We start from the raw sequence: 115,343 nt of genomic DNA on the forward strand, positions 1-115,343 counted from the left end.
ACCCCCTTCTTCATAGCCCACATATCCCGGTGGTGCGCCCACTAAGCGAGATACGCTGTGTTTTTCCATAAACTCGGACATATCAATGCGTACCATTGCGTTTTCATCATCAAACAAGAAGTTGGCAAGAGTTTTACACAATTCTGTTTTACCTACCCCTGTTGGCCCTAAGAATAAGAATGAACCAATCGGACGGTTTGGATCAGACAATCCTGCACGGCTACGGCGAATAGCGTTCGCAACGGCAACCACGGCTTCATTTTGTCCAACTACACGTTTGTGTAATTCTTTTTCCATACGCAATAATTTTTCTTTTTCCCCTTCCATCATACGAGAAACAGGGATACCGGTAGCACGTGAAAGCACTTCTGCAATTTCTTCATCAGTTACACGATAGCGTAACAAGTGCATTTCTTTGCCCTCTGCACTTTCTGCTTGAGCAAGTTGTTTTTCAAGCTCTGGAATGCGTCCGTATTGCAATTCAGACATTTTGTTTAAATCACCTACGCGGCGCGCTTGTTCCATTTGGGTGCGTGCATTTTCTAATTCTGCTTTAATATGCTGTGTGCCAGAAAGCGCTGCTTTTTCGCTTTTCCACACTTCTTCTAATTCCGCATATTCACGCTCTTTTTCAGCTAATTCTTTTTCAAGCATTTCTAAGCGTTTGCGGCTGGCGTTATCGTCTTCTTTTTGTAACGCTTGTTGTTCCAATTTTAATTGAATAATACGGCGATCAAGTCTATCTAACGGCTCTGGTTTTGAGTCAATTTCCATACGAATACTCGATGCCGCTTCGTCAATTAAATCAATGGCTTTGTCTGGTAATTGACGATCTGAAATATAACGATGCGAAAGTGTCGCCGCCGCAACGATTGCAGGGTCAGTAATTTGAACGTGATGGTGAATTTCATAACGTTCTTTCAAACCACGCAAGATAGCGATGGTGTCTTCAACACTTGGTTCGTCCACAAAAACTTTTTGGAAACGGCGCTCAAGTGCGGCATCTTTTTCAATATATTGACGATATTCATCAAGGGTGGTGGCGCCCACACAGTGCAATTCACCACGCGCAAGGGACGGTTTTAATAAGTTACCTGCGTCCATTGCACCATCAGTTTTACCTGCACCAACCATTGTATGAATTTCATCAATGAATAAAATTACACGGCCTTCTTCTTTGGCGATTTCGTTAAGCACGGCTTTTAAGCGCTCTTCAAACTCACCACGGTATTTTGCCCCCGCAATTAATGCGCCCATATCAAGGGAAAGTACACGTTTATTTTTTAATCCTTCTGGCACTTCACCATTTACAATACGTTGTGCAAGGCCTTCTACGATCGCGGTTTTACCAACACCGGGTTCACCAATTAATACAGGGTTATTTTTCGTACGGCGTTGTAACACTTGGATTGTACGGCGAATTTCTTCATCACGTCCAATCACTGGATCTAATTTGCCACTTTCCGCGCGAGCGGTTAAATCAATGGTATATTTTTCTAATGCCTGACGGCTTTCTTCTGCGTTTTGGTCGTTCACTGACTGACCTCCTCTAATTTGTTCAATCGCTTGTTGTAAATTCTCTTTTTTTGCACCGCACTTGCGTAATATTTCGCTTAAGCTACCTTTTTCTTCTAACGCGGCTAATAAAAAGAGTTCTGATGAAATATATTTATCTTGTTTTTGCTGTGCGAGCTTGTCGCATAAATTTAATAAATTCACCAAGTTGCGTGAAATCTGCACATCACCACCGTTACCAGAAACCTGCGGTAAGCGGTTGAGTTCGGCATTAAGCTCGTTGCGTAACATCGCAACATTCACGCCACTTGCGGTTAAAATCGGTGCAACGGAACTGCCTTCTTGATTTAACAAGGCCGCCATTAAATGCACGGGTTCGATAAACTGGTTATCTTTGCCTAAGGCTAAAGACTGCGCTTCGCTCAAGGCTTGTTGAAATCTTGTGGTAAATTTTTCTATATTCATAATCTATTCTTCCTCAATATTAAATTCTGTTGCCTAGCCTGTATGGCTCGGCTTGCTTGTTCAAGTAAGTGAGGACTAATTTGGCAATTTCAAGAGTAAAATGAAAAAAATTTTAAAAAAATCTATTAATCATTTTAGAACGATAGGTTGCACTAATGGAGAGTTTACTCAATCTCACTTCACCTTTATAATTGCGCCTAATTAACGATTTTCAATAAGGACGGAAAAATGCAATTTTCCAAAATGCACGGATTAGGCAATGATTTTGTGGTGGTCGATGCCGTTACGCAAAACGCTTACTTTCCCACTGAAACCATCAAAAAACTGGCGGATCGCCACACAGGAATTGGCTTTGATCAGCTTTTAGTGGTTGAGCCACCTTATGATCCTGATTTGGATTTTCACTATCGCATTTTCAATGCTGACGGCAGTGAAGTGGCACAATGCGGCAATGGCGCGCGCTGTTTTGCCCGCTTTGTAACAATGAAAGGTCTGACGGATAAAAAAGACATCGCCGTGAGTACCGCCAAAGGGAAAATGATCCTAACGGTGCAAGATGACGGAATGATCCGCGTGAATATGGGCGAACCTATTTGGGAACCGGCGAAAATCCCATTTATCGCCAACAAATTCGAGAAAAACTACATTTTACGCACCGACATTCAAACCGTGCTATGTGGTGCAGTTTCTATGGGCAATCCACATTGCGTGGTGCAAGTGGAGGACATTACCACCGCCAATGTAGAACAATTAGGCCCACTATTAGAAAGCCACGAACGTTTTCCTGAACGCGTAAACGCAGGCTTTATGCAAGTGATTAATCGTAACCACATTAAATTACGCGTTTATGAACGCGGTGCTGGCGAAACCCAAGCTTGTGGCAGTGGTGCTTGTGCTGCCGCAGCGGTGGGCATTATACAAGGCCTTTTGGATAACAAAGTGCAAGTAGATCTTCCGGGCGGCAGCTTGACTATCGAATGGCAAGGCGAAGGCCACCCACTTTATATGACTGGCGATGCCACACATATTTATGATGGGGTGATTAGGTTGTAATTTGCCAATTAGTTTTAATGGCAATAGATATAGATAAAGAAAAACCGAGCAATTTTGCTCGGTTTTATCTATTCTTTGCCCACTTATTTTCTACTTTAAATTAGATAGGATCTTTTCTTAAAGACACCATCAGCTGGTCAATTTTAAAATTCTCGGTATCGATAATTTCAAATTTATATTTGTCGTATAGCACAAAATCGGTTTTTTTCGGGATTTTGCGTAGCATATACATCATAAATCCGCCGATGGTTTCGTAATTTTCTGCGTCAGGGAAAGTTTCGATTTCTAAGGCGCGCATTACATCTTCTAAAGGGGTTGCGCCGTCAATCAGCCACGAACTTTCGTCACGGCGGACGATTTGCTCTTCTTCACTCGACACCAATTCGCCCATTACAATGCTCATCACGTCATTTAAGGTAACAATGCCCACCACTAAGGCATATTCATTGACGATCACAGCAAAATCTTCGCCTGAAGACTTAAACAATTCCAACACTTCAAATAAGGATAAGGTGTCAGGAATAAATAATGCTTTACGCAAAATCCGTTGGTCTGTGAGAGAAACCTGCTGTTCTTGCAAATACAAAGTAAGCAAGCTGTGCGATTCAATATAGCCTAAAATTTTATCTAGCCCATTATCGCAAATCAGCAATTTAGAATGAGGGTTAGATTTAATGGTTGCTATTACTTTTTCGCGATCAAAAGTGCGGTCTAAAAAAACGATATTTTCGCGCGTAGTCATTGTGGAAGTGACCGTGCGTTCTTGCATATCGAAAATATTTTCAATCAAATAATGTTCTTGTGCTTTTAGCACGCCCGCCTCTGCCCCTGCGTCCATCAGCGCCACAATATCTTCGGGGGTCAGGTTATCTTCTCGCACGGTAGAAATACGCAATAAGCGAAATACCCCATTGGCAATAGCGTCAAACAGCCACACGATAGGCTTAAATAAGAAAATGCAGAATAGCATAATGCGCACAGTACGCAACGCGACAGCTTCTGGATTTATCATCGCAAGACGCTTAGGAATAAGATCTGCTAGTAAAACAAAAGCAACAGTCACAACGGTAAAAGACAACCAAGATGCGGCACTTTGCAACCATTCTGCGTGGCTATATTGGGCAAGTAATTTTTCCAGTACAGGGCTAATAGCACTTTCGCCAATCACCCCACCTAAAATTGCCACCATATTCAAGCCAATTTGCACCACGGTGATAAATCGCCCTGGTTGCGCTTGCAGTTGTAGCACTAATCTTGCTCTGTCATCACCTTCATTTTCAAGGCTTTGTAGCTTCAACTTTCTTGCCCCTGCGAGGGAAATTTCTGCGGAAGAAATCACCGCACTTATGCCAATTAAGGCAGCCAAACTGAATATTGCTTCAAATAATCCCATTTTTATTATCCTTAGACAAAAAATGGTGCATCACAAGATACACCACTTTCGCCTTACTTTTGATGCTTATCGTTCGCTATCAAACCAACCGCGTACGAATTGGATTGAGAAAAACAGCGTAATCAACAAGAAGAAGTAAAACACATAAGATAAAATCGGGTAAGATGCGCCTTCATCTAAGGTTACTTCTTTGATTGATGTGGCATTACGGAACTCATCAAATAACACCAAACGCCAGCCATAATATTTCACTTGCACCAATTTATGTTCCACCGCAAAACTTTGCGCTTTGGCTTGTAAATCCGCTGATCCAAATTTGAAATAGAACGGAAAACCCCAGCGTGTATCTTCATTGCGGTACACCATAACCTTATCTTCATTCGGTTTTTGCGTATAAATGTAATATACATCACGAGTTGGGCCGTCTGCTGGATTTGATTTCGTGATTGGGCCATCTTTGTCCACACGTTTTACTTCCACCCCAGTAACGCGCGTTACGTCATAATGCGGGGTAACGTAGTTCACAAGGGCGAACAAAAAACCGTGGAATAAAAAGATGATCAAAATAAAAAAATATTTAAAAAAGCGGCGCATTGTATCTTCCTCCTGCTAAAGTGATGCTTTATTGTACCTGAATTTTGAACAAACGCTCAAAATTTTGTGTGGTAATTTGGGCAAATTCCTCGCTAGAAAGCCCTTTTAAGGTTGCCACATAATCGCATACTTCTCGGGTATAAGCCGGTTGATTTTGTTTGCCACGATAAGGCACGGGCGCAAGATAAGGGCTGTCGGTTTCCACCAGTAGGCGATCTAACGGCACTTGACGCACCACTTCACGCAATTCTTCCGCATTTCTAAAGGTAATAATGCCTGAAATGGAAATGTAAAAACCCAGATCAAGAGCTTGTTTTGCCATTTCCCAATTTTCCGTAAAACAATGCAAAACACCACCGCACTTTTGTGCATTATTTTCTTTCAACAGCGCAATGGTATCTTCTCTTGCGGCACGCGTATGCACAATAATCGGCTTGTTCAACGCATTCGCCACGCCAATTTGCGCGGCAAACACCGATTGCTGTTGGGCTTTATTTTCTACACTGTAATAATAATCCAAACCCATTTCCCCAATGGCGATAACTTTATCGTCTTGCGCCAATTTTAACAGGCGATCAGCGTCAAAGGGTTCATCATCTAAATCTAACGGGTGAACACCGCAAGCCAGTGAAATTTCAGAAAAGGGTTTTAAGGTATCATACATTTGCTCAAAACGTTTTAAGGTTACCCCCACCGCAAGCAAATGCTGCACGCCACGTTGCTTGGCTTTTTGCACCACATCGGCAACATTCTGATGTAAGTTTTCATAATCTAATGCGTCTAAATGACAATGACTATCTACAATAAACATTTTACTTTCCTAATAATTTTGTTCGGGTTCAAAAACCTCTGTAATCAGGCGTGTTAAGCCGTCAAGCAAGATAATTTCTTGATTCACGCCATTAATTTGTAATAAATCCGACCGCACTTGTTGCATAATTTGGCTGGCTTTTAGCAACCCTTGCGCGCTCTGCCTTTGATTAAAACGGGCAATGGCTTGTAGAAAATCCGCCTGCACCCACTGTTCAGGCACATTGAGCTTCATTTTCAACGCATCACGCAAAAAGGTACTGAGCCAATCTAACTGCTGAAATAAAATCTCTTTTTCAAAGTGCGGTAACAATTCCAGCGGTGAACGGCGCATATAAAACTGCCAAAATTGGCGCAACAACTGCTTGCGTTTTTCCAATAATCCTTGCTGTAACATATCCAAAGCAGAAAGGGGGCGACCGTGCGAAACCTCAAGTGCGGTGCGAATTTCTTCGATTTTTCCTACATTCTGTGTTTCTAGCCAAGTCAAAGCTTCCGCTTCAGGCGGATTTGGAATAAGCCAAGGTTGGCTACGGCTATAAATAGTCGCCAACAAACTGGCAGAAAGATCCGCTTGAAGCAGGAAATAAGTTTGCTCAGTGGGTTCTTCCAAGGTTTTCAGCAACGCATTCGCCGCAGATTCCGTCAGGCGATCCACTTGTCTAATCATTACAACTTTATTGCCACCCTGCTGTGAACGCTGCGCGACTTTTTCATTCACTTCACGCACTTGGTCAATACCAATATCCTTATTTTCAATGGGTTCAAGCAGATAAAAATCAGGGTGATTGCCGGCATTAAACAGCTGACAGCTATGGCACGCACCACAAGGTTGGTTGCCCTTTGGCGATTGGCACATTAACCATTCCGCCACGCCACGCACCAGCTCATCGCCGCCAATACCCAGCTCCGTTTTAAACAGCAAGGCGTGATGCCCATAGCCCTGTTCAAAGGCGTTGATGATTTTGTCGTAATAAGGTTGCAACCAAGGATAACGTAACATAAGTTTTATTGATGATTTTTAACGAAATTTTGCACCGCACTTTGAATATCGGCACGCACTTGTTCAATGGGTTGTTCCGCATTGATAATAACTGCTTTCGGATCATCTTTCACCAAAGCTAAATAACGCGCTCGCGTGCGTTGGAAAAAGGCGATTTCCTGCTGTTCAATACGATCCAACTCGCCACGCCCTCTGGCTCGAGCCAAGCCGATTTCAGGATCGAGATCTAAATATAAGGTGAGATCAGGGGAAAAATTGCCTAACACCGTTTGCTTTAAGGTTTGCAACAACTTTGCATCAATTTGACGACCGCCCCCTTGATAAGCTTGGGAAGATAAATCGTGGCGATCGCCCACCACCCACTTACCTTCAGCAAGGGCGGGCTTAATCACATTTTCCACCAACTGAATGCGCGCGGCATAAAGCATTAACAGTTCCGCCTTATCGGTTACCGGTTCTTCCGTTTCATATTTGATCAAATGGCGTAATTTCTCCGCCAACGGCGTGCCACCGGGTTCACGGGTAAACACCACATCGTCAATGCCTTCGCGAGCTAGCACTTCCACAATGGCATCACGCGCGGTGGTTTTGCCTGCCCCTTCTAGCCCTTCGATCACAATAAATTTGCCAATCATATTATTTCCCACTTTTTTGTTGGCGATACCAACGCAGATATTCTTGCACAGCTTGATTGTGCTGCTGTAAATTTTTGCTGAATTTATGTCCGCCCGTGCCATCGGCCACGAAATATAAAAATTCCGTTTTCTCAGGGTGTGCCACGGCCTGCAAGGCACTTTCTGTTGGCATTGCAATTGGCGTAGGCGGCAAGCCGTCAATCACATAGGTGTTGTATGGCGTGGCTTCTTCCAAATCCTTACGGCGAATATTGCCATTATAACGCTCACCCATTCCGTAAATCACGGTTGGGTCAGTTTGCAATTTCATCTTTTTATTCAAGCGGTTAATGAACACCGATGCCACTTTCGCTCGCTCATCATTTAACGCGGTTTCACGCTCAACAATGGAAGCCAAAATCAGCATTTCGTAAGGATTTTTCAACGGTAAATCAGCCTCTCGCTCAGCCCACGTTTTTTCTAGTAAGGCTTTCATACGATCTGCCGCCCGTTTCAATAATGCTAGATCGCTCGATTTCGGTGTATAGCTATAAGTGTCAGGATACAACCAGCCTTCAATTTTATGCGGTAAATCCGCCGGCAGATCCAATAATTGATAAATTTCTTCTTCCGTTTTATCTGCCAAAGTTTGTTGCAAATAAGGGGCTTTCGCCAACGTTTTACGCCAGGTTTTGAAGGTATCCCCTTCTAAAAAACGCACATTCAGTTGCACTTCTTTACCGCTATTTAAACGTTGCAACAAATCCGCCACTGTCTTCACACCCTCAAGGGAATAGGTCCCCGCCTTGATTTTATTTAACTCGGGCTTGAGCTTTAACAACCACGGCAAATAGGTGGCATCATCAATCAGCTTTTCTTGCTCCAACAGCTTGGCTAATTTCGCCCCTGTTGTGCCACGATCCACCGTTAATAACTGCTCCACCTGCACATTCACAGGGTGCCGCACCCATTGCGTTAAATGCTGATACCCCCAAAGCGCCGCCCCACCAATCAAGAGCAACAAAAACAAAAGAAAAAGGAAAAATTTTTTCATCATCAATCCATCATCAAAAAATTGATGGCAAGTGTATCACAGACAGGCAAATTTTCAGAATGTTATGAAAAGTAAGAAGATAAAGTGCGGTGGAAAATCTTCTTATTTTACTCCAAAACAATCGCGTGATAATGCAACTTATCAATAGCTTGAATGAGCATTTCATCACTCACTTTCTCGTCTGCTACTACATTCACCAAACGTGAATTAAAATTCGCTTTAGTCGATTGCACGCCGTCAATGTTGCGCAATTCTTTATTGACTAAATAAACGCAAAGCTGGCAATTCATTTCTTCAATATGCAACGTAACCTTGCGTTCTGCGGCAAGGCTTGGCAATGAAAAACTAAGTGCGGTCAAAAAAAATAAGATTTTTTTCATTCTAAATAATCCAAAACATAAGGTAAAACATAGGGATAAGTTAAGAAAAAGAGAATAATCAGCGCCATTAGCCAATATAAAATTTGCAATGTACGGCGTGAGAGATATTGGCTACAAATCACTTTTCCTGAGAAATTCAGCAGCCAAAAGCCATAACCAAATGCGATGAGGGAAATCACGAGCATTGGAATTTGCAAAAATACCAGCTGATTTAAGCTCACTAGCCAAGTGCTAGAAATGCCAAATAACAGATATAACAATGGCGCAATACAGCAAAGTGTCGATGCCACCGCAGCACTCACTGCGGTGGTACATATCGCCCAAAATTTGGCATTTCCGCCTTTCGGATTAGCGTTGCTGCGAGATAAATTCATAACCAAATTCTTTTGCATCAAAGGAATTTAATGGATCGCCGCCCACTTCTGCATAAGGATAACCAAAATTATTGATTGGCGCGAGTTCAGGCGTTGGGTAAAGGGTGAAATCGCGTGCGTGATTAAAGCCCATCCAGTTGCCTTCCCAATTTCCGAATAAATAATCTGAAACCGCTTGGGTGTTGCTATCTGCCACCGCTTTTTTCTCTGTTAGACGATATTTTGCTACGTCCGCAGAATCCACAGGAACCCAGCCAAAACCTGCTAGATAAAATTCCGCACGACAATGTTGTCCACCATTTTCATTGGCAATTTTGTTTTTGGCGCTACCAAACGCGGATTTAGAATATTTGCCCATTTTCACCGCTTCCCCTAAACGAATACCGAACACTTCGCGAGCGGGAATACCAGAAGCACGCGCTAAAGCAACAAATACAGAATTAATATCCGTGCATTTTCCTTTTAACACGCCTGTTGTTAGGATTTTTTCCACATCACCATCGCCACAGCCTAATACGGAATTATCACGCTCCATATTTGCCACAATCCATTGATGAATACGTTCTGCTTTTTTGAGCAGATTTGTTTCATTTCCTACAATTTTATCGGCATATTCTTTCACGATCCCGTCAATTTTAATATGTTTTGTTGGCTGTAAATAAGGTTGCACATCAACGCCATATTCTATTTTTTCTGGCGCTTGATAATCTTTCAATAAGCCTTGTTTCTTCGGTTCGCGATCTTGGGTTTCCACAACCAGCGTAACCGTTAAATTGCGTTTTTGTGCTTCAGGTGTCCAAGTGGCAAATAATGTACTAGCACTATATTGATTATTTTCTGTGATGTGAGCCTGTTGATAATTGCCGTCAAATGTGATGGATTTCACCCTTTGATAATCGTTACTAAAAGGCAATGGCACCCACAAATTTGTCGTTCCTGATGAGCCTTTTGGCACTTGTAAATCATAGGTTTGCGTAAATTCGTAAGTGTGCGTAGTGGTGTTAGGATTTGCCACCGTTTGTGCATTGGCTAACGTTGCCGCAGCGAAAAGTGAGCTGGTAAAAAGTGCGGTGGTAAAAATCGTTTTTTTCATAGAAAACTCCTGTTTACAAAAGGGATTGCAAGGTTATGCCATTCAGTTAAAAATGGGCTACCTTATAGGAATCAGGCGAGAGAAAACGCGTTGCGTCAAATTATTGCCAAATTTCTAACCTTCCTTAAATCCTTAAGAGAAATTGAAAACGGCAAGAATGGTATAACGATGAAAACCAGAATTGAAAACAGTTTGATCATTTCCTATACACAATACTTGCGATATAGCTGTTCAACGAACAAAGGGATTTTACGATCTATAACTAAAATTGCAAATTTTTCTAAAAAATTTCTGCATTTTTATCTAAAAAATATAAAAAGTGCGGTGGAAAAATTCATAAAATTTCCACCGCACTTTTCTTTTTTCGTTAAGCTTAAGATTTAAAGCTTAACAAACGATTAATACAACACCCTCGCACGAATCGTGCCGTCGATTTCACGCAGTTGTTGTAACAACTCGGAGCAGTCATCAGTTTCCACATCAATAACCACATAACCAATTTTCGGATCGGTTTGTAGGTATTGGGCGGCGATGTTGATATTTGCGCCAACAAAAAGTTGGTTGATTTGGTTTAACACGCCTGGGCGATTTTCGTGAATGTGCAATAAACGCTTGGTTCTGCTGTGTTCTGGCAAAGACACTTCTGGGAAATTCACCGCAGAAAGGGTTGAGCCGTTATCTGAATATTTCACGAATTTGCTCGCCACTTCAGTGCCGATATTTTCTTGTGCTTCCGCCGTTGAACCACCGATATGCGGGGTGAGAATCACGTTATCCAAACCTCGCAATGGCGAAACAAATTCTTCATTGATTGATGCGGGTTCGGTTGGGAACACATCAAGGGCGGCACCACGCACTTTGCCAGCTTTAATTGCGGCGGCTAAAGCATCAATATCCACGACAGTTCCACGCGCTGCATTAATAAAAATGCTGCCCTCTTTTAATTGTGCGATGCGTTCCGCACTCATTAAATTTTTGGTGGAATCATTTTCTGGAACGTGCAGGGAAATCACATCGCTATTGGCGAGCAATTCTTCCAATGTTCCCACTTGCTGCGCGTTACCCAATGGTAATTTGGTTTCAACATCATAAAAATAGACATTCATACCTAGCGATTCCGCAATGATACTGAGCTGTGAGCCAATATGTCCGTAGCCAACAATCCCTAATTTTTTACCCCGCACTTCGTTAGAACCTGATGCAGATTTGTTCCATAAACCACGATGCACTTCCGCATTGGCTTGCGGTACATTACGCATTAAGAGCAAAATTTCGCCTAGCACCAATTCTGCCACCGAGCGAGTATTAGAAAATGGGGCATTAAACACGGGGATACCACGCATTTTCGCCGCTTCAAGATCCACTTGGTTGGTGCCAATACAAAAACAGCCCACGGCAATGAGTTTGTTGGCACATTCCAATATATCAGCGGTTAAGTGCGTGCGGGAGCGAATACCTAAGAAATGCGCATCTTTGATCACTTCTTTTAATTCTTCTGGCTCAAGGGCCTTTTTATGATATTCAATATTGGTGTAGCCTGCGGCATTTAGCACATCAACGGCATTTTTGTGTACGCCCTCGAGCAGTACAAATTTAATTTTAGACTTATCCAGTGATACTTTTGCTGACATTTTGCTCTCCATAATCAAAAAAATTATTCAATAATTTCTGCACCTTGTGGTGTGCCGACAATCACAATATCCGCACCACGCAAGGCAAAAATTCCGTTGGTAACCACGCCTGCAACGTTATTCAAGTTTTTTTCCATTTCCACAGGGTTTAAAATGGGGAAGTTATAGACATCTAAAATCACGTTGCCGTTATCCGTTACCACTCCTTCGCGATATTCTGGCGATCCACCTAAACTCACTAATTTACGCCCCACCTGCGAGCGCGCCATAGGGATCACTTCCACTGGCAAAGCAAAGGTTGAGCCTAGCACGTCCACTTGTTTGCTTTGATCCACAATACAAATAAATTTTTTCGCCAGTGCGGCAACAATTTTTTCTCTGGTTAAGGCTGCACCGCCCCCTTTGATCATCATTTTCTGTGGGTTGATTTCATCAGCACCATCAACATAAATATCCAAACTTGACACTTCATTGGCACTGAACACCTCTATTCCTTGCTGGCGTAATAATTCTTCAGAGGCTTTAGACGCCGCTACTGCCCCTTTAATTTCATCTTTCATTGTGCCAAGGGCTTCAATAAAACAATTTACCGTTGAGCCACTGCCCACGCCCACAATCGTATCCGGTTTAACATATTGCAATGCCGCTTGTGCAGCTTGCTTTTTCATTGCGAGTTGATCCATATTCTTTCCCTACATTGATAAAATCAGTGTTCTAATTTGCTATAAGTAAACGTTTGCGAACAAGGCATCTACTTTAATCCCATTCACGGGCAGATACAAGCCCTATTCGGGTAAAAACTCTGTTAACAATTCGTTTAAAAACAACTTACCTTGCTCGGTGATTTGCCAAGTGCGGTGGTTTTCTTGAATATATTTTTGTGATTTCGCCCAATCAATTTGGTCTGCGATCACATCACAGGATAATCCCGTCAAATTCTCAAACTCAATTTTTGGTACAGGTTCAAGCAAGCGAAAACGGTTCATAAAGAACTCAAAAGGACGCTCATCAAGGGGGATTGGCTTTTCTTCATATAAATATTCCCCACGCATATAGCCTTTCGGGTGCTTAGTTTTGGAAAAACGCAAAATATCGCCATTCGGGAAAGTCAATTTTCCGTGCGCACCACAACCTATCGCCAAATAATCGCCAAAGCGCCAATAATTCAGGTTATGACGACACTGATCACCGGCTTGGGCATAGGCAGAGGTTTCATATTGCCCATAGCCTGCTTGGCTTAAAAGCTGATGACCTTGCTCGAAAATATCCCATAGCGCGTCATCATCAGGCAATGTAGGCGGACGATAGGCGAACATTGTATTTGGCTCAATGGTGAGCTGATACCAAGAAAGATGGCTCGGCTCAAGGGCAATAGCTTGGCGTAAATCATCTAGCGCTTGTGTAAGCGTTTGATTTGGTAAGCCGTGCATTAAATCTAAATTAATGCGTTTAAAGCCCGCATCTTTTGCCATTTGCACCGCGCTTTTGGCTTCCTCAGAATTATGAATGCGCCCTAAGCGTTGCAATTTTTCATCATCAAAACTTTGTATGCCTAAAGAAAGGCGATTCACCCCTGCTTCCACATAGCCTGCAAAACGGCTCGCTTCTGCCGTTCCAGGATTGGCTTCTAAGGTGATTTCAATGTTTGGCGCAAAGGGAATTTGCTGTTCAATCCCTTGCAATAATTGCGCAATGCCTTGCGCTGAAAATAAGCTTGGCGTGCCACCACCAATAAAAATGGAATGTAGCGTTCGATCACCAATGCTTGCTTGATAGCGCGCCAGATCTTGGCGTAAATCAGCCAACAAATGCGCGATATATTCCTGTTCGGGAATGCCGCCTTTTTGCGCGTGGGAATTGAAATCACAATAAGGACATTTTTGCACGCACCAAGGGATATGCACATAAAGGCTCAATGGCGGAAAAAGTGGCGGAAAAACTTGCATTATTTTGACCGCTCTTTGGCTTGTAAGCGTGCTTTTAACACGCCTAATGCGCGTGCGCGATGTGAGATTTGTTTCTTCTCTGGCGTATCAAGCTCGGCAAAAGTGCGGTCTTTTTCAGGATAGAAAAATAGACTGTCATAACCAAAACCATTTTCACCTTTTTCTTCAAAAGTGATTTCACCTGCGCATTCCCCCTCCGCAATAATCGGTGAAGGATCGGTTTCGTGTTGCAATAATACAATGCAGCTCACAAACTTCGCTTGGCGTTCGCTGGCTGGCACGTTAGTTAATTTTTGTAATAACTTTTTACGATTTTCAGCATCGGCTTGCTCGCCATCAACACCTGCGTAACGAGCGGAATATAGCCCTGGTTCACCATTGAGTGCATTCACCACTAATCCGCTATCATCAGCAATGGCGGGCAAACCTGACATTTTGGCTGCATAACGCGCTTTCAACAAGGCATTTTCCACAAAAGTTAAGCCTGTTTCTTCGGGGCTTTCAATGCCTAAATCCGTTTGTGCGATCACTTCAAAGCCAAAATCTGCTAGCACATCGGCCATTTCGCGCACTTTGCCTTGATTGCCCGTAGCAAGCACAATTTTTTGTTTCATTGTTAATCCTTAAACTTGATAAAAATTGGCTCAAGTATAGTCTATTTTTGACCAAGTTATAAGGCTTAACTTGCTCCTTGTAAAATGCAACACAGCACGCTGAAGAAGTAAATTCACTCAGCGTGCGAATTATCAATAAAAATAATGCGTTACAACTGAATGCGATCCTTATTCTTTTCTAACGTGGCTTTGCCAATGCCTTGTACTTCTAACAATTGTTCCAACGCGACAAAGTTACCGTGTTTTTCGCGATATTCCACAATCGCTTCGGCTTTTTTCGCGCCAATACCGACCAACGCTTTTTGAATCTCACTGGCGGTGGCAGTGTTAATATTTAACATATTGCCAACAAAAACTGGAGATTTTTCCACCGCAGTTTGCACAGTTTCCTGCGTGGCAGGCGGTGTAGGCTCTGTTGCTGGCTCAGCAAAAGCATTCATACAGCTAAAGAAGCCAAATAATAATGTGGCTAAAATTCCATTCATTTTCATTATGTTGTTCCTTTTCAAAATTGATAACAAAACGGATGTTGAATATTTTCAACGGCGCTACTGTGCAAATAAATTGCGTCATTCTCAATTGGTACGAATAATTCTTACGATCGAGATCGCAAAAATCACTTCAGATAAGACAAAAATGGGCTATTTCCTTTTATTAAAATCCGTTACACTAACTAAAAATCCATTCGCGTATGTAAATTAAAAATAAGGATAAATTATGCCGACCATTAGCGTTGCAATGATTGTAAAAAATGAACAGCAAGATCTTGCACAATGCTTAGCCAGTGTGAAAGATTGGGTGGACGAGATTGTGATTTTAGACTCGGGCAGCACCGATAATACCAAAGAAATCGCCCTGCAATATGGCGCAAAATTTTATCAACATACCGATTGGCAAGGCTTTGGCAAACAACGCCAACTTGCCCAGCAATATGTTACGTCCGATTATGTGTTATGGCTAGACGCTGATGAGCGCGTAACCGATGAGCTACGAGAAAATATTCAGCAAGCGGTGGCAAAAAATTTACCGAATGTGGTGTACGATATTCCACGCATTAGTGAAGTGTTCGGACGCTTAATTCGCCATTCGGGTTGGTATCCTGATTATGTAGTGCGTTTGTATCAAACCCAGTATGCAGGCTATAACGATGCCTTAGTTCACGAAAAAGTGGTGTATCCTGCTAATACGAAAGTGGAAAAATTGGCGGGTAACTTGCTGCATTATCCTTATAAAAATTTACATCATTACTTGGTGAAATCAGCTAACTATGCGCAAGCTTGGGCGGAACAACGCCATAGACAAGGCAAAAAAGCGACGCTGTTTCAAGGGATTACGCACGGCATTGCGACTTTCGCAAAAATGTATCTATTAAAAGCAGGATTTTTAGATGGAAAAGAGGGCTTTTTATTAGCGGTGCTTTCGGGGCATTCTACCTTTGTTAAATATGCCGATTTATGGATTAGAACGCGTAAAAAATAGCAATAAATCATAAATACAGAAGAAAAAGTGTGGTGGAAAATTAGCAATTTTTTCACCGCACTTTTTTATTTCTCGTTATCAATTTATGCCCATTGTTTTGCAATAAATGCTTGAATTTGTGGCAGTATTTTATTTATTTGAATATTCGCCAGTTCTTTCTCTTCATTTGGCGGACAAAAAGCCAAATGGCGCGCAGGAGCATTAATTGGCTGCCAGCGCAATGGGGTTGCGGAACGATGGCTTGGGAAAAAACCAATGGTTGGTACATTTAATGCACCACAAATGTGTAATGGCCCTGTCGAACCTGCGATAAACAAGTCTGCGCAAGCCAAAGAATAAGTGAAATCCACTAACCCATCATTCTTATCATAAATTACCACATTGGGATTATTCACTAATTGGGCTAATTGATGCACCTGTTCGCTTTCATTTGGCCCTGCAGTGAGAACAATATAGGCATCAAATTGTTGCAAAATATCTTGAATTAATTCGGCATATTGCGCTAAAGAAAGGCTATTTGCCGAACCGCCTGTGCCACTATGTAGGAAAATCCATTTTTTATTTTGCATAATCCCTAACTGCTGTTGGAGCTTACTTTTTTGCGCTTGTAAAATCTCTTGTGGAACAACTAGATAAGGCGCGTGCGGTCCAGTAATCGGCAAATGCTGTGCCTGTAAAAACGCCCTTGCCAGATCCAGATTGTATTCAAATTCTGGCTTAAGGGAACGTGAACGGCGTTGAGTTAAACGATGGTTATAAGCCAGCTGCGCCAATTTTGTTGCAGGTGCAAGACGATATTTAATGCCACTTAGCCACACCAATTTTGCATTATGCCAATTTGAGAAAAAGCTGATCACACCATCAAAATGCGCCGCTTTAATGGCCTGTAAGACTTGATTAAATTGGGTTTTATCTTTTTTGTCTTGCACATCAATAATAATGTCATCAATGTAAGGACAAAGCTCAGCCATTGGCGCGGTATATTTAGGAACAAGTGCGGTGATTTTTAACTGAGGATTTGCCTTTTTTATCAACGCTAAGGCCGGAAATATCAGCATAAAATCGCCCAGTTTGTCGTTGCGGATTACCAAAAGTTTTTGCATCATTCTAACGTTCATAGGTTATTTTTAAATAAATTGCCACATTGTAGCAAAGGAAAGCTTTTTTATTAAAGAATAATTCACTTCAGCGCACTATTTACCTTGCTTTTTTCATAAAAAAGAGTACAATCCACAGGCTTTTTGTCTATATATACAGAGAAAAAAGTAAGCATTCCCACTCCTTCGATGTGGGTTTTCTTTTAGTATTAATTAATTAGAGGAAGGTTATGGTAACCATTCGTTTATCTCGTGGCGGTTCTAAAAAACGCCCATTTTACCAAATTGTAGTAGCTGACAGCCGTTGCCCACGCGATGGTCGTTTTATTGAGCGCGTTGGCTTTTTCAACCCTTTAGCGGCAGGTAAAGCTGAGCGTCTTCGTATCAATCTTGAGCGTGTAAATGCTTGGGTTGAGAAAGGAGCAAGCTTATCAGATCGCGTTACCTCTTTGGTAAAAGAAGCTCAAAAAGCTGCAGCTTAATTGCAGTTTTTAAGGTTTATAGGTGAATGAAATGACGCAACAAAGAATTGAAGTAGTTGGTAAATTAGGTTCAACATACGGAATTCGTGGTTGGTTACGCATTTATTCATCAACAGAACAAGCCGAAAGCATTTTTGATTATCAGCCTTGGTTTTTAAAAATTAAAGGTCAATGGCAGCCAACAGAATTAGAAAGTTGGAAACATCATAATCACGAACTTATTGTTAAATTAAAAGGCATTAATGATCGTGAAATTGCACAAACCCTAACTAATGTTGAAATTGGCGTAGATTTATCTGTATTCCCTGAACTTGAAGAGGGGGATTATTATTGGCACGATTTAATTGGCTGCCAAGTGGTGAACCTACAAGGTTACAATATGGGAACAGTGGCTGAAATGATGGAAACTGGCTCAAATGATGTATTAGTTGTGCGAGCAAGTCAAAAAGATGCTTTTGGAAAACAAGAACGGTTAATTCCGTTTTTGTATGAACAAGTAGTTAAAAGAGTAGATCTCACCACCAAGACTATTGAAGTGGATTGGGACGCTGGTTTCTAAACTCAGGCATACAGTGAGCTTTAGGTTGTAGCATTTCGAGCCTACAAATTAGGAAAATAACAATGTGGATTGGTCTTGTTTCATTGTTCCCCGAAATGTTTAAAGCGATTACTGAGTATGGGGTAACGGGCAGAGCCGTAAAACAAAATCTCTTGCAAGTACAGTGTTGGAATCCCCGTGATTTCACCACGGATAAACATAAAACCGTTGATGACCGTCCTTATGGCGGTGGGCCTGGAATGTTGATGATGGTGCAACCATTGCGTGATGCAATCCAAGCGGCTAAAACTGCAGCAGGAGAAGGGGCAAAGGTAATTTATCTTTCGCCACAAGGACGTAAACTCGATCAAAATGGCGTAACAGAATTGGCGCAAAATCAAAAATTGATTTTAGTCTGTGGTCGTTACGAAGGTATTGACGAACGAGTGATCCAAACTGAGATTGATGAAGAATGGTCAGTGGGTGATTACGTTCTTACGGGGGGAGAGCTGCCAGCAATGACATTAATTGATGCCGTTGCAAGGTTTATTCCAGGAGTGCTAGGCAAACAGGCCTCCGCAGAAGAAGATTCTTTTGCCGAAGGTTTGCTTGACTGTCCTCACTATACTCGCCCAGAAGTGCTAGACGGAATGTCTGTACCTGCGGTGTTGATGTCGGGCAACCACGAAGAAATTCGTAAATGGCGGTTAAAACAATCGTTATTGCGAACCTGGTTAAGACGCCCTGAGCTATTGGAAAGCCTAGCTCTGACTGACGAACAACGGAAACTGCTGGCGCAAGTCAAACTTGAACAGCAAGCAAATAAAGTTGATTAGTTGATTGCGAGTTTAATTATTCGCAAAATCATCAGTTAATACTAGGATCTTAGAAGGATTACACAATGAGTAACATCATTAAACAAATTGAACAAGAACAATTAAAACAAAACGTACCTAGCTTCCGCCCAGGTGATACTTTAGAAGTTAAAGTATGGGTTGTTGAAGGTAGTAAACGTCGTCTGCAAGCATTCGAAGGCGTGGTTATTGCAATTCGTAACCGCGGCTTGCACAGTGCATTCACTTTACGCAAAGTATCTAACGGTGTGGGCGTTGAGCGTGTATTCCAAACTCACTCACCAGTTGTAGATAGCATCGCAGTTAAACGTAAAGGTGCGGTTCGTAAAGCGAAACTTTACTACTTACGTGAGCGTTCAGGTAAATCTGCACGTATTAAAGAGCGTCTTGGCGACTAATTTTCCAAGCGAAAATGACAAGGGCTTGAGAGCAATCTCAAGCCTTTTTCTTTTCTCTTTTTTAATTTTTTCTACCTTTGTGCAATAAAAATTTCCATAGATTTTTCACCGCACTTTCCTTACTTCTCTGTTACTCATACGACCTTCCATAAAATAGCAAGAAATGTTTATTTGTCATTGAGATTGTATTCATAAAATAGTAAAGTACATTACTGTTTGTTATTTGTTTAACTTCAGCATACAAGGCGGAATCTATGGGAAAAAGTGTTGTTATCTTAGGCGCTCAATGGGGCGATGAAGGTAAGGGGAAAATCGTTGATCTATTAACGGATCGCGTAAAATATGTGGTGCGTTATCAAGGCGGACACAATGCAGGGCATACTCTGATTATTAACGGTGAAAAAACCGTTTTGCGTCTGATTCCATCAGGCATTTTGCGTGAAAATGTTACCTGTCTTATCGGTAACGGGGTAGTGCTTTCCCCTGAGGCGTTAATGCAAGAAATGGGGGAATTAGAAGGGCGTGGCATTAATGTGCGTGATCGCTTGCTAATTTCAGAAGCTTGTCCATTAATTTTGCCTTATCACGTTGCAATGGATCACGCTCGTGAAGCTGCATTGGGGAAAAAAGCCATTGGCACAACCGGCCGTGGTATTGGCCCTGCCTATGAAGATAAAGTGGCACGCCGTGGATTGCGTGTTGGCGATCTTTTCGATCTTGAAAGTTTCGCTGAAAAACTCAAAAATATTTTAGATTACTACAACTTCCAACTTGAACATTATTATAAAGTTGAGCCAGTTGATTACGAAAAAACCTTGGCAGCAATCAAAGAAGTTGCGCCAATTATTACTGGAATGGTTGCTGATGTTACCGCAATTCTTGATGTTGCGCGCAAAAATGGAGATAACATTCTATTTGAAGGCGCACAAGGCACAATGCTTGATATTGACCAAGGCACTTACCCTTATGTAACCAGCTCAAACACTACGGCTGGCGGGGTTTCCACAGGTTCTGGCTTTGGCCCACGCCATATTGATTATGTGTTAGGGATTATCAAAGCCTATTGCACCCGTGTTGGTGGTGGCCCATTTGCAACAGAATTATTTGATGATGTGGGTGCCGAAATTGCACGCAAAGGGAATGAATTTGGTGCAGTAACTGGCCGTCCACGCCGTTGTGGTTGGTTTGATGCTGTGGCAATGCGCCGTGCTATTCAAGTGAACTCCATTTCTGGTTTTTGTATGACTAAACTTGATGTGCTAGATGGTTTTGATGAAATCAAAATCTGTGTTGGTTACAAAATGCCAAATGGTGAAATCGCTGAATTTGCTCCACTCGCGGCAAAAGATTGGGAAGGTGTTGAGCCTATTTATGAAACCCTTCCTGGTTGGAAAGAAAGCACTTTTGGCGTAACCGATGTGAATAAATTGCCAGAAAACACGCGTAAGTACATTAAACGCATTGAAGAAGTAACGGGTGTGCCGGTAGATATTCTTTCAACTGGCCCAGACCGCGTTGAAACAATGATTTTACGCGATCCGTTTGCGGCATAAATTATTTTTCTTCGCACAATAAAACAGAAGCCCAAGAAGAAATCACTTCTTGGGCTTAAAAATTTATAAAATTTGCACCGCACTTTTCTCTTTCTTTTTTAGCTCTCATCAAGAACCTATTCTTCCCTTATCAAAAGGCGTTACATCACTTTAAGATTATTCAAAGCACTTCCTTTATCGGCCATAAAAAAACCTGCACTCTACTCGGCTTTTGCCTTTTGAGTGCAGATTCTTTATTCTGCGACTAAGCGAATAACTTCGTTAGATTAGAAGTAAACGCGTAAGCCAGTTGCGTAACGGTTGTCTTTAGCTTCGCTATTTCTACCAGAGTGAGTTACATCGTTACCACCGATAGTACCAGTACCTTTAACGCGAGAGTGAGCATATTCAACATAAGCTACTACGTTTTTAGTGAATGCATAATCAGCACCAACTAAGTATACGTTTTCTCTTAATTTTTGTTTTTGTTCAACATCTAAAGAACCAACAACAGTACGTAAGAAGTTTGCATCACCTTTACCAAATTTCAAACCTTCTTTATAGCCTTTGTATTCGTTACGTTCCCACGCAGCATATACAGAAGCATTGTCTAAGTATTGGTATTTCGCCGCAACTTCTAAGAAACGACCTTTACCTTGTTTACGTTGATTTTGGTGATTTTTATATGCAGATTCACCGTACTCAGCACCGAAAGTTACTGGGCCATAAGCTAATTGTGAAGCTACACGCCAAGATTGAACTTTACGACCTGTTCCTGTTGTTTTTTTAGCTTGAACTGGAGGAGTAGCATCTTTATTCGCAGCCTCACCATTGTCATACACTTCTACAGTATAGCCAGCATTTAAATTTACCCCAACGTCAGCGAATTGACCTGCATAAAATGCAGATGTACCATAAGCATATTTAAGGTCTGAAGCTTCATTCTGTTTCTTAGCTTGACCGAAGGTATAATCAGCACCGAAACCTAAAGTTTGGCCTTCTGCTAATTGGAAATCTGCTGAACGGAAAGAAACAACTTTATCACCACCAGTGAATAGGTTGTTGCTACCACCGAATAAGTAAGAGTGATCGTTCATTTCTACTGCATCACCAGTAGTATCTTGTTTACCGAATGATACGCGACCTAAATCATCTTTTTGAAGTGCTAACCATAATTTGTTAGTTTTGATGTTATTGAATGAAGAACCAGTATCCCATTTATCGCCACCATCGTTGAAACGTAAGCGAGAGTAACCAATTACTTTAACGCCTTCGCCTAAATCGTGTTGCGCTTTGAATTCTAAACGTGAACCAACGTTACGAAGATCCGCACGCTCGTCATCGTTAAATTTACCTAAAGCTACATCAAAACGACCACCTACATTTACTTGTGTGCCGTCTTGGTTATAAACTGTTGCTGCGCTTGCTGAAGTAGCTACAGCTGCTACTGCTAATGCTAATAATGTCTTTTTCATAATCAAATTCCTTTCAGAATTAAGTTGTTATAACAATTTTAAAAGTGGAAAGAACTTTTATTTAAAGAAAATGTCCAACCACTTCGCTTGAAGCGAGTTCATATTGTCAAAGAAATATTGCGCTGTCAATGCAAATTAATAAAAGTTCATTTTATTTAGTGATCAAGATCACATTTTTTAATAAATTTTATCCCTTTTATGTTTAAAATATAGCCACATCAATAAAAATTAAAGAAAAAGCCCACATAAAAAGAGTTATGTGGGCAAATGAGAGGAGAATGAAATTTTTATTAGAATAGCATACGAACACCAACAGCTACACGGTGGTTTGCTTTTTCTCTTTTATTTAGTACTTTTCCGCCTTGAGTAACTTTACCTTTACCACCTTCAACATAAGCAACTAAGTTTTTGTTGAACTTGTGATCTACACCAAGCATCCAACCACGCATTTTCAATGCTTCAGCACTAGGATCTGCTTTTTTACCTTTAGCAAAGTAATATTGTCCATATACAGCATTTTTATCGGTTACATCAACTTTTACACCCACTAAGAAACGATCATTTTTATGTAAAGATGCTTTGTATCCCGCTACTTTTTGGAAACCAATATTACCGCTTTCAACGCCTTGTTTAGACACTTTACCAAATGCCCAGTCGAAGCCTACGCGAACAATATCATATTTAACTTCTAAACCGACACCACCACGTTTTAATTTATATTGATCTTGTTCTAAACCGCTAGATTGAGTAACTACGGAATAACCAGATCCGAAACGTACGCCAAAATCACCAAAGGTGTTATCATAGAATAAACCTACCCCGTAACCTTGGCCTTCATCCCAACCAAGCGTACCACTTGATGCATCATTTGATTTGTTAGCCTGTCCAAAGTAATAGTCTGCAGCGAAACGGAAGCCTTCAAATTTATTTGACATAAAATGAGCGGCTTTTTTATGCGCATCAAAGAAAATATTACCACCACCATCATAAGTATAATTTGCTTTAGGAATATGATCTCCTAAATGCAATTGACGACCAAAAGTTAATGTACCCACATCTTTTTGGCTTAACCCCAAGAATAAGCGGTGAGTTCTTAAATTGCCACCGATGGCATCAGCAGAACCATCACCTTTAGAGAAACGTAATTCTGCTCCACCAAACACTTTAAAGCCTTCACCTAAATCGTGGTATGCTCTTACGCGTACACGAGAACCAATATCGCGTAGATCATTACGTTGTTCTGAATCATTGCGTAATTCAAAATGCATACGACCATCAAGATCGATTTTTGTGCCATCTTTTTCATAAATCACGGTTGCACTTGCCGCTGTTGAAACCATTGCAGTAACTGCTAATGCGATGAGTGTCTTTTTCATAATGAACTTCCTTTTGTTCTAGGTTTATTATTAACAGAATAAAACTTGATTTCCGTTTCGCTCATAAAGATTTTGTTATGGCTAATCTTTTATTGACCGCAAATATAGAAAGGTTATTTTTTTCTGTCAAAAACGTCCGAAATTTATCACTCTGTTAAATCTTATTATAAAACAACAAGTTAAAAATAAAACAAAGTTTCACAATAAATAAAAATTTGTGACAAATATAACATTTTCTTACTTCTCTTATTTCAATAAGAACATTAGAAAAAAGATGTAATGTTATGAAACATAAGTATTTTTTGGTATTTTCAAATGGAGTAATGGAGTAATATTCACTAAAATAAATATTTTAGTAAGTTTACTTCATTTTTGTGTAGAAGATCACATTTTCCAATAAAAAAAGCCCGCACTTTCAGCGGGTTATCCATAAAAGTGCGGGAGTTTTTAGGTGAATTTTTTCTGCTAAGTGTTTGTTTTAAGCATTATCTATGCTAAATGCCATTACTTCTTCAATGCTGGTTGCATCTAAGGCAATCATAATTAAACGATCCACACCTAGGGCTACGCCTGCACAATTTGGCACACCTGCTTGAAGTGCGGCAAGGAATCGTTCGTCAAGCTGGCGCGTTGGTAAGCCAAGCTTTTCACGTTGACGATTATCTTGTTCAAAGCGATGGCGTTGTTCATTTGCATCAGTGAGTTCGTTAAAACCGTTCGCTAGCTCAATGCCTTTATAGTAGAACTCAAAACGCTCTGCCACGCGGTGATCTTCCGAGCTAATTTGTGCTAATGCCGCTTGGGTTGCTGGGAAATGATAAATTGCAACAGGGCGTTCCTGCCCGATTTTCGGTTCAACCACGGTGCTAAATAAGAATTGCAGCAAGGTATCTCTATCTTCATTTTCCGCTTGTTCCAGATGATGTTCTTTCGCTTTGGCAATTAACTCTTCACGAGAAGCAGAAAGCGGATCAAGCCCGACATATTCTTGGAACGCAAATTGATAACTCATACTTTCTGCAGGTTCGCAATCCAGAATTTGTTGTAATAGATCATCAACTTCATTAATCAGGCGATACATATCAAAATGTGGACGGTACCATTCCAACATTGTGAACTCGGGGTTATGCTTTCTGCCCGATTCTTCATTGCGGAACACTTTGCAAAGCTGAAAAATCGCCCCACTGCCAGCGGCAAGTAGGCGTTTCATTGGATATTCTGGGCTAGTAGAAAGCCATAGGGTTTTCGATTGATGTTTAAAAGGGGAAGTAAATTCTGTGCTAAAGGTAGCAAGATGCACATCTGTTACACCAAATTCACTCAAAATTGGAGTTTCTACTTCTAATAAACCGCGATCAGTAAAAAAGCGGCGAATTTCGGCCATAATTTTGGCACGGGCTAATAAATTTTGAATACTGGCCGTTGGTCGCCATTGTTCATTTTCTGTCATAATCTATCTCAGCCATTTTGTGAAAAAAGTGCGGTTATTTTACATGAAATATTTCAACAAGATGAGTTATTTTTATGCAATGTCTTCATTCTAAAAGAGAAAAATTCTCATTAAGCAGGTGAATTCTATCTAACTTTTTTGAGTTAGATCACACTTTGAAACTTTGCTCCCGTTTTTTGATGAAAAAGTCTGATTTATTTTATAAAAGCGTGGCAAAATAAACTCACCCTAACAAATTTCAAACGATTTGAAATTTTCCTTAGACATTTCATCTACTTTATATTGGAGGAAATCGTGCAAACTGTTAATGTCGATATTGCAATTGTTGGCGCTGGTGGCGGTGGTTTACGAGCGGCAATTGCAGCAGCACAGGCAAATCCAAATCTTAAAATTGCCTTAGTTTCAAAAGTTTACCCTATGCGTAGCCATACTGTGGCTGCAGAAGGAGGCGCCGCTGCAGTAATCAAGGAAGAAGACTCTTATGATAAACATTTCCACGATACCGTAGCTGGGGGCGATTGGTTATGTGAGCAAGACGTGGTGGAATACTTTGTAGAACATTCCCCTGTTGAGATGACGCAATTAGAACGCTGGGGCTGCCCTTGGAGCCGTAAACAAGACGGTGATGTGAATGTGCGCCGTTTCGGTGGTATGAAAATTGAACGTACTTGGTTCGCCGCCGATAAAACAGGCTTCCATTTGTTACATACCCTTTTCCAAACTTCAATGCAATTCCCGCAAATTCAACGCTTTGATGAGCATTTCGTGTTAGATATTCTTGTTGATGACGGCCACGCCCGTGGTATGGTGGCAATGAATATGATGGAAGGCACATTGGTGCAAATCAATGCCAATGCGGTGATTATCGCAACCGGTGGTGGTTGTCGTGCATTCCGTTTCAATACAAACGGCGGTATTGTAACCGGTGATGGTTTATCAATGGCCTATCGCCACGGTGTGCCATTGCGTGATATGGAATTCGTACAATATCACCCTACTGGTTTACCAAATACTGGGATTTTGATGACAGAGGGTTGTCGTGGTGAAGGTGGTATTTTAGTCAATAAAGACGGCTACCGCTATTTACAAGATTATGGTCTAGGCCCTGAAACGCCAATCGGTAAACCTGAAAATAAATATATGGAATTAGGCCCGCGTGATAAAGTGTCGCAAGCATTCTGGCAAGAATGGCGCAAAGGCAACACCTTAAAAACCGCTAAAGGCGTGGACGTGGTTCACCTTGACTTACGTCATTTAGGTGAAAAATATTTGCACGAACGTTTACCATTTATTTGTGAACTGGCTAACGCTTATGAGGGTGTTGATCCTGCCAAAGCACCAATTCCTGTGCGCCCTGTTGTGCATTACACAATGGGTGGTATTGAAGTGGACTTCAACAGCGAAACCCGTATTAAAGGTTTATTTGCTGTAGGTGAATGTGCTTCATCAGGCTTGCACGGTGCGAACCGTTTAGGTTCTAACTCACTTGCTGAACTAGTGGTGTTAGGCCGTGTTGCTGGTGAATATGCAGCAAAACGAGCTACTGAAGCGGCACCTGCCAACCAAACAGCGGTAGATGCACAAGCGAAAGACGTAGTTCAACGTTTGGAAGATCTCTACAATCAAGAAGGTACGGAATCTTGGTCGCAAATTCGTGATGAAATGGGCGATTCAATGGAAGAAGGTTGTGGTATTTATCGTACACAAGAAAGTATGCAACAAACCGTTGATAAAATTGCTGAACTAAAAGAACGTTATAAACGCATTCGCATTGCTGATCGCTCAAGCGTGTTCAACACCAATGTGCTTTATACCGTAGAATTGGGTTACATTTTAGATGTAGCGCAATCTATCGCGAATTCAGCCATTGAGCGTAAAGAATCTCGTGGTGCTCACCAACGTTTAGACTACACAGAACGTGATGATGTGAATTACTTAAAACACACTTTGGCTTTCTACAATGAAGATGGTATGCCACGCATTGAATACAGCCCAGTGAAAATCACAAAATCTCAACCTGCAAAACGTGTTTATGGTGCGGAAGCTGAAGCGCAAGAAGCGGCAGCGAAAGCTAAGGAGCAAACAAATGGCTAATCAAGCAATGATGAATATTGAGGTTCTGCGTTATAACCCTGAAGTGGATAAAGAACCTTATTTAAGAACTTACCAAGTGCCTTATGATAGCCAAACCTCATTGTTAGATGCACTTGGTTATATTAAAGATAAACTTGAGCCTGAATTGTCTTACCGCTGGTCTTGTCGTATGGCAATTTGTGGTTCGTGCGGAATGATGGTGAACGATAAGCCTAAACTCGCTTGTAAAACCTTCTTACGTGATTACAGCGGTCATATGCGTATTGAACCATTAGCTAACTTCCCAATTGAACGTGATTTAGTGGTGGATCTCAGCCACTTTATCGAAAGTTTAGAAAGCATTAAACCTTATATTATCGGTAATGAAGCGCCGCCATTAGATGGCAAACCGCACCCATCAGCGGAATTAGCGAAAAGCCGTACTAAGCAAACACCAGCACAATTAGAGAAATATCGTCAATTCTCAATGTGTATTAACTGTGGTTTATGCTATGCCGCTTGCCCACAATTCGGCTTAAATCCAGAATTTGTCGGCCCTGCTGCAATTACATTGGCGCATCGCTATAACCTTGATAATCGTGATCACGGTAAAGCTGAACGAATGAAAATTCTTAACGGTGATAATGGGGTGTGGAGCTGTACATTCGTGGGTTACTGTTCTGAAGTGTGTCCAAAACACGTTAATCCAGCCTCCGCAGTGAACCAAGGCAAAATCGAAAGTGCGAAAGACTACGTTTTTGCAATGTTAAAACCGCAAAACTAAAGGAGAAGTAAAATGACAACAGTAACCGCAAGCAAACGCAAAAAATATGTGCGTGAAGTGAAACCTACTTGGTGGAAAAAGTTAGATTTTTACAAATTCTATGTATTGCGTGAAAGCACAGCCGTTCCAACCCTATGGTTTTGTTTAGAGCTATTTTACGGCTTAATTTGCCTAGGCAATGGCACATTCGCCACAAATTTTGTTCATTTCTTGCAAAACCCAATCGTGGTGATTTTAAACATCATCACTCTTGGTGCAGTGCTATTAAATAGCTACACGTTCTTTAATATGGCACCACAAATGGCCAATATTATTGTGAAAAATGAACGCCTAGATGCCAAATTGATCTCTCGTGTATTCTGGGGGATCACCGCTTTCGTTAGCATTATTACCTTAATTCTCGTATAGGAAATAAGAATATGAATAAACAAAATCCAAAACGTTCAAATGAACCTGTTGTATGGTTATTATTTGGTGCGGGCGGTGCAATCAGTGCCGTATTCTTCCCTGTTCTTGTGCTAATTTTTGGTTTCTTACTTCCTTTTGATCTTATCTCTCCAGATAACATCATTGCCTTTGCTAGCACTTGGATTGGTAAGCTAATTATCCTTGCCCTACTTATTTTCCCTGCTTGGTGCGGTATTCACCGTGTACACCTAGGATTGCACGACTTTAAAGTACATATTCCTGCAGCAGGTGTGATTTTTTACGGCTTAGCTTGTTTATTTTCTCTATTAACAATCTTTGCTGTATTTAAAATCTAAATTATTATTGGACTAGGAAAAAAGGAAATACGAATTTAATGATCTAAAAAATTATTACTTGACGTATTTCCTTCAAGCCTTTATTATTCACCGCACTTACGGAGGAATGGTCGAGTGGTTGAAGGCACCGGTCTTGAAAACCGGCGAGGGTTTACGCCCTCCAAGAGTTCGAATCTCTTTTCCTCCGCCATATTCTAGAAGCCAGCTTAATAGCTGGCTTTTTTCTTAATATTCTTTTCTTAATAGCGTTTCTTAGCTAGGCTAGCCCTAATCTTTCTTCTTTTACGTTTACAGATAGAAATATTCAGAAATAAACTTGCAATAGATTAAATAGCGAATGAACTTAAAACACATTATTTTAAGCTGTACAAAACAAGCTATAAATAAAAAGATAAGAGAAAAATGATATTTTGAGATTTAAGAAGTGAAATTAGATTGGCGGAACGGACGGGACTCGAACCCGCGACCCCCTGCGTGACAGGCAGGTATTCTAACCAGCTGAACTACCGCTCCGAATCTAGGAATTGGCGGAATGGACGGGACTCGAACCCGCGACCCCCTGCGTGACAGGCAGGTATTCTAACCAGCTGAACTACCACTCCGCTTTAACGGGGTGAATAATAATCTTGAATGACAATTGGGTCAAGCAATTTTTATCGGCAAATGCTCAACTGGTTAATTAACAATCGTTAATGAATAACATCATTTTCAGTTCGTTTAATCCATAAACAATTTTCTTTACTTTTTTTATTAATGAGCTTGAGGTATTCCAAATGCGCCGTTAATTCTTCTTCATCAGCAGCAAGCACAACAAAATCTTGGGAAAAATTCACCGCACTTTGTACTTCAATTTCGATCTCTTGCTCATTTGAAACTGGCTCTGCATCACTTTCCTCAAATAAACTGGTTTGTCCGCCAGTCATTGCCAAATAAACGTCCCCTAAAATTTCCGCATCTAGCAATGCGCCGTGCAAGGTTCGTTTACTATTATCAATATGCAAACGATCACAAAGTGCGTCTAAGCTATTGCGTTTCCCTGGATACATTTGGCGAGCCATTTGCAAGGTATCGGTTACTACACAAATATCACTCGTTTTTACGGGAATATTATGCTTTTCAAATTCATAATCCATAAAGCCCACATCAAACGGCGCATTATGAATGAGTAACTCTGCCCCTTTGATAAAATCAATAAATTCTTGTGCAATTTCAGGGAAACTAGGCTTATCTTTTAACATTTCATCGGTGATACCGTGAACCTTAATCGCTTCGGGATCTACTTCACGATCTGGCTTAATATATAAATGCAGTTTACGCCCTGTGTATTTGCGATTAACCATTTCTACCGCACCAATTTCAATGATGCCGTGTCCGAGATAATGCTTTCCTAACTGGTTCATTCCTGTTGTTTCGGTATCTAGCACTATTTGACGCTGTGGAATTACTGAATCTGTCATACAATCCTATCTCTTTAAATCATTTTGCGGTATTATCGCCTTAATTGAAGAAAATTTATAGCTAAAATTCTCATAAACAATGTTAAAACAAATTGAAATTTTTACTGATGGTTCTTGCTTAGGTAACCCTGGAAAAGGCGGTATTGGTATTCTATTGCGTTATAAAGCGCACGAAAAACAAATTTCTAAAGGCTATTTTGAAACAACCAATAACCGAATGGAACTACGCGCGGTAATTGAAGCCCTACAAACCTTAAAAGAACCTTGCGCCATTACCTTACATAGTGATAGCCAATATATGAAAAATGGGATAACAAAATGGATTTTTAATTGGAAAAAAAATAATTGGAAGTCCAGTACTGGTAAAGCAGTAAAAAACCAAGATCTATGGTTCGCCTTAGATCAAGCCATTCAGCCACATCAAATAAATTGGCAATGGGTGAAAGGACATAGCGGACATCGTGAAAATGAAATTTGCGATGAATTAGCTAAACAAGGCGCAGAAAATCCCACTTTAGAAGATGTTGGCTATCAACCTGCCTAATCTATCTCCATTTTGTTATGCCAAGCAATCACAATAATCACATAAAGAAAAAGGGTTAATTCAACAGAATTAACCCTTTGTTATATAAATAATCATTCAATTAAATAAATACTTGAGCTGGCGATAAATAGCCTTGTGGTACAGTTTGTTTATCTTCAAAGGTAACAAATTCCCACGCTTCTTGATCTTCAAGCAAGGCTCTTAATAATTTGTTATTTAAGCCGTGTCCTGATTTATAGGCTTTGAAATCACCGATGATGTTATAACCACACATATATAAATCACCAATAGCATCAAGCATTTTGTGGCGTACTAGCTCATCTTTAAAGCGAAGACCATCTTCATTTAAGATGCGATAATCGTCAAGCACAATAGCGTTATCTAGGCTACCACCTAATGCTAAGCCTTGTGATTGCAAATATTCAATGTCTTTCATAAAACCAAAGGTTCTTGCACGGCTAATTTGTTGCACGAACGCTTGCGCGGAGAAATCCATTACATAATTACGTACATCTTTACCAATCGCAGGGTGATTGAAATCAATGGTGAAATCTAAACGGAAACCGTTGTAAGGTTTAAATTCTGCCCATTTATCACCGTCTTCCACACGAATTGGCTTTTTCACGCGAATAAATTTTTTCGCCGCATTTTGTTCTTCAATGCCTGCATCTAATAAAAGATAAATGAATGGGCTTGCGCTACCGTCCATAATTGGAATTTCTGGCGCGTCCACTTCAATAATTACATTATCAATGCCTAAGCCTGCTAAGGCAGCATTCAAATGCTCTACCGTTGAAATACGAATGCCTTCTTCATTTATCAAACAAGTACAAAGCATTGTATCACGCACCGCATTCGCATTAGCTGGAAACGTTACTGGTGGGTTTAAATCCGTACGGCAGTAAATCACCCCAGTATTTGCCATTGCTGGACGTAAAGTTAGGGTTACTTTGTTTCCACTATGTAGCCCCACACCTGTTACTTTAATACTCTGTTTTAAGGTTCTTTGTTTAATCATAATCTATCCTAAATCTATTGCATAACAATAAGATTTATTGCTTATTATCTTGCTCTTTATTACGCATAAAGCTCGGTGTATCAAAAATATTAATATTTCTGTTACCTAAATTTGTTGGGCGATCTGGCTGAGTTTGACTTTGTTCAGATGGCTTATAAACATTTGCTCCAGATTGTAGGGGTTTATCTTGTTTGATATTTCCCTGAGTCTCTGATTTACCATAAGAAGACTCTTCTAACGGTGGCATTTTAGGCGCAAATCGCATATTTTGAGAACTATGATTACTACCTAATCCTGTAGCAACAACAGTTACTCTAATTTCATTCGTCATCTCTGGCATTAAAGCTGTACCGATAACTACTGTAGCTTCATCATCAGCAAAGCTTCCTACTGTATTACCGATAATGGTAAATTCATCTAAAGTTAAATCAAATCCAGAGGTAACATTCACAATAATACCTTTCGCACCAGACAGATCAACATCTTCTAGCAATGGACTTGCAATTGCTTCTTGAGCAGCTTTTTCAGCTCGCCCACTACCTGCTTCACCTTCAGCAACGCCTGATCCCATCATCGCTCTTCCCATTCCTAACATAACAGTTTTAACATCTGCAAAATCCACTGCGATTAGTCCAGGGCTGGTGATCATATCAGAAATTCCCATTACCGCATTACGTAATACATCATTTGCCGCAGCAAAAGCTGATTGTAAAGTGATATTTTTACCACACACACGAACTAAGTTTTCATTAGGAATAACGATTAAAGAATCAACGTGTTTAGATAATTCATTGATTCCAATTTCAGCAAATTGAATTCTTCTACCTCTTTCAAAAGCAAAAGGTTTAGTTACTACTGCAACAGTCAAAATCCCCAATTCTTTTGCAATTTGAGCAATTACTGGAGATGCACCTGTTCCTGTGCCGCCCCCCATACCTGCAGCAATAAAGACCATATCAGCACCTTCAAGCATTGAACGAATAGCATCTTGATCTTCTTCTGCTGCTTGACGGCCAATATTAGGATTAGCACCAGCTCCTAATCCTTTTGTGATATTTTCGCCGATTTGAATAGTATGTTGAGCTTTACTTTGACGCAAATCTTTTGCGTCCGTATTTACAGCATAAAAAATAACTCGGCCATAGGTCCCATCATCTACTTCTGGGAAATTTAAGATATTATCGCCAAATGGAGCATTATTCGCTTCGCCATTATAATTAATCATATTCTCAATCATATAATTAATTGCATTTCCACCTGCACCACCAACGCCAATAACCTTTATCGTGGCTCCGCCAACATCACTAACATCATACTCCACTGGTTCAAACATACTCATTCTCCGTCCGTGCTTATTGCTCTTAGCACAAAATTAAAACCTAAATTGCTCTTATTGTAGATGAAAAATAGAAATTCTCAAAATTTAGACCGCACTTTATTGAGAAAATTTCCAAAAAATTACGAAAAAAGAATAAAAAAATCGTAATTTTTTCACCGCACTTTTATTTTTAAGCAACAAAATGTTTTTCGCTAAAACTTAATACAAAATCAGCCACTTCTGAATCTACTTGGGCAAAAATTTGCTGTTCTGATTGATTTTGTGCTTTAGCCGTTACATCATTATTTTCTAATACTTTAAGCGTGGTGACTAATTTAGCTAATTTACTAATGCCAATTTCGGCATTTTGCTCAGATTTTTCCCCCTCAAAACCAAAGGGTTTAAACACCACCGCGGTTGTTGGAATATTGATCGCTTTTAGTCTATCTGCAATGGCTGGCGTCAATGTTGATGCAGTTTGCCCGCCCATTCCAGCAACCAAAATGACTAAATCGCTATCACCAACCATTTGCTGCAATTTTTCTTCTAGCTTTTGATCTGCGAATGATTCCTGATCAAGCGCATCGCTTAATAATAATGAATCCTGCACCTTGCTGTTGGTTAAAGTTTGAGAGTCTGTATCAATGGCATAAAATACAAATTCATTACTATTTTTATTGGTAATAAAAGTATCATCTTGATCATTTTTTTGCATTTTATCCATAATCATATTCATTGCTTTTGCGCCATAACTGCCCACACCAAGAACACTGATTAATAAAATATCATTCATTTTGGTTTCCTTTTGAGTATTAAAATTCTGACTTCACTTTATTGACGAATTTTTTAAAGCCAGACCAAACCGTAGAGAAAAAGCTTTCTTCTGAACCATATTGATCGCTCAGTGGACTTTCATCTTCATCATTATGGTTATATTGCAATAAGCCAACTACGGTAGAATATTGTGGCTTGCTAACATAATCTGTTAGACCTGTAATATTTAGCGGACTACCAATACGCACTTGTGTACCAAACACTCTTTCTGCACATTGTTTTAGATCTTCCATTTGCGCGCCACCGCCTGTAATAACTACACCTGCGATTAGCTCAAATTTCATTTGTCTGCTTTCTAATTCATATTTAAGTTGATTTAGTTCACGATTGACTAAACCAAGTAGCTCGTCATAACGCGCAGAAGTAACAATAGATAATTGCTCTTTACTCAACACGCGAGGAGCGCGTCCACCAATACCTGCTACCTCAATACGTTTATCGGGGTGGCTAGATGGTGGATTATATGCACTGCCATAATTTACTTTAATGCGTTCAGCTTCCGCTCTGGACGTTTCGCAAGCATAAGCAATATCATCAGTAACGCGGTTTCCTGCATAAGGAATCACTTTACTGAAACGCAATGCCCCATTGGTATAAACCACAATATCCATTGTGCCAGCGCCAAAATCAATTAAGCATACGCCGAGATCTTTTTCATCTTCCGTTAATACGGAATAACCTGATGCAACGCCAGAATAAACAATTTTTTCCACTTTTAATTTGCAACGCTCTACTGCTTTTTTCAAATTGTTTAACCAATCTTGATGACAAGCAATTAAGTGCGCTTGTGCTTTTAAGCGTACACCTTGTAAACCGAGCGGATCTTTAATATTCATTTGCTTATCAACCGCATATTCTTGCGGAATAATATGCAATAAAGACAAGCCCTCGCCCATTTTCACTGAGCTTGCTGTGTGCATAGCAGAATCAATTTCTTCTTGGGTTACTTCGCCTTCTGCAATAGGTACAAAACCACTTTCATTCAAACTTTGAATGTGATCGCCCGTAATGGCTAAGGTTACACTGATGATCTGACAATCTGCCACAGATTCCGCTGCTTCAACAGCGCGTTGAATAGACGTAATTACCGCATTTAAATCGGTAATACTTCCCTTATCAATGCCTTTTGATGGACTACTCCCTACACCTAGCACATTCACTACGCCATCAGGCAAGACTTCGCCAACTACGGCAACTACCTTAGAAGTGCCAATTTCTAAGCCCACAACAGTTTTTGATTCCACAATTTTTGCCATTTTCTCACGTCTTTGTTATCAGGTTAAAATTCACACTGCTGATTTATTCTTTATCTACTAATCCCACAGCAGCACCTACGTTATATCGTAAATCCACATAAGCTAATCGTTTATTTTCTGGAACTTCAATTTCTGGATAAATGGTAACAAAACGATCAAGTTTTGATTTCCATTCGCCTCGTCCCAATTTCAAAATCACGCCATTTTCAAGCTCTAACTGCCACGCTTCGCGATCATCAATGCGCAATGATTTTAAGATTAAATTTTTCGCTTTTAATTCGCTATAAATTTTCTTCCACGCTTCAAGAACAGCTAAACTGGCGTAGTCAGGGCCTGCTAACTGCGGTAAATTTTTATCTGCTAATTTATCCATTGGCAACTTAAATACAACCCCTTCAGGTGAAACAAATTCATTGTCGTTCCAAATTGCAACTGGGGTATATTCACTCAATAAAATACTGAGCCGATCAGGCCAAATTTTTCTTACAATTGCTTGCTTAACCCAAGGCATTGTTTGGATTTGTTCACGCACCAAATTAACATCTTGTCCCCAAAACCCTTTTAAATCGTCCATTGTCGCGATAACTTCACGCACATCAGAATCTGTGGTAAAGGTTGGCGATCCCACTAAATTAAAGCCACTAATCGGGCGATCATCAAGTTTCTCTAACCAGTTTTGCCAATTTGAGTAAGCATAAAAGAATAGCCCTAAGCATAGTAACACAACAAGCAATTTTACAGGCACAAAAATGCGTGATTTTTGTCCCCCACTTCTGACATTCTGCGTTGCTTTATGCCATAAACTCATTAAACACTAAGCTCCAAAATTTTCTCTACAAGCTGTTCGAAAGAATAGCCCACGGTTGCCGCTGATTTCGGGAATAAACTATGGCTGGTCATTCCTGGGTTAGTGTTCACCTCCACTAAGCGGAATTGTCCTTCACCGTCCATCATTACATCAATACGGCTCCAACCACGGCAACCTACTGCATCATAAGCACGCTTCACTAATTGACGCAATTCTTGCTCGCGTTCATCAGTTAAACCTGCTGGACAAAAATATTGCGTGTTGTCGGAAACGTATTTCGCTTCATAATCATAAAACTCACCTTCAGGCACGATTTTGATCGCTGGCAATACTTCATTATCTAAAACAGGCACAGTAAATTCATCACCTGCAAGCCATTCTTCAATCAAAATAGTATCATCAAAACCTAAAGCAAATTGCACCGCACTTTTTAATTCATCAAGCTGTTTTACTTTTTTCAAGCCCACACTAGAGCCTTCTAAAGAAGGTTTTACCATTAATGGTAAGCCTAATTTTTCTACAACCGCTTGCGGATCAAATTCAGCAAAGCTGTCTTTAGTAACCACTTCCATATTCGCTACTGGCAAGCCGAAAGCTTTCCACAACATTTTAGTCCGCATTTTATCCATTGTTAAGGCAGATGCCATTACGCCACAGCCTGTGTAAGGAATACCAATTTGCTCAAGCAAGCCTTGCATTGTGCCGTCTTCCCCACCACGTCCGTGCAAAATATTGAAAACACGATCAAAGCCCTGTTGCTTTAATTCCGCCACAGGAAAGGTTTTCGGATCAATGGGGTGAGCGTCATAGCCAAGGCTTTTTAACGCATTAAGCACGGCTTCGCCTGAATTAAGTGAAACCTCACGCTCAGCAGAAGTTCCGCCAAGTAACACGGCAATTTTTTCTTGTTTTAATGTTTTTTTCATACTGCTTCCAATTAATTTTCTGTCCACTTATCTGCTAATTGACGGGATAGTTTACTTACATTGCCAGCGCCTTGCGCCAAAATTAAATCACCGTCTTGAATAACCTGATCCAAAATTTCCGCAAGACTTTCTTGTTCCGCCACAAAAATCGGATCAACTTTGCCTAAATTACGAATAGAACGGCATAACGAACGGCTATCCGCGCCTGCGATTGGTGCTTCACCTGCGGCATACACATCAAGCATTAATAGCACATCAACTTGGGATAACACTTGCACAAAATCATCAAACAAATCACGGGTACGCGAATAACGGTGCGGTTGGAAAATCATCACAATTCGTTTGTTTTCCCAGCCTTTTTTCGCTGCTTCAATGGTTACACCCACTTCTGTTGGGTGATGCCCATAATCGTCCACTAACATCACTTTTCCGTTAGGACGAATAAACTGACCAAGCTGATCAAAGCGGCGTCCTGCGCCTTGAAAATCCGCTAAGGCAGCTAAAATAGCCTCATTGCCAATGCCTTCTTCTTTCGCCACAGCAAAGGCTGCGGTTGCATTTAACGCATTATGCTTACCCGGTACATTAAGCAATACATTGACGCGTTCACCTTGTGGGGTAACAACGGTGTAATGCCCTTGGAAGCCTGTTTGCTGATAATCTTCAATGCGATAATCGGCATTTTCGCTAAAGCCATAAGTGATCACTTGACGTCCAACTTTTGGAATCAACTCAAGTAGCACAGGATCATCTGCACACATTACCGCTAAGCCATAAAACGGCAAATTATGTAAGAAATTCACATAGGTTTGTTTCATTTCTTCAAAATCACCATGATAGGTTTCCATATGATCAGGCTCAATATTGGTCACCACCGAAACCATTGGCTGTAAGTGTAAAAAAGACGCATCGCTTTCATCCGCTTCGGCGATTAAATAACGGCTTGCGCCTAAATGGGCATTTGTGCCAGCTGATTTCACCAATCCGCCATTTACGAAAGTCGGATCAAGCCCTGCTTGCGCATAAATCATTGAGATCATTGCGGTTGTTGTGGTTTTACCGTGTGTCCCCGCAATGGCAATGCCGTGGCGGAAACGCATAATTTCCGCTAACATTTGCGCACGTTGAATCACAGGAATACGGTTATTGTGCGCTTCCACCACTTCTACGTTATCGTCTTTAATGGCGCTGGATACCACCACCACACTCGCACCATCAACATTGGCTGCTTGATGAGAAAAATAAATTTTTGCCCCTAACGCACTTAAGCGTTGCGTTACTGCATTTTCCGCAATATCCGATCCTGTTACTTGGTAACCTTCATTCAACAAGACTTCGGCGATACCGCCCATTCCCGCACCACCAATGCCGACAAAATGAATTTGTTTCACACGACGCATTTCTGGTACGGTTTGTCTTACTCGTTTTTGAAATTCTTTCATTGCTCTGCCTCTTGTTATTCTTTTATTTCGCCACATTAATAATCACTTCTGCTACTTGCTGAGCAGATTTTGGTGTTGCCATTGCCTTGGCTTTTTCCGCCATTGTTAATAATTGGCTGCGATCAAATTGGTTCAACATCTCAATTAGGGCTTCTGGCGTGAGATCTTTTTGTTCGATAATCTTAGCTGCGCCCACGTCCGCTAAATATTTCGCATTCAGATATTGTTGTCTGTCTTTATGTTGGAATGGTACGAAAATTGCGGGCGTCCCTACGGCAGCAAGTTCGCACACCGTTAATGCGCCTGAACGACAAATCACAATATCCGCCCAGCCATAGGCTTCTGCCATATCATCAATAAAATCTGTTACTTGTACATCAGCGCCTTGCGGATAAAGTGCGGTGATTTTTTCCGACATATTTGCCCCCACTTGATGACGAACGGTCAATTTATCCCCTAAGGCTTCCACCACTTTAGGCAAAGTGAGATTTAACACGCGCGCGCCTTGGCTGCCACCCACCACAAGCACTCTTAATTTGCCTGAACGCTCAGCAAAACGCTGTGCAGGGCTTGGCATTTCAAACAAGGATTGACGCACAGGGTTGCCCACCACTTCCGTATTTGGAAAGGTGTTAGGAAATGCTTGCAACACTCGGGTTGCAATTTTGGCCAACCAAGAATTTGTTAGTCCTGCCACGGCATTTTGTTCGTGTAACACAATGGGTACACCGCATAATTTTGCCGCCACACCACCCGGCCCTGAAACATAACCGCCCATACCAAGTACGGCACTAGGCTGATATTCTTGAATAATTTTTTTCGCTTGGAAAATCGCTCGTACAATTTTAAATGGTGCAGCAAGCAACGCTTTTATGCCTTTGCCACGCAAGCCCGAAATTTGGATAAATTTAATCGGGATACCGTGTTTTGGCACCAATTGTGCTTCCATACGATCTTGCGTGCCAAGCCAACAGATTTCCCAACCCTGTTGCTGTAAATATTGCGCAACGGCAATCGCAGGGAAAACGTGTCCGCCTGTTCCACCTGCCATCACCAATAAACGTTTTTTTTGTTGTGCCACAATGTGTCCTTTTAATTATCTCTTAAACGTGCTTGTCCACTACGCATTAAGCGATTTTCGTGATCAATACGCAGCAGTACGCCGATGCTCACCGACATAATAATTAAGCTCGAGCCACCATAACTGACTAATGGGAACGTTAAACCTTTGGTCGGTAAAATCCCCAAGGCCATTCCCAAATTCACCACGCCTTGGAAACAAATCCAAAAACCAATTCCAAAGGCAAAAAAGCCTTTAAAACGCTGTTCTAGCAATAATGATTCCTTGCCAATTTTTAACGCACGGAAAACTAGCAAGCTGAGTAAAGTGATGACAAAAAGAATACCGATTAAACCAAATTCTTCGCCTACAACCGCCATAACAAAGTCTGTGTGCGCTTCAGGCAGATATTCTAATTTTTGGATCGAATTACCCAGCCCTTCGCCTGTAATTTCACCTCGTCCAAAGGCCATTAAAGAGTTTGTAAGCTGGAAACCGCTACCATAAGGATCTTTGAAAGGCTCCCAAAAGCCTGTCATTCGTTTTAAACGGTAAGCCGATGCAAAGGCTAGCCAAAGCAACAATAGCACGCCTGCACAAACTAAGGTAAAGAATTGCCAGAAATTTGCTCCCACAATCCACAATAACCCAAAGGTAATCACGAATAATACAATGGTACTTCCTAAATCGGGCTGAGCGATGAGTAAGCCACCAAACAGCGCCATCACAAGCATTGGTTTGAACGCACTCAGTTTGCGGCTACGCACTTCATCATAACGGCGCGTAAAATAGCTCGATAAAAAACAAATGAGCGCTAGCTTGGCAAATTCTGCAGGCTGAAAGTTAAACAGCACGAGTGGAATCCAACGTCTTGCTCCGTTAATTTTTGCCCCAATCCCAGGGATTAACACTAAAACCAACAAAAAGATGGCTAACCAAAAGATGTAACCATATTTTTTCTCCCAAAATTCCATTGGGATATTTAACACGCAGTAGCACGCAGAAATAGAAAGCACTACATAAACCGCATCACGTTTAGCAAAATGGAACGAATCCTGAAATAAGCGATCACCCACTGGAATTGACGCAGAAGATACCGCAATCATTCCCACTAATAAAAGCGTGATAAATAGCCACCATAAAGCACGATCATAAAGCAAATTATCTGTCGTAATCTGGGTGTAACTTTTTAATTTATCAGTAAATTCCATTATCCCTTTTCCTAACTTAATTTGGCTAAGCGGGTAAATTCTTCGCCGCGCTTTTCAAATGAGGCGAATTGATCAAGGCTCGCACAAGCTGGAGAAAGCAATACCATATCGCCAGCCTTGAGGTGCGGACGAAAGGCTTCAATTGCTTGTTCCATTGTGTCAAACAAATGGCTTTGATCCGAAAGCTTCGCCAATTTTTCACCATCTTGCCCAAAACAATAACATTCAATATGCGGTTGATTAATCAACACAGCAAGTTCAGAAAAATCAGCGCCTTTGCCATCACCGCCAAGTAGCAAATAAAGTTTACCCGACACTTGTAAGCCGGTGAGCGCCGCCACGGTGCTACCCACATTAGTGGCTTTGGAATCGTTAATCCAACGCACGCCTTGAGTAAAATGGGCTAATTGAAAACGGTGTTCTAGCCCTGTAAATTCACGAAGGGCGGTGCAAATTCCTTGCAAATTTATCCCCGCACTTTGTGCAAGAGCAATAGCTGCCAGTGCATTCATATAATTATGGCGACCTGTCAATTTTATTTCATCGCAAGGTAAAATCATTTCTTCATAAGCCATTAAATATTGCTTACCGTTTTCGCTTTTTAGCCAATAATCAGCGTTCGTTTCGCCAAAGCTCACTTGCTGCTTCGCTCGCTCTGTGCCGTCTTGTTGGGTTAACGGATCTTCTGCATTAATCACCGCGGTTTGGCAATGATGATAAATTTTTAATTTGGCTTGGCGATAATCTTCTAAATCCACATAACGATTCATATGATCTTCGCTCACATTTAATACGGTCGCGGCAATGGCTTTTAAGCTGTAAGTGGTTTCCAGTTGAAAGCTCGACAGCTCTAGCACATAAATATCGTGATGTTGTTCCAGCAAAGAAAGGGCAGGAATGCCGATATTTCCGCCCATTCCCACCGTTAATCCGGCTGCTTTCGCCATTTCTGCTACTAAGGTGGTTACCGTGCTTTTGCCGTTTGAGCCCGTAATGGCAATAATCGGTTTATCGGCAGCACGGCAGAACAATTCAATATCGCCCACCACTTCAACGCCTGCTTGAAGTGCGGTGTAAATTTCTGGTGTTTTTACTGCAAGCCCCGGGCTGATTACAATCATATCGCTTTCCAGCAACCATTGTGGGTTTAAGCCGCCCGTATGCACTGGCACATTTGAAGGTAATTGTTCCACACCCGCTGGCGATTGGCGGGTATCCATCACGCGCACCTTGGCTTGTTGCGCAAGTAAATAGTCCACGCAAGACAATCCTGTTTTGCCCAAGCCCACCACACAGATATTTTTATCTTGATATTGATTCATTGTTTGCTCTTAACCTTTTTAACGTAACTTCAAAGTAACCAAGCCAAGTAATACAAGCATTAAGGAAATAATCCAAAAGCGAATAATCACGCGCGGTTCAGGCCAGCCTTTTAATTCAAAATGATGGTGAATAGGTGCCATACGGAAAATACGCTGTTTACGCAGTTTGTAAGAACCAACTTGCAAAATTACAGACAGGGTTTCCATTACAAACACACCGCCCATAATCACTAATAAAAATTCTTGGCGAACTAGCACGGCCACCACACCTAATGCGCCGCCCAGTGCAAGCGATCCCACATCGCCCATAAACACTTGCGCAGGGTAAGTATTAAACCAAAGGAAACCTAATCCCGCACCGACAATGGCGGTACAGAACACCACCAGTTCAGAAGTGTATTTAATATGCGGAATATACAAATAATTTGACCATTCTACGTTACCTGTTGCCCACGCAATCAAAGCAAATGCCCCTGCTACAAAGACGGTTGGCATAATGGCAAGGCCGTCTAAACCGTCTGTTAAATTCACCGCGTTACTTGTCCCCACAATCACAAAATAGGCCAACACGATATAGAACAAGCCAAGCTGCGGCATCACTTCTTTAAAGAATGGTACGACAAGGCGCGTGGCATCGGTGTCTTTCCCAACGGCATACATACCAAATACCGCAACGAGCGCAATGGCTGATAGCCAAAAATATTTCCAGCGTGCAATTAAGCCGTCCGTGTTTTTGCGGGTGATTTTGCGGTAATCGTCCACAAAGCCCACTGCGCCATAACCGAGCAACACAAATAAGCTAAACCAAACATAAGGATTGGCTAAATTCGCCCAAAGTAAGGTGCTAACGGTAATGGCGAATAAAATCATAATTCCGCCCATCGTTGGCGTGCCTTTTTTGCTTAAATGGCTTTCTGGCCCATCATTACGCACTTCTTGGCCAAATTTAAGAATTTGTAAACGGCGGATCACCTTAGGGCCGATCCATAATGAGATTAACAGTGCGGTCAATAATGCCAAGATCGCACGCACGGTAATATAAGAGATGACATTAAAGCCACTTTGATATTGCTGGAGATATTCCGCGAGCCAAACTAACATTGGAAATTATCCTTTAATAATTCAATTACATTTTCTAATTGCATTCGGCGAGAGCCTTTGGCTAACACCACAACGGATTGATTTTGTGCTAATTTTTCTTTAATTAAGCGAGTAATAAAATCCGCCAAGACGGCTTGTTCAGTAAAATGTGTTCCACCACTTTGAGCTGAAATCACCGCACTTTCCTGACCAAAACTTGCCACAAAATCTAATTGTGCCACTTTCGCCGCGTCCGCCACTTGCTGATGGCAAAGCTGACTATTTTCGCCTAATTCTGCCATATCGCCAACTATTAAAATGCGAAAAGCGGGATATTTTTGTAACACTTGAATCGCCGACTGCAAGGAATCTACATTGGCGTTATAAGTATCATCAAGTAACAATAAATTTTCACAAGGCTGAATCGGGAATAAACGCCCTTTCACTTTTGCGCCTTTTGCCAAGCCCTGTTGCACATCAGAAAGGCTTGCGCCCACATTCATCGCTAACGCCGCAGCTGCCAACGCATTGCTGATGTTATGCTCGCCTAAATAAGGCAGCTGAATGGCAATCTCGCCCTGTGGGCTGTGTAAGGTAAATTGCGATCCTTGCCCATTGAGCTGAATATCCGTGGCATAAAAATCCGCTTGTGAATTTGTTAAAGAAAACGACCGCACTTGGTGATCGCCAATATTCTTTTGCCAATCCGCCAGATAATTACAATCTAAATTAATCAAGGCGATGCCTTGTTGCACAAGCCCTTGATAGATTTCGCCTTTGGCTTGTGCCACGCCTGCAAGACTACCAAAACCTTCCAAATGGGCGGCGGCCACATTATTCACTATCGCCACGTTAGGACGCACTAATTCCGTGGTGTACGCAATTTCACCTAGATGATTGGCGCCCAATTCAATCACCGCAAATTTATGCTGCAGGGTAAGACGCAATAAGGTTAATGGCACGCCAATATCATTATTGAAATTACCGTTGGTAAATAAAACTTGGGAAAAATCTCCCGCACTTTGTTGCAAAATGGCGGCAGTCATTTCTTTCACCGTGGTTTTGCCTGATGATCCCGTGATCGCCACTGTTAAAGGGTTAATTTGTGCTTTTAGCCATTTACCTAGCTGCCCTAAAGCAAGGCGAGTGTCCGCCACGACAATTTGTGGCACATCTATTTCACATTGATGATCTACGATCACAGCCAATGCGCCTTGTTCCACGGCATTGGCTAAATATTGATGACCATCAAAACGCTCACCTTTTAAGGCAAAAAATAGCCCTTGCGGATTGGCTTGACGAGTATCCGTGCTGATATTTTCAATCGCGACACGCCCATCACCATAAAGCGTGCCATTGAGAATATCAGCCAATTGTTGAGTGGTTAGTTTAATCATTTTGTTTCACTAAAATATTGTTTTACTGTCGCTTGATCGGAAAACGGCAATTTCGTTGTGCCAATAATTTGGTAATCTTCGTGGCCTTTGCCAGCAATCAGCACCACATCTTGCGGTTGTGCCATTTTGAGCGCTTGTTGAATTGCTTGATCACGCTGATGAATAATCTGCACCTTGCTTAAATCCACAAATCCAGCTCGAATGTCTTGCATAATTTTTTCAGCATCTTCCGTGCGTGGATTGTCGTCCGTAACAATCACAAAATCGGCAAACTTCTCTGCAATGCGTGCCATTTGCGGACGCTTCCCTGTATCCCGATCACCACCGCAACCAAACACGCAATAAAGCGCGCCTTCACAATGCAAACGTGCCGCTTGCAACGCTTTTTCTAAGGCATCTGGCGTGTGTGCATAATCCACAATCGCAGTGGCTTGATTTGCCGCATTCAAACGTTCCATTCGCCCACAAACACCTTGTAATTGCCCCGCACTTTGGCAAAGTTCGTCTAATGAATAACCCAAGGCAAGCAGACTGGCGAAAGCAAATAATAAATTGCTGACATTAAATGCGCCAATCAATGGGCTATGTAATTTGCCCTCACCCCAACTGGAGGAAAAATGAATAATCGCACCTTGATTGTGGAATTGAATTTGCTCTGCTTTGAGCCATTGTTTATGGCTTGGTTGATAATCTGCTTTACAACTCACTGCAATGGCATTGGGTAATTGCTGTAACCATTGTGCGCCCACAGGATCATCGGCGTTGATCACTTTGTGCTGACAATCCAATTCGTTAAATAAACGGAATTTTGCCGCCGCATAGTTTTCCATTGTGTGATGATAATCCAAATGATCACGGCTTAAATTAGTAAAGATCGCCACGGCAAATTTTAAGGCTTCCACACGATGTTGCACCAAGCCGTGTGAGGACACTTCTATCGCGGCAAAATCTGCGCCAGCTTGTATAAATTCCGCAAGGGTGGATTGAATTTCAATGGCTGAACCTGTGGTATTTGCCGCTTCCTTAATTTGCCCAAGCAAGCCATTGCCAATGGTTCCCATTACTGCACTTTTATGTCCAAGCAAGTTCGCCCACTGCGCCACAAGCTGAGCCACCGTGGTTTTGCCGTTCGTTCCTGTTACGCCAACGAGGGTTAAATGGGCTGAAGGATTATTATAAAACTGCCCTGCAAGACGCGATAAATGTTGCGGTAATTCATAATAGGCAATAAGCGGAATGCCTTGTTCCATTTTGACGGTTAAGTGTTGCTGCGCAAAATCTGCTTCAAAAAGCACCGCACTTGCGCCATTAGCAATAGCTTGCGGAATGTAGTTTCTGCCGTCCGTTTGATGCCCTTTTATAGCAACGAAAAGACAGCCAGTCTTTGCAGAGCGGCTGTCTAACGTCATTTCGGTCAGCTCAACTTCTTGGGGCAAATGATCGATCCCCAAAAGTGCGGTGAGTTTTTTCATTATTTTTCCTTGATCAAAAATTAGTTCGTTGTTTCATCTTTTTTCTGAGTGTTTAAACGAACGGTGCGTTTGGCGACTTTTTGCTGCTCCACCGCATCAGGCGGAATGTTATTCATTCGTAACGCATAGCCCATAATATTTGAGAACAATGGCGCAGAAACCGCCCCACCATAATATTGCCCAGCTTTCGGCTCATTGATCAAAACGATCAGTGCATAGCGCGGATCGCTCACTGGCGCAATGCCTGCGGTGTAAGCAATATATTTATCCACATAACGGCCTTTTTCTAGCTTTTTCGCTGTCCCTGTTTTGATCCCAACGCGATAACCTTCCACCATTGCGCGTTTATTTTTGATCGCCACTTTTTCCATCATATTCACTACTTCACGGGTGATTTTCTCGGAAAATACACGCTGTCCGATAACAGGTGGATCAACCTTGGTAATAGAAAGTGGACGATAAATCCCGAAACTGCCTAAGGTGACATAGGCACGCGCAATTTGCACTGGCGTTACATTCAAGCCATAACCATAAGCCACGTTGGCACGCTCAATATCTGCCCAACGCTTACGGTTTGCATTTAATAAGCCTGATTGCTCACCGCTTAGCCCAAGTTCTGTCGGTTTTCCTAAGCCTGCATTTTCATAGGTTTCCATTAAGGCACTTGGTGGCATTAATAAGGCTAAACGGCTCACACCACGGTTACTGGAGTTTTCTAAAATTTCATCAAGGGTTTGGCTATCTCTTGGTGCCACATCTTTGACTTCGTGTCCATTTAGCACTAAACGCCCTGTATTAATCACTTGATGACGTCCCACCACGCCACGTTGAAGTGCGGTTAAAACAACAAAAGGTTTTACCGTAGAACCTGGCTCAAAAATATCCGTTACTGCACGGTTGCGGATAAGATCCGCTTTCACGCCAGTACGATTATTCGGGTTATAAGAAGGCGCATTCACCATTGCCAATACTTCACCTGTGCGAATATCTACTAACACAGCTGTGCCTGATTCTGCTTTATTTGCTGTAACCGCTTTTTTGATTTCACGGTAAACCATAGATTGCAGTTTTTCATCAATACTTAGCGTAACATTATGTGCATCGTATTTTTTAACATCGGCAATATCTTCCACCACTCGCCCAAATTTATCTTTGCGGTAAGTGCGTGAACCCGATTTACCCACTAGCAAGGAATTAAAACTTTTTTCAATGCCTTCAATACCTTCACCATCAATATTGGTGTAGCCAATTAAATGAGCGGTTTCTTCCACTCTTGGATAAAAACGGCGCGCTTCGGTTTTTAAGGTTACCCCTTTGATTTTAAGCTGTTTCACATAGTCTGAAATAGTTGGCGAAACCTGACGAGATAAATAAATAAATCTTGACGAAGGCGATTTTTCAATGCGTTTAATTAAATCTTTGTAAGGCACTTTGAGTGCTTTTGCGAGCGCTTGCCAACGTTCTTTATCTTGCAATGAATTTTCTTTAAAGATGAATTTAGGATCTGCCACCACTGAATACATTGGTACGCTAACGGATAATAACTGTCCATTACGATCTAAAATTGAACCACGCACAGAAAGAATTTCCTGCGTGCGCACGGAACGCTTGTCTGCCTCAACCATCAAAGGTTCAGGGTTTACGCCTTGTAAATAAATCGCTCTTGCCGCAAGGGTGGATAATAGAGTAATCATAATGCCCACTGCCACCCAAAAACGCCAGCGGATAAAGCTGTTGGTGTAAGAAATTTTCGGCTTGTTACGTTTAACTGAACTGCTCGTTTTGCTACTACGTCTTATACTTTGACTTTTCTTTTTCATCTTCCCCTCCAACTACTCAACAAGCAGTACTTCCTGTTCTGAACGGGTTCTATCCATTTTTAACTTGGTTTTGGCAATGGCCTCAATACGGTTATTATCGCTTTGTGTTGCTTCTTCCAATTTCAAACTTAAATATTCATTTTCTAAGGCTTGATGTTGCCAAAGCAATTCCCCTTTTTGCATCACTAAGGCGCGGGTTTTATGGGTTATCCAAATTGTTCCTAAGGCACTGCAAAGGATTAAAATAAACAGCAAAATGATTAATTTATTCGAACTGAATAAATCTTCTGAGAGCATTGAAGCTAATGGATAACGTTCTGAATTTTCAACCATTTTTATACTCTCTCCGCAATACGCAGCACCGCACTTCTTGAGCGGGCATTTTGAGCAATTTCTTGTTCACTTGGCATAATCGCCTTGCCAATGGTTTTTAAGGTTTGGCTACGCTGAATTTGATCTTCACGCAATGGCAAGCCTTTCGGCAAACTTTCGCCTTTGCTTTGCTTGCGCATAAAATGTTTCACCATACGATCTTCAAGAGAATGGAAGCTAATGATCGACAAACGTCCTTGTGGCGCTAATACTTGTAAAGCCCCTTGCAAGACACGTTCTAGCTCTTCCAATTCAGCATTAATGAAAATACGAATTGCCTGAAAACTACGCGTAGCTGGGTGTTTATGTTTATCTTTAAAAGGAACCGATTGCACAATCAGCTCAGCTAATTGCAAGGTGCGATTAAGTGGTTCTGTGCCGTTTTGACGTGCATTTTTATTATAATTAACAATGGCTTGTGCAATGCGCTTAGCAAAACGCTCTTCACCAAAGGTTTTCAGCACCCAAGCTAAATCTTGCTCAGAAACCTGTTGCAACCATTCGGCCGCCGATAAACCTTGAGTGGTATCCATTCGCATATCAAGCGGGCCGTCTTTCATAAAACTAAAACCGCGCTCGGCTTCATCTAATTGAGGGGAAGACACGCCAAGATCGAGCAAAATACCGTCAATTTTACCGACTAAACCTAATTTTTCGCAGATCTCAGGGATCGCAGAAAAGCTATTGTGTTCGATCTGAAAACGCGGATCTTGAATTTGCGCTGCCGCCGCAATCGCACGCGGATCACGATCAATGGCGATTAATCTGCCATCTTGGGATAAGCGAGATAAAATCAGACGAGAATGACCGCCGCGCCCAAAAGTGCCATCAATATAGATGCCTTTTTCTTTCAACGCCAAACCGTCCACCGCTTCATTTAATAAAACGGTGAAATGTTCAGGTGAAGAAAAAAGGTTCTGCGCGTTCATAAGTCGTTATTAAATAATAAAAATTAAATGTTAAAAATGAGATAATGCGGTGTACCTAAGTACACCGCTTATCTCTGCTAGTGCCGCTGTCTTGGTGGAAGTTAATCTTCTCTTATAAAGACAACGTGATTAATTCAGGAGATTGGGCAAGCTGACCACTTGCACCGAGAGCCATATCTTGTTGAATTTGAGCCTGCCACTCCACATCGCTCCAAATTTCAAATTTATTTAACTGGCCCACTAACATTGTGCTTTTTTCTAGTTTTGCGTGCTGGCGTAATGGCGCACTGATTAAAATTCGCCCTACGCTATCCAGCTCACATTCCGTGGCATAACCGAGCATCACACGCTGTAAACTACGTTGCACAGGATCAAAATTCGACAAACTTAATAATTTTTGCTCAACGATTTCCCATTCATCTAAGGGATAAAGTAACAAGCAAGGTTGGCGAATATCCACCGTGCAAACCATTTGCCCATTATTTTTTTCTAGGATCTCGGCACGGTAACGGGTAGGAATGGCAAGCCGTCCCTTTGAATCCAGATTTACCGATGATGCGCCACGAAACATTGTTTGAGATCTCTTGTTAAAAATAAGTGCGGTTATTTTTTACAGAATTTTGCAATTTTTACCACAAAACACCACTTTTTACCACTTATTCGTAAGTTTAGTATTAGTTTGACTAAGTTGCAAGCAGTTTGATCCGGATCTTATGTAAAGATTTGTATATTTCGCCCAAAAAGAAAGCCATTTGAGCAACACGCCAAATGGCTTTGTAAGGAATGATTGAAAAATGAGAAATGTAAAGATCGGGATCTGATCCTAAGATTTAGCTGCTTTCTCTTGCTCCGCTTTTTTCGGTGGATCTTCATCAAATTTCACTACTGGCACACAACTGCGACAAGCGCCTTGATCGATCCCCAATTCTTTGCAAAATTCGCTGTATTTATCCCATAATCTGCGCAGCACACCTTTTTGTTGATTTGCCATTATTTCCCCCTATTTTGCGATTTATTCTTTGTCTTATGCATTCCTTATCATAAAAGAATTTTTTGCTTTTGCAACCATCGTTTTACTTCTTCTCTGCAACCTTGCAACCATTGCTTTTTGCCCGTGCTTGGTAAGATTTTTTGTTCACAATACGCCGACAATAAAGGCAATGTTTCCCCTTGATTGCCCCATAATAAACGGCGAATAGCTGGGATCGTGCTGGCTAAATTTCGTTGATAATGAGCAAAATAATGTAACGCTTTAATGTCTTGTTCATTCAATGAAAAATCCCTTTCTAGTTGCCCTTGTAGGCATAGTTGCGAGGCTAAAGGGTGGAAGGATAAAGGCATATCACGTTCAAATTGTGCCAGTAAATTTGTACAAAAATCTTGCCCTGCGCGGCTTACGCCTTTTACGCTAATCGCACTATAACAACCGCTGCTGGCTTCTTTATGGCTGCCTAAATAAACCAAATTAAACCCGCACTTTTGCCAGAATTGAGCAAGCTCGGGCGTGTAGCCAAAACTCACCGATAAAAAATCTTGTGCGCGATCTTGGCTCTGAAAACTTGGCTCATTCACTTCTGCCATTAGCGCCTGCCCTATCCCTTGATGTTGCCATTTAGGTTGCACAGCAATGCGAGAAATCCGTGCTGAATTCAGCTTGCACGCTGCTTCGTTTAGGCTTGATTGGCACAATATTTGCGCCACCAAATTACCTTTCGGGCGACGGACACCTTGCATTATGCCTTCAATCAACGTGCTGTCCTTCATTCCCCCTTCATTCAGTAGCCAAAGCGCACCCAATAAATCCTGATTGAATTTTGCCAGTAAAAATTGCTGATGCTTGCCATCGAGCAAACGGCGTAAATCCACGGGGGACGTTTTATAATGGGCAAGAGTCAGCAATCCGTAAAAATCTTCATATTCCCCTTGCTGAAAAAGGCTGTGGCTATGATGCCAATGAAAATGCAAGCCTACATTAGGAACAAAATTAGGCTGAGCTAATTGGTTTTCCGCTTCTAATAAAAGCAAATCAGAAATAAAAGGCTCGATCAGATCATCGGCTCGCCAACGCAATGGGGTGCTGAGTTCAAAATGTTGCAAAGTGCGGTGATTTTTTTGCATAAATTTAAGCAAGAAACCGCGCCCTGTTCCTTCATAGCTTTGTATCGTGGTGGTACATAAAATCGCCTGAAAATGTGCTGTTAGCTGCATTAATAAGGGTAGCGGGATCATCGCAGCTTCATCAATAATCAGCCAATGATCGTTAAATTTATCGGGATCTTGTTGCACTTGTTGGGCGAGATCATCAGGTGCAATAAAAAGTAACTCTTTCTCAGCAAAATCTTGCAAAATTTGCACCGCACTTTTATTTGGTGCAGTGAGAATCACCTTGTCTAAATGCGAAGCAAATAAGCCTGCCAAGGCGGATTTCCCCCGCCCACGCTTGGCGGTGATCACATTAATTTCTTTCGGTTCATTTAATAGCTGCTGCAAAATGCGTTGTTGATCCTGCGTGGCAGAATGAAAGGGCTTTATCGGCTCAATGGCTGAGTTATGCGGTGCGGGTAAAAAGCTATCGCCATTTTGTTGCTGATAAATAGGAAAGCCATATTCACGCACTTTTTGCTGCATAAATTGGACAAAATTCGGTGTGCGAATGCCTTGCGGCACACCGCTCCAACGCTGGCTATCCAGATCAATTTGTGTGGCTAAATGTTGCCAATGGTTGAACAATAAATAAAGCTGCCCGCCTGCTTGCAATGTACCTGCGGCAATGGCAAGGGCATCAAGATTTAGGCTTCGTCTGGCATCGTAAATAATCAGGGAATGTTCGCGCCCAAGCTGATTTTTCGCTTTGTTAAAGGGAATTAGCGTGATGTTTTGAGTGGGAAAAAGTGCGGTGCAATTTTCATCAAAAAAAAGTACCGCACTTTGTTTTTCAAAGCGATCTAAGCCAGAAAATAAGGGGGAAAGTTGAGTCTGTAACCACGCATTTTCCCCAACTAAGATACGAAGCTGACGTGGCTGCAAGGCTAGGCTTTTTCCGCTAAATAAGGATCAGCAAAGCCAAGATCTTGCATTATTTCCGTTTCAAGGCTTTCCATTTCTTCTGCTTCAGCATCTTCAATGTGATCGTAGCCCAGCAAATGCAAACAGCCGTGTACTACCATATGCGCCCAATGTGCCATTAAGGGTTTGCCTTGTTCTTGCGCTTCTAGTCCCACCACTTGGCGACAAATCACTAAATCGCCGAGCAGCGGCAATTCCACTTCTTCAGGGCATTCAAAGGGAAAGGAAAGCACGTTGGTTGGGTAATCCTTACCACGATAAGTGGCGTTTAAGCTTTGGCTTTCCGCTTCGTCCACCACGCGAATGGTGATCTCAGGTTGCAGGTTTTCTGCTTGCACTGCGGCGGTTGCCCATTGTTGGAATTGTTGTTCTGTGGGCAAGTTTTCACTATTTTCTACTGCGATTTGTAAATCAACGATGACATCTTTCATTCTGTTTCTTCTCGTTCTAAAGCTTGTTGTTTGGCTTGCTCTTGCTGACGCTGTAAGGCTCGTTCTTGACGGCGAATTTCTTCCTGTTCGTCCCATTTATCATAGGCTTGCACCACTTTGGCAACCACTGGGTGGCGAACAATGTCTTTACTGTCAAAATAATTAAAGCTCAATTCTGGCACATTTTCTAACACTTCAATGGCGTGGCGTAAACCTGATTTTTGGCTGCGTGGCAAGTCAATTTGCGTGATGTCGCCCGTTATCACCGCTTTAGAATTAAACCCAATACGGGTTAAAAACATTTTCATTTGTTCAGTGGTGGTGTTTTGGCTTTCATCTAAAATAATAAAGCTATCATTCAGCGTGCGCCCACGCATATAAGCCAGCGGTGCGATTTCAATCACATTGCGTTCCATTAATTTCTGCACTTTTTCAAAGCCCAGCATTTCAAATAAGGCATCATAGAGCGGGCGTAAATAAGGCTCAATTTTTTGCCCTAAATCTCCCGGCAAAAAGCCCAATTTTTCCCCTGCTTCCACCGCAGGGCGAGTGAGCAAAATGCGGCGTACTTCTTGTCGCTCTAGGGCTTCCACCGCAGCCGCCACAGCAAGAAAAGTTTTCCCTGTACCTGCTGGCCCAATACCAAAACTGATGTCATAACGCAAAATATTGTGCAAATATTGAATTTGATTTGCCCCACGCGGCTTAATTAAACCACGTTTCGTTTTGATCGTAGTTTGGTACACTTTTGGCACGGCATTTTGTTCAGTTTGCTCCGTGTCGTCTTGCAGTAACATTCGATTTTCCTGAATGGCTAAATGGACATCAGACAAATCAATTTCCTTCACCACACCACGCACTGGTGCGGTTTCCAAATACAATGTTTGGATCAACGCCGCCACTTTATTTAACAATTTCGCGTGATGAGATTTCGGATTGGGATCTTTCGATTTCAGTGTAAAGGTAAAATTACGCCGTGCAATATCCAAGAAAAATTCTTTTTCGATCAATTGGATATTTTCATCAAATGCCCCGCACAACGCCTGCAAACGGGCATTATCCTGCGGTTCAAGAGTAAAGGTTTCGCTAAGTTCGCTCATTGGGTTGGACAAGTTTTCTGCCTTATTTGTAAATTTGTAAGATAAATTTAGATGAAGAAGGGATAACCCTTGCGATTATCCCTTTAACTCATTAATCATTGGTGTAATACAATTTACCAATTTCGATTTTTTGTCTGCCGTTGGCTTCGCGCCATTTGTTGGTATCACGCAAGGAATAAACGCAGCCACAATATTCTTGTTGGTAGAAACGTTCGCGTTTGCTGATTTCGATCATACGCTGTGAACCACCGCCTTTACGCCAGTTGTAGTCCCAATATTCTACATCATCATATTTCGCTGCCGCACGGTGTCCACAGCCGTTGATTTGATTCATATCTTTCCAGCGTGAAATGCCTAAGCAACTGGTAAATACGGGGAAGCCGTTTTCGTGTGCGTATTGTGCGGCTTTTTCAAAACGCATATCAAAGCACATTGTGCAACGAATGCCACGTTCTGGCTCATCTTCCATTCCTTTAGCTCGGTCAAACCAATTTTGGCGGTCGTAGTCAGCATCAATAAATGGAATACCAAATTTTTCTGCGAAACGAATATTTTCTTCTTTACGAATTAAATATTCTTTTAATGGGTGAATATTCGGATTGTAGAAATAAATGGTAAATTCAATGCCAGAGGCCAAAATGGCTTCCATCACCTCACCCGAGCAAGGGGCGCAGCAAGAATGGAGCAGCAATTTTTGGTGTCCATTTGGCAAGGTTAATTTTTCACGCACAAAAGGCGCGTTCGGATCTTTTTTTGCTTTACGCGAAGTGCGGTGCGATTTTTGCGAAAATTCCACCGCACTTTTGTTTGTTTGATTTTCGTTCTGTTGCTCTATCATATTATTGTAATTAAGCTTTTAGTTTCTTTAACCAAATTGGAGAGTAAGAAAGCATATCATCAAATACTGCAAATTCAATGGTGTCAATTTCAAAAGTTGGGTTCTTTTCAAGAAAATGCTTGGACCATATTAAACGTTGCTCTTCCGCCCAACTCATTAATGTAGGCGAATAGACTTTCCACGTGTATCCAAGAGAAATATGAAAATTCAAATTTTCAGGAGAATTACGTTGTGTTTCAAATAACTGATTAAGATGTTTACGCAATTCAATAATACTATGCTTTTGTCTGTCATCAACCAACTCAACGCCAAGCGTAATACCTTTTTTATCAAAAGGCGTCCATAGCTCTGTTGGTCTAAATAGTAACTTATCAGGCAATTCCAAATTTGATTGAGATAACTTGTTCAAAAGATGCCTATGAACATCACTAATCTCGGCATTTTTAGGTACATCTGCAGGCCAATATCCTACTTTGTTGCGTTGTGCAATATTTTCATTTACTCCATTGAATAGTGTAATGTGTAAGCTATTTTTAGGTAAAAATATATGTCGATCCCCTAGAGCGCTCCGTTGGATTTCTTGCTGAAATTTTAGTAAGTTTTGATAAAAAGATGTTGACTGTGGAATATGGCTAATAATAGAGTTTCCCCGATATCTTAATGCTTGCCCATCAAAATCAAACTTATTTCCAGTACCTGTGTTAGGCAAATATTCTGTGCTTTTGCTTAACTCTGTTGGTTTTTCAAGTGCTCTTGAATGAGGGAATAATGCTTGTTACTCCCACTCCGATCCCCAATTTACAAAAACTACGTCGATTGAATAACATATTTGATCTCCTTTGATAAAACACAAGTTAGCACCTTAAAAAATATCAAAATTTATTACGTTGTTCTATCCACAGATAAATAAGCCAAAGAAATCAGTGCTTGTTTATACTCACTTTCAGGCAAAATGGCAATGGCATCAATGGCTTTTTGTGCTTCTTGGCGTGCGCGGTCGATGGTGTATTCAATAGATCCATATTGTGCCATTATCGCAAGCACATCATTTAAAATTTCACGTTGTCCGCCTTGTTCAATGGCCTTGCGAATAAGCTGGCGTTGGCTTTCATCACCGTTATGCATTGCGTGTAATAATGGTAAGGTCGGTTTGCCTTCAGCAAGATCATCACCAATATTTTTGCCTAAGGTTTGCGCGTCTGCTTGATAATCCAACACATCATCAATAAGTTGGAATGCGGTGCCGAGATAGCGTCCATATTGTTGCAATGCAAGCTCTTGCGCTTCGCTCGCCCCTGCGACAATGGCGGAACACTGCGTTGCGGCCTCAAATAAACGCGCGGTTTTGCTATAAATAACACGCATATAGCTTTCTTCTGTGGTATCAGGATCGTTCATATTCATCAATTGTTGAACTTCCCCTTCCGCAATCACATTGGTGGCATCAGACATTATTTTTAGAATTTTCAGCGAGTTAGTATCCGTCATTAGCTGAAAAGAGCGGGTGTAAATGTAGTCGCCCACCAGCACGCTGGCCGCATTGCCGAATTCGCTATTGGCCGTGGGTTTGCCGCGGCGCATTTCTGATTCGTCCACCACGTCATCGTGCAACAAGGTTGCGGTATGAGTAAACTCAATGAAAGTGGCACAATTAATATGCTCTTCCCCTTGATAACCCAGTGCATTAGCAGCCAACACGGCAAGCATTGGGCGAATGCGTTTGCCACCACTTTGAATTAAGTAATAGCCCAGCTGATTAATCAGCGGTACATCAGAATTAAGCTGCGCCAAAATTTTGGCATTAACTTTCTGCATATCCTCATTGATGAGCATTTGGATTGCATTTATATCCATAAGATTGCGTTTATCTATCATCGTGAATGTGTTTATTATTGCCTAAAGTGCGGTTGATTTTACCTGATTTTCTTGGCTTTCTGAAATCAAACCAGCGTAAATCTAACTTTTTTTATTTTATTGCAAATAAATTCTTGCTATCGGGTTTGTTTTTCCGTAGAATTTGCGACCTATTTATATGAATTTTGATGTGCTAAATGAATTAAACATTAAAGCACAATGTATAGCGGAGTATTTATGTACGCAGTTTTCCAAAGTGGCGGTAAACAACACCGAGTAAGCGAAGGTCAAGTTGTTCGTTTAGAAAAACTTGAAGTTTCAACTGGCGAAAGCGTTGAATTCGACTCAGTGTTAATGGTCGTTAATGGTGAAGATGTTAAAATCGGTGCACCAGTTATTGCTGGCGCAAAAGTAGTGGCTGAAGTTGTAACTCACGGTCGTGGCGATAAAGTAAAAATCGTTAAATTCCGTCGTCGTAAACACAGTCGTAAACAACAAGGTCATCGTCAGTGGTTCACAGAAGTGAAAATCACTGGGATTCAAGCATAATTTCAGAGGAGATCAAGTAGATGGCAACTAAAAAAGCTGGTGGTTCAACTCGTAACGGTCGCGATTCTGAAGCTAAACGCCTTGGTGTTAAACGCTTCGGTGGCGAATCTGTATTAGCAGGTAGCATCATCGTTCGTCAACGTGGTACTAAATTCCACGCAGGTGCTAACGTAGGTATGGGTAGAGATCACACTTTATTCGCAACTGCTGATGGTAAAGTAAAATTTGAAGTTAAAGGCGAGAAAAATCGTAAATACGTTAGTATCGTAGCTGAATAATTTTACAAATAAACAGAATAAAATGCCTCACAGTTTTGTGGGGCTTTTTTGTTATTAGCCTATATAATCCACATCATTTCAAAAAATTTTGCGTGCTAATATAGAAATTGCCAAAGCTGCCCCCATATAGCAATTTCAACCGCGTAAAAGATAAAAAGAGAATATCGCCCAGATTAAGGAGGAAATGTAATGAAGCAACAACCCCTATTAGGATTTACATTTGCCTTAATCACCGCAATGGCTTGGGGTTCACTGCCTATTGCTTTAAAGCAAGTGTTAAATGTAATGACACCACAAACGATTGTTTGGTATCGCTTTATTGTAGCCAGTTCCGCCCTATTGCTATTTTTAGGATTAAGCAAAAAATTGCCGAAACTCTCACAGCTTAACCGCTATTATGTGGGCTTGCTGGTTTTTGGCATTATTGGGCTTTCAGGCAACTTCTCTTTATTTAATACCTCATTGCAATTTATTGAACCCTCGGTAGCACAGATTTTTATCCATCTTTCTTCCTTTGCGATGCTGATTTGTGGCGTGATTATTTTCAAAGAGCGGTTAGGTTTGCACCAAAAAATTGGGCTAGTGATTTTAATTATTGGTTTAGGGCTATTTTTTAATGACAAGCTCGGCCAATTTACCCAGCTGAATGGGTATTTAATCGGGGTATTATTAAGCGTCTGCGCCGCCTTAATTTGGGTCGCTTATGGGTTGGCACAAAAATTGATGCTACGCCAATTCACCGCACAACAAGTGCTATTAATGTTTTATTTTGGTTGTGCAATGGTCTTTACGCCCTTTGCGCAAGTTTCACAAGTACAGGGGCTAAGTGGTTTAACCTTAGCTTGTTTTATTTACTGTTGTTTAAATACATTGATCGGCTACGGCGCTTATGCCGAAGCCTTAAACCGCTGGGAAGTAGCAAAAGTGAGCGTAGTTGTAACGCTGGTGCCATTATTTACCATTGCGTTTTCCCATTTGCTCCACGCGATCGATCCGCAAGATTTTTCTGCGCCAGATCTCAACAACCTAAGCTATATTGGCGCATTCGTGGTGGTGCTTGGTGCAATGTTCTCAGCAATTGGACACAAATTTATAAAGAATAAGAAATAGGAGAAAAAATGAAGTTTATTGATGAAGCCTTGATTCGCGTTGAGGCTGGTGATGGCGGAAACGGCTGTGTGAGCTTCCGCCGCGAAAAATTTATCCCGAAAGGCGGGCCTGATGGCGGTGATGGCGGTGATGGCGGTGATGTGTATCTTATTGCCGATGAAAACCTTAACACCCTGATCGACTATCGTTTTGAAAAACGTTTTGCCGCAGGACGTGGTGAAAATGGCCGCAGCTCAGACTGCACAGGACGCCGTGGTAAAGACATCACACTAAGAGTGCCAGTAGGAACGCGTGCGATTGATAACGATACCAAAGAAATCCTCGGGGATTTAACAAAGCACGGTGCCAAAATGCTGATTGCCAAAGGTGGCTATCACGGTTTAGGCAACACCCGTTTTAAATCTTCAGTAAACCGTGCGCCACGACAAAAAACCAACGGCACGCCAGGAGAAAAGCGCGATCTGCTATTAGAATTAATGCTACTCGCAGATGTAGGAATGTTAGGCTTACCGAATGCAGGGAAATCTACCTTTATTCGTGCTGTTTCCGCAGCCAAACCGAAAGTGGCAGATTACCCATTCACCACCCTTGTGCCAAGTTTGGGCGTAGCTCGGGTTGATGAAAACCGTAGCTTTGTGATTGCGGATATTCCAGGCTTGATTGAAGGTGCGTCTGAAGGGGCAGGCTTAGGTATTCGTTTCTTAAAACATTTAGAGCGTTGTCGCGTCCTCATTCACCTTGTGGACATCAACCCAATTGATGGTAGCGATCCTGCGGATAACATTGCGATTATTGAAAGTGAGCTTTTCCAATATAGCGAAAAACTTGCCGAGAAAACCCAATGGCTGGTGTTTAACAAAATCGACACAATGTCCGATGAAGAAGCACACGAGCGAGCAAAAGAAATCCTTGAACGTTTAGGTTGGGAGGGCGATTATTACCTCATTTCCGCTGCGACAGGAAAAAATGTGCCAGCACTCTGCCGTGATATTATGGATTATTTAGACGCTCACCCAAGAGAGGAAGAAAAACAACCAGAGAACCCAGAAGAAGTGAAGTTCAAATGGGATGACTATCATCAAGAACAACTTGCTGAACATCAATTTGATGAAGACGATGAAGATTGGGACGATTGGTCGGAAGAGGATGAGGAAGGAGTAGAAATTATCTATAAACCTTAGCTGTAAAAGATCAGACTTGATCTGACAATTCACTATAAAAAGTGAGCGTTTCCCTGTTTAGAATATGAGTGTTCAAATAAATCTAAACAAAAAAGGAAACGCTCAAGTTTTATTCTAACAATATCTCATCATTATATCCTATCATACAAAAGCATTTTTATTCCGTGATTTCATATCTGCATGAATATCCTTCGGCACTTCTTCTAAGTATTGGTTAAATATATCAGCAACAAAATGGCATAATTAATTCTGTAATACCATTCTTTTCCCTATAAACTATCATTAAAAATATTTGTCAAACATACTTTCAATGTATCTTATGATGAAGCTATTTAATTATTGCTTTCAATTTCTAATAAGTTCTCACGTCTATTTCTTTCTTTTTGAAAACCGTACATATCAATAACTTTAGCTTTTGTATAATTAGTTAAATAATAATTACTATCCCTAACCTGTTTCTGTAATTCATCAATAACTTTTTGATTTTTTAGATAAAAATCATAAATTTTAATAAGGTTTCTTTTAGTTACTTTAGAACTAGAGAAACCAAAAGTTTTACAAAAGAATGAATCAAATGCTGGTAATATACCAAACACTCCTAATATAATTTTCGTAACCAATGTTTTAGTTGGTTGTTTATTTCCATCAGAGATTTTATCACAAACAACCTGATAAATTTTAAGAATAATTTCTACTTTCTCAGGATTATTATAATCTTCAACATCAATTTCCCAAATTCCATTATCTTGGCAATAAATCCATTCGACTAGCTCTTTTAAAAATAGAGGGTTTTTAGTTTGTAATAAATAACTAGATCCCCGCAACATTCCCCAGCTACCTAAATAACCCCATAAAACAAAACAGCTTTGTTCAATATTTATTTCATTCTTTAATTTCGAATTTCTAAAGTGAGAATAGCAAAGATCGAAACTATAATAACGATGACTAGGCTGACTTGCTTCATCACAAAAACTTTTAACAATATTTTCTATATCATTAGGTTGCATTAGCATAAATATCCTTTTAATTAATACTCTCACAATTAAGTAACTGGCTTTGGGCGTCCCTTGGTTTCTCCACTTGCTGATTGGCTTCATCAAGTGCGATGTTAATATTTAAGGTTTTTGCCAACGCTCTAACAGTAGTGTGGATTGGCTAGCAGTCTTTGTTGAGGGTAATCTTGCCTGCGGTAATCGTGGCTTTGGTAACACTGCTGTCGTGATGGCTCTCATACATCGGTATGCCCGCGTTAAAGTTCGGGGAAGTGCTTTAGTTTACCCATTTCAGATTGCGGGTGTCAAGATTTGAGGCTTCAGGATTTTTCACCACCTTGCCCGTGCCTTTTTCCTCATAATGCCCTTCTTGATGGCTTATTCCAAAACTCGCCGCACCGCTCATTGCTTGGCTTGACGATTCATTTTGAATGTCTTCCGCTGTGAGCTGATTAGTGGAAAGCTCGCTGTTCTCTCCGTTTTGGCTTGCAATCGCTCCGCCTTTAAGGTGAACCTGATTGGCATTAATGTGATAGCCGCCCGCTTCCGCAAACAAGCCCGATTGTTCGCTCACTTGGCGATAGTTTTCACTGGCTAGGTCGGCACTGAATCCAACATTACCACCCCACGCATTGCCCAAGCTGATACTCACACTCAAGCCCGCTTGGTTGCTTTTGCTTTTGAGTGTTTGCACATCTTGCAGGCTTTCAATATGTAGTTTTCCGCCCACATTGGCATCAATACGGCTCGCTTTGGCGGTTGCCCCTTGAGGGTTAAATTGTTCTGCGTGTTGAGGGTTATTTGCTCGCTGTCTAAATGGCTGTTGTGGTAAGTGGTGCGTTCCGCATCCATTTTTTGACTGCCGCCGCCCCAGTGGGCTTATTTCCGATTTTGCTATCGCCAATCATCGGGCGTTTTGGCTATAAAATTGATATGCGAATTTTAGTAACCATCAGCTTTATGGTCTATGCCCTCACCTTCCATTGGCGAGCGGTAACCTTTGAACCCGCAATGGCTTTCACCGATGTCGTATTGCCACAGCTCATTCAAGGGATCGCCGTAGCCTGCTTCTTTATGCCACTAACGACCATTACACTATCAGGCTTACCCGTAGAGAAAATGGCATCTGCCTCAAGTTTATTTAACTTTCTGCGAACCCTAGCAGGCTCAATCGGCACATCGCTCACCACCTTTTTATGGTATAACCGTGAAGCAATGCACCATACTCAATCTACTGAGGCAATTAATCCTTATAATCCCAATGCACAAGCCTATTACGAAACAATGGCACAGCTTGACTTGAGCGATACGCAAACGTCAATGTCTTTAGCAAGAAACATTACCGCTCAGGGCTTCATTATCGGGGCAAATGAAATTTTTTGGTTATCAGGTGTGATGTTTATGTTACTTTTTGTCGTGGTGTGGTTCGCAAAACCATCTTTTGGAAATTATCATCAATAAAGTCAGTCATCAACTTTTTCATTACGTTTTTACAAGCTATTTTGAAAAACTAAAGAGACTATATTGATGAGAAAATGACTTTATTCCATTAGACGCTGCCTTGCAATTTCAAATAAACACACGCCAGTCGCAACCGACACATTCAGAGAAGAAACCGAACCCGCCATTGGAATACTCACCAACTGATCGCAAGTTTCGCGGGTTAAGCGGCGCATTCCGTCCCCCTCTGCGCCCATGACTAATGCGAGCGATCCCGTTAATTTGCTTTGGTATAAGGTTTCCGTTGCTTCCCCTGCGGTGCCAACCACCCACATATTATAATGCTGTTGCAACTCTCTTAGAGTGCGCGCTAAATTAGTTACACGAATCAATGGCACCACTTCTGCCGCACCACAAGCCACTTTGCGTGCGGTGGCATTGAGCTGTGCTGATTTATCTTTTGGCACGATCACCGCACACACGCCAGCAGCATCGGCGGTACGCAAACAGGCCCCCAGATTATGCGGATCGGTTACGCCATCTAACACCAATACAAGGGGATTTTGCTGATCGCGTAAAATGCGATCCAGATCATTTTCATTTAATTCTTTGGCAGGTTGCACGCGCGCAATAATTCCTTGATGTACTTCGCCATTGGCTTTTTTATCCAACGTTTCGCGGTTAAGGAATTGCACGGAAATACCAAGCTGATAAAGCGTATTGAGAACAGGCTGTAAGCGTTTATCTTCACGCCCTTTTAGCACATAAACTTCAATCAGCCGTTCTGGTGCATTTGCCAAAAACGCATTAACCGCGTGGATTCCATAAATATTTTCAGACATTGTTATCCTTTACATTGATACATAAAATGAGGCGGAATTATACGCTTGTTTGCCGTCTTTCCGCCAGTTTTTCGCAAAGCGATCTTCTTGCGCTATTTTTTCGCAAGTGCGTTTTAACTAAGAGCGGTGCGATTTACGCTTATTTTTCTTAGCAGAAATTTCTGATTTTTTCACCGCACTTTTGTTTTTCGCTTTTTTCGTTGATTTAGCGGTGGATTTCCCTTTTTGTTTTTTCGCACTTTCAGCATAGCGGAAGCTTTTTTTCGCTTTATCTTTGGCGGTTTTGCCTTCGCGGCGTGGCTTGCGTTCTGTGCTGATGAGTGAGAAATCCACTTGGCGCTGTTCAAGGCTAACGGCTTCTACACGCACTTCCACTTTATCGCCTAAACGATAAATCCGTCCGCTGTTTTCACCAATTAACTGCTGGCGGTTTACATCAAATTGGTAATAATCGTTATCCAAAGTTGAAATATGCACAAGCCCGTCAATGAACAAATCATCTAAACGCACAAATAAGCCAAAGCCCGTTACGGCAGAAATTACGCCAGTAAATTCTTCGCCAACGTGATCTTGCATATATTCACATTTGAGCCAATCTGCCACTTCGCGAGTTGCGTCATCGGCGCGGCGTTCGGTCATTGAGCAATGTTCACCGAGGTTATCCATTTCATCAAAGGAATAATGATAGCCGCCTGAATCTGTGGTTTTGCGTTTTGAACCTTGCAATTTAGCCAGTAAATATTTGATTCCACGATGTAAAGTTAAATCGGGATAGCGGCGAATTGGCGAGGTGAAATGCGCATATTGCTCTAGTGCTAAACCAAAATGCCCAATATTATCTGGAGAATAAATCGCTTGACTGAGAGAGCGTAGCAACATTGTTTGGATAAGCTCGTGATCTGGGCGCTCTTTCACTTGTGCCAGTAATTTGGCGTAATCTTCGGTGGTTGGCTTTGCACCACCGCCTAGACTTAACCCTTGCTCGGCAAGATAAGCACGGAAAGCACTGAGTTTTTCTTCACTTGGCCCAGCGTGAATACGATATAACGCAGGTTCATTGTGGGTTTCCATAAAATTCGCTGCGGCAATGTTGGCTAAAATCATACATTCTTCAATGATCTTATGAGCATCATTGCGCACCACTGGCTCAATGCGTTCAATGCGTCCCATTTCATTAAACACAAATTTGCTTTCGATGGTTTCAAAATCAATCGCGCCACGTTGTTGGCGAGCTTTTACCAAGGCTTGATAAAGATGATGTAATTCTTGCAAATGAGGAACAAGGGGTTCATAGCGCTGTTGCAATTCTTCATCGCCTTCCAAAATGCGCGCCACTTTAGTATAGGTTAAACGCGCGTGAGAATTCATCACGGCTTCGTAAAAGCGGTAATCGGTCATTTTGCCTTTTGGTGAAATGCTGAGCTCACACACCATACATAAACGATCAACCTGTGGATTGAGCGAACACAAGCCATTAGAGAGTACTTCTGGCAACATTGGCACAACGCGATTTGGGAAATACACCGAGTTTCCGCGATTATAGGCTTCGTTATCCAATGCCGTGCGCAGACGAACATAATAGCTCACATCGGCAATGGCAACCCAAAGTTTCCAGCCACCTTTTTCAGTGCGCTGACAATACACCGCATCATCAAAATCTCGCGCATCTTCACCATCAATGGTGACTAAAGGAAGTTGGCGTAAATCCACCCGCCCTTTTTTCGCCGCTTCAGGCACTTCTTCGGTGAATTTTTTGACTTGTTTTTGCACCGCACTTGGGAAAACGTGCGGAATATCGTGATTGCGAATGGCGATTTCAGTTTCCATTCCTTTTGCCATATTTTCGCCCAACACTTCAATAATCATTCCTACTGGACGAGTAAACATTGCGGTGCGGGGTTTGAGTTCCACCACCACAACTTGCCCCATTCTTGCCCCGTGTCGATGTTCATTGGGGATCAAAATATCTTGATGGATACGGCTGTCATCAGGCACAACATAGCCAATCCCTTCTTCTAAAAAGAAACGACCTACAATATGCTTTTTGCGTCCTTCCAGCAAACGCACGATTCGTACTTCTTGGCGACCTTTTCGATCAAAACCACTTGGCTGCGCAAGAATATAATCACCGTGCATTACTTGCTTCATTTGTCCATTGGGAATGAATAAATCTTGCTTTGCACCATCCACTTGTAAAAAGCCGTAGCCTTCTTTATGCCCAATCACCATTCCTTTGATTAAGTCTAATTTTTCTGGCAAGGCATAGCGTTTACGTTTGGTAAAAACAAGTTGCCCTTCATTTTCCATAGCGCGTAAACGGCGGCGCATTGCTTCTTGGCGCTCTTCATCGTGAATCGCCAAGACGGCATATAATTCTTCTTTTGACATTGGCGCATTATGATCACGAATGGTGCTAAGAATAAACTCACGACTTGGCACAGGGTTGCTATATTTTTTTAATTCCTGCTGATAATTTGGATCGGAAAGTGCGGTGGTTTTTTTTGTTATTTTTTTAGCCATAATGATTTCCTTATAAGGCATAGATTGCTGTAAGTTTGACATTGCAGGAAGGGGAAAGCAAGGAAAGAATTGGGGATATTTTAGGCAAAGTGCTTTTTATCGTTATTATTTGTAAAACAGCAAGGGGATAAAATACGCTTACAAACAAAAACCCAGCGCGTGCTGGGTTTTTTTATCTTATAAAAAGCTGTGATTATTCAGCAACTACGATAAGACGTAAGTTTGCGAATACTTCACCGTGAAGTTGGAAACGAACTTCGTGTTCACCAGTAGTACGGATTAAACCATTTGGTAAACGAACTTCGCTTTTCGCTACTTCAACACCACGAGCTGTGATTGCATCAGCAATATCACGAGTACCGATAGAACCGAATAAACGGCCTTCATCACCCGCTTTACTTGCGATGGTTACAGACTCAAGGGCTTCAAGACGCTCTGCGCGATCCATTGCTGCCACAAGTGCTTTTGCTGCTTTTTCTTCTAATTCTGCACGACGTGCTTCAAAATATTCAATGTTAGCTTTAGTTGCCATAACTGCTTTCCCTTGTGGGATTAAGAAGTTACGTGCATAACCAGATTTAACATTAACTTGATCACCTACATTACCAAGGTGAACAACTTTATCTAAAAGAATTACTTGCATTACCGTATTCTCCTTAATTACTGATTATCAGTGTATGGAAGTAACGCTAAGAAACGCGCGCGTTTGATTGCACGAGCTAATTGACGTTGATACTTCGCACGAGTACCGGTAATACGGCTTGGAACAATTTTGCCGCTCTCTGAAATATAGTTCTTTAACGTTGCGATATCTTTGTAATCGATTTCTTGAACGTTTTCCGCTGTAAAGCGGCAGAACTTACGACGACGGAAATAACGTGCCATTTGGCTAGTCTCCTAATCTATAAATTCGATTTGCTCGGCATGTAATACTAATTGACTTAAACCATTTGCAGATTTGTGTGAAGTGATAAACCCCACAATCAATAAATTACTGCCGACCGTAATGCTTTGAGTTTTTGCAATTAACTGATTGCCACTAACTTGAACTGCGATTTTACACCACGCTTGACGGGGTAAGCCTGCCTCTTGTTGTTCAGAACGATGCTCTAAATAAAAACGGCAATGTTCAATTCCGTTAGGGCTTTTGCTTCGTTTGGGAAAGTCGCTGACTTGACCAATTAATGAGAAGCGATTATCAATCTTTGAATTACTCTTCAGCATCCTCAAAATCGTTGTTTTCAACTTCAGCTAAAGGTTTACGCTCTTCGCGTGCTTTAACCATTGGGGACGCTTCTGTTACGGCGTGCTTAGTACGAATAATTGCGTTACGAAGAACTGCGTCGTTGTAACGGAAAGTTGTTTCTAGCTCGTCGATGACTTCTTGAGGCGCTTCTACATTCATTAGCACATAGTGTGCTTTGTGTAATTTGTTGATTGGGTAAGCTAATTGACGGCGACCCCAATCTTCTAAACGATGGATTTGACCGCCCGCTTCTTTAATAGAATTGGTATAGCGCTCAATCATCGCTGGTACTTGTTCGCTTTGGTCCGGATGAACCATAAACACGATTTCGTAGTGACGCATTACTGCTCCTTACGGGTTAATCAGCCTCCGACTGTAAGACCAGCTACCAATCTTGCGGAAGCAAGGAACGAAAATGATGATGTAGCTGTAAGGCGTGCGATTATACAGGATTAACGAAAAAGCACAAGGGGAAATTATGTTATTTTATTAGGAAATTTTGAGTTTCAAATTGCACACTTTTAATATATGTAAAAAGCATCAATTGACTCAAAATCACTCAAAAAATTTCGCAAAAAACAACCGCACTTTTAATGGAACTCATTCAGTAAAGCCGATAAGCATTACAATTCAAAGATAGCTTGTAAGACTCAGGCTCTCGTCACCTCATCGCTAGCTTTGTAACCATTTGTATTTATAGCCAAAGTGCGGTGCAATTTTTTGAATTTTTTAATAGTGAGCAAAGTAAATGAATGGCGTTACATCCACGCATTATTACGAATAATCCCCACCGCAATGCCTTCAATTTCAAATTGTTCTGTTTCAGCAAGATCAACCACGATCGGTTCAAATTCTTCATTTTCTGCGTGAAGATAAACAACCGAACCTTTGCGCTCAAAGCGTTTTACGGTAACATCGTCTTCAATGCGAGCCACGATCACTTGGCCATTGCGTACGTCTTTGGTGCTATGCACGGCTAATAAATCACCGTCTAAAATGCCGATGTCTTTCATTGATTGACCATAGACTTTCAGCAAGAAATCCGCTTGCGGTTTGAACATATTGGCATCTACTTTATAAGTGCCTTCAATATGCTGTTCTGCTAAAATTGGCTCACCCGCGGCAACACGTCCGATAAGCGGCAAGCCCTCTGATTCTTCTTCCGTATTTTCTTCTGCAAGCAAACGAATACCGCGCGATGCGCCTGGGATAATTTCAATTACGCCTTTTCGTGCAAGTGCTTTAAGATGTTCTTCTGCCGCATTTGGTGAACGAAATCCCAATTCCCGCGAAATTTCCGCGCGGGTAGGTGGCATTCCTGTGGTTTCTAAATGGCGTTTTAGTAGATCATAAACTTCTTGCTGACGGGCTGTGAGGGCTTTCATCATTGTCATTTTACTCCCCTGTTTTTATATACATATTTACTGGCATTATATACAGAAACAGATTTGTTGCAACCGCTTTTCTTGTTTATGTGTGATTTTGTCGATTTTTCCGCAAATTAGGAAAATAGTTGCCTGAAAAATGGAAGTTCAGCCTTGAATTCAAAGCAAGGTAAATTTTTTGTGCTAAAATAGCATAATATTTTATTAAATTATTACAAAAATAATGGATAGTTATATGGCTAGCGTACTTAATTTATATAGAAAATTATTAGAATTACCCCTTTCTGTATTAGTTAAAAACAATCCGATTCCACATAATCCTATTGAAGAACTCGGGCTAAATATTCAACAGCCCATTGTTTATGTTTTACCTTATACTTCACAAACCGACTTGGTGATCTTCCGCCGTAACTGCTTAAGCGTGGGATTACCCGATCCCTTTGAAAACAACACATTTGGTGAGACTTCCCTACCGCGTTTTGTGTTTTTAGATGAAGGCCACCGCATTTTTAAGTCGAAAGGTGCGAAAAAAGAAACCTTAGCGATCTTTAATAAATATTTAGAATTACACCGCACTTTACCCGATCTTGATGTGCAATTAATCCCAGTTTCCGTGCTATGGGGGCGTTCACCCGGCCACGAAAATAAAGCTGGCTTACCAAATTTGCGTTTATTAAACGGTATTCAAAAATTTGCCGCCGCGATTTGGTTCGGGCGCGATACCTTTGTACGCTTTTCGCAAGCCGTTTCATTGCGTTATATGGTGAATGAACACGGCTCTGATGAAAAAATTGCGGTAAAATTAGCGCGAGTGGCAAAAATTCACTTTTCTAAACAACGCATTTCAGCCACAGGGCCGCGCTTGCCAAATCGCCAAGCGATGTTTAATAAATTGCTGCAATCCCCTGCGATTCTAAAAGCCATTGAAGATGAAGCAAAAAGCAAGAAAATTCCAATCGAAAAAGCGCAAAAAGAGGCCTATAAAATCTTAGATGAGATCGCCGCAAATGTGAGCTATGAAGGCTTGCGTGTAGCGGATCGTTTCTTACGTTGGCTATGGAATAAACTTTATCAAGGCATTGATGTGCAAAATGCCGATCGTGTGCGTAAACTGGCACTTGAAGGCCACGAAATTGTTTATGTGCCGTGCCACCGTAGCCATATTGACTATTTATTGCTGTCTTATGTGTTATATCATCAAGGCTTGGTAACACCGCATATCGCCGCAGGCATTAACTTAAATTTCTGGCCTGTGGGTGCAATGTTCCGCCGTGGTGGTGCATTTTTTATTCGCCGTACATTTAAAGGCAACCGCCTGTATTCCACCATTTTCCGTGAGTATTTAGGTGAATTATTCCATCGTGGTTACTCCGTTGAATATTTCATTGAAGGCGGACGCTCTCGTACTGGGCGTTTACTTGCGCCAAAAACAGGAATGATGTCAATGACCTTGCAAGCCTTACAGCAGCGCCAAACGCGTCCGATTTCTGTGGTGCCTGTTTATGTGGGCTATGAACACGTTTTAGAGGTGGACACTTACGCCAAAGAATTGCGTGGTGCAGCAAAAGAGAAAGAAAATGCGGGGCTTGTGTTACGCGTAATCAAAAAATTGCGTAATTTAGGCAAAGGCTATGTGAATTTTGGCGAGCCTATCGTGTTAAGCAACTATCTCAACCAGCATTTCCCTGAATGGAAAGAGCAAACGCCAGAAGGGGAAAAATCACAATGGTTCAACAAAGCGGTGGATTCTGTTTCTAACCAAGTGATGATTAACATTAATAATGCCGCTGCCGTAAATGCAATGAATTTAACTGGATTAGCCTTGCTCTCTTCACGCCAACGCGCTTTAACCCGCGAACAGCTTTTGGAACAGCTGGCTAGTTATCAACAATTCTTACAAAACGTGCCTTATTCCCCAGATATTATCGTGCCTACGGAAACACCTGAAGAAATGCTCAATCACGTTCTCAATCTAGATCGTGTGGGCGTGGTGCAAGAAAAAGATAACTTTGGTGAAATTATTCGCTTAGAACGCAATTATGCCGTACTAATGACCTATTATCGCAACAATATCCAGCATCTGTTTGTCTTACCATCATTGGTTGCGAGCATTGTGTTGCATTATGAAGCGATTCAAAAATCATTAGTTTTAGATGCGGTAAATAAAATTTATCCTTTCTTACAAAGAGAGCTATTTCTGCATTTCAGCCAACAAGAACTTAATGAACAAGTAGAAAAAATCATTGCCGAATTGCAACGCCAAAATATTATTCAATGCAATGAAAATATGCTGTCTATCAATAAGCCACAAGTTCGTGCATTACAATTATGGTCGGCTGGCGTGCGTGAAATCCTACAACGCTACTACATTACCGTGAGTATTTTACAAAACGATCCGAGCATCTCCCGTGGCATACTGGAAAAAGAAAGCCAATCCGTAGCACAACGTTTATCCGTATTGCACGGCATCAACGCACCTGAGTTTTTCGACAAAGCCGTATTCTCGGCCTTTGTAGCAAGCCTGAAAGAACAAGGTTACTTTGATGATGACAATCACATTGATATGCCACGTTTAAACGCACTCAGCGAAATTCTCTCCCATATGATCTCCGCAGAAGTCGGCCTAACAATCCGAAGTGCGGTAGAAAAAACCGAAGATTTTGTTGAACAAAGCGAATAAAAATCCCATAAAAAACACCCGCACTTTATAAAGTGCGGGTATTTTTTAATACGTTTTATTTATTGTTGATTGTAATATTTATAGGCTTCATCAATGGAAGGAAAATCTAATAATTTGCCTTTTTCTAGCACCTTAGCACTATCACAATACTCACGGATTGCAGAAGGGCTGTGAGAAACGAGAATAATCGAGCGATCTTTACGTTTTTCAAAAAGCTCATAACGACATTTATCACTAAAGCGTGAATCCCCCACGGCAATCACTTCATCAATAAGATAGCAGTCAAATTCTACAGATAAGGATAACGCAAAGGCTAAACGCGCTTTCATTCCTGATGAATAACTTCTTACAGGTTCATAAAGGTAATTCCCCAATTCTGAAAAATCTTCGGTAAAGGCTTTTACATAGTCAATATCGGCATTATAAATACGACAAATAAAACGCAAATTGTCCATTCCCGTTAAGCTACCTTGGAATGCGCCACTAAAGGCGAGTGGCCAAGAGATGCTCATTTCACGGCGAATTGAGCCTGATGTTGGCGCTTCGACACCACTCATTAGACGAATTAAGGTTGATTTTCCTGCACCGTTACACCCCAAGATCCCAACTTTTTCACCTTTCTCAAGTTTAAAATTAATATCATTTAAAACAGTTACTGGGCCTGTTCTTGTATGATATTTCTTATAGACATTTTCTACACTGATCATCTTGCGTTAATCCTATTACTAAAACTGCGTACCATTAATAATCCAATTAAAAGCATTACTAAATCACAGGTAAGAAGGTAGCCAGGAGACTCCATTGTTACGACGCTTGAGCCAAAATAACCGTGTCTAAACATTTCTGTGCCGTGAATCATTGGAAACCATAGCAACATGGACTGCACATTACTAGGCAAACTACTTACTAAAACGAATGCGCCGGAAATAGGAAACATCAAGAATGTTAATGTTCCCCAGATCTTGCCAAAAAATTCTAAATAATAAGCTAGTGAGCAAATAATCAAGCCTAGACCAATGGCAAATAGCGCCATTAAGAACCAAGCAAAAAGCATATATAACACATCGCTTGGCATTTCAACCCAGCCGATTATCACAAGAAAGGCAAGCATCAAAATCTGCGCAACGGTTGCCCCCATAATTTCTAACGTCATTCTGGAAAAAAGCGTATCTAAAGGGCGAACATTACGGTGGTATAGCAATGCTATATTGGCTTCAATTGCGCCAATCGCCCTATTTGAGGCATTACGCCACATCATCAATAAGGGATAGCCTGTGATCGCAAAAGCAACAATATTTAGCGTAGAAAACCGATCTGCCTTTAAAAAATGCCACATCAATACAATAATAAGGGTCATCATAAAGGGTTCGACAAATAGCCATAAGAACCCTAAATTTTTACGCCCATAACGAGTAATGATTTCGCGTAGCAATAATGCTTTCAGCACTCGCCACTGAATTTGAAATGATTCTCGCAATGAAGTTTGTTCGCCATACTGCATTAGTTTTTATGCTCTCTCACACCTGCTAATAATAGTGTTAATACACCATAAAGCACCAAGCCAAGAATTAACGTTGCCAAAATATTGTATAAACGATGCGGCTCTAAGGCTAAATCTGGACGATTCGGCTTAGCAATAATTTCCAAATATAGCCGCTGTCTGCCCGCTTCTTCTTTTGCGCTTTGCAATGCTGACATTGCTGCGGTTAATTGCTGTTTCGCTAAGGTATCATCTAAAATCAAACGTTGGTACTCAGCAGATTGGGTAGTTAAAGATTTTTTCCCTTCAAACACCACATCTAACTGCTGTGATAACTCTTCTCGAATACTTTTTTGTCTAGCTCTTAACACTTTAACTTGAGGGTTATTTGGTGATAGCGCTCTGACTTGATCAAGCTGAGTTTGAATTGAAATTAATTCATTTTGTAATTTCTGTACCAAGGTCAAAACTGATTCTGATTGGCTTGCCACATCAAAAATTTCATTTTTAACACGGTATTGGCTTAATGCGACAGAAGTTTCAGTTAAATGATTCTCTGCTTCATTAACCGATTGTTCTGCGAATTTAATGGTATCCCTACGCGCACGATCATTAAGCTGATTCACTAATTTTTCAGCGAGATTGAGCAAGGCATTATTAATTTCTTGCGCTGATGCTGCATCAAAAGTACGCACCCTTAATGTTGCAATACCCGATAGTGAATCAATACTAATGGATAAATGATCGCGAAAATATTGATAGAACGCTTCTTGCGAATCAAATAATCCTAGTGGATCAAAACGACTGAAAAAATCCCCTTCATCATAATATTTTCTAAGCGGCAAATCAGTTTCTAAGGTGCTTAAAGCATTGCGAGAACGCATAAACTCTTGCACAGTAAAAGTGTCATCTTGAGAACGTGCAAAGCCGATACTTTGCAACAATGCCCCCATTCCACCTAAACTAGCCTGACTACGCGAAGAACGCACAATAAAGCTAGATTCAGAAATATAGACATCTGAAGCCCAGATCGAAAAATAAAAAATCGAACAGAAAGTAGGAATAATCACCGTTATCCACAGCAACGGATTAAGTTTCTTTAAATTCAATTTTTTCTTACGTCTTGCAATAGGCTGTTCAATATTTTGTTCCATTCTTCACACCTACATATTATTAATGCTATTGATAGTGGATAATGCTGGACTAGTTGAACCAAAAATCATACGAAGGAATTTTTGGAATTCAGCCAATGGTGCATTAGACACATAAACAATATCTTTATCTTTTATCGGAAACTGCTGAATCCAAAACATTGATTGTGGCTCCAATAAGTTAGCTTGATATACCGTTGGAATCTTCATTCCATTATGGAACCCTTTTTCCTGCCATTGTTGCTGATCAGCCAGTGATAATTCTTCAAATGGAATATAACGGAAAATAAAAACCCCACGCGGATCTGCTCGGTTATCGTTTAATCCACCAAGACGACCTATCGCCTCAGCCAAGCTCAAACCTTCAGCTGAAAAACGAATTTCTTTACTATTTCCTACCGCACCCATCGCAGTAAATGAAAGCGGGTTATTTAGTAAACTTAATACATCACCAGAACGCAAAAGGATATTCTCTTGCGGCTCACGGGCTAACTTAGCTAAGGAAATGGTCTTCACTTGATTATTGCGCGTAAGCTGAACTGAAATATCTTGTAAATCACCGCTAACGCCGCCAGCCGCAGTTACCGCATCAAGAACTCTTTCACCATACGTTGTTAAAGGCATACGCACTGCTGCCGCTTTAGTAAGCACTGTTACATTCGCAGAATTGTTTTTGACAACGCGTACAATAGCTTGTGGCTGATTAGCAATAGATTGTAAGCGATTGACAATATCAGTTTGAATTTGCTCTGGTGTTTTTCCTGCTACACGCAAAGAACCAATAAATGGAATGGTAACACGTCCATTATTGCTAACCATTTGCTCTGGCAAACGAGTGCTTTGACTAGCCGAAACACCACTTTCATCTAATACACTGCCAAATAAAATTGCTGGTGGTGCTTCCCAAAGAGTAATATCAAGCAAATCACCAGCATTTACCACACCTTGATAATGTTGCTTAGAAGAAGCTAGCTGTTTAAAAGATTGAACTTGGAAAGAATCACTTCCAACAACCTTATCATCTAACTTAATTAACTGAACAGTCGGAACATTAGTATTTTGCTGTTCCACTTTTTCAATGCTGCTTTTATCTGGGCCTGAATTGGGTAAGTTCGCACAGGATACTAATAAACAGCAGCTGACTGCGATAATATGTTTACGCATATGTTTTCCTTAGAGTCTTTATGTAAGATATTTATCACCACAAATCTCCTATAGTGAGGAGAAATAAAAATGGCCAGTCATATTAGTATAATACATAAATATAATTTATGGCGCATTTTTCTCATCTATCCAAAACAAAATCGTATTAGATGAGAGATTGAAGCAGTATCTTGACATTAACTAATATGAAGAACATCTTAACCATAAATAAATCTAATTTATAGAATTGATAAAATAATTCTATTACTATAAAATATGCAGATTTTGTTGGAATAATAGCATAGGAATCTTAATTACATGAGAGTATTAACAGTCTTTGGAACTAGGCCCGAGGCGATCAAAATGGCGCCATTGGTGCATGAGTTAAAGCGTCATTCAAATATCATTTCTAAAGTTTGTGTAACTGCACAACATAGAGAAATGTTAGATCAAGTACTAAATTTATTTGATATTCAACCTGATTATGATCTGGATGTCATGCAGAAAAAGCAGACATTAGAACAAATCACAACATCTATTATTGAAGGTCTATCTCCAATATTAGATGATTTTAAGCCTGATTTTGTACTTGTTCATGGGGATACAACAACAACTTTTGCAACAAGCCTCGCGGCATTCTACAAAAGAATAAAAATCGGTCATGTTGAAGCAGGGTTAAGAACTGGCAATTTATACTCTCCTTGGCCAGAAGAAGCTAATCGCTGTTTGACCTCGGTATTATCCACTCTCCATTTTTCACCAACTGTTGGTTCCAAAAATAATCTTCTTAAGGAAAACGTTGATGAAAATAAAATCTTTGTTACAGGTAATACTGTTATAGATGCATTACTGGAAGTTAGAGAAAAATTGAATGATGTAAACATCAAAGCACAAATGGAGTCTTTTTTTCCGTTTGTTAATAAGAATGATGAACAATCTAAGCTAATTTTAATCACGGCTCATCGTCGTGAAAATCATGGTAATGGCATTAAAAATATAGCTAAAGCAATTCACCTACTAGCTGATAAATATCCACAACTACAATTCGTACTACCACTACACTTAAATCCTGCTGTACGTAATACCTTTGAGGAATTTTTATCAGATCATCCAAACATTCATCTTATTGAGCCTCAAGAGTATTTACCTTTCACTTATCTAATGTCCAATGCTCATATTATCCTGAGTGACTCTGGTGGAATCCAAGAAGAAGCGCCTACATTAGGAAAACCAGTTTTAGTATTACGTGATACTACTGAACGTCCTGCCGCAGTGGAAGCTGGCACGGTAAGGCTTGTAGGAACAAATGTTGAGTCCATCGTTGAAGAATTCTCTAAGTTAATGGATAATCCTAAAGAATACCAAAGTATGTCAGAAGCAAAAAATCCATATGGTGATGGTACATCGGCAAAGCAAATTGTTAATGAATTATTAAAATATTAAGGAAAAAATATGAGTCAAAAAGTTATTTCTGTTATTGGTTTAGGTTATATTGGCTTACCTGCCGCTGCTATGTTTGCAACTAATGGTGCGAAAGTAATTGGGGTCGATGTTAATCAACATGCGGTTGATACAATTAACCAGGGGCAAATCCATATCGTAGAACCAGGATTACAAGAGATTGTCTCCAAAGCAGTGTCTAGTGGTCAATTATATGCAACTACTAAACCGGAACCTGCTGATGCGTTTGTTATTGCAGTGCCAACTCCCTTTAAAGGTGATCATGAACCTGATCTAAGCTATATTGAAGCCGTTTCTAAAGCATTAGCTCCCGTCTTAAAGAAAGGAGATACTATTATTTTAGAATCAACTTCTCCAGTAGGTACAACTGAACAGCTAGTTAATTGGCTATCGGAAGCTCGACCTGAATTAAAATTCCCCCATGAATCAGATAATGATGAGCCTGATATCTATGTAGCTTACTGTCCTGAACGTGTATTACCGGGACAAGTGATTAAAGAGCTTGTAGAAAATGATCGAATCATTGGTGGAATTACAGACATTTGTTCAGAAAAAGCGATTGAAATTTACAAAATCTTTGTCCAAGGTGAATTAGTAAAAACTAATGCCAGAACCGCAGAAATGAGTAAATTAACAGAAAATGCCTTTCGCGATGTAAATATTGCCTTTGCAAATGAACTTTCTTTAATTTCAGACCGCTTAAATATCAATGTATGGGAACTAATTTCTTTAGCAAATCGCCACCCTAGAGTTAATATTTTACAGCCTGGTTGTGGAGTGGGCGGACATTGCATTGCTGTAGATCCTTGGTTTATTGTTGATAAAACACCAGATCTAGCAAAAATGGTGAAATCTGCTCGCGAAGTAAATGATAGTAAGCCTGAATGGGTGATTAACCAAGTAAAAGAGTCAGTAGAAAAAGTTTCAAAACGAACTGGTAAAGCTATTGATGATCTGTCTATCGTATGTTATGGCTTAGCATTTAAACCTGATATTGATGATTTGCGTGAAAGTCCAGCATTAATGATTACAGAAAAACTGATGGATCTTTACCCGAACCAAGTCTATGCAGTAGAACCTAACTACCACAAAGACATAGAACATCATGGTAAAAAAGAAATCAATCTAGTCGATTATATAGAGAGTCAAGAAATTGCAGATGTAGCAGTACTATTGGTTAATCATAAAGAGTTTATGAAAAATAAACCTAATTTCTCTAATGACGTGACTATTATCGATACAAAAGGAATTTGGTTAGATTAAACATCAGGTAATAAACATAGCTATGAGCAAAAAACGAAAATATAAACACTCTAATAGTAAGAGACCTACTAAGGTAGGTTCTCTCTCTACTATTAATACTCTCGAGTCTAAAGAACAGATAAACGATAAATATTCAAATAATGATCTTATATCCTTATTAAGGCATCGAATTGCATTATTAGATAAAAAAAACATTAGACTAGAAAATAAAAACATATCTATTACGCATGAAAATAATAATTTAAAAGAAAAACTAAATTATTATCAAAAAGCACATATTGAATTAGAACAAGAAAATAGAAACTTAATAGCTAAAGAGCTAAAAGCTCAAGATAAAATATTAAGTTATGAGAATTCAATGTCATTTAGATTAGGATATGCAATAATCTTTGCTTTTAAAGAGCCCGGAGGAATAAAACGTTTACTTAAAACAATAATATCTTTGATCCAAGAAAAAAGAACTAAAAGAATTAGACAGAAGCTAGTCTCCCATAATATAAACATATCAAAACAACTTTATCATAATCAATCTACTATAACTCAGTGGAATCAGAGAAGGCCTGTAATTCAGTGGATAGAGAGTGATATAAAAGGGACAGAATTTATCGATATAAATCATAATACTTCGCAACCTTTGGATAAAAAAGGGGTATCTATATCTATCCCCGCAAATGGCGCAAGTCAATTACTATTATCAATTGATGTTAATTGCGAAAACTTAACACCTAAGCAAGCTCTTGTATCCTTTGTTTTTGAAGACAAGGATAAAAATATTCTTGAATCTGGAATTGATTACCCATTTAGTCAATCCTTAAATAAACACTATATTTATTTAAATACCGAACTATCATCTATTAATCGGATATTATTAGCTTTACCACCCAACTGTGAAAAAATTACATTAAACATACAGTCTTGGGTTGATGCCGGCTCACCTGTCTATTTAAATAATACCCTAGGCATTGAACGTCTTATGTCTGGGATATCTGTAATAGTTCCAACCTACCAAGGAATGAAAACAATAGAAAAATGTATTGAATCTTTACTATTACAGACATTACCTCTATATTTATATGAAGTAATTGTAGTAATTAATGGTCCGCGGGATAAAACTGATGAGCTTTTAGATAAAATCAGAAGTCGGAACTCTCTGGCTAATATAAAAGTATTAATATTGGAAGAAGCTGGAGTTGGTAAAGCTCGTAACCTTGCAATCCAAGAAGCTAAGTATAACTATATTACCTTTATAGATGATGATGATTTTGTTAGTCCTGAGTATTTATCATCTCTATATGCCCAAGCAAATTATCATTCTCTTGTATTAACAGGCGTAAACGATGTGACTAATTCTGGTGAAATAAGACATACTACGATCACTAAACAGCTAGAAAAAGCTGCTACAAAGCACACTATACAATATAATGACGTGTCTTCATCACTTACAATGAATGCTTGTAAGCTTGCTCCATCACATATGGTCAAATCAATATCCTACCTTACACAACTAAAAAGCGGTGAAGATGTAGTGTACTGGTCAGATCTAATTAGTAAATTTCAGCCTACTATTTATTTAGTGAATGACTTAAATACAGCAGTATATTATAGGTTATTAAGAGAAAATTCCGTTTCTCGCCAAAGAGAGTCATTTAGCTTTAACGTGGAGCAACGGCTAGAGGTTATTTTACACTTAATAGCCTTACTTGAAAAAGCAACAACACCATATATTACTAATTTTATACAAAGTAAAATTAATGCTCAGGCTGGATTTATTAAACGATACTTAGATAAGTATCCAGAAGAATATATTAATTTCCAAAAACTAGTTGAAAATAATGAAATAAATAATATTTTTATAAGAGAAATTAATGCTAAGTTTTCAAAGATGTTGGTTATATCATATTGCTATGCTCCTTACATGGATACATCTGGTATTGTAATGAGTAAAAGAGTGCGTGAAATGAATAAACCTGTTGATATTATCTATAATAGTATGGATAAAGTTCGTTCAAAAGACAATGACTTACTAAAAATCTCAGCTCCATTTATAGGCCAAATGATAGAATTAAAAGCATCTCAAACATTCTCAAATTGGAAAGGTATACAACAATTCTCAGAGCAAACATTTATTGAAGTAGGGAAACTTTTAGCACATCGACCGCTTTATGAAACCATTTATAGTAGAGCTATGTGGCCAGCATCTCACTTTGCAGCTGCTTTAATTAAATCAAAATATCCACAGATAAAATGGATTGCTGAATTTTCTGATCCTTTGTTAATTGATGTAACGGGAAATATTAGATATGAACCTTTATCTTTAAATTGGCTTTCAATACATAATTTACTTCCTAAACAATATAATCAAAATAATGATAATCTTTTTTATTGGTGTGAAATGTTAGCATATGCTTATGCCGATGAACTAATTTTCACAAATAGAAATCAATTAGATTATATGTTATCTTATGCAGATGAGAATATTCGCCATAATATTACTAGTAAAGCTATAATACAGCCCCAGCCTACATTACCACGCAGTTTTTATGGGCTATCAAATGCCCAATTAAAAAAAGATAATGAATACTTTTATATTGGCTACTTTGGCTCTTTCTACCCTAATAGAGGATTTAGACCATTCTTAGAGGCCTGGGGAATGTTATCTATAGATCTTCAGGATAAGATTCGTTTAGTCGTTTATACTCAACAATCACCTGAAGAAATATTAGAAGATGTATCAGATAACCTTAAAAAGAATATACTTATTTATCCCTATGTGGGTTATCTTGATTTTTTAAAACTTAGTGATGATCTTGACGCGTTATTAGTAATGGATACCATTACTAACAGATTGAAAACTAATAATCCTTACCTTCCTTCCAAATTAAGTGATTATCTAGGCAGCAGAACTAAAATTATAGCTTTAGTTGAAAAAGGTAGTCCAATGGAGAAAATTAAGGCAAACAATATTACTCATATCGATATATCTGATATCAATAAAATATACTATTTAATTAAACAATTTCTAGCCACAAGTTGAGACTAAATTTATGATAAGTTTTTTAAATGTATCTAATTATAATGACTTACTTTCTTTAATAGATAAGCTCAAGGTTTATAATCACATTGATATAGAAAAGGAAGTCACTTTACTCAAAGAGTTTGAAAGCCCCCACTTTACAAATCATATACGTAATATAGTCATGCGTACTGTTGGAACAAGTAAGCTGCCGGAGATTATTGATTCTATTGATAAATTTATTACATCCATAGAACCTAAATTACCTAAAGATTGTAGCGAGGTATTTTTTTCTAACATAGCTTTCTGGGCAAGTTCTTACTTTTGGAAGAATATTACTCTTTTTGCTGATAGATTTTCTACTCTAGGTTATTCTGCCTCAACTTTATTCATGGCTAATCCTAACAACCTGAAAAAGATTATCGAATACATATCTCAAAATAGAGTCATTACATTATCTCCTGTATTATGTATGCAGATTGCTTTTAGGAATACTGTTAATAATTTTAAAGATGAAAAGCTTATTCTTCCAATGCTACTAGAAAGAATGAATCCTAGATCTGGGGATAGAATTGCAGTTTCGGCGTTAAAACAAAGATTACAATCTATAAATAAAACTTTTGAAATAAAATCCACCAAGAGAAAAGCACTATTTATATGTGGGCAATTCCGTGACATCGAAATGACTATTCCTAGACTTACTAATTATTTTGATATAAATAATCTAGATATATATATATCAAGTTGGTTAAAACCAGGTTCAACTCGCATTGATCCAGTTCGTCTAAATCGGCGCGTAGAATCATCAGCCATAGACCAGATTTTAGAAAAATTCAACAAAGAAGAGTTAGAGCAAATAGCTAATTATGAAGACATAGAACGAAATAAGAACATTAAAAATACCAAACTGATATTAGAACAAGGTTTTTCACAAGCAAAGAAATTAAAAATATCTCTATTAGACGATGATGATGTTATATATAAATTGATGGATAACCATGAAAAAATGCACTTCCATAATTTATATTGGATAAGAAAGCTAGGTAAGAAATTTTTCCTAGAAAACTATGATATTATTATAAAAACTAGACCAGATATTTTGCTATCTATACCAGAAAAAGTAAGTTCACATTTATATGAAATATCATCTCAAGATATTTACTGTGATCATCCGGAATGGTTATATGAAACCTGGGGATTTGGCATGGGAGATCAGTTGTTCTATGGTAATACTGAGCTTATGCTTTCTCTATTAGATATAAAATATCCAGAAAGTCTCTCTACTCGCTTGCTCTCAGAAACATTCCACTTAGGAAGATTGACTCAAGGACATATAAATATAGGGATTGAACTTTGGCTAAGGGGAGGAAGACCTACCAAGATTCCTGAATTAATAAAAAGAGGTTTAGCTTCAGAAAAAAAATTAACATTGGAAGAGTTTTTGGATTTAGCAAATAATGTTATATAAAGGAAATATATTATGAAAAGATTGATTGTTGATTTAGATAATACTATATCTTTTACAAAGAATGGTGATTATGCAAATGCTCAGCCTAATCTGCCACTAATTAATAAACTTAGAGAATACTCTTATAAAGGCTTTGAAATTGTAATTTCAACTAGTAGAAATATGAGAACTTATCAAGGAAATATTGGTAAAATTAATGCCAACGCTCTCCCTATTATTATCGATTGGCTTAATAAATATAATGTTCCATACAATGAAATCATTACCGGAAAGCCATGGTGTGGCTTTGATGGGTTCTATATTGATGATAAAGCAATACGTCCAGACGAATTTATTAATTCTGATTATGAAGAAATTAATAAACTAATCAATGGTTAATAAATCATAAGGAGAAACTATGATAATTATTACTTCTGGAGCTTATTTACAAGGCGAATTAAAGTCTGAATTTGGTAATCTTCCCCCAGTATATCTTCCTTTAGGGAATAAACCTCTTTTGCACTATCAGATAAAAGCACTCAGAAATATTTTCCATAATGAAAATATCATTTTAACATTGCCAGAAAGCTTTCAGCTAACAAGTTTTGAAAATGAATTAAATAATAAGTTAAATATTAATATTATTCCTGTGCCAGATGAATTGACGCTATCTTCGTCTATATTATATGCAATAAATATTAATGGAAGCTATGATGAGCCAGTGAGAATTTTGCATGGAGATACACTAATTTTTGATTTACCTACGACCTTAGATTGCTTAAGTATTGCAGATAGTGAGGATAATTATGATTGGTATCGCCCTGATAATAACTTAGAAGTATGGAGCGGTTTTTTTGCTTTTCAGAATACAAAAACTCTTGTCAAAATGCTTTCTAAGCATAGCTTGTTTTCTTTAGCTGTGTCATCATATAATAAACAATTCTCTCTTAAGGAAATAAAAACTAAAGATTGGTTGGATTTTGGACATCTAAATACTTATTTTGCAGCAAGAAAAACAGTAACAACACAACGGGCATTTAATTCTTTAAGAATTAGTGAAGGAATTGTGACTAAATCTGGTACACCCGCTGCCAAAATACAAGCAGAAGGAAAATGGTTTAATAACTTACCTTTAGATTTAAAGCCTATGACGCCAGCTTTGTATAAAATTAATGACACACCTTCTCCATCGTATTCTTTGGAGTATTTACCGCTCTCCCCACTTAATGAACTATATGTATATGGTAGACATAATGAAAAATTCTGGTATAAAATATGTAGATACTATAATGATTGGTTTAATAAGGCCACTAAGTTATCTCCACCTGATATAGATCTTAATCCTATCCGCACTAGATTGATCAAAGATAAAACGTACGAGAGACTGGCAATATACTCAGAACAAAATCAATTCAATCTAGATCATCCACTGATAATAAATGGGGTAAATTTACCATCTTTAAAAGAGATTGCAGAAGATTGCATCCAAAAGAGTCTCTATCAAAAACCTATTACAGGAGTTTTTCATGGCGATCCTTGCTTTAGTAACGCACTTTATGATGGTCGCAATGGACGATTAAGACTCCTGGATCCACGTGGAATTAACGATTCTCAGGGATTAATTGGCGATATAAGATATGATTTAGCTAAGATTATGCATTCATTTATTGGATTATATGATTTTATAATCGCTAAAAAATACAATCTTAATTCGATATCTGATTATGAATGGAATTTTAGAATTGAAAAATCTAAGCAAATAGATATTATTATAGATAATTTCTTAAATTTTTCTTTTGATGCATTTCCAAAAGATGCTATAAATCAAACTATTCCAGACATGATTCTATTATTTATATCTATGTTACCATTACATTCAGATGATAGTTCTAGACAAAAAGCTCTTCTATGCAATGCTCTAAGATTATATGTTAAATTTTTTCATCAGGATGAAGCAATATGATTATTATTCCAATGGCTGGTAATTCTAGCCGCTTTTTTAATGCAGGTTATCAAGTACCTAAGTATCAATTACCATTATGGGGTATGCCTATGTTTGATTGGGTATTGAAAACTTTTGAAAATTATTTTCAAAGTGAAGAGTTTAGATTTATCGTTAGAAAAGATTTGAATGTAAAAGATTTTGTTGAAGAACGGTGTACATTATTGGGAATTACCGATTTTAGTATTGTCGAATTAGAGCATGAGACAAAAGGGCAAGCAGAGACAGTATATCTAAGCTTAACTAAAGAAGATATGGATAAATCTATTTGTATTTTTAATGCCGATAGCTTTGATTTAAGCTTTAAAATGCCTGATTTAAATCAAATGCCTGGATTATTAGATGTTTTCTTAGGAGAGGGAGATCATTGGTCGTTTGTTAAGCCTGCAGAATCAGAAAAAACAATACTCAATACTGGAAATATTGGAAAAGTCGAATCCACAACAGAGAAAAATCGTATTTCTAACTTATGCAGCGATGGTATGTATTTTTTTCGGAATGCAAAATTATTCGTGGATGCTTATATCAGTGGTCAAGAGCAAGTTGAACAAGAAAATAAAGAAATATATATTGCTCCTTTATACAATCAACTTATAAAAAAAGGAATATCTGTTTATTATAGAATGGTTCAAAGTAGCACACTCTATTTTTGTGGGACACCTGATGAATATAATTATTTATTACAAATAAAAACACCAAGTATAAACTATAAAAAATAGATAGGGAGAACTAAAATATGGATCGAATTATTCCATCCAGATATACTCATGGGGTCATAGTGCTTGAAGATATTGGCAATGGGTTTATTACTATTCCTGATCCCCTAAGAAATCATTTTATGCTTCATAATTTACATGGAATTGTTGAATCAAAGAAACTAGCTGGCTTATTTGAGCTAGATGATTTTATTGGCCATGATGGAAAATTGTATACCTTAAATGAAGCTTTAGAATGGACCGGTGAATGGCTTGGTGTATTTTATTCAGAAGAACTTGATACATGGTTGATAATGGCTGATGTCTTTGGTTTTGCTCAATTACATTATGCAATTATTCCATTCAAATCAGGTAAGCAAAAATTAGTCGTTAGTACCACTTTTCGTGGTATTTTATCAACATTAAAAGCATTAGATTGTGCTTTGGAAATTGATTGGAGTGCAGTATTACCTCACCTAACGTCAACAGTTAATTTATTTAGTACGAGGGCCTCAGAACAAAGTTTTGCAAAATTAATTCATGTAGCTAGTCATAATAATATGCTTGTTTGTAATAAACAAGGTGTGGCTTTATTACCTCGGCCTAATATGTTTTTGAATAGCTCAACCAATATGAGTTATGAAGATCTACTTGATAAAGGAATTGAAACAGCAGTTGATAATATTAACCAATTGTTGACATTGAATCGAAATTGTTCAATTGCACTATCAGGAGGAAAAGATTCACGAGTTTTATTTAGCCTATTACTGGCGGCTGGAAAGGAGAAAGAATTTAAGGTCTTTACTCAAAGACCTAGCAAAAATATTGGTGCTACCGCAGAGATACTTAGCCAAGATCTTTTATTGGCATCTAAGATTGTAGATAAATTTGGATTAGAATGGTATGTGCCTTCAAATGGAGAATCTTTTAAGATTTCATTTGAAGAGTCATTAAATGAATGGCAGGATTTACGATCGAATCAAAGTTTTGAGATACAACCAAGGAAAGATACCCGTAGAAATTGTAATGATGTTATGTTAATGGGGATAGGTGGTGAATTATTAAGAAGTTATATAGGTACTGGTTATAAAAAAGGTTTTCCTAACTGGTGGGCAAATGCTGACGCAAATGATATTGGTATTGGAAAAGATTTAGGTCAATTATTTAATCATATAGTCAAGCCATGGCATCTTCAATCAGCTTTTTTTGAAGATAGTAAAAAACTATTTATTCAGAGCTTTAACTTTTCTAAATCAGGTAATGCAATAACTCAAATTGATCATTCATATTCTCATTATCGTTCAAGAGCACATGCTGGAATTTGTCAGTGGCGTAGTTTATTTGGAACTTTACTATTTTATCCATTAGCTAGGATAGAATTTGTTGAGGCAAACAAATTGCTCTCTGATGAAGATCAGTCTGATGGGAAAATACTATTTGATATTATTGAAAGGATTTGTCCGGATTTAAACGCTCTTCCTTACGCTTCTCCAAAATGGCCAGACCGCTTTAAAACAAAAGGCAAAACTAGTTTTTGGCAGGATGCTTCTGTTGAACGAGCAACAGAATTATATAGTAAATCTATATTGAATACACCTATGGTTATAACTAAATCCAATGAAATTGATGATTATGATTTTCATAAATATGCTTTAGAGAGGATCAATGAAAATTTTTCTATTGTTGGCGATAGTTGTCCTGATATAGATGGTATTATAGATAGGTCGGTAAGAAAGTCTCAGAAAAATACTTCACATTTGCAGCAGGTATTAGCAGTTACAGAAACTCTACGGGATATCGTATACCCGCCAATTGTTACAAGGAAGCAGCTGTCTATAAAAATAGGGCAGCCTTTCACTGAAATAATCTATTTTGATGAAAAAATAATTAAACAACATCGTTTGAATCTAAAAGAAGATAAATTTAAAAATAAAAACTTATTTTTACAACATTGGGATAAAATTGATTTATCTAATTGCACTGGTGTAATAAATAGGCTAGAGACATCAATATATGTTGTTTTGTCAAATAAACCTCATGAGTGTGAGGTAGCGTATTATTTCTATGCTGATGGCGTTAAATTATATGCTTCTTCATACTTCAATAAGGATGAGTGGACCTTACCAAATTACCCCTTAAATGCAAAGATACTCAGGGTAACTATCTTTCTTCGTTGGAAAGGGGCTCCAGAAGCACAAAGAGTATTTGATATTGGATATAATATAAAATAAAAATGCAAGATAAATCTAAAGTATTACTTATATCAGATTCATTAACATATCACTCTTTACAAGAAGTGAAAGAAATTGATGTATTACTATCTAATAAGAGTAGATTTCACTTTTGGGGTAATTCATATTCTCTTCGTGAAGTCGATTTATTACTTATTGAATCCGCTTGGCAAGGCTATAAAAATCGTTGGAAATATAAGATAGCCTCTTATCCTGAGCATCCGAAACGCAATAATGATACATTACGACGTTTAGTTGAAAAAGCAAAGGATAAAGGAATCCCTACTGTCTTCTGGAATAAAGAAGACAGTGTTCATTTTGATCGCTTTATTGACAGTGCAAAGCTATTCGACCATGTATTTACTGTAGATGAAAATTGTATTCCCAAATATAAGGCTATTATGGGTGAAAATGCCTCAGTACATACATTAATGTTTGCTGTACAACCTAAGTTTCACTCATTTACCGGTTTTAATTTTAAATATAACCGAGCTAATTTTGTTGGAAGTTATAGCCATCACATCCACTCCTTACGTAGAGAATGGCAAAATCAATTATTTCATTCAGCATCTGAAACTGGTCTTGGCTTAACTATATTTGATCGTAATTCCGATCGAAAATCACCTAACTATCGTTACCCTATATTACCTAATATGGATATTTTCCCTGCACTAGAATATCAACAAACAGCTCAAGTTTATAAAGATTATCTAGTATCGTTGAACGTAAATACAATTACTGACTCAGCTACTATGTTTTCTCGCAGATTAGTTGAAATTTTAGCTTGTGGGGGGATCGCAGTAACTACACCTGCTCTATCTGTGCAACGTCTCTTTTCCGATTATTGCCACATAGTAAATAATTCTGATGAAATGGAAGAATTATTTGCTCGCTTAAAATATGGGCCAAATAAAGATGATCTAGAAAGAGCAAAAGCTGGCTCTGATTACGTTTTAGCAAACCATACTTGGGAACATAGAATCCAACAAATTTTAAATGTAATTGGATTATCATAATATGAGCCTATTAATCCCTTCTTTTGCCATAAAGAAAATTCCGCAGCTATTTACTTTTTTAGAAGAGGAAAAGTATTTAACTGAAAAGAAATATATTATTGGTTGGGGATTAAAATTTTCTGGAAAAAGAGCTAAGTGGCTAGGAAATTTCTTTAACTATACATGTATATTAATTGAAGACGGCTTTCTTCGCTCTATCGGACTAGGAATTGAAGGATTTCCGCCATTTTCTTTGGTTGTGGACGATGTGGGTATTTACTATGCGGCAGAAAAACCTTCACGATTGGAAAAGTTAATTGTTGATTGTAGCTTAAATAATGAGCAAGCACAGCAATCCCATCGAGCTATGGCATTGATTCGTGAATGGCAATTATCTAAATATAATCACGCACCTTGCAAGCCAATAGCCACAGAACATAAAAATCAAATCGTATTGGTTATTGATCAAACATTTGGTGATATGGCGGTGCAATATGGCTTAGCTGATGAAAATAGTTTTCGTCAGATGTTGCAAGCAGCATTGCAAGAAAATCCCGATGCTGAAATTTGGGTGAAAACACACCCTGATGTAATTGTAGGGAAGAAACGGGGATATTTAACGGATTTATTAGATCAACCGCGTGTGAGAATTATTAGTCAAGACATTAATCCACCCACCTTGTTATCGCAGGTGGATAAAGTATATTGCGTTACTTCACAAATGGGATTTGAAGCATTGCTACAAGGTAAAGAAGTGGTAACCTTTGGTGTACCTTGGTTTGCAGGCTGGGGATTAACCGATGATCGCCACCCTTTTGTTGCTGAACTGATCACACAACAACGCCGCAAGCCCCGTACATTAAATGAAGTTTTCTATGCCGCTTATTTTCAGTATAGCCGCTATATTAATCCATTTACTGGTGAAACAGGTGATATTTTTGATGTCATTCATTATTTAAGCTGGATTAAGCATTGGCAATCTGTATTAGTGGGCGATTTTTATTGCATTGGGCTTTCTTTGTGGAAAAAAACGGTGTTAAAACCTTTTTTCCATTTACCAAATTGCCGTTTACATTTTGTTTCTTCTCTTACCAAGTTTAAAAAAATTCAACTGCGTGAGAATGCGAAGTTATTGCTATGGGGACAAGGTAAGCCTGAATTCATAACTTATGCAGAACAAAATAATATTCCAATTTGGCGAATGGAAGATGGCTTTATTCGCTCTGTTGGATTAGGTTCAAACCTTGTTGCGCCACTTTCTTTAGTGGTTGATCCTTTGGGAATTTATTTTAATCCGCAGCAGCCTTCGCAGTTAGAATCTATTTTGCAGAATACAGCTTTCTCAGAAAAAGATGAAGATTTAGCTCGAGAAATACAGCAACAACTGATCCAAGCCAATATTGGTAAATATAATGTAGGATCTACTGGCTTTATTCGCCCAAATACGGAGAAAAAAGTCCTTTTAGTGCCAGGGCAAGTGGAAGATGATGCCTCTATTCGCTTTGGTTCGCCGCAGTGTCAATCTAATCTCACTTTGCTGCAGCAGGTTAGACAAGCTCACCCTGATGCTTACATTATTTATAAACCACACCCAGATGTATTAAGTGGCAACCGAAAAGGTAACGTAGCACAAGAGCAAGCATTAATTTATGCAGATCAAATTGTTACTGAGGCGAATATTTTGGATTGCATTCAAGCAGTCGATGAAGTGCATACAATGACATCTTTAGCTGGCTTTGAAGCGCTATTGCGGGGTAAAAGGGTATATTGTTACGGTTCACCCTTTTATGCCCATTGGGGATTAACGATTGATGCCTATGCCTTACCGCGTAGAAAAAGAAAATTGACATTAGCGCAGTTAATTGCAGGAACTCTGTTATACTATCCACTTTATCTTAACCCTAATACAATGCAATTAACTAATGCAAGCACCGCAGTTAAGATATTGTTGGAACAAAAAAATCAATTGAAAGATACGGGCTTATATAAGAGTTGGTTAAGCAAAAAAATAGGGAAATATTGTTACTTTGTACGCACTTTTTGGCTGAAATAGCTATTTATACCTAAGGGAACAAAATGATTGTTAATAATTTAAACGAGTTAGTAGCAAGCTCACAACGGATTTTATTATTACAAGGGCCTATTGGACATTTTTTCAAAGAGTTGGCGGATTGGTTATCTGAAACACAGCAAAAAACGGTTTATAAATTAAATTTTAACCCTGGTGATAAATTATTTTTTTCCGCTGCACTTCATAATCAATTTATTTTTGATTACAACAGCAAATTAGAATATTTTGATGTTTTCTTATTACAATTTTGCAAAGATCATAACATTGATACAATAGTGTGCTTTGGCGATAATCGCCGTTACCATCGTATAGCAAAAGCAGTAACTAAAAAATTAGGGTGTGCCTTTTGGGTATTTGAAGAAGGCTATTTTCGTCCGCACTATGTTACCTTAGAAAAAGAAGGCGTGAATGCCTATTCACCGTTACCAAGAGATAAGCAATTTTTTTTAAAACAAGCTGAAGAACTTCCCCCAATTTCTCAGCCAATTCCAGTAGCAAACGGTTTTTTTCCAATGGCAAAACTTGCTACACAATATTATGTAATCTCCAGATGCAAAGAAAAAGAATTCCCTTATTATAAACATCATAGAGTCTATAATCTCAATTATTATATAAAATTATGGCTTATTTCAGGAATGAAGCGTGTTTGTCATTGGATAAAAGAGCAATGTTTCATTCGTAAAATTAAGAAAAATAAATTAGGTGATTTTTATATTTTACCGCTGCAAGTTTATGATGACAGTCAAGTAAGAGTGCATTGCGATTTCGATAGCGTAGAACAATTCTTGATCTATGTGTTAGATTCTTTTGTAAAAAATGCTCCGACTTCGCTAAAATTAATCGTAAAACATCACCCAATGGATCGAGGATTTATCAGCTATAAACAGGTTATTCAGCGTTATCTCTCAGAACACCCAGAACTCCAAGGGCGTTTGTTTTATGTCTATGATGTTTCAATGCCTGTGTTACTTCGCCACAGCAAAGGAATGGTAACGCTTAACAGCACCAGCGGCTTATCCGCATTAATCCACAATATGCCCGTAATTACACTAGGACGCGCACATTACAACATTCCAGATATAACCCATCAAGGCTCATTAGAAGAATTTTGGCATAATCCACAACAACCTGATGCCGCTGCATTTAAGGCATATCATCTTTATCATTTACATAAAACCCAAATCAACGGTAGTTTTTATAATAAGGTGATTTTGCCTGAAGAAAAAATTGAGTAATTATTTTATTTAGGAATAAATTTAAAATATTTTTAATTACGCTATCGTTATTTTAGCTAATTACTTTTTCTTTGGAATAACTAACAGATTTCGCTCGTTGAGCGACCTACTTTCTTTTGTTTGCTCAAAAGAAAGTAGGCAAAGAAAAAAGCCCCCGACTAAATTGCTAATCTTCATTTTTAACAAATTTTCTTCACGAAAAGTAAGCCTGATGTTCGCTTCGCTCTCGCTCGGCGTTACTTTTCTAAAAATTTGTTAAAAATAAAGGCAATTTACACGGGAATTTAATTTTTCCTTTCATACATTAAAGGGGAGGAATTATGATACGCTTTCATATTTCATAGTACGCTTGTTTTTAAGCCAATCTTTAGTAAAGAGGAGTTGGGGAGATTTATTCTTAAAGTAATTTTTTTTATCTTTCTTAAAATCTCCAAAAAATCACCGCACTTCAAAATTCAACCTAACCTATTGAAATAGAACCTAGCGATATTTTTCTGAACTAAAAGTGCGGGTGTTTTTTTACAAATTTTACCCCCTTGGGTGATACCTTTCGTGTAGGTGTTTTAGGCGTTCTTTGGCGACGTGGGTATAGATTTGGGTGGTAGAGAGATCGCTGTGCCCTAAGAGCATTTGTACCACACGGAGATCCGCACCATGATTGACTAGATGCGTGGCAAAAGCGTGTCGTAATACGTGGGGGGAGAGCGCTTCGCTGTCAATATCCGCTAAAATTGCATAATGTTTAATCCGATGCCAAAAAGTTTGACGAGTCATTTGAGTGCCGCGCCGACTGGGAAATAGCACATCAGAAGGCTGCCCGTCGAGCAATGCAGTGCGCCCATAAAGCATAAATTGTTTGATCCAATAGGCGGCTTCTTCGCCCATTGGCACAATACGTTCTTTGTTACCTTTGCCGATGACACGCACCACGCCTTGTTGGACGCTGATGTTGTCAAGGGTAAGCGAAACCAGTTCGGTAACCCGTAAACCTGTGGCGTAAAGCAATTCCAGCATTGCTTTATCGCGTAATTCTAGCGGCACTTCCACGCAAGGAGTGTTGAGCAAATCCGTAACCTGTTGTTCGGTGAGATATTTAGGCAATCGGCTCGGTAATTTTGGCGAAGTTAGCACCGCACTTGGGTCGTCTGTGCGATATTTCTCCCGATATAAATATTGAAAGAATTTACGCAGCGCGCTCAATAATCTTGCTGTGCTTGTGGCTTTGTAGCCCAAGTTCAATCGCTCACCAAGAAAGCTTTGCAAATCAATGGCATCTAAGGTTTCAAAGGTGAGATTTTGCGTTTCGAGCCAATTTGCCACCGCACTGAGATCCAAGCGGTAAGATTGAATGGTATTCTCCGAAAGCCCTTTTTCTAACCATTGTTCATTGAGAAAAAGATCGATTAAGGCGCTGTCTTTCATTGTTAATCCTATTCTGCTCCCTATTCAACGTCCTATTCTACTCGGCGTACTAAAAAGGCTTCCACTTTCCGCGGAATAATCGGCAACGCGAGCAAGGCAAAAATCATCATTGACGTAAATGCCATTTGTGGGGAAATTGGATATAGCACGCCAGCCAATGCGGTAAGTAAGGCGATCACCGCCGAGCCTGAAATGCCGTTATACAAGCCTTGCAATTTTGCCATGGCATTTTGTGGTTGAGTGGTGATGTAACGCACCATGGCGTAATGACCAAGGGCATAAGTTAAGCTGTGCAATAATTGCACTAAGGCAATTAGCCAAAGGCTTGTCGCACTGCCTAACACGCCCCAACGCACTACACAAGCGATAGCAGCGCAGTAAAACAGGGTGCTTACTTTCCAGCAACGGAATAATTTGGTGGAAAAGAAAAAGAGCAAAATTTCCGCCACCACGCTTAATCCCCACAATAGACTGGTTGTCTGCACAGAAATGCCGATGCTTTGCCAATACAGCACGCTATAAGCATAATAAGCAGCGTGCGAACCTTGAATAAGAGAAATGGCAATAATTAAACGTAACGTGCATTTATTTTTTAATAACTGCAAAAATCCAACGGAATTTTCCACCGCACTTGTCTGCGTATCTTGTGGCAAAATCTTCGGCGTGGTCATTTGCATTATGGCATAAAGGGCTAACAATGCGCTTAAAATCCATACCGTATAATTCTCACCAATAAAGCCAATAATATTGCCAAACAGCGTAACGCCTACCACAAAGGCAGCGGAGCCAATCAATCGTGCTTTGCCATAATCCAAATGAATTTGCTGTTGCCAAGTTGTTGCAAGGGTGTCGCTTAACGGCATTCCTGCTGCATTAATCATGGCAAATAAGGCGATGCCAAGGCAAAGCAAGGGGAAGCTTTCCGCCACAAAGCTTATATAAAGCATGACGCCACAGCTTGCCCAAGCGAGATACCGTAAAGCATTGAGCAAATGCCCTGCTTTTTTGATCATTGCGGAAAAGCCGATCCCACCTAAAAAGCGGAAGACATAAGAACTGGCAATAATAAAGCCGATGATTTCTTCATTGTAAGATTGCGATTTCAACCACGCGGGGAAAAATGGCACAAACACGCCATAGGCGCAGTAATAGCCGAAAAAGCTCAAGGCTAACCAATTAAAAGGGCTGATTTTCATCAAAATAATTTTTCCATTTCTTGTGAACGTTGCACGCAAGCTTCAATGGCTTGCTGTACGGTTTGGGATAATTGTTGTTGCTGAAAAACATTTAGCGCTGCCGCCGTTGTGCCGCCTTTCGATGTTACATTTTCACGCAAGGTAGAAATGGCCACATCAGGCTGTTGTTGCACCATTTTGGCTGCCCCTAGGGCGGATTGTTGCACCAGAATTCGTGCGGTTTGTGCATCTAAATTGAGCGCTTTCAGTGCGTTTTCCATCGCTTCCATAAATAAGAAAAAATACGCAGGGCTGCTGCCAGAACCTGCGGTAATCAAGTGCATTTCATCTTCTCGATCAACCCAACAAGATTGCCCTACGGCATTCATTAAATCTTGTGCAAAGGCTTTGAGATCGGCTGGAACATTGTGTTCTGCAAATAAACCTGCCATTCCTTCCGATACCAAGGCTGGCGTATTCGGCATTACGCGGATAATATGGCGTGCGCTAGGCAAAAGTGCGGTAAGTTTTTGCACAGAAATTGCCGCTGCAATGGAGATCACTAATTTTTCAGAAAAATCCACCGCACTTAAAGACTCACAGACTTCCGCTAGGGCTTGTGGCTTCACCGCTAACACCACCACTTCGGCATTTTGTACCGCTTGCACATTATCTTGCGAAATATTCACTTGACGCTCAGCAAACAACGCCAATTTATCCGCATTCGGATCGCTAACGGTAATTTTTTGCGCAGGATACCCCTGTTTCAATAAACCAAACACGATAGCTTGCGCCATATTTCCGCCACCGATGAAAGTAATTAATTTCTGTTGCATAGTTTCGCCTTTATTCGATTAAATGCCGATATTTTATAGCAATTATAAAAAAACGCCTTATCAAATTTTACCTTGATAAAGCGTTATCACAACTTATTAATTTAATAGTTAATTACGCAGCCACCATCACCATTGCAGGGCGAATCACTCTGCCGTTTAGCAAATAGCCTTTTTGTAATACGGCGGTGATTTGGTTGCTTGCGAAGCCCTCTGTCGGCTGCATTGAAATGGCTTGGTGTAAATCTGGGTTGAAAGTTTCACCCACTTCACCCACGGCTTCCACGCCAAAGCGTGCAACCGTTGCCAATAAACCTTTTAAGGTTAATTCAACACCATCTAGCACACCTTTTAAGCTCTCATCTTCCGTGCTAACTGGCGTTGCTAGCGCACGCTCTAGGTTATCAATGGTTTCAAGCAGATCTTTAGCAAATTTTTCTAAAGCAAATTTATGCGCTTTTTCCACATCTTGCTCAGCACGGCGGCGGATATTATCCATTTCCGCACGACTGCGTAACAAAATGTCTTGCTCTTTTTTTGCTGTTTCAGCGAGCTGTTCTTCAAGCTCTTGCACGCGAGCAATGGCTTCTTCTAAAGCATCGCCTTCAAGATTTTCAGCACTTTCCTGCTGCTCAGCAGTTTCTTGTGCGTTTTCTGCTTGTTCCACTTGTTCCGTTTGTTCTTGATCTAATTCGTTTTTTTCCACTTGTTGTTCTTGTTCTGACATTGTTTTCTCCATCTGTTCAAAAGTTTGCGTTATTGTAACAAAAAACATAAAAATTGACAGTTGCTAGGGTCTGTTGATAATTCATTTTGTATTTGAGTTATCAACAGACCCTAAGACTAGCCACTGACACAGTTTATGTGTAATATAGCCCCTAATTTCTTGAATTCAAGTGCGGTCTGTTTTTCGCATAAAAATAAATATTATGTCCACAACTCATTTAATCGACAACAAAACCTTGCATAATTCTTTCCATACCATTGGATTGGTAGGGCGTCCGCGCAATGATGTAAATTTGCAAATGCACAAAAATTTATTTCAATGGCTGTCCGAAAAAGGCTACCAAGTGCTAGTAGAAAAAGGGGTTGGTGAGCGTTTAGACTTGCCCGCGCAACATCTTGCAGGGTTAGATGAAATTGGTACACGCGCGCAATTAGCTATCGTAATTGGTGGTGATGGCAATATGCTTGGGCGTGCCAGAATCTTAGCTAAATATGATATTGCCTTAATTGGCATTAACCGTGGCAATTTAGGTTTTCTCACGGATATTGATCCGAAAAATGCTTATGCACAGCTGGAAGCCTGTTTAGATCGTGGCGAATTTTTCGTGGAAGAACGCTTTCTTTTAGAAACCGCGATTGAATGCGAAGGGCAAATTATTGCCACCAGTAATGCGGTAAATGAAGCAGTGATTCACCCTGCCAAAATTGCACATATGATCGATTTCCACGTTTATATTGATGATAAACTGGCATTTTCACAACGTTCTGACGGCTTGATTATTTCGACCCCAACAGGTTCAACGGCTTATTCCCTTTCAGCTGGCGGCCCTATTCTTACCCCACAATTGAACGCCATTGCCCTTGTGCCAATGTTTCCGCACACCCTTTCTTCTCGCCCCTTGGTTATTGACGGTGAAAGTAAGATTTCCATACGCTTTGCCGATTACAACACGCCGCAATTAGAAGTGGGTTGTGATAGCCAAGTTGCCCTGCCATTCACCCCTGATGATGTGGTGCATATTTATAAAAGCAAACATAAACTGCGTTTATTGCACTTAAAAAATTATAATTATTACAATGTGTTAAGTACAAAATTAGGTTGGTTGAGAAATTCTGCATAAAAAATTTGCACAAAACGCTTTACTGTATATAAAAACAGTTATAAACTGATATACATACAGTTAAATGGGAGTGTATTATGCTTACTCAACTTACGATTAATAATTTTGCCATTGTTCATCATCTTGATATTGAATTAGCACAGGGAATGTCCGTCATCACTGGTGAAACGGGTGCAGGAAAATCCATTGCCATTGACGCCCTTGGCGTGTGTTTAGGGCAACGTACCGAAAGTGCGATGCTGCGTGAGGGGCAAAACCGTGCGGATATTTGTGCCACATTCCACATTGCGTCAAACAGCCCTGCGGATAAATGGCTCAAAGCCCAAGAGTTGCAAGATGAAGATAATCCAGAAAACTGTATTTTACGCCGTGTGATAAGCGCAGATGGGCGCTCCAAAGGCTTTATTAATAGCATTCCTGTTTCTGCCAGCCAGCTGAAAGAGCTAGGTCAGCTTTTAATTCAAGTGAACGGACAACATTCCTCACAACGTCTGCTAAAAAATGACTATCAACTCACTTTATTGGATCACTATTGCGCTCATAATGATCTTCTTACCAAAGTGCAAAAACACTATCGCCAATGGAAAGATCTGCAACAACAAGTGGCAAACTTCCAACAAAAATGCGCAGAAAATGAAGCAAAAAAACAACTTTTGCAATATCAGGTAGAAGAACTTGATGAATTCAATTTACAAGAAAATGAATTTGCTGAATTAGAAGAAGAATACAACCGCCTTGCCAACAGTGAAGAGCTTACTGCTCTTTCTCAATCCGTGCTAAATTTATTAAGTGAAAATGATGAACTAAACGCGGATAGTCTGCTCTATCGTGCGGTACAAAATTTAGAAGAATTACAGGCACTTGACCCGCACTACAACGATGCACTCACAATGTTGCAAGAAGCGCTAATTCAAGTGCAAGAAGCTAGCTCTGAAATCCAACATCTATCTAGCAACATTGAACCTGATCCTTATCGTTTACAAGAAGTAGAAAGCCGAATGAGCCAAGCTCTTCAACTTGCGCGTAAGCACAATGTAAAAGCCGAAGAATTGGTTGCGTTACATCGCTCCTTAAGACGAGAACTCGATCAGCTGGTAGATTTTGCGGATAGCGAAGATGCGCTCATTGAACAGGAAAAACAAGCTTATGCACAGCTGTTAGAAAATGCGCAAGCTTTGAGTGCAAGCCGCCAAAAAGGAGCAGAAAAGCTCTCAGCACAAGTTACCAAAGGGATTAAACAACTGGCAATGGAAAATGCTGAATTTTCTATTTGCGTGGAACAAGCAGAAAATAAACTGACCGCTCACGGAATGGATCAGGTGCAATTTATTCTGCAAGCGAACCTTGGACAATCCGCTCAGCCTTTGGCAAAAGTGGCATCGGGTGGTGAGCTTTCTCGTATCGCTTTAGTGTTACAGGTGCTGACCTCCGATAAATCCGCCATTCCAACGCTTATTTTTGATGAAATTGATGTAGGAATCAGTGGCGCAACCGCAAGCGTGGTTGGGAAATTATTACGCAAGTTAGGGCAAAAATGCCAAGTGATTTGTGTAACCCACTTACCGCAAGTGGCGTGCTGCGGACATCAACATTTTTGCGTAGAAAAACAAACCATTAATGGAAAAACTGAAACAAAAATGACCGCACTTTCTCAGCAACAGCGTGTGAAAGCCTTAGCCAGATTGCTTGGCTCAACCAAAGTTACCGAAAGCGCCTTAGCCAATGCGGAAGAAATGCTGCGTTTGATTGCATAGCTGATCCTATAGCTAATTATATCGCTTTTATATAAAAGCCTGATTAACCGCTAAGGTAAGGCATAACAAACCAAAAATTAGGGAAACGGAATAAGCACAAGAAGCGCAAAAAAGTAAGAGATAAGAGAAAGGAAAAAAGAAAAACAGAAAAATCAGCAAAAATTGCCCCGCACTTTGTGTTTAGATTATCACTCAAAAGTGCGGGGGAAATTTAATAAATTTTGCAATAAAAAAGTAAAAAGAAAGAATACCAAACGCGTGGATTTGTTAGACCCTATCCCAAATTCTGTGTAAACACCCATTTCAACTTAACGGTGATCGTCGAGGCGATCACCAAAATCAATCATAAAACGATTCATTGCCTGTTTCCAGTTTTGAATCGGCATTGTCCATTTCTTTGACGCATCTTTCATCGCCAGCCATATTACCTTGAACACCGACTCATCCGTCGGGAATACATTGCGTTTTTTAATGACTCGCCGAATCACGCTATTGAGTGACTCCACCGCATTGGTGGTATAAATCGCTTTGCGAATATCCGACGGATAATCAAAAAATGTCGCGATATTCGCCCAATTCTCCTCCCAACCTCTCGCTACAAGCGGGTATTTTTCCTGCCATTTTTGCGAAAGTGCGGTCAAATTCTCGCGTGCTTGCATCTCCGTCGGGGCTTGATACACCTGTTTTAAATCCGCAGTCACCGCCTTGTAATCTTTCCATGACACATATTTCAAACTATTACGCACCAAATGCACAATGCAAAGCTGAATCTTGGTTTGGGGATAAACGGCATTAATGGCGTCAGGAAAGCCTTTTAAACCGTCCACACACGCAATTAAAATGTCTTTTAAACCGCGATTTTGCAGCTCTGTTAGCACGTTTGCCCAGAACTTCGCGCCTTCGTTTTCGGCAATCCAGAGTCCGAGTAATTCTTTATGCCCCTCCAAATTCACACCCAACGCCACAAAGACGGACTTGTTGATAATCCGCCCGTCTTGACGCACTTTGACCACGATGCAATCCAAATAAACAATCGGATACACCGCATCAAGCGGGCGATTTTGCCATTCCAAGACGCGCTCTTTAACCGAATCTGTCACGCGAGAAATCAAGCTCGTTGACACATCAGCATCATAGAGTTCTTTGAACATTTCGACGATTTCTTGATTGCTTAAGCCTTTGGCATATAAGGCGATAATCTGCTCGTCCATTCCGGTAATTCGGGTTTGGTTTTTCTTGATAAGCTGCGGTTCAAAGGTGCCCTCACGGTCACGAGGGGTATCAATTTCCATTTCACCCTCATCACACATCACAGTTTTGGACGTATAGCCGTTACGCGCATTTTTGCCTTTTCGTGGCTGATGTTTTTCATAACCAAGGTGGTCAGTCAGTTCCGCGTTTAGGGCTGCTTCGACCGTGATTTTTTTGAGCATTCGAGAAAACTGATTAAGGTCTTCCGGCGTTTTGAGGTGTTTGGCAAATTCTGCTGCCAAGGCGTGGAGTTGTTTTTCGTTCATAATAAAATACCTGTATCTAATGTATTATCTCAGAAACAGGCATTTACACAAATTGTGGGAGAGGCTCATTTGTTATTCCCCCTTTGGTTTACTCACCATAATCTCAATGACTTGGCGATCGGTGTATTGCATACTGCGTGAAGCAATGTTGCAAAGGTTATTGATTGAACGATCGATACAATGTTCTACAATACCCTCGTTGCCGGTAACTTGCATATTATCCAATGCCATTAGTACCGCCTTATAGCTTGAGGTTACACTGGTGGATACTTTCATTGCACAGCTATTTGCTGCGCCATCGCAAATAATGCCGCTAATATCGCCAATCATACTGCTGATTGCCATACTTACAGTTTCAAATTTGCCCGTAAGCAACCAAGCAATGCCCGCACAACTGCCCATTGCTGCAGTGGTCGCCGCACATAATGCAGAAAGTTTTGGCAGTTTGCTGTGGATATAAATCGCCATTAAGTGCGAAAGAAATAAAGCACGGGTGAGCTGTTCATCAGTGGCGTTAATATGTTTTGCAACCACCACAACAGGCATTGTCGCTGCAATCCCCTGGTTACCAGAGCCAGAATTACTCATTGCAGGCAGATTTGCGCCGCCCATTCGCGCATCGGAGGCTGCGGTGGTTTCGATAATAATGCGGTTCATTAAATCATCACCCAGCAATCCTGTGGCAATTTGTTTTTGCAATGTGCGCCCAATATGCAAGCCATAATCTTGCCGTAAGCCCTCTTGTGAAAGGGCTGAATTTAGCCTTTCAGCTTCATCAATAAATTTGATCTTGGCCAGATCCACTTGGGTGGAAAAATCAAAAATCGCTTTCGCTGAAAGTGCGGTAAAAATTTCGTACAAATTTTCACTTTCTACCGCGCAAGGTTTGGTGAAAATCACCTGATCATTTTTGGCAATATAAATCACATTGGTATGATGTGCTGCAATGCGCACGCACACTTTGTCCTGCTGATGAAAAAGCGTCGCTTCAGAATACAAAATATGCTCCGTTTCAAAAATTGAAACGGAAACTCTATCTTCCTTGATCATTTGTTTCGCTTGCTCGGTTTGTTCTGGCGTGATGTTTTTTAACACTTCCAATCCAGCATTCGGATCGCCTCCAATCGCCCCGATGGCCGCTGCCATCGTCAGCCCTAAAGTTCCCGTCCCCGGTACGGTTACGCCCATTCCATTTTTCATTAAATTCGGCGAAACTTTTGCTTCAATACGTTCAGGCATTGCGTTTAAATATTGTCGTGCGGTTGCCGCTGCTAAAGCAAGGGAAATGGGTTCGGTGCAGCCTAAGGCTGGCACAACTTCTTGTTTTACAATATCTAATAGGGCTTGTTCGGTATCTGCTTGAAAATTCATAATGTTCCTTTATTTTGCTGTCGGTAATTATTTCTGTTCAGCGAGCCATTTTTTCATTCGCTCTACGCCCTCGCGTAAATGGGCAATCTCTCTGGTGTAAGCAAAGCGGAGATAGTGCTTGGTGCCATTTTCCCCAAAATCGATCCCTGGGGTAGCGGCCACTTGAATTTCAGCTAGCATTTTTTTCGCAAATTCATAGCTATCTTGCGTGTAATCAGACACATCAGCCCAAAGATAAAATGCCCCTTGTGGTTTAAATTCGATCTTGAATAAGGATTTTAATTCGTTATACAGAAAATCTCGCCGTTCTTGGAAAATGCCTTTAATTTCATTAAGATAATCATAATCAAAGGCAGCCAACGCGCCATATTGGCTCAATGTAGGCGCAGAAATAAAAATGTTTTGCGCCACAATTTCCGCTTCTCTTGCCTTTTCTTCTGGCACGATAATCCAGCCTAAACGCATCCCTGGCATACAAAAATACTTAGAAAACCCGTTAATCACATAAGCATTCGGATTAAATTGCAAGGCAGTCGCAGCTTGCTCATCATAAACCAAGCCGTGATAAAGCTCATCGGAAATAAAAGCAATTTGATTAGCAATGCAATATTCATTCAGCGCTTGCAAACGTTCAGCAGTATAAATATTGCCCGTTGGATTGGCGGGGGAAGAAATTTGCAAAGCCTTAATTTGGCGATTTTCAAGCTGTTGTGGTGCAAGCTGATAACAATCTTGCTTATCGACAGGGATAAATTCAGGCTGAATATCCATCATATAAGCAAAATTTTTATAGCACGGATAAGCAGGATCTGTCAGTCCCAGTTTATCTCCTTGATTAAGGGTTAAGGCATAGGCGACAAGAAATGCGCCACTTGTACCGGGGGTAAGAATAATGCGATGCGGTGCAACCTCCACTTGATAAGTGCGGTGGTAAAATTCACGAATTTTTTCACGCAACGCAGGCAAGCCAAGGCTTTCCGTATAACTAAATTGATTGTCTTCAATGGCTTGTTGCAAGGCCTGCTTGACTTTCGGTGATGGCGGTAAATCAGGTTGGCCAATTTCAAAATGAATGGCATTAGGGTATTTCGCCGCTTCACGCACAATATCCATCACAATAAATGCCGACATATTTTCACAACGCATTATTTTTTCCTTTTTGCCTATCTTAAGATTCTCTTAATATTTCTTTGTTTTAATGTTCCCAACAAGACAGCCGTCTTGTCATTTGAAAGGAGTTTAACAATGAAAAAACTTAGTTTAGCAACAATTTTACTATTATCAACTGCTAGCCTTGTGGTTAGCGCAGAGAATTTACCCGCAGCCAATCAACAAGCTGCCGCAGTGGAACAAAAAGCGCAAATCGTACCCGATGCGGAAAAAGCAGAAAAAGCGCATAAAAAGCATCATCATAAACATAAAAAAGAGCACAAAAAACGCGGTGGATTTGTTGATCCGACTAATCCACAACCGCAAACCAAGGGGGAAAAATCCTTTGCAAATAATTTATCTGTAAGCCAAATTAGCGAGCAAGCTGTTTGGAAAGATGATCAACGCATTGTTTTACAAGGAAATATTGTTAAACAATTAAGCAAAGATGATTTCTTATTCCGCGATAAGAGCGGTGAAATTGAAGTGGAAATTGAGCCGCACGCGTGGCGTGGCAAAACGATCACGCCAAATGATGAAGTGAAAATTCTTGCGGAAGTGGAGAAATCCGACAAAAAATTAGAATTGGAAGTTCAACGTGTTGCAAAAGTGGCAAAAAGTAATTAATCGCGAAAAGATTCCATTCGCAAATTTATCTTTTTAGGCTAAACTCAATGGGCATTTTGCTCATTGGGTTTATGTGGTAAATGGGACAAGATGGCATTATTTACTTCAACATAAAAGGAAAATCAAATGCTTACCGTAGAAAACCTGATCGCCCAAAGCCAGCCTTATTGGGATAATTATATCCAACATTCCTTTGTACAGCAGCTCGCCGCAGGTCGCCTGCCACGCCAATGCTTTCAACATTATTTACAGCAAGATTATCTCTATCTCTTTCAGTACAGCCGTGCGTTATCGCTAGGCATTTTCAAAGCGGATAATTTTGCTGAAATTCACACCGCTCACCAAGCCAATGAGGTGTTGCTGAAAGAAATTCAGTTGCACATCGCATTCTGTCAAGAATGGGGCATTTCAGAGCAAGATCTGCAAAAAATGCCTGAATCTACCGCTTGTGTGGCCTACACGCGTTATGTGCTGGATTGTGGCATCAAAGGTGGGCTTGCGGAACTTTATACTGCCCTTGCACCTTGTATGCTGGGCTATGCGGCAATCGGCAAAATGCTCGGCAGCCAAACGCCAACGCCGAATAATCCTTATCAAAAATGGATCGATACTTACGCCGCACAAGATTTTCAACAAGCTGCGGCGGAGTTTAGCGCAATGCTCAACGGATTATTTGAAAATGTTTCAGCAAAACAACAGCAACAATTACAACATATTTTCACCACAGCGACGCGAATGGAAATTGACTTCTGGCAAATGGGGCTAGATTTAAGCTAACTAAAGTGCGGTTAAAATTATGCGAATTTTATTAATTGAAGACGATCCTTTAATCGGTGATGGGCTTAACATTGGGCTCGGCAAATCAGGTTTCAGTGTCGATTGGTTTCAAGACGGTGAAAGCGGTATGCAAGCCTTGGCTTCCGCCCCTTATGATGCCGTGGTGCTCGATCTCACCTTGCCGAAAAAAGACGGCTTGCAGGTGTTGCAACAATGGCGTAAAGCCAATCAAGATGTGCCTGTACTTATTTTAACCGCACGAGATAGCTTAGAACAACGCATTGAAGGTTTGCAACTCGGGGCGGACGATTATCTTGGCAAGCCCTTTGCGCTCGGCGAAGTGGTTGCTCGCTTACAAGCGCTCATTCGCCGCCGTTATGGGCAAACGCAATCGCTGCTCACCCACGGTGTAGTGAGCCTTGATCTGGGGCAGCACAAAGCCTTTTTACGTAATCAAGAAGTTTCCCTCACAGGAACGGAATACAAGTTACTTGAGCTATTTATGCACCATAAAGAGCGGGTACTTTCTCGCGGATTTATTGAAGAAAAGCTCTATACTTGGAACGATGAAGTGAGCAGCAATGCGTTGGAAGTGCATATTTACAATTTACGTCAAAAACTCGGCAAACCGTTTATTCGCACGATACACGGCGTAGGCTATGCCCTTGGCACAATCGAGGAATAAAATGAAACCACGCAGTTTACGTCTTCGTCTAATTCTTATTCTTTCCCTGTTAGCCAGCGCTATTTGGCTGGCTTCTACTGCGATTGCGTGGTCGGCCGCGCGTAGCCAAGTAAACGAAGTTTTTGATACACAACAGATTTTATTCGCCAAACGGCTAGCCACTTCGCATTTAAGAAGTATTTTAATTGAGCGCTACCGCCCCGAAGGAAAAAATTATCGCCAAAAACCACCGCACTTTCGCAAAAGACAAAATTACGATGATGATGCTCTTGCCTTTGCGATTTTTAATCACGATGGTGAAATGCTGCTCAGTGATAGCGAAAACGGCAACAATTTTATTTATGAACCGAAAAGGGGCTTTAATAACACCACCTTGCAAGGTGATGACGATGAATGGCGAATTTTTTGGCTGCCCGCGGCGGAAGGCAGATTAATGATCGCCGTGGGACAAGAGCTGGAATATCGCCAAGAATTAGTCGAAAAAATGGTGCTAGGCCAAATGTGGATTTGGTTTGCTAGCCTGCCTGTGTTACTTGCCGTGATTATTTGGGCCATTAGCCGCGAACTGTCCATATTGCGCAATGTGAGCGAACAGGTGAGCCAGCGTAGCCCTGATGATGAACAACCGCTCAACACGCAACAAGTGCCAAAAGAAATCTTGCCATTAGTGCAAAATTTAAATCAATTTTTTACCCGCACTGCAACCAGCCTACTTAGAGAGCGGCGTTTTACATCTGATGCAGCGCACGAATTGCGCAGCCCGCTCACTGCGTTGCGTATTCAAACTGAACTCGCACAAATGGCAGGTGATGATGAAACAATGCGTAATCAAGCATTGCAAAACCTTACGCTAGGCATCGATCGCGCAAGCCAATTGGTGGAACAGTTGCTTACACTTTCGCGCTTAGATAATCTCAATGAATTAGCCCATCTTAACACCATTGAATGGGATAAATTAATCACCGAGCTTGTGGCTGAACGTTATTTAAAAGCCGAAAAAGCAGGGATCACATTAATTTTTGAACCGCTAAGCAAACCCAATACACAGCAAGGCGAACCATTATTGCTTTCTTTAATGTTACGCAATCTGATCGACAACGCCATTACCTATTGCCCTAAAGGCAGTGAAATTCGCCTTATTTTACAACAAGATAAACTTATCATCGCCGATAACGGCGGTGGAGTCCCTGATGACGCCCTGGATAAACTCAGCCAACGCTTCTACCGCCCAGCAGGCCAAAATGAAAAAGGCAGCGGTTTGGGATTATCTATCGTACAACGCATCGCCCAATTACATCACTACCAAGTGCGGTATAAAAATGCCGAGAATTCGCGTGGGAAGAAAGGGTTTTGGGTGGAGATTTTATTGAATAAAAAAGCACCTTAAACCACCTTAAGGTGCTAACATTATTATTGCTACGACTATTGTTCGCTTAATACACGCGGGAATAAGATATTATTTTCTGTGTGAATATGCTCTTGCAGATCATCACAAAACTCTTGAATACCTTGGTAGAGATTACGCCAAGAAGTGCAAGCATCAGCTGGTGGTGTCATATTGTGAGTGAGAGCGCGTAGCACTTCAATCGTTGCGCCGTGTTCATCGTGTTCAAATTCCATTACCTGAATAGGCATTCGTGCCATCATATAATTACCTGCTTGGATCATTGGGAACAAGATTTGTTCTTCTTTCATCATATGGCTAGACAAATCTGCATAGGCATTTTTTAGCGCGTCAGCTAAACCTTTTGGGCAATCTGGGTGATCACCGTGGCGTTCTTCAACTTTTTCTGCAAGGGGAATTAGCTCTTGCAATTGTTCACGATGACGTTGATGAAAACGCGACAGAATATGCGAGATGGTGTCTTGGTAAGTGGCACTTTGCCATTGTTGATCGGCTTGTTTCATTCTATTTTCTAATGACATAATTTGACCTTAATGTGAGTAGTTTAAATCCGAGTAAAATAGTAAGGTATTTATATCAAAATACAAAATCATTTTAGGAAAAAAGCACAATGTTTATGATCTATATCAGGTTTTAAGTTTAGGTGTAAGCAAAAAAGCCTAAACAAAAACGCCACTGAGTTCCCTCAATGGCGTTTTTATCTTCCCAAGCTTTTGAGTTAAGGGCAATCTCCCAATCCAAAATCCCATATATACCAATATACCAATATACCAATAAAAAAACCACCTAGTCTCCTAGGTGGTCTTCCTTATTCAAAACCTGGCGGTGTCCTACTCTCACATGGGGATTCCCCACACTACCATCGGCGTTACAGCGTTTCACTTCTAAGTTCGGCATGGATTTAGGTGGGTCCACTGCACTAACGCCGCCAAGATAATTCTTTATATTCTTTATGTCTTTTCTATTCGTTCTTCACTTCTTCAACAAAAACAAGCCAAAACCCTTGAGCGTTGTATAGTTAAGCCTCTCGGGCAATTAGTACTGGTTAGCTCAACGGCTCACACCGCTTACACACCCAGCCTATCTACGTCGTCGTCTCCAACAACCCTTACAGTCTTATAGACTGGGAGAACTCATCTTAAGGCAAGTTTCGTGCTTAGATGCTTTCAGCACTTATCTCTTCCGCATTTAGCTACCCAGCAGTGCCTCTGGCGAGACAACTGGTACACCAGTGATGCGTCCACTCCGGTCCTCTCGTACTAGGAGCAGCCCCTCTCAATTCTCCAACGCCCACGGCAGATAGGGACCGAACTGTCTCACGACGTTCTAAACCCAGCTCGCGTACCACTTTAAATGGCGAACAGCCATACCCTTGGGACCTACTTCAGCCCCAGGATGTGATGAGCCGACATCGAGGTGCCAAACACCGCCGTCGATATGAACTCTTGGGCGGTATCAGCCTGTTATCCCCGGAGTACCTTTTATCCGTTGAGCGATGGCCCTTCCATTCAGAACCACCGGATCACTATGACCTGCTTTCGCACCTGCTCGACTTGTCTGTCTCGCAGTTAAGCTTGCTTATACCATTGCACTAACCTGACGATGTCCGACCGTCATTAGCAAACCTTCGTGCTCCTCCGTTACGCTTTGGGAGGAGACCGCCCCAGTCAAACTACCCACCAGACACTGTCCGAACACCCGTTTCAGGCGCTTCGTTAGAACATCAAACGTTAAAGGGTGGTATTTCAACAACGACTCCACGATAACTGGCGTTACCGCTTCATAGTCTCCCACCTATCCTACACATCAAAATTCAAGGTTCAGTGTCAAGCTATAGTAAAGGTTCACGGGGTCTTTCCGTCTAGCCGCGGGTACACCGCATCTTCACGGCGATTTCAATTTCACTGAGTCTCGGGTGGAGACAGCCTGGCCATCATTATGCCATTCGTGCAGGTCGGAACTTACCCGACAAGGAATTTCGCTACCTTAGGACCGTTATAGTTACGGCCGCCGTTTACTGGGGCTTCGATCAGGAGCTTCTCTTTCGATTACACCATCAATTAACCTTCCAGCACCGGGCAGGCATCACACCCTATACGTCCACTTTCGTGTTTGCAGAGTGCTGTGTTTTTAATAAACAGTTGCAGCCAGCTGGTATCTTCGACTGGTTCATGCTCCATTCGCAAAGAACTTCACACTACGCCAGCGCACCTTCTCCCGAAGTTACGGTGCTATTTTGCCTAGTTCCTTCACCCGAGTTCTCTCAAGCGCCTGAGTATTCTCTACCTGACCACCTGTGTCGGTTTTCAGTACGGTTTAGATAAACCTGAAGCTTAGTGGCTTTTCCTGGAAGTGTGGTATCAATTACTTCAGCACCTTAGTGCCTCGTCATCATCTCTCAGTGTTTACAGTGAACCGGATTTGCCTAGTCCACCCACCTACCAACTTAAACGTACATCTCCAACAGTACGCTAACCTAACCTACTCCGTCCCCACATCGCAGTTTATCCAAGTACGGGAATATTAACCCGTTTCCCATCGACTACGCTTTTCAGCCTCGCCTTAGGGGCCGACTCACCCTGCCCCGATTAACGTTGGACAGGAACCCTTGGTCTTCCGGCGAACGGGTTTTTCACCCGTTTTATCGTTACTTATGTCAGCATTCGCACTTGTGATACGTCCAGCAATCCTCTCAAATCACCTTCTTCCGCTTACACAACGCTCCCCTACCCAACAGTATTGCTACTGATGCCGCAGCTTCGGTACTATATTTTAGCCCCGTTACATCTTCCGCGCAGGCCGACTCGACTAGTGAGCTATTACGCTTTCTTTAAATGGTGGCTGCTTCTAAGCCAACATCCTAGCTGTCTAAGCCTTCCCACTTCGTTTCCCACTTAATATAGATTTTGGGACCTTAGCTGGCGGTCTGGGTTGTTTCCCTCTCCACGACGGACGTTAGCACCCGCCGTGTGTCTCCTGAGTATCACTCTTCGGTATTCGGAGTTTGCATCGGTTTGGTAACCCGGGATGGGCCCCTAGCCGAAACAGTGCTCTACCCCCAAAGGTGTCCGCTCAAGGCTCTACCTAAATAGATTTCGGGGAGAACCAGCTATCTCCCGGTTTGATTGGCCTTTCACCCCCAGCCACAAGTCATCCGCTAATTTTTCAACATTAGTCGGTTCGGTCCTCCAGTTAGTGTTACCCAACCTTCAACCTGCCCATGGCTAGATCACCGGGTTTCGGGTCTATACCTTGCAACTCAACGCCCAGTTAAGACTCGGTTTCCCTTCGGCTCCCTTATTCAGTTAACCTCGCTACAAAATATAAGTCGCTGACCCATTATACAAAAGGTACGCAGTCACCCTTTCGGGCTCCCACTGCTTGTACGTACAGGGTTTCAGGTTCTATTTCACTCCCCTCACCGGGGTTCTTTTCGCCTTTCCTTCACAGTACTGGTTCACTATCGGTCAATCAGGAGTATTTAGCCTTGGAGGATGGTCCCCCCATCTTCAAACAGGATTCCTCGTGTCCCGCCCTACTTGTCGTAAGCTTAGTACTACACGCAATTTTTTAGATACGGGGCTATCACCCTGTGTCGCTTAGCTTCCCAGCTAATTCTCCTAAATCACATGCTATCACTCACTGGCTACTCCGCTTTCGCTCGCCGCTACTCACAGAATCTCGGTTGATTTCTTTTCCTCGGGGTACTTAGATGTTTCAGTTCTCCCGGTTCGCCTTGTTTACCTATTTTATTCAGTAAACAATGATAGGTTCTTCACCTATCGGGTTTCCCCATTCGGACATCGTGGGTTAAACGCTTCTTATCAACTCACCCACGCTTTTCGCAGATTAGCACGTCCTTCTTCGCCTCTGATTGCCAAGGCATCCGCCCTGTACGCTTTCTCACTTAACTATACAACCTCAAGGATTTTTTACTTTCCCTGAAGTGTCTTCATTCTCGTTGAGAACGCTTACTTGCTTTTGTTCAAGTAAGTCTTTTCTACTCAGACTTCTTCAATTTAATAAGAAAATGGCTCTATTACGATTACCACTCCCTCATCAGCTTGAAAGTCTCTTCAGTTTTCAGCTTGTTTTTATATTGTTAAAGAGCAAATTAGATATGACGCTTTGCGTCTTATCATTACTAAATTCTTTCTACTTCCTTTCTTTCCACGCTATCTTCTAAAATTAGAAACTAGACTTAGATGTTTAAGAGAATTAAGGTAATTAATTTAAAAGAACTTACTAATGATTTGGTGGAGATAAGCGGGATCGAACCGCTGACCTCCTGCGTGCAAGGCAGGCGCTCTCCCAGCTGAGCTATATCCCCAATCATTCCCCGCATCACTTGAGTGGTGGGTCTGAGTGGACTTGAACCACCGACCTCACCCTTATCAGGGGTGCGCTCTAACCACCTGAGCTACAGACCCTCAAGGATTCGGGTTATTCTTTATTTGCTATTCATTGTCTAACATCAATCATCACAATCTGTGTGAGCACTCATCTTTCCAGTCTTGGTAAGGAGGTGATCCAACCGCAGGTTCCCCTACGGTTACCTTGTTACGACTTCACCCCAGTCATGAATCATACCGTGGTAAACGCCCCCCTTGCGGTTAAGCTATCTACTTCTGGTACAACCCACTCCCATGGTGTGACGGGCGGTGTGTACAAGGCCCGGGAACGTATTCACCGCGACATTCTGATTCGCGATTACTAGCGATTCCGACTTCATGGAGTCGAGTTGCAGACTCCAATCCGGACTTAGATGCACTTTCTGAGATTCGCTTACCCTCGCAGGCTCGCTTCCCTCTGTATGCACCATTGTAGCACGTGTGTAGCCCTACTCGTAAGGGCCATGATGACTTGACGTCATCCCCACCTTCCTCCAGTTTATCACTGGCAGTCTCCTTTGAGTTCCCACCCGAAGTGCTGGCAACAAAGGATAAGGGTTGCGCTCGTTGCGGGACTTAACCCAACATTTCACAACACGAGCTGACGACAGCCATGCAGCACCTGTCTCAAAGCTCCCGAAGGCACAAACTCATCTCTGAGTTCTTCTTTGGATGTCAAGAGTAGGTAAGGTTCTTCGCGTTGCATCGAATTAAACCACATGCTCCACCGCTTGTGCGGGCCCCCGTCAATTCATTTGAGTTTTAACCTTGCGGCCGTACTCCCCAGGCGGTCGATTTATCACGTTAGCTACGGGCACCAAGCCTAAAGCCCAATCCCCAAATCGACAGCGTTTACAGCGTGGACTACCAGGGTATCTAATCCTGTTTGCTCCCCACGCTTTCGCACATGAGCGTCAGTATCTCCCCAAGGGGCTGCCTTCGCCTTCGGTATTCCTCCACATCTCTACGCATTTCACCGCTACACGTGGAATTCTACCCCTCCCTAGAGTACTCTAGTAAACCAGTCTGAAATGCAATTCCCAAGTTAAGCTCGGGGATTTCACATCTCACTTAATTTACCGCCTGCGTGCCCTTTACGCCCAGTTATTCCGATTAACGCTCGCACCCTCCGTATTACCGCGGCTGCTGGCACGGAGTTAGCCGGTGCTTCTTCTGTGGCTAACGTCAAACAATAGTGCTATTAACACTACCGCCTTCCTCACCACCGAAAGAACTTTACAACCCGAAGGCCTTCTTCATTCACGCGGCATGGCTGCGTCAGGGTTCCCCCCATTGCGCAATATTCCCCACTGCTGCCTCCCGTAGGAGTCTGGGCCGTGTCTCAGTCCCAGTGTGGCTGGCCATCCTCTCAGACCAGCTAGAGATCGCAGGCTTGGTAGGCCTTTACCCCACCAACTACCTAATCCCACTTGGGCTCATCTTATGGCAGGTGGCTAAAAGTCCCACCCTTTAATCTTTCGATACTATGCGGTATTAGCCATCGTTTCCAATGGTTATCCCCCTCCATAAGCCAGATTCCCAAGCATTACTCACCCGTCCGCCACTCGTCAGCATTGAAAGCAAGCTTTCAACCCGTTACCGTTCGACTTGCATGTGTTAAGCCTGCCGCCAGCGTTCAATCTGAGCCATGATCAAACTCTTCAGTTTAATCTTTCTCAATTCGTACACTAACAAAGCTCTGTGATTTCATTTAAAATCACTATGAATTTCAGTTAAGCACTAATTGTTCTAAATCTTTTAAATTTTTCCAGAATCAACAAGTGCCCACACAGATTGTCTGATTGATTGTTAAAGAGCAAAAAACAACGACGCGATGTGTATCTTTCAACTTATACAACGTCGCGTCGTTGTGTGTAGCGTATTATAGGCATCTTTAAAATCTTTGCAACCCCTTTTTGCAAAAAAATCGCAAAAAACACGAAAAATCATTGCAACTGATTATTTTGAAATCACACCGCTGAATTATCAGGCAAAGTGCGGTGAAAAATTAGCAAATTTTTTACCGCACTTGATTATTTCACGCGTTCTTATTCACCTAAAGTGAGCGCGTGCAATTCTGCAAAACCAAATTGTTTAAATACCTTTAATAAAGTGAGCTGTTCTTTGCTTTCTTTTGTACAATAGACCAGATTATCTTTAGCTGATTTTTGCTGCGATTCACCGAGTAAATCTTTCACGCGTTTGGCGATGGCTTTGCTAGGATCTAAAAAATATTTCACTTGTGGCAAGCAAGCTTTTAATTCTGCTTTTAAGAATGGAAAATGTGTACAACCTAAAATCACCGTATCCAAAGTTAAATTTCGTTGCCAATCTTTGACCTCGCGTAAAAGCCTAATAGGATCAACGGGATAGCCTTGCAATTTTTCTTCTGCAATTTTAACTAATTCTGTACTCCCCAACTTTTCCACTTCGCAGTGGCTTGCGTAGTCTTGGATCAATTTATCGACATAAGGGCGTTTTACCGTGCCTTTGGTGGCGAGTAAGCCGATGACGCCTGTTTGTGTTTGTTGAGCTGCAGGTTTAATGGCGGGAACCGTTCCTACAACGGGGCAGGAAAATTTTTCGCGCAAGGCTGGCAGAACCACGGTGCTTGCGGTATTGCAGGCAATAACAATTAAATCGAGTGGCTGTTGCTGCGCGATTTTCTGACAAATTGCCACACAACGCTCAACGATCGCCTGTTCGGCTTTTTCAGAGTAAGGGAAAAAAGCATTATCTAAACAATAAAGATAGTGGCAGTCTGGCAACAAGGCTTTCACTTCACGATAAACGCTTAAGCCGCCAATGCCTGAATCAAAAAATAAGATGGTTGGTGCTGTCATTTTTGTAGGAAATTCATTGATATTGAGATGATCTTATACCTTCGTTCAGCACATCTCAAGGTAAAGTTTACGCATTAGAATAAATGGTTTTCTCATCAAGCCAACGCTGAATCAAGGCCTCAGAAAGTTGTGGATATTTGCTGATCATTGCTCTGGCATAATGCTGAACCGTTGGGATCATTTTGCGATCGCGCATTAAATTCGCCACTTTAAATTCCGCCACGCCGGTTTGTTTTGTGCCTAACACTTCACCAGGTCCACGAATTTCCAGATCTTTTTCTGATATATAAAAGCCGTCTTGGCTTTCACGCAGTACTTGCAAGCGTTTTTTCGACACCTTGCCCAACGGCGGTTTGTACATTAGCACGCAAAAAGAAGCCGTGCTTCCCCGTCCTACTCGTCCACGCAATTGGTGAAGTTGAGATAGCCCAAGGCGTTCGGCATTTTCAATAATCATCAAGCTGGCGTTAGGTACATCTACGCCCACTTCAATCACGGTAGTTGCCACCAACACATCTAACTCGGCGGCTTTAAAACTTGCCATAATCTCTTGTTTTTCAGTCGGTTTCATTCGCCCGTGAACTAAACCAATGCGTAAATTTGGCAGCACTTTGGTTAAATCTTCCCAAATGGCTTCCGCAGCTTGTGCTTCCAACACTTCACTTTCATCAATGAGCGTGCAAACCCAATAGGCCTGCCGTTTTTCATTCACGCAGGCCTGATACACGCGTGCGACAATTTCTGCGCGGCGCTCTTCTGAAATAGCAATAGTTGTGATCGGCGTTCGTCCTGGGGGTAATTCATCAATAATAGAAGTATCCAAGTCGGCATAAACCGTCATCGCTAAGGTTCGCGGAATTGGGGTTGCGGTCATAATCAGCTGATGCGGATAATTTCCCGACTTTTCGCCTTTTTCGCGTAACATTAAGCGCTGATGTACACCAAATCGGTGCTGTTCATCAATAATCACTAAGGCGAGATCATTAAATTCCACGTCTTGTTGAAATAGAGCGTGCGTGCCAACAATCATTTGCACTTCACCCGCTTTCATTTGTTCAAGTACCGCTTGGCGAGCCTTGCCTTTCACTTTTCCTGCCAGCCAACCGACTTTGATGCCTAAAGGCTCAAACCAATTTTGGAAATTAGCAAAATGCTGTTCCGCCAAAATTTCTGTCGGCGCCATAAGTGCCACTTGCTTTTGATTGTCAATTGCTACCAGTGCAGCTAATGCCGCGACCAAGGTTTTCCCCGATCCCACATCACCCTGCACTAATCGCATCATTGGATAAGGCTTTTGCAGATCTTGCTCAATATCCTGCACAACGCGGCTTTGCGCATTAGTCGGGCTAAATGGCAAACGCTGTAAAAATTGCTGTTTTAGATCGGTTTGATACTGCAATGGCAAGGCAAAAAATTGTTGAATATTTGACCGCACTTTTTGCATTGCTAAATTATGCGCTAATAATTCTTCAAAAATTAACCGCACTTGCGCAGGGTGCTGTCCTTTTTCCAACATTTCTAAAGAAACATCCGGTGGTGGGCGGTGCAAAAATCGGATCGCCTCTTTTAGGCTATAAGGATAAGGGTTAAATTCATCAGGCAGAATTTCTGGCAACTGAATTTTATCAAGCAAAGCCAGTGCTTGATCCGTTAATTTGCGTAAAGAATTTTGCTTTAACCCTTCTGTGGTGGGATAAATTGGCGTCAGGGTTTCAGCCATTACCAAAGGGGCATCATCACGAATAATTTGATATTCCGGGTGATGAATTTCCGCCATAAAACGACCGCGCTTCACTTCACCAAAGGCTTTGACCCGCGCGCCCACTTGGAAGCTATTGCGCATTGCCGCATTAAAATTGAAAAAACGTAGGGTTAATTTTGATGTGCCGTCCGACACTACTACAGTTAAGATTGGGCGGCGTCCAAATTGTACTTCGCAAAGCTGAACCGTTGCGCTAATTGTGGCATATTGTTCAGGGCGAAGATCGATTATGGGCGTAATTCTTGTGCGGTCTTCATAACGACTAGGCAGATGAAAAAGCAAATCTTGCAGATTATTAATGCCAATTCGGCTCAATTTTGCCGAAACCGCTGCACCAACACCAGAAAGTGTGGTCAGCGGAACTGCACCAAGAATTTCCGTAGCCATTAGCGATTTATATTACGTTCAATGCTGACAAAACCGGGTAAAGTTTTGATTTTGCGCATAATTTGACTTAAATGATGGGTATCTCTTGCCGTCAGTAACACCACGATTTGATATAAACGGCCGTCTTGCTCTTCCGTCCAAATGCTGTGAATATTACTATCCATCGCGGAAATATTAGAGGTTAAATTCGGCAGCGCCCCCTGCTGATTAATCATTTCAATGCGTAATTCGGTTTCAAATTCCACTTTGTTATCGCTTTTCTCCCAAGTTACTGGGGTGAAATGTTCTGGATTTTCTTTTCGATTACGCAAATTTGCACAAGCCTCGTGATGCACTACTAGGCCTTTCCCTGGGCTTGCATATGCCACAATCGGATCACCCGGAATTGGATGGCAACATTGCGCAAAGGTGGTAAGCAGGCTTTCATTACCGTTAATGGCAAAAATATTTTTATTGTTGCTGAGATCGCCGTCTGTATCAATTTCAATGCTTTCACCTAATAAACGATAAGCAATCACGGCACTCATTTGGTTACCTAAACCAATTTCCGCCAATAAATCTTCAAAACGATTAAGTTTCAGATCGCTTAATA

102 protein-coding genes, 5 tRNA genes, 3 rRNA genes and 2 pseudogenes (2 of these 112 running past the window's edge) are annotated in these 115,343 nt (G+C 40.7%); 36 read left to right on the plus strand and 76 right to left on the minus strand.

The window, feature by feature from the left end:
• On the minus strand, positions 1-1,980 hold the 5' portion of the coding sequence (clpB, locus tag L5B76_RS03190) for an ATP-dependent chaperone ClpB (RefSeq protein WP_265754195.1). 594 nt of this gene lie to the left of the window's left edge; only the first 1,980 of its 2,574 coding nucleotides appear in the window; the start codon lies at positions 1,978-1,980; its stop codon lies off the left edge, out of view.
• A gap of 228 nt (positions 1,981-2,208) precedes the next feature.
• On the opposite strand from clpB, the gene dapF reads away from it, so the two are divergent.
• Positions 2,209-3,033, plus strand: a complete 825-nt coding sequence (gene dapF, locus L5B76_RS03195) for a diaminopimelate epimerase (RefSeq protein ID WP_265754196.1) — start codon at positions 2,209-2,211, stop codon at positions 3,031-3,033.
• Positions 3,034-3,133: 100 nt separating this feature from the next.
• Here the strand turns inward: dapF and L5B76_RS03200 are convergent, their stop codons facing one another.
• The 14 genes from L5B76_RS03200 to L5B76_RS03265 all read right to left on the minus strand — a co-directional run bounded on the left by L5B76_RS03200 (position 3,134) and on the right by L5B76_RS03265 (position 15,033).
• The gene (locus L5B76_RS03200) at positions 3,134-4,426 is read right to left on the minus strand and encodes a hemolysin family protein (protein WP_265754197.1); all 1,293 of its coding nucleotides are present in this window, start codon (positions 4,424-4,426) and stop codon (positions 3,134-3,136) included.
• 66 nt (positions 4,427-4,492) lie between these two features.
• Positions 4,493-5,020 (minus strand): DUF1523 family protein, encoded by a 528-nt coding sequence (locus L5B76_RS03205; RefSeq protein WP_103854264.1) that lies wholly within the window; start codon positions 5,018-5,020, stop codon positions 4,493-4,495.
• A gap of 28 nt (positions 5,021-5,048) precedes the next feature.
• On the minus strand, positions 5,049-5,831 hold the full coding sequence (locus L5B76_RS03210; RefSeq protein WP_103855584.1) for a TatD family hydrolase: 783 nt from the start codon (positions 5,829-5,831) through the stop codon (positions 5,049-5,051).
• A gap of 9 nt (positions 5,832-5,840) precedes the next feature.
• Positions 5,841-6,833, minus strand: a complete 993-nt coding sequence (locus tag L5B76_RS03215) for a DNA polymerase III subunit delta' (protein ID WP_265754198.1) — start codon at positions 6,831-6,833, stop codon at positions 5,841-5,843.
• A gap of 5 nt (positions 6,834-6,838) precedes the next feature.
• Entirely contained in the window at positions 6,839-7,468 is a 630-nt protein-coding gene (gene tmk / locus L5B76_RS03220) for a dTMP kinase (RefSeq protein WP_265754199.1), read from the minus strand.
• A 1-nt stretch (position 7,469) separates the two neighbouring features.
• Positions 7,470-8,501 (minus strand): endolytic transglycosylase MltG, encoded by a 1,032-nt coding sequence (gene mltG, locus L5B76_RS03225; protein ID WP_265754200.1) that lies wholly within the window; start codon positions 8,499-8,501, stop codon positions 7,470-7,472.
• Between the two features lie 107 nt (positions 8,502-8,608).
• On the minus strand, positions 8,609-8,881 hold the full coding sequence (locus tag L5B76_RS03230; protein WP_265754201.1) for a heavy-metal-associated domain-containing protein: 273 nt from the start codon (positions 8,879-8,881) through the stop codon (positions 8,609-8,611).
• Positions 8,878-9,255: a mercuric transporter MerT family protein gene (locus tag L5B76_RS03235; protein WP_265754202.1), complete on the minus strand. Its 378-nt coding sequence runs from the start codon at positions 9,253-9,255 to the stop codon at positions 8,878-8,880. The genes L5B76_RS03230 and L5B76_RS03235 overlap by 4 nt, the downstream gene beginning before the upstream one ends.
• A complete protein-coding gene (locus tag L5B76_RS03240) occupies positions 9,230-10,348 on the minus strand; it encodes a transglutaminase-like domain-containing protein (RefSeq protein ID WP_265754203.1) in 1,119 nt (372 codons plus the stop codon). The genes L5B76_RS03235 and L5B76_RS03240 overlap by 26 nt, the downstream gene beginning before the upstream one ends.
• A gap of 398 nt (positions 10,349-10,746) precedes the next feature.
• Positions 10,747-11,979, minus strand: a complete 1,233-nt coding sequence (gene serA / locus L5B76_RS03245) for a phosphoglycerate dehydrogenase (protein ID WP_265754204.1) — start codon at positions 11,977-11,979, stop codon at positions 10,747-10,749.
• A gap of 23 nt (positions 11,980-12,002) precedes the next feature.
• Positions 12,003-12,662: a ribose-5-phosphate isomerase RpiA gene (gene rpiA / locus L5B76_RS03250; RefSeq protein WP_265754205.1), complete on the minus strand. Its 660-nt coding sequence runs from the start codon at positions 12,660-12,662 to the stop codon at positions 12,003-12,005.
• Between the two features lie 102 nt (positions 12,663-12,764).
• On the minus strand, positions 12,765-13,925 hold the full coding sequence (gene hemW, locus L5B76_RS03255) for a radical SAM family heme chaperone HemW (protein ID WP_265754206.1): 1,161 nt from the start codon (positions 13,923-13,925) through the stop codon (positions 12,765-12,767).
• A complete protein-coding gene (rdgB, locus tag L5B76_RS03260; RefSeq protein WP_265754207.1) occupies positions 13,925-14,539 on the minus strand; it encodes an RdgB/HAM1 family non-canonical purine NTP pyrophosphatase in 615 nt (204 codons plus the stop codon). The genes hemW and rdgB overlap by 1 nt, the downstream gene beginning before the upstream one ends.
• A 149-nt stretch (positions 14,540-14,688) precedes the next feature.
• Positions 14,689-15,033, minus strand: coding sequence for a ComEA family DNA-binding protein (locus tag L5B76_RS03265; protein ID WP_442780788.1), 345 nt, complete (start codon positions 15,031-15,033; stop codon positions 14,689-14,691).
• A gap of 223 nt (positions 15,034-15,256) precedes the next feature.
• Here L5B76_RS03265 and L5B76_RS03270 point away from each other — a divergent pair, with 223 nt between their 5' ends.
• Positions 15,257-16,018 carry a glycosyltransferase family 2 protein gene (locus L5B76_RS03270; protein ID WP_265754209.1) on the plus strand — a complete coding sequence of 254 codons (762 nt, stop codon included), beginning with the start codon at positions 15,257-15,259 and terminating at the stop codon, positions 16,016-16,018.
• An 83-nt stretch (positions 16,019-16,101) separates the two neighbouring features.
• Here the strand turns inward: L5B76_RS03270 and L5B76_RS03275 are convergent, their stop codons facing one another.
• Positions 16,102-17,121, minus strand: coding sequence for a glycosyltransferase family 9 protein (locus L5B76_RS03275; protein WP_265755516.1), 1,020 nt, complete (start codon positions 17,119-17,121; stop codon positions 16,102-16,104).
• A 224-nt stretch (positions 17,122-17,345) separates the two neighbouring features.
• On the opposite strand from L5B76_RS03275, the gene rpsP reads away from it, so the two are divergent.
• The 5 genes from rpsP to purA all read left to right on the plus strand — a co-directional run bounded on the left by rpsP (position 17,346) and on the right by purA (position 20,940).
• Positions 17,346-17,597: a 30S ribosomal protein S16 gene (gene rpsP, locus L5B76_RS03280; RefSeq protein ID WP_265754210.1), complete on the plus strand. Its 252-nt coding sequence runs from the start codon at positions 17,346-17,348 to the stop codon at positions 17,595-17,597.
• A gap of 31 nt (positions 17,598-17,628) precedes the next feature.
• Positions 17,629-18,156: a ribosome maturation factor RimM gene (rimM, locus tag L5B76_RS03285; RefSeq protein ID WP_103853871.1), complete on the plus strand. Its 528-nt coding sequence runs from the start codon at positions 17,629-17,631 to the stop codon at positions 18,154-18,156.
• Positions 18,157-18,218: 62 nt separating this feature from the next.
• Positions 18,219-18,971 (plus strand): tRNA (guanosine(37)-N1)-methyltransferase TrmD, encoded by a 753-nt coding sequence (trmD, locus tag L5B76_RS03290; RefSeq protein ID WP_194751019.1) that lies wholly within the window; start codon positions 18,219-18,221, stop codon positions 18,969-18,971.
• 65 nt (positions 18,972-19,036) lie between these two features.
• Positions 19,037-19,387, plus strand: coding sequence for a 50S ribosomal protein L19 (gene rplS / locus L5B76_RS03295; protein WP_103853869.1), 351 nt, complete (start codon positions 19,037-19,039; stop codon positions 19,385-19,387).
• 254 nt (positions 19,388-19,641) lie between these two features.
• Positions 19,642-20,940, plus strand: a complete 1,299-nt coding sequence (gene purA, locus L5B76_RS03300; protein ID WP_265754212.1) for an adenylosuccinate synthase — start codon at positions 19,642-19,644, stop codon at positions 20,938-20,940.
• Between the two features lie 266 nt (positions 20,941-21,206).
• Here purA and L5B76_RS03305 read toward each other — a convergent pair whose 3' ends face one another.
• From L5B76_RS03305 to epmA, 3 genes are all read right to left on the minus strand, one after another.
• On the minus strand, positions 21,207-22,394 hold the full coding sequence (locus tag L5B76_RS03305; protein WP_265754213.1) for a porin: 1,188 nt from the start codon (positions 22,392-22,394) through the stop codon (positions 21,207-21,209).
• A 290-nt stretch (positions 22,395-22,684) separates the two neighbouring features.
• Positions 22,685-23,770, minus strand: coding sequence for a porin (locus L5B76_RS03310; RefSeq protein ID WP_265754214.1), 1,086 nt, complete (start codon positions 23,768-23,770; stop codon positions 22,685-22,687).
• 478 nt (positions 23,771-24,248) lie between these two features.
• Positions 24,249-25,220, minus strand: a complete 972-nt coding sequence (epmA, locus tag L5B76_RS03315; RefSeq protein WP_265754215.1) for an elongation factor P--(R)-beta-lysine ligase — start codon at positions 25,218-25,220, stop codon at positions 24,249-24,251.
• A gap of 294 nt (positions 25,221-25,514) precedes the next feature.
• Here epmA and frdA point away from each other — a divergent pair, with 294 nt between their 5' ends.
• The 5 genes from frdA to L5B76_RS03340 all read left to right on the plus strand — a co-directional run bounded on the left by frdA (position 25,515) and on the right by L5B76_RS03340 (position 29,031).
• Complete coding sequence (frdA, locus tag L5B76_RS03320) at positions 25,515-27,314, plus strand: fumarate reductase (quinol) flavoprotein subunit (RefSeq protein WP_265754216.1); 1,800 nt, start codon at positions 25,515-25,517, stop codon at positions 27,312-27,314.
• Positions 27,307-28,077: a succinate dehydrogenase/fumarate reductase iron-sulfur subunit gene (locus L5B76_RS03325; protein ID WP_103853250.1), complete on the plus strand. Its 771-nt coding sequence runs from the start codon at positions 27,307-27,309 to the stop codon at positions 28,075-28,077. The genes frdA and L5B76_RS03325 overlap by 8 nt, the downstream gene beginning before the upstream one ends.
• Positions 28,078-28,089: 12 nt before the next feature.
• Entirely contained in the window at positions 28,090-28,485 is a 396-nt protein-coding gene (gene frdC / locus L5B76_RS03330; RefSeq protein WP_103855772.1) for a fumarate reductase subunit FrdC, read from the plus strand.
• 11 nt (positions 28,486-28,496) lie between these two features.
• Positions 28,497-28,841, plus strand: coding sequence for a fumarate reductase subunit FrdD (gene frdD, locus L5B76_RS03335; RefSeq protein ID WP_115250016.1), 345 nt, complete (start codon positions 28,497-28,499; stop codon positions 28,839-28,841).
• Between the two features lie 100 nt (positions 28,842-28,941).
• Positions 28,942-29,031: transfer RNA gene (locus L5B76_RS03340), tRNA-Ser, on the plus strand.
• 246 nt (positions 29,032-29,277) lie between these two features.
• Here L5B76_RS03340 and L5B76_RS03345 read toward each other — a convergent pair.
• The 3 genes from L5B76_RS03345 to dnaQ form a co-directional block, all read right to left on the minus strand.
• A tRNA-Asp gene (locus L5B76_RS03345) sits at positions 29,278-29,354 on the minus strand.
• Positions 29,355-29,366: 12 nt separating this feature from the next.
• A tRNA-Asp gene (locus L5B76_RS03350) sits at positions 29,367-29,443 on the minus strand.
• Positions 29,444-29,530: 87 nt separating this feature from the next.
• Positions 29,531-30,298, minus strand: a complete 768-nt coding sequence (gene dnaQ, locus L5B76_RS03355; protein WP_115250017.1) for a DNA polymerase III subunit epsilon — start codon at positions 30,296-30,298, stop codon at positions 29,531-29,533.
• 79 nt (positions 30,299-30,377) lie between these two features.
• On the opposite strand from dnaQ, the gene rnhA reads away from it, so the two are divergent.
• A complete protein-coding gene (rnhA, locus tag L5B76_RS03360; RefSeq protein ID WP_194751009.1) occupies positions 30,378-30,842 on the plus strand; it encodes a ribonuclease HI in 465 nt (154 codons plus the stop codon).
• Positions 30,843-30,942: 100 nt separating this feature from the next.
• Here rnhA and lpxC read toward each other — a convergent pair whose 3' ends face one another.
• The 24 genes from lpxC to ispB form a co-directional block, all read right to left on the minus strand.
• Entirely contained in the window at positions 30,943-31,860 is a 918-nt protein-coding gene (lpxC, locus tag L5B76_RS03365; RefSeq protein ID WP_115250019.1) for a UDP-3-O-acyl-N-acetylglucosamine deacetylase, read from the minus strand.
• Positions 31,861-31,894: 34 nt separating this feature from the next.
• A complete protein-coding gene (ftsZ, locus tag L5B76_RS03370; protein WP_115250020.1) occupies positions 31,895-33,193 on the minus strand; it encodes a cell division protein FtsZ in 1,299 nt (432 codons plus the stop codon).
• Positions 33,194-33,368: 175 nt separating this feature from the next.
• A complete protein-coding gene (locus tag L5B76_RS03375) occupies positions 33,369-33,971 on the minus strand; it encodes a hypothetical protein (protein ID WP_265754218.1) in 603 nt (200 codons plus the stop codon).
• 19 nt (positions 33,972-33,990) lie between these two features.
• Positions 33,991-35,268 carry a cell division protein FtsA gene (gene ftsA, locus L5B76_RS03380; RefSeq protein WP_115250022.1) on the minus strand — a complete coding sequence of 426 codons (1,278 nt, stop codon included), beginning with the start codon at positions 35,266-35,268 and terminating at the stop codon, positions 33,991-33,993.
• 43 nt (positions 35,269-35,311) lie between these two features.
• Positions 35,312-36,076, minus strand: a complete 765-nt coding sequence (locus L5B76_RS03385) for a cell division protein FtsQ/DivIB (protein ID WP_265754219.1) — start codon at positions 36,074-36,076, stop codon at positions 35,312-35,314.
• Complete coding sequence (locus L5B76_RS03390; protein WP_265754220.1) at positions 36,076-37,002, minus strand: D-alanine--D-alanine ligase; 927 nt, start codon at positions 37,000-37,002, stop codon at positions 36,076-36,078. The genes L5B76_RS03385 and L5B76_RS03390 overlap by 1 nt, the downstream gene beginning before the upstream one ends.
• An 11-nt stretch (positions 37,003-37,013) precedes the next feature.
• Positions 37,014-38,444 carry a UDP-N-acetylmuramate--L-alanine ligase gene (murC, locus tag L5B76_RS03395; RefSeq protein WP_103854057.1) on the minus strand — a complete coding sequence of 477 codons (1,431 nt, stop codon included), beginning with the start codon at positions 38,442-38,444 and terminating at the stop codon, positions 37,014-37,016.
• A gap of 22 nt (positions 38,445-38,466) precedes the next feature.
• The gene (gene murG, locus L5B76_RS03400; protein ID WP_265754221.1) at positions 38,467-39,525 is read right to left on the minus strand and encodes an undecaprenyldiphospho-muramoylpentapeptide beta-N-acetylglucosaminyltransferase; all 1,059 of its coding nucleotides are present in this window, start codon (positions 39,523-39,525) and stop codon (positions 38,467-38,469) included.
• 11 nt (positions 39,526-39,536) lie between these two features.
• Complete coding sequence (gene ftsW / locus L5B76_RS03405; protein WP_115250027.1) at positions 39,537-40,715, minus strand: putative lipid II flippase FtsW; 1,179 nt, start codon at positions 40,713-40,715, stop codon at positions 39,537-39,539.
• Positions 40,716-40,726: 11 nt separating this feature from the next.
• Positions 40,727-42,037 carry a UDP-N-acetylmuramoyl-L-alanine--D-glutamate ligase gene (gene murD, locus L5B76_RS03410; RefSeq protein WP_265754222.1) on the minus strand — a complete coding sequence of 437 codons (1,311 nt, stop codon included), beginning with the start codon at positions 42,035-42,037 and terminating at the stop codon, positions 40,727-40,729.
• A gap of 18 nt (positions 42,038-42,055) precedes the next feature.
• Entirely contained in the window at positions 42,056-43,138 is a 1,083-nt protein-coding gene (gene mraY, locus L5B76_RS03415) for a phospho-N-acetylmuramoyl-pentapeptide-transferase (RefSeq protein WP_115250030.1), read from the minus strand.
• Positions 43,132-44,514 carry a UDP-N-acetylmuramoyl-tripeptide--D-alanyl-D-alanine ligase gene (gene murF, locus L5B76_RS03420; RefSeq protein ID WP_265754223.1) on the minus strand — a complete coding sequence of 461 codons (1,383 nt, stop codon included), beginning with the start codon at positions 44,512-44,514 and terminating at the stop codon, positions 43,132-43,134. Before murF ends, mraY begins: the two co-directional genes overlap by 7 nt.
• Positions 44,511-45,986 carry a UDP-N-acetylmuramoyl-L-alanyl-D-glutamate--2,6-diaminopimelate ligase gene (gene murE, locus L5B76_RS03425; protein ID WP_265754224.1) on the minus strand — a complete coding sequence of 492 codons (1,476 nt, stop codon included), beginning with the start codon at positions 45,984-45,986 and terminating at the stop codon, positions 44,511-44,513. The genes murF and murE overlap by 4 nt, the downstream gene beginning before the upstream one ends.
• Before the next feature lie 20 nt (positions 45,987-46,006).
• Entirely contained in the window at positions 46,007-47,806 is a 1,800-nt protein-coding gene (ftsI, locus tag L5B76_RS03430) for a peptidoglycan glycosyltransferase FtsI (protein WP_265754225.1), read from the minus strand.
• A 12-nt stretch (positions 47,807-47,818) separates the two neighbouring features.
• A complete protein-coding gene (gene ftsL, locus L5B76_RS03435) occupies positions 47,819-48,139 on the minus strand; it encodes a cell division protein FtsL (RefSeq protein WP_115250034.1) in 321 nt (106 codons plus the stop codon).
• 2 nt (positions 48,140-48,141) lie between these two features.
• Complete coding sequence (gene rsmH / locus L5B76_RS03440; RefSeq protein ID WP_265754226.1) at positions 48,142-49,107, minus strand: 16S rRNA (cytosine(1402)-N(4))-methyltransferase RsmH; 966 nt, start codon at positions 49,105-49,107, stop codon at positions 48,142-48,144.
• A 112-nt stretch (positions 49,108-49,219) separates the two neighbouring features.
• Positions 49,220-49,678, minus strand: a complete 459-nt coding sequence (mraZ, locus tag L5B76_RS03445; protein WP_115250036.1) for a division/cell wall cluster transcriptional repressor MraZ — start codon at positions 49,676-49,678, stop codon at positions 49,220-49,222.
• Between the two features lie 252 nt (positions 49,679-49,930).
• Positions 49,931-50,098, minus strand: coding sequence for a DUF5363 domain-containing protein (locus tag L5B76_RS03450; RefSeq protein WP_172459084.1), 168 nt, complete (start codon positions 50,096-50,098; stop codon positions 49,931-49,933).
• Between the two features lie 47 nt (positions 50,099-50,145).
• Positions 50,146-52,134, minus strand: coding sequence for a tRNA(Met) cytidine acetyltransferase TmcA (locus tag L5B76_RS03455; RefSeq protein ID WP_265754227.1), 1,989 nt, complete (start codon positions 52,132-52,134; stop codon positions 50,146-50,148).
• 2 nt (positions 52,135-52,136) lie between these two features.
• Positions 52,137-52,604, minus strand: a complete 468-nt coding sequence (ybeY, locus tag L5B76_RS03460; protein WP_265754229.1) for an rRNA maturation RNase YbeY — start codon at positions 52,602-52,604, stop codon at positions 52,137-52,139.
• The gene (locus L5B76_RS03465; protein WP_265754230.1) at positions 52,601-53,704 is read right to left on the minus strand and encodes a PhoH family protein; all 1,104 of its coding nucleotides are present in this window, start codon (positions 53,702-53,704) and stop codon (positions 52,601-52,603) included. Before L5B76_RS03465 ends, ybeY begins: the two co-directional genes overlap by 4 nt.
• Positions 53,705-53,795: 91 nt before the next feature.
• Positions 53,796-54,542 carry an epoxyqueuosine reductase QueH gene (locus L5B76_RS03470; protein ID WP_265754231.1) on the minus strand — a complete coding sequence of 249 codons (747 nt, stop codon included), beginning with the start codon at positions 54,540-54,542 and terminating at the stop codon, positions 53,796-53,798.
• Positions 54,543-54,552: 10 nt separating this feature from the next.
• A complete protein-coding gene (locus L5B76_RS03475; protein WP_265754232.1) occupies positions 54,553-55,251 on the minus strand; it encodes a DUF1868 domain-containing protein in 699 nt (232 codons plus the stop codon).
• Positions 55,252-55,424: 173 nt separating this feature from the next.
• Positions 55,425-56,396 (minus strand): octaprenyl diphosphate synthase, encoded by a 972-nt coding sequence (ispB, locus tag L5B76_RS03480; protein ID WP_265754233.1) that lies wholly within the window; start codon positions 56,394-56,396, stop codon positions 55,425-55,427.
• A gap of 237 nt (positions 56,397-56,633) precedes the next feature.
• Here ispB and rplU point away from each other — a divergent pair, with 237 nt between their 5' ends.
• The 4 genes from rplU to cgtA all read left to right on the plus strand — a co-directional run bounded on the left by rplU (position 56,634) and on the right by cgtA (position 59,514).
• Positions 56,634-56,945, plus strand: a complete 312-nt coding sequence (rplU, locus tag L5B76_RS03485) for a 50S ribosomal protein L21 (RefSeq protein WP_265754234.1) — start codon at positions 56,634-56,636, stop codon at positions 56,943-56,945.
• A gap of 20 nt (positions 56,946-56,965) precedes the next feature.
• On the plus strand, positions 56,966-57,223 hold the full coding sequence (gene rpmA / locus L5B76_RS03490; RefSeq protein WP_103853279.1) for a 50S ribosomal protein L27: 258 nt from the start codon (positions 56,966-56,968) through the stop codon (positions 57,221-57,223).
• Between the two features lie 189 nt (positions 57,224-57,412).
• Positions 57,413-58,333 (plus strand): DMT family transporter, encoded by a 921-nt coding sequence (locus L5B76_RS03495; protein ID WP_103855847.1) that lies wholly within the window; start codon positions 57,413-57,415, stop codon positions 58,331-58,333.
• Between the two features lie 8 nt (positions 58,334-58,341).
• Positions 58,342-59,514, plus strand: coding sequence for an Obg family GTPase CgtA (gene cgtA, locus L5B76_RS03500; RefSeq protein WP_265754235.1), 1,173 nt, complete (start codon positions 58,342-58,344; stop codon positions 59,512-59,514).
• A 332-nt stretch (positions 59,515-59,846) separates the two neighbouring features.
• On the opposite strand, the gene L5B76_RS03505 is transcribed toward cgtA, so the two are convergent.
• Together L5B76_RS03505 and L5B76_RS03510 are read right to left on the minus strand one after the other, a co-directional pair.
• Positions 59,847-60,521 (minus strand): hypothetical protein, encoded by a 675-nt coding sequence (locus L5B76_RS03505; RefSeq protein ID WP_265754236.1) that lies wholly within the window; start codon positions 60,519-60,521, stop codon positions 59,847-59,849.
• Positions 60,522-60,783: 262 nt separating this feature from the next.
• Positions 60,784-61,410: a hemagglutinin repeat-containing protein gene (locus tag L5B76_RS03510; RefSeq protein ID WP_265754237.1), complete on the minus strand. Its 627-nt coding sequence runs from the start codon at positions 61,408-61,410 to the stop codon at positions 60,784-60,786.
• Here L5B76_RS03510 and L5B76_RS03515 point away from each other — a divergent pair.
• Positions 61,368-61,967 (plus strand): annotated as a pseudogene (locus L5B76_RS03515) (MFS transporter); the annotation flags it as partial. The gene L5B76_RS03510 and the pseudogene L5B76_RS03515 overlap by 43 nt on opposite strands.
• A gap of 80 nt (positions 61,968-62,047) precedes the next feature.
• Here the strand turns inward: L5B76_RS03515 and rlmB are convergent.
• From rlmB to lexA, 7 genes are all read right to left on the minus strand, one after another.
• Positions 62,048-62,788: a 23S rRNA (guanosine(2251)-2'-O)-methyltransferase RlmB gene (gene rlmB / locus L5B76_RS03520; RefSeq protein ID WP_264245703.1), complete on the minus strand. Its 741-nt coding sequence runs from the start codon at positions 62,786-62,788 to the stop codon at positions 62,048-62,050.
• Positions 62,789-62,905: 117 nt separating this feature from the next.
• The gene (rnr, locus tag L5B76_RS03525; RefSeq protein ID WP_265754238.1) at positions 62,906-65,308 is read right to left on the minus strand and encodes a ribonuclease R; all 2,403 of its coding nucleotides are present in this window, start codon (positions 65,306-65,308) and stop codon (positions 62,906-62,908) included.
• Between the two features lie 193 nt (positions 65,309-65,501).
• The gene (gene rplI, locus L5B76_RS03530; RefSeq protein WP_103854029.1) at positions 65,502-65,951 is read right to left on the minus strand and encodes a 50S ribosomal protein L9; all 450 of its coding nucleotides are present in this window, start codon (positions 65,949-65,951) and stop codon (positions 65,502-65,504) included.
• A 17-nt stretch (positions 65,952-65,968) separates the two neighbouring features.
• Positions 65,969-66,193 (minus strand): 30S ribosomal protein S18, encoded by a 225-nt coding sequence (gene rpsR, locus L5B76_RS03535; RefSeq protein WP_035687245.1) that lies wholly within the window; start codon positions 66,191-66,193, stop codon positions 65,969-65,971.
• 12 nt (positions 66,194-66,205) lie between these two features.
• On the minus strand, positions 66,206-66,532 hold the full coding sequence (gene priB, locus L5B76_RS03540; protein ID WP_103854030.1) for a primosomal replication protein N: 327 nt from the start codon (positions 66,530-66,532) through the stop codon (positions 66,206-66,208).
• Positions 66,519-66,896, minus strand: coding sequence for a 30S ribosomal protein S6 (gene rpsF / locus L5B76_RS03545; RefSeq protein WP_103854031.1), 378 nt, complete (start codon positions 66,894-66,896; stop codon positions 66,519-66,521). Before rpsF ends, priB begins: the two co-directional genes overlap by 14 nt.
• A 416-nt stretch (positions 66,897-67,312) precedes the next feature.
• A complete protein-coding gene (lexA, locus tag L5B76_RS03550; protein WP_115250049.1) occupies positions 67,313-67,948 on the minus strand; it encodes a transcriptional repressor LexA in 636 nt (211 codons plus the stop codon).
• Positions 67,949-68,174: 226 nt separating this feature from the next.
• On the opposite strand from lexA, the gene plsB reads away from it, so the two are divergent.
• The gene (gene plsB, locus L5B76_RS03555) at positions 68,175-70,619 is read left to right on the plus strand and encodes a glycerol-3-phosphate 1-O-acyltransferase PlsB (RefSeq protein ID WP_265754239.1); all 2,445 of its coding nucleotides are present in this window, start codon (positions 68,175-68,177) and stop codon (positions 70,617-70,619) included.
• 59 nt (positions 70,620-70,678) lie between these two features.
• On the opposite strand, the gene L5B76_RS03560 is transcribed toward plsB, so the two are convergent.
• Genes L5B76_RS03560 through L5B76_RS03575 form a run of 4 tightly spaced genes read right to left on the minus strand, consistent with a single transcriptional unit; the run spans position 70,679 to position 74,414 of the window.
• Positions 70,679-71,326 (minus strand): ABC transporter ATP-binding protein, encoded by a 648-nt coding sequence (locus L5B76_RS03560; RefSeq protein ID WP_265754240.1) that lies wholly within the window; start codon positions 71,324-71,326, stop codon positions 70,679-70,681.
• Positions 71,323-72,120 (minus strand): ABC transporter permease, encoded by a 798-nt coding sequence (locus L5B76_RS03565; RefSeq protein WP_265754241.1) that lies wholly within the window; start codon positions 72,118-72,120, stop codon positions 71,323-71,325. Before L5B76_RS03565 ends, L5B76_RS03560 begins: the two co-directional genes overlap by 4 nt.
• Positions 72,120-73,253 (minus strand): capsule biosynthesis protein, encoded by a 1,134-nt coding sequence (locus tag L5B76_RS03570; RefSeq protein ID WP_265754242.1) that lies wholly within the window; start codon positions 73,251-73,253, stop codon positions 72,120-72,122. Before L5B76_RS03570 ends, L5B76_RS03565 begins: the two co-directional genes overlap by 1 nt.
• 9 nt (positions 73,254-73,262) lie before the next feature.
• Complete coding sequence (locus L5B76_RS03575) at positions 73,263-74,414, minus strand: polysaccharide biosynthesis/export family protein (RefSeq protein ID WP_265754243.1); 1,152 nt, start codon at positions 74,412-74,414, stop codon at positions 73,263-73,265.
• Positions 74,415-74,711: 297 nt separating this feature from the next.
• Here L5B76_RS03575 and wecB point away from each other — a divergent pair, with 297 nt between their 5' ends.
• Genes wecB through L5B76_RS03630 form a run of 11 tightly spaced genes read left to right on the plus strand, consistent with a single transcriptional unit; the run spans position 74,712 to position 90,806 of the window.
• Positions 74,712-75,836 (plus strand): non-hydrolyzing UDP-N-acetylglucosamine 2-epimerase, encoded by a 1,125-nt coding sequence (gene wecB, locus L5B76_RS03580; RefSeq protein ID WP_265754244.1) that lies wholly within the window; start codon positions 74,712-74,714, stop codon positions 75,834-75,836.
• Between the two features lie 9 nt (positions 75,837-75,845).
• The gene (wecC, locus tag L5B76_RS03585) at positions 75,846-77,117 is read left to right on the plus strand and encodes a UDP-N-acetyl-D-mannosamine dehydrogenase (protein WP_265754245.1); all 1,272 of its coding nucleotides are present in this window, start codon (positions 75,846-75,848) and stop codon (positions 77,115-77,117) included.
• Positions 77,118-77,139: 22 nt separating this feature from the next.
• On the plus strand, positions 77,140-80,151 hold the full coding sequence (locus L5B76_RS03590; protein ID WP_265754246.1) for a glycosyltransferase: 3,012 nt from the start codon (positions 77,140-77,142) through the stop codon (positions 80,149-80,151).
• 10 nt (positions 80,152-80,161) lie between these two features.
• The gene (locus L5B76_RS03595; RefSeq protein ID WP_265754248.1) at positions 80,162-81,598 is read left to right on the plus strand and encodes a hypothetical protein; all 1,437 of its coding nucleotides are present in this window, start codon (positions 80,162-80,164) and stop codon (positions 81,596-81,598) included.
• A gap of 12 nt (positions 81,599-81,610) precedes the next feature.
• On the plus strand, positions 81,611-81,976 hold the full coding sequence (locus L5B76_RS03600; RefSeq protein ID WP_265754249.1) for a capsular biosynthesis protein: 366 nt from the start codon (positions 81,611-81,613) through the stop codon (positions 81,974-81,976).
• Positions 81,977-81,995: 19 nt separating this feature from the next.
• A complete protein-coding gene (locus tag L5B76_RS03605) occupies positions 81,996-83,540 on the plus strand; it encodes a hypothetical protein (RefSeq protein ID WP_265754250.1) in 1,545 nt (514 codons plus the stop codon).
• A complete protein-coding gene (locus L5B76_RS03610) occupies positions 83,537-84,298 on the plus strand; it encodes a glycosyltransferase family 2 protein (RefSeq protein ID WP_265754251.1) in 762 nt (253 codons plus the stop codon). Before L5B76_RS03605 ends, L5B76_RS03610 begins: the two co-directional genes overlap by 4 nt.
• A 17-nt stretch (positions 84,299-84,315) precedes the next feature.
• Positions 84,316-86,505 (plus strand): hypothetical protein, encoded by a 2,190-nt coding sequence (locus L5B76_RS03615; RefSeq protein ID WP_265754252.1) that lies wholly within the window; start codon positions 84,316-84,318, stop codon positions 86,503-86,505.
• A 2-nt stretch (positions 86,506-86,507) separates the two neighbouring features.
• Positions 86,508-87,521, plus strand: a complete 1,014-nt coding sequence (locus tag L5B76_RS03620; protein ID WP_265754253.1) for a CgeB family protein — start codon at positions 86,508-86,510, stop codon at positions 87,519-87,521.
• Between the two features lies 1 nt (position 87,522).
• Positions 87,523-89,553 (plus strand): capsular polysaccharide biosynthesis protein, encoded by a 2,031-nt coding sequence (locus L5B76_RS03625; RefSeq protein WP_265754255.1) that lies wholly within the window; start codon positions 87,523-87,525, stop codon positions 89,551-89,553.
• Between the two features lie 23 nt (positions 89,554-89,576).
• Positions 89,577-90,806 (plus strand): capsule biosynthesis protein, encoded by a 1,230-nt coding sequence (locus tag L5B76_RS03630; protein WP_265754256.1) that lies wholly within the window; start codon positions 89,577-89,579, stop codon positions 90,804-90,806.
• Positions 90,807-91,334: 528 nt separating this feature from the next.
• On the opposite strand, the gene xerD is transcribed toward L5B76_RS03630, so the two are convergent.
• The 4 genes from xerD to grpE form a co-directional block, all read right to left on the minus strand.
• Positions 91,335-92,228: a site-specific tyrosine recombinase XerD gene (gene xerD, locus L5B76_RS03635; protein WP_265754258.1), complete on the minus strand. Its 894-nt coding sequence runs from the start codon at positions 92,226-92,228 to the stop codon at positions 91,335-91,337.
• A 32-nt stretch (positions 92,229-92,260) separates the two neighbouring features.
• Positions 92,261-93,424 carry a 3-phenylpropionate MFS transporter gene (locus tag L5B76_RS03640; RefSeq protein ID WP_265754260.1) on the minus strand — a complete coding sequence of 388 codons (1,164 nt, stop codon included), beginning with the start codon at positions 93,422-93,424 and terminating at the stop codon, positions 92,261-92,263.
• Entirely contained in the window at positions 93,424-94,239 is an 816-nt protein-coding gene (gene proC / locus L5B76_RS03645) for a pyrroline-5-carboxylate reductase (protein ID WP_265754261.1), read from the minus strand. The genes L5B76_RS03640 and proC overlap by 1 nt, the downstream gene beginning before the upstream one ends.
• A 112-nt stretch (positions 94,240-94,351) precedes the next feature.
• Complete coding sequence (grpE, locus tag L5B76_RS03650; protein WP_126371828.1) at positions 94,352-94,963, minus strand: nucleotide exchange factor GrpE; 612 nt, start codon at positions 94,961-94,963, stop codon at positions 94,352-94,354.
• A gap of 202 nt (positions 94,964-95,165) precedes the next feature.
• On the opposite strand from grpE, the gene L5B76_RS03655 reads away from it, so the two are divergent.
• Positions 95,166-96,083, plus strand: coding sequence for an NAD(+) kinase (locus tag L5B76_RS03655; RefSeq protein ID WP_265754262.1), 918 nt, complete (start codon positions 95,166-95,168; stop codon positions 96,081-96,083).
• A gap of 77 nt (positions 96,084-96,160) precedes the next feature.
• Entirely contained in the window at positions 96,161-97,837 is a 1,677-nt protein-coding gene (gene recN, locus L5B76_RS03660) for a DNA repair protein RecN (protein ID WP_265754263.1), read from the plus strand.
• Between the two features lie 308 nt (positions 97,838-98,145).
• On the opposite strand, the gene L5B76_RS03665 is transcribed toward recN, so the two are convergent.
• From L5B76_RS03665 to L5B76_RS03675, 3 genes are all read right to left on the minus strand, one after another.
• Entirely contained in the window at positions 98,146-99,354 is a 1,209-nt protein-coding gene (locus L5B76_RS03665) for an IS256 family transposase (RefSeq protein ID WP_013745008.1), read from the minus strand.
• 72 nt (positions 99,355-99,426) lie between these two features.
• Complete coding sequence (locus tag L5B76_RS03670) at positions 99,427-100,725, minus strand: L-cysteine desulfidase family protein (protein WP_265754264.1); 1,299 nt, start codon at positions 100,723-100,725, stop codon at positions 99,427-99,429.
• A gap of 27 nt (positions 100,726-100,752) precedes the next feature.
• Positions 100,753-101,871, minus strand: a complete 1,119-nt coding sequence (locus L5B76_RS03675; protein WP_265754265.1) for a pyridoxal phosphate-dependent aminotransferase — start codon at positions 101,869-101,871, stop codon at positions 100,753-100,755.
• Positions 101,872-101,970: 99 nt separating this feature from the next.
• Between L5B76_RS03675 and L5B76_RS03680 the strand changes: the two genes are divergently transcribed.
• The 4 genes from L5B76_RS03680 (at position 101,971) to qseC (ending at position 105,350) form a co-directional block, all read left to right on the plus strand.
• Positions 101,971-102,501, plus strand: a complete 531-nt coding sequence (locus tag L5B76_RS03680) for a YgiW/YdeI family stress tolerance OB fold protein (RefSeq protein ID WP_265754267.1) — start codon at positions 101,971-101,973, stop codon at positions 102,499-102,501.
• Between the two features lie 126 nt (positions 102,502-102,627).
• Complete coding sequence (tenA, locus tag L5B76_RS03685) at positions 102,628-103,278, plus strand: thiaminase II (RefSeq protein ID WP_265754269.1); 651 nt, start codon at positions 102,628-102,630, stop codon at positions 103,276-103,278.
• A gap of 19 nt (positions 103,279-103,297) precedes the next feature.
• Positions 103,298-103,963 (plus strand): response regulator, encoded by a 666-nt coding sequence (locus tag L5B76_RS03690; RefSeq protein ID WP_265754270.1) that lies wholly within the window; start codon positions 103,298-103,300, stop codon positions 103,961-103,963.
• A 1-nt stretch (position 103,964) separates the two neighbouring features.
• Positions 103,965-105,350, plus strand: coding sequence for a quorum sensing histidine kinase QseC (qseC, locus tag L5B76_RS03695; protein WP_265754271.1), 1,386 nt, complete (start codon positions 103,965-103,967; stop codon positions 105,348-105,350).
• Between the two features lie 35 nt (positions 105,351-105,385).
• Here qseC and L5B76_RS03700 read toward each other — a convergent pair.
• The 10 genes and pseudogenes from L5B76_RS03700 to spoT all read right to left on the minus strand — a co-directional run.
• Positions 105,386-105,880: pseudogene (locus L5B76_RS03700) on the minus strand (hemerythrin domain-containing protein); the annotation flags it as partial.
• A 127-nt stretch (positions 105,881-106,007) separates the two neighbouring features.
• Entirely contained in the window at positions 106,008-106,154 is a 147-nt protein-coding gene (locus tag L5B76_RS03705) for a hypothetical protein (RefSeq protein WP_265754273.1), read from the minus strand.
• 31 nt (positions 106,155-106,185) lie between these two features.
• Positions 106,186-106,301, minus strand: a 5S ribosomal RNA gene (gene rrf / locus L5B76_RS03710).
• An 81-nt stretch (positions 106,302-106,382) separates the two neighbouring features.
• Positions 106,383-109,281: ribosomal RNA gene (locus L5B76_RS03715) — 23S ribosomal RNA — on the minus strand.
• A 341-nt stretch (positions 109,282-109,622) separates the two neighbouring features.
• Positions 109,623-109,698: transfer RNA gene (locus L5B76_RS03720), tRNA-Ala, on the minus strand.
• Between the two features lie 23 nt (positions 109,699-109,721).
• Positions 109,722-109,798 (minus strand) — tRNA-Ile (locus L5B76_RS03725).
• Positions 109,799-109,886: 88 nt separating this feature from the next.
• Positions 109,887-111,427, minus strand: a 16S ribosomal RNA gene (locus L5B76_RS03730).
• The 16S, 23S and 5S rRNA genes sit together here with 2 tRNA genes alongside, the layout of an rRNA operon.
• A gap of 380 nt (positions 111,428-111,807) precedes the next feature.
• Positions 111,808-112,602 carry a glutamate racemase gene (gene murI / locus L5B76_RS03735; RefSeq protein ID WP_265754274.1) on the minus strand — a complete coding sequence of 265 codons (795 nt, stop codon included), beginning with the start codon at positions 112,600-112,602 and terminating at the stop codon, positions 111,808-111,810.
• Between the two features lie 67 nt (positions 112,603-112,669).
• Entirely contained in the window at positions 112,670-114,751 is a 2,082-nt protein-coding gene (gene recG, locus L5B76_RS03740) for an ATP-dependent DNA helicase RecG (protein WP_265754276.1), read from the minus strand.
• Positions 114,751-115,343: the 3' portion of a bifunctional GTP diphosphokinase/guanosine-3',5'-bis pyrophosphate 3'-pyrophosphohydrolase gene (gene spoT / locus L5B76_RS03745; RefSeq protein ID WP_265754277.1), read on the minus strand. The gene runs 1,531 nt beyond the window's last position; the window shows 593 of its 2,124 coding nt (coding positions 1,532-2,124); its start codon lies beyond the right edge, outside the window; the stop codon is at positions 114,751-114,753. Before spoT ends, recG begins: the two co-directional genes overlap by 1 nt.

Source organism: Avibacterium sp. 21-594, assembly GCF_026226815.1.
Taxonomy (GTDB): Bacteria; Pseudomonadota; Gammaproteobacteria; order Enterobacterales; family Pasteurellaceae; genus Avibacterium; species Avibacterium avium.

What these genes read in the sequence shown, in the direction of transcription:
- grpE (WP_126371828.1), bottom strand. Translation starts at nt 94,963, where the DNA reads ATGTCAGAACAAGAACAACAAGTGGAAAAAAACGAATTAGATCAAGAA.
- L5B76_RS03495 (WP_103855847.1), top strand. Translation starts at nt 57,413, where the DNA reads ATGAAGCAACAACCCCTATTAGGATTTACATTTGCCTTAATCACCGCA.
- L5B76_RS03310 (WP_265754214.1), bottom strand. Translation starts at nt 23,770, where the DNA reads ATGAAAAAGACACTCATCGCATTAGCAGTTACTGCAATGGTTTCAACA.
- murC (WP_103854057.1), bottom strand. Translation starts at nt 38,444, where the DNA reads ATGAAAGAATTTCAAAAACGAGTAAGACAAACCGTACCAGAAATGCGT.
- rplU (WP_265754234.1), top strand. Translation starts at nt 56,634, where the DNA reads ATGTACGCAGTTTTCCAAAGTGGCGGTAAACAACACCGAGTAAGCGAA.
- L5B76_RS03690 (WP_265754270.1), top strand. Translation starts at nt 103,298, where the DNA reads ATGCGAATTTTATTAATTGAAGACGATCCTTTAATCGGTGATGGGCTT.
- tmk (WP_265754199.1), bottom strand. Translation starts at nt 7,468, where the DNA reads ATGATTGGCAAATTTATTGTGATCGAAGGGCTAGAAGGGGCAGGCAAA.
- rsmH (WP_265754226.1), bottom strand. Translation starts at nt 49,107, where the DNA reads ATGAACGCGCAGAACCTTTTTTCTTCACCTGAACATTTCACCGTTTTA.
- L5B76_RS03385 (WP_265754219.1), bottom strand. Translation starts at nt 36,076, where the DNA reads ATGAGTTTATGGCATAAAGCAACGCAGAATGTCAGAAGTGGGGGACAA.
- L5B76_RS03565 (WP_265754241.1), bottom strand. Translation starts at nt 72,120, where the DNA reads ATGCAGTATGGCGAACAAACTTCATTGCGAGAATCATTTCAAATTCAG.
- L5B76_RS03600 (WP_265754249.1), top strand. Translation starts at nt 81,611, where the DNA reads ATGAAAAGATTGATTGTTGATTTAGATAATACTATATCTTTTACAAAG.
- wecB (WP_265754244.1), top strand. Translation starts at nt 74,712, where the DNA reads ATGAGAGTATTAACAGTCTTTGGAACTAGGCCCGAGGCGATCAAAATG.
- epmA (WP_265754215.1), bottom strand. Translation starts at nt 25,220, where the DNA reads ATGACAGAAAATGAACAATGGCGACCAACGGCCAGTATTCAAAATTTA.
- murF (WP_265754223.1), bottom strand. Translation starts at nt 44,514, where the DNA reads ATGATTAAACTAACCACTCAACAATTGGCTGATATTCTCAATGGCACG.
- L5B76_RS03670 (WP_265754264.1), bottom strand. Translation starts at nt 100,725, where the DNA reads ATGAATTTTCAAGCAGATACCGAACAAGCCCTATTAGATATTGTAAAA.
- L5B76_RS03615 (WP_265754252.1), top strand. Translation starts at nt 84,316, where the DNA reads ATGGATCGAATTATTCCATCCAGATATACTCATGGGGTCATAGTGCTT.
- ftsI (WP_265754225.1), bottom strand. Translation starts at nt 47,806, where the DNA reads ATGAAAAAGAAAAGTCAAAGTATAAGACGTAGTAGCAAAACGAGCAGT.
- L5B76_RS03605 (WP_265754250.1), top strand. Translation starts at nt 81,996, where the DNA reads ATGATAATTATTACTTCTGGAGCTTATTTACAAGGCGAATTAAAGTCT.
- L5B76_RS03240 (WP_265754203.1), bottom strand. Translation starts at nt 10,348, where the DNA reads ATGAAAAAAACGATTTTTACCACCGCACTTTTTACCAGCTCACTTTTC.
- rnhA (WP_194751009.1), top strand. Translation starts at nt 30,378, where the DNA reads ATGTTAAAACAAATTGAAATTTTTACTGATGGTTCTTGCTTAGGTAAC.
- L5B76_RS03390 (WP_265754220.1), bottom strand. Translation starts at nt 37,002, where the DNA reads ATGAAAAAAACATTAAAACAAGAAAAAATTGCCGTGTTACTTGGCGGA.
- ftsA (WP_115250022.1), bottom strand. Translation starts at nt 35,268, where the DNA reads ATGGCAAAAATTGTGGAATCAAAAACTGTTGTGGGCTTAGAAATTGGC.
- recN (WP_265754263.1), top strand. Translation starts at nt 96,161, where the DNA reads ATGCTTACTCAACTTACGATTAATAATTTTGCCATTGTTCATCATCTT.
- L5B76_RS03325 (WP_103853250.1), top strand. Translation starts at nt 27,307, where the DNA reads ATGGCTAATCAAGCAATGATGAATATTGAGGTTCTGCGTTATAACCCT.
- L5B76_RS03465 (WP_265754230.1), bottom strand. Translation starts at nt 53,704, where the DNA reads ATGAGCGAACTTAGCGAAACCTTTACTCTTGAACCGCAGGATAATGCC.
- trmD (WP_194751019.1), top strand. Translation starts at nt 18,219, where the DNA reads ATGTGGATTGGTCTTGTTTCATTGTTCCCCGAAATGTTTAAAGCGATT.
- L5B76_RS03665 (WP_013745008.1), bottom strand. Translation starts at nt 99,354, where the DNA reads ATGAACGAAAAACAACTCCACGCCTTGGCAGCAGAATTTGCCAAACAC.
- ftsZ (WP_115250020.1), bottom strand. Translation starts at nt 33,193, where the DNA reads ATGTTTGAACCAGTGGAGTATGATGTTAGTGATGTTGGCGGAGCCACG.
- proC (WP_265754261.1), bottom strand. Translation starts at nt 94,239, where the DNA reads ATGCAACAGAAATTAATTACTTTCATCGGTGGCGGAAATATGGCGCAA.
- L5B76_RS03620 (WP_265754253.1), top strand. Translation starts at nt 86,508, where the DNA reads ATGCAAGATAAATCTAAAGTATTACTTATATCAGATTCATTAACATAT.
- lexA (WP_115250049.1), bottom strand. Translation starts at nt 67,948, where the DNA reads ATGACAATGATGAAAGCCCTCACAGCCCGTCAGCAAGAAGTTTATGAT.
- wecC (WP_265754245.1), top strand. Translation starts at nt 75,846, where the DNA reads ATGAGTCAAAAAGTTATTTCTGTTATTGGTTTAGGTTATATTGGCTTA.
- L5B76_RS03640 (WP_265754260.1), bottom strand. Translation starts at nt 93,424, where the DNA reads ATGAAAATCAGCCCTTTTAATTGGTTAGCCTTGAGCTTTTTCGGCTAT.
- L5B76_RS03205 (WP_103854264.1), bottom strand. Translation starts at nt 5,020, where the DNA reads ATGCGCCGCTTTTTTAAATATTTTTTTATTTTGATCATCTTTTTATTC.
- L5B76_RS03680 (WP_265754267.1), top strand. Translation starts at nt 101,971, where the DNA reads ATGAAAAAACTTAGTTTAGCAACAATTTTACTATTATCAACTGCTAGC.
- L5B76_RS03655 (WP_265754262.1), top strand. Translation starts at nt 95,166, where the DNA reads ATGTCCACAACTCATTTAATCGACAACAAAACCTTGCATAATTCTTTC.
- L5B76_RS03630 (WP_265754256.1), top strand. Translation starts at nt 89,577, where the DNA reads ATGATTGTTAATAATTTAAACGAGTTAGTAGCAAGCTCACAACGGATT.
- rpsF (WP_103854031.1), bottom strand. Translation starts at nt 66,896, where the DNA reads ATGCGTCACTACGAAATCGTGTTTATGGTTCATCCGGACCAAAGCGAA.
- L5B76_RS03375 (WP_265754218.1), bottom strand. Translation starts at nt 33,971, where the DNA reads ATGAATGATATTTTATTAATCAGTGTTCTTGGTGTGGGCAGTTATGGC.
- rpsP (WP_265754210.1), top strand. Translation starts at nt 17,346, where the DNA reads ATGGTAACCATTCGTTTATCTCGTGGCGGTTCTAAAAAACGCCCATTT.
- rpmA (WP_103853279.1), top strand. Translation starts at nt 56,966, where the DNA reads ATGGCAACTAAAAAAGCTGGTGGTTCAACTCGTAACGGTCGCGATTCT.
- rlmB (WP_264245703.1), bottom strand. Translation starts at nt 62,788, where the DNA reads ATGTCTGAAAATATTTATGGAATCCACGCGGTTAATGCGTTTTTGGCA.
- qseC (WP_265754271.1), top strand. Translation starts at nt 103,965, where the DNA reads ATGAAACCACGCAGTTTACGTCTTCGTCTAATTCTTATTCTTTCCCTG.
- L5B76_RS03305 (WP_265754213.1), bottom strand. Translation starts at nt 22,394, where the DNA reads ATGAAAAAGACATTATTAGCATTAGCAGTAGCAGCTGTAGCTACTTCA.
- dnaQ (WP_115250017.1), bottom strand. Translation starts at nt 30,298, where the DNA reads ATGACAGATTCAGTAATTCCACAGCGTCAAATAGTGCTAGATACCGAA.
- murI (WP_265754274.1), bottom strand. Translation starts at nt 112,602, where the DNA reads ATGACAGCACCAACCATCTTATTTTTTGATTCAGGCATTGGCGGCTTA.
- L5B76_RS03270 (WP_265754209.1), top strand. Translation starts at nt 15,257, where the DNA reads ATGCCGACCATTAGCGTTGCAATGATTGTAAAAAATGAACAGCAAGAT.
- cgtA (WP_265754235.1), top strand. Translation starts at nt 58,342, where the DNA reads ATGAAGTTTATTGATGAAGCCTTGATTCGCGTTGAGGCTGGTGATGGC.
- murD (WP_265754222.1), bottom strand. Translation starts at nt 42,037, where the DNA reads ATGAATCAATATCAAGATAAAAATATCTGTGTGGTGGGCTTGGGCAAA.
- L5B76_RS03450 (WP_172459084.1), bottom strand. Translation starts at nt 50,098, where the DNA reads ATGGCAAATCAACAAAAAGGTGTGCTGCGCAGATTATGGGATAAATAC.
- frdD (WP_115250016.1), top strand. Translation starts at nt 28,497, where the DNA reads ATGAATAAACAAAATCCAAAACGTTCAAATGAACCTGTTGTATGGTTA.
- L5B76_RS03575 (WP_265754243.1), bottom strand. Translation starts at nt 74,414, where the DNA reads ATGCGTAAACATATTATCGCAGTCAGCTGCTGTTTATTAGTATCCTGT.
- L5B76_RS03570 (WP_265754242.1), bottom strand. Translation starts at nt 73,253, where the DNA reads ATGGAACAAAATATTGAACAGCCTATTGCAAGACGTAAGAAAAAATTG.
- tenA (WP_265754269.1), top strand. Translation starts at nt 102,628, where the DNA reads ATGCTTACCGTAGAAAACCTGATCGCCCAAAGCCAGCCTTATTGGGAT.
- L5B76_RS03215 (WP_265754198.1), bottom strand. Translation starts at nt 6,833, where the DNA reads ATGTTACGTTATCCTTGGTTGCAACCTTATTACGACAAAATCATCAAC.
- murE (WP_265754224.1), bottom strand. Translation starts at nt 45,986, where the DNA reads ATGAAAAAACTCACCGCACTTTTGGGGATCGATCATTTGCCCCAAGAA.
- rplI (WP_103854029.1), bottom strand. Translation starts at nt 65,951, where the DNA reads ATGCAAGTAATTCTTTTAGATAAAGTTGTTCACCTTGGTAATGTAGGT.
- rdgB (WP_265754207.1), bottom strand. Translation starts at nt 14,539, where the DNA reads ATGAAACAAAAAATTGTGCTTGCTACGGGCAATCAAGGCAAAGTGCGC.
- rpsR (WP_035687245.1), bottom strand. Translation starts at nt 66,193, where the DNA reads ATGGCACGTTATTTCCGTCGTCGTAAGTTCTGCCGCTTTACAGCGGAA.
- frdC (WP_103855772.1), top strand. Translation starts at nt 28,090, where the DNA reads ATGACAACAGTAACCGCAAGCAAACGCAAAAAATATGTGCGTGAAGTG.
- L5B76_RS03470 (WP_265754231.1), bottom strand. Translation starts at nt 54,542, where the DNA reads ATGATAGAGCAACAGAACGAAAATCAAACAAACAAAAGTGCGGTGGAA.
- L5B76_RS03625 (WP_265754255.1), top strand. Translation starts at nt 87,523, where the DNA reads ATGAGCCTATTAATCCCTTCTTTTGCCATAAAGAAAATTCCGCAGCTA.
- xerD (WP_265754258.1), bottom strand. Translation starts at nt 92,228, where the DNA reads ATGAAAGACAGCGCCTTAATCGATCTTTTTCTCAATGAACAATGGTTA.
- mraY (WP_115250030.1), bottom strand. Translation starts at nt 43,138, where the DNA reads ATGTTAGTTTGGCTCGCGGAATATCTCCAGCAATATCAAAGTGGCTTT.
- ispB (WP_265754233.1), bottom strand. Translation starts at nt 56,396, where the DNA reads ATGGATATAAATGCAATCCAAATGCTCATCAATGAGGATATGCAGAAA.
- recG (WP_265754276.1), bottom strand. Translation starts at nt 114,751, where the DNA reads ATGGCTACGGAAATTCTTGGTGCAGTTCCGCTGACCACACTTTCTGGT.
- lpxC (WP_115250019.1), bottom strand. Translation starts at nt 31,860, where the DNA reads ATGATTAAACAAAGAACCTTAAAACAGAGTATTAAAGTAACAGGTGTG.
- L5B76_RS03235 (WP_265754202.1), bottom strand. Translation starts at nt 9,255, where the DNA reads ATGAATTTATCTCGCAGCAACGCTAATCCGAAAGGCGGAAATGCCAAA.
- mraZ (WP_115250036.1), bottom strand. Translation starts at nt 49,678, where the DNA reads ATGTTTCGTGGCGCATCATCGGTAAATCTGGATTCAAAGGGACGGCTT.
- L5B76_RS03505 (WP_265754236.1), bottom strand. Translation starts at nt 60,521, where the DNA reads ATGCAACCTAATGATATAGAAAATATTGTTAAAAGTTTTTGTGATGAA.
- ftsL (WP_115250034.1), bottom strand. Translation starts at nt 48,139, where the DNA reads ATGGTTGAAAATTCAGAACGTTATCCATTAGCTTCAATGCTCTCAGAA.
- plsB (WP_265754239.1), top strand. Translation starts at nt 68,175, where the DNA reads ATGGCTAGCGTACTTAATTTATATAGAAAATTATTAGAATTACCCCTT.
- serA (WP_265754204.1), bottom strand. Translation starts at nt 11,979, where the DNA reads ATGTCAGCAAAAGTATCACTGGATAAGTCTAAAATTAAATTTGTACTG.
- ftsW (WP_115250027.1), bottom strand. Translation starts at nt 40,715, where the DNA reads ATGGAATTTACTGATAAATTAAAAAGTTACACCCAGATTACGACAGAT.
- priB (WP_103854030.1), bottom strand. Translation starts at nt 66,532, where the DNA reads ATGCTGAAGAGTAATTCAAAGATTGATAATCGCTTCTCATTAATTGGT.
- mltG (WP_265754200.1), bottom strand. Translation starts at nt 8,501, where the DNA reads ATGAAAAAATTTTTCCTTTTTCTTTTGTTTTTGTTGCTCTTGATTGGT.
- L5B76_RS03200 (WP_265754197.1), bottom strand. Translation starts at nt 4,426, where the DNA reads ATGGGATTATTTGAAGCAATATTCAGTTTGGCTGCCTTAATTGGCATA.
- rplS (WP_103853869.1), top strand. Translation starts at nt 19,037, where the DNA reads ATGAGTAACATCATTAAACAAATTGAACAAGAACAATTAAAACAAAAC.
- purA (WP_265754212.1), top strand. Translation starts at nt 19,642, where the DNA reads ATGGGAAAAAGTGTTGTTATCTTAGGCGCTCAATGGGGCGATGAAGGT.
- L5B76_RS03610 (WP_265754251.1), top strand. Translation starts at nt 83,537, where the DNA reads ATGATTATTATTCCAATGGCTGGTAATTCTAGCCGCTTTTTTAATGCA.
- L5B76_RS03590 (WP_265754246.1), top strand. Translation starts at nt 77,140, where the DNA reads ATGAGCAAAAAACGAAAATATAAACACTCTAATAGTAAGAGACCTACT.
- rimM (WP_103853871.1), top strand. Translation starts at nt 17,629, where the DNA reads ATGACGCAACAAAGAATTGAAGTAGTTGGTAAATTAGGTTCAACATAC.
- L5B76_RS03275 (WP_265755516.1), bottom strand. Translation starts at nt 17,121, where the DNA reads ATGCAAAAACTTTTGGTAATCCGCAACGACAAACTGGGCGATTTTATG.
- dapF (WP_265754196.1), top strand. Translation starts at nt 2,209, where the DNA reads ATGCAATTTTCCAAAATGCACGGATTAGGCAATGATTTTGTGGTGGTC.
- L5B76_RS03595 (WP_265754248.1), top strand. Translation starts at nt 80,162, where the DNA reads ATGATAAGTTTTTTAAATGTATCTAATTATAATGACTTACTTTCTTTA.
- L5B76_RS03210 (WP_103855584.1), bottom strand. Translation starts at nt 5,831, where the DNA reads ATGTTTATTGTAGATAGTCATTGTCATTTAGACGCATTAGATTATGAA.
- hemW (WP_265754206.1), bottom strand. Translation starts at nt 13,925, where the DNA reads ATGCAAGTTTTTCCGCCACTTTTTCCGCCATTGAGCCTTTATGTGCAT.
- L5B76_RS03675 (WP_265754265.1), bottom strand. Translation starts at nt 101,871, where the DNA reads ATGCGTTGTGAAAATATGTCGGCATTTATTGTGATGGATATTGTGCGT.
- rpiA (WP_265754205.1), bottom strand. Translation starts at nt 12,662, where the DNA reads ATGGATCAACTCGCAATGAAAAAGCAAGCTGCACAAGCGGCATTGCAA.
- rnr (WP_265754238.1), bottom strand. Translation starts at nt 65,308, where the DNA reads ATGGCTAAAAAAATAACAAAAAAAACCACCGCACTTTCCGATCCAAAT.
- L5B76_RS03230 (WP_265754201.1), bottom strand. Translation starts at nt 8,881, where the DNA reads ATGAAAAAAATCTTATTTTTTTTGACCGCACTTAGTTTTTCATTGCCA.
- ybeY (WP_265754229.1), bottom strand. Translation starts at nt 52,604, where the DNA reads ATGAAAGATGTCATCGTTGATTTACAAATCGCAGTAGAAAATAGTGAA.
- L5B76_RS03560 (WP_265754240.1), bottom strand. Translation starts at nt 71,326, where the DNA reads ATGATCAGTGTAGAAAATGTCTATAAGAAATATCATACAAGAACAGGC.